This is a genomic window from Mesorhizobium sp. WSM4906 (genome assembly GCF_029674625.1).
Classification (GTDB): domain Bacteria; phylum Pseudomonadota; class Alphaproteobacteria; order Rhizobiales; family Rhizobiaceae; genus Mesorhizobium.
On record NZ_CP121355.1, the window covers coordinates 566,109 to 678,677 of the forward strand.

Here is a 112,569-nt window from a genome sequence, read left to right on the forward strand (position 1 = left end):
ACGCGAAGCGGAGTGAAGACCCAAGGATCCATGCCGTTACCTCGGCCGAAGGATGCAGCGGCGCAGAATTCCGCACCGTCGCAACGCTTCAATGTCACGGCATGGATCCTATGGTCTGCGCTGCGTCGCTTCGCTCCTTGCTCCGCCATAGGATGACGACCTGATGGGCGTTTCGGTCAATCTCCGAGGGCTCCGATATGCCAACGCAATCACTACGAGACAGGTCGGAATTTCCGCGCCAAGTATTTTGAGATCTCTCAGGCGCTCTCCGCAGAGCCATTGATCTCCCAGCCGTCGACCCACACCTGCCGCAGGCGGTCGCCCTCGCCCTTGAACCACAGGCCAGTCAGCCGGCAGTCCTCGATGCGGTCGCTGCGGAAATTGCGGATCGCCTGGCGCAACTCGCACCAGGCGACGATGTTGGCGGTCTCTGCATAGTAGATGAGCGCGATCGGGCGGATGATGCGCTCAGTGTCGCGGCCGGCTTCGTCGCGATAGGCAAGGTCGAGCTTCTCTTCGTCGCGGATGGCGCGGCGCACCAGGGCAAGATCGACCGTCGGGGCCGAAGGCGCGGCGAACCCCCAGGCATGCAGGGCGTTGGCGTCGAGCGTCTGGCGCAAGGGTGGCGGCACTGCGCCGGCGATCTTGGCGCTAACCCGCTTGGCCGCCTGCTTGAGCTCGTCGTCGCCGGTGCGCTCGAGCAGAGCCAGCGACAGCACGATCGCCTCCATCTCCTCGATCGAAAACATCAGCGGCGGCAGGTCGAAGCCGGGACGCAGGATGTAACCGATGCCGCGCCCGCCGTCGATCGGCACGCGCATCGCCTGAAGCGCCGCTATGTCGCGATAGACCGAGCGCACCGTCACTTCCAGCTGCTCGGCGATCATCGCCGCCGTCACCGGCTTTCGGGCCAGCCGCAGGATCTGGATGATCTCGAACAGGCGCGATGCCTTGCGCATTTCCTCACCGGCCGAAACGCAACTGACACACCCCCGTCAGTTGGGATGATCTATAGGGCTGCCTACCCGCTTGAAAATCAAGAGAATCCTTTCGCGCCTTGTTGGCGCGGCGACCGGCAACTGACATGAGTTATAGCGAAAACCTCTGGCTTTTCTTCATCCTGCTGTTCGGCATCATCGCAGTGCCGGGCATGGATATGCTGTTCGTGCTGGCCAACGCGCTGACCGGCGGCGGCAATCGGGGCCTTGCCGCGACCGCCGGCATCATGCTGGGCGGCGCGGTGCACACGCTGAACGGCGCGGTCGGCGTCGGCCTGCTCATGCATTTCGTGCCGATCCTGTTCAAGCCGCTGCTGATCGCCGGCGCCGCCTATATGGCCTATATCGGCATTTCGCTGATGCGCAGCTCGATCACTGTCGACGATGACGGGCCGGCCGGCAGCCGCTCCGCCTGGAAGGCTTTTCGGCAGGGGTTGGTCACCTGCCTGATCAACCCGAAGGCCTACCTGTTCATCATTGCCGTCTATCCACAGTTCCTCAAGCCCGCTTACGGTCCGATCTGGATGCAGGCGACCGTCATGGGGCTGCTGACGGTCGCCACCCAGGCAGGAATCTATGGCGGGCTCGCCGTCACCGCCGGCCGCAGCCGGACGCTGCTGATTGACAATCCGCGAGCGACCGCTTTTGCCGGGCGCGCGGCCGGGCTGCTTTTGTTTGCGGTCTCGGTATTCACCGCATGGGAGGGGCTGAGGGCGGCGTGATCGCCAAGGAGCCACGCCGCGCCCTTCGAACACCCCTCATCCGTCTCGGCGCTACGCGCCGATCCACCTTCTCCCACAAGGGGAGAAGGAAGGGGCGTCAAGCCGCGCCCTGCCGGGTTGCGAGCAATTCGCGCTTCACCGACCGGCGCCATTCGACGGCGCCGGCAAGGCCGTGCAGCACCGTCTCGGTGGCCGCCCAGTCGATGCAGCCATCGGTGATGCTCTGCCCGTAGGCGAGCGGCTTGCCGGGCACGACGTCCTGACGGCCGGCGACGAGGTTGCTCTCGATCATGACGCCGATGATGCGCTCGTCGCCCGCCGCGACCTGGCCCGCCACGTCATGCGCGACTTTCGGCTGGTTCTCCGGCCGCTTGCCGCTGTTGGCGTGGCTGACGTCGATCATCAGCCGCGGCGCGACGCCGATGCGGCCGAGTTCCGCGGCGGCCGCATCGACGCTTGCCGCGTCGTAGTTGGGCACCACACCGCCGCGCAGGATGACATGGCAGTCCTCATTGCCGGTCGTCGCCGCGATCGCGCTGCGGCCACCCTTGGTCACCGCCATGAAATGATGCGGCTGGGCGGCCGACTTCACCGCTTCGCCAGCGATTCTCAAATTGCCGTCGGTGCCGTTCTTGAAGCCAACCGGGCAGGAGAGGCCCGAGGCCAGCTCGCGATGGATCTGGCTTTCGGTGGTGCGCGCGCCGATGGCGCCCCATGCGACGAGGTCGGCGATATATTGCGGCGTCGTCATGTCGAGGAACTCGGTCGCCGCCGGCAGGCCGAGATTGTTGACGGCCGACAGCACGTTGCGCGCCATGCGCAATCCCTTGTCGATGTTGAAGCTGCCGTCGAGATCGGGATCGTTGATCAGGCCCTTCCAGCCGACCGTGGTGCGCGGCTTCTCAAAATAGACGCGCATGACGATCTCGAGCCGGTCCGCCAGGGCCTCGCGCAGCGCCGCCAGACGGCTGGCATAGTCCACGGCGGCGACCGGATCGTGGATGGAACAAGGGCCGACGATGACTACCAGTCGATCGTCGGCCCCGGTCAGGATGGAATGGATGGCGTTGCGCGAAGCGGCAACGGTGCGCGTCGCCGTCAGTGAGCGCGGTATCTCGCGCATCACCTCGTCCGGCGTGCTCAGGACTTTGAGTTCCTTGACCCGAAGGTCGTCTGTGGTGGTCAACACGGCTTCTGCTCCTGGTTAGGAGACCTGCCGGCTGAAACGAAAAAGCCGCCAGGTCTGGCGGCTTTTCGGATTTAGATGCTGCAATCTTCAGATCGAGCGCAATCCTCCCGCCGCCAGCGAGCTGTCGTAGTAAAAGTACCAAAACGAGGCGGTCAGGTGGATCATGCGGCTCATATAGTCGATGCGAAGGCGGTTGTCACGTGTCTGATGGTGCTGCTCTCCGGGAATGACCACTTGAAACAGCGATAGCCGCGTTGGCAATGCCAATTGTCGATGTCGGCGCCGCCCCTCATCGCCCTGCCGGGCACTTCTCCCCGTATAGTGACGGGGAGAAGGGGGCCGGCCGCACCCTCGGCCCTAGCCTTGCTATGTCGGCAATTTGGCGAAACCGCCGGCGACAGCGCCCCTCTCCCCGTCACTATACGGGGAGAGGATGCCGGCAGGCAGGTGAGGGGCAGCGCCGAGGCCCGAGGAACAAGGCGAGGCGGTGGCATCGGTCTTCAAACTGAGCTTGGACCCGATAACTGTCAAAAGTCGATGCTGCCCCTCGTTGCCCGGTGCACCGGCGGCCCTTACTCGCCGATGACCCCGGCTATGTTCTGATCGTAGTCGACCAGCGAGCCGGTCATGACGCCGGCCTGGGGACTGAGCATATAGGTGATCAGCCGGGCAAGCTGCGCCGGCTTGACCAACTGGCCCATCGGCTGGGCGGCCTCGGCCTTTGCCAACCAGTCGTCCGGCGCGTCGTGCCATTTCTTCTGCACGATCGCCTCGCCTTCGGTGTCCATCCAGCCGGGCAGCACCGCGTTGCAGCGGATGCGGTTCCGCCGATAGGAGCTCGCGACATTCTTGGTCAGCGTCATCAGCGCACCCTTGCTGGTGGAATAGGGCGTCAGGAAGGACTGGCCGGCATGCGCCGACATCGACAAGACATTGACGATCGAGCCTGGCGCCTTGCGCTCCAAAAGATGCGCGACCAGGCCCTGCATCAGGAAGAAGGGCCCGCGCACATTGGTGTCGAAGATCTGGTCGAACAGCTCTTCCGATGTCTCGACCAGCGAGCCGCGCGCCGAGGTAGCGGCGGCGTTGACCAGCGCGTTTAGCGTGCCGAAATGAGCAATCGCCGTTGCGACGGCGCGCTTGCAGTCGGCGACCTTGGCGACGTCGGCGCTGATGAAGATGGCGTCGACGCCGCTCTTCTTGAGCGCGGCCACCGCTTTGTCGCCCTTCTCCTGCGAGCGGCCGATGAGCGCCAGCGCGCGGCAGCCTTCGTCGGCGAGCGCCTCCGCGACAGCGAAGCCGATGCCCTGCGCGCCACCGGTGACGATGGCGCGCGTTCCTGAATTGCGACCGGCCAAACCGTTCATCGCTCTGCTCCTGTGTTTTGAATTACCAATGGATTTTCGAGATTCATTGACGTTCCGATCGGCTTCCCGGTGTCTTGTCGCAACGTTGATAACTTGGTTGAAGAGCCCTCGACTTCGTCATCCTAGGGCGAAGCAGGAGCGGAGCTCCGTCGCGGAGACCCTAGGATCCATGCCGTGACCCGGGCGAAGAGCGCAGCGGAGCAGAATTCTGACCGTTAGCATCACTCAGACGTAACGGCATGGATCCTCGGGTCTGCGCCGCGTCGCTTCGCTCCTTGCTCCGCCCGTGGATGACGAGGTGACATGCGTTCCGGCTAATCGCCAAGCGATGGAGACAGGCAATCCGACCGCCATCGAAATACCTGCCTCATCGAATCAATCGACGCGAACGGTCTTGCCCGTCTTCGCAGACTCCAGGGCTGCATCGGCCAACTTCAGGGCGACCAGTCCATCCTTGCCGCTGGGCGCGGCCTTCTTGCCGGCGGTTGCAGCGGCGATGAAAGCCGCGATCTCGTTGGCATAGGCGTCGATGTAGCGGGTCATGAAGAAGTCGTGCAGCGGCGGACGCGTGTAGCCCTTGTCGTTGGCGAGCTCGATCGACACCGGCCGCTGGTTCTCGGCCGCGACCATGCCCTTGGAGCCATGCACCTCGATACGCTGGTCGTAGCCATAGGTGGCGCGGCGCGAGTTGGAGATGACGGCCTGCCTGCCCGAGGCGGTTTCCAGGATGACGCTGACCGAGTCGAAATCGCCTGCATCGCCGATCTTCTTGTCGACCAGCACCGACGCGTGGGCGCTGACGGCCACCGGCTCCTCGCCGAGCAGGAAGCGCGCCATGTCGAAGTCGTGGATGGTCATATCGCGAAAAATGCCGCCGGAACGGGCGATGTAGTCGAGCGGCGGCGCGCCCGGATCGCGGGACGTGATGGTGACCATCTCGACATCGCCGATGGCGCCTTCGTCGATCGCCTTGCGAACCGCGGCGAAATGCGGGTCGAAGCGGCGGTTGAAGCCGACCATCAGCGTGGCGCCGGCCTTCTCGACCACGGCCAGGCACTGTTCGACGCGCTTGACGTCGAGGTCGATCGGCTTCTCGCAGAAGATCGCCTTGCCGGCCCTGGCGAAGCGCTCGATGAGATCGGCATGGGTGTCGGTTGGGGTGCAGATGATGACGGCGTCGATGTCCTTGGCCTTTTCGATCGCGTCGATCGTGCGCACCTCGGCGCCGTAGGCGGAGGCCAGATCCGTCGCCGCTTTCTCGAAGGCATCGGCCACGGCGACGAGCTTGGCCTGCGGATTGGAACCAACGGCGCGGGCATGCACCTTGCCGATACGGCCGGCGCCGAGAAGAGCGAAGCGGAGAGTCATGGAATGTCCTTTAAGGTGGTTCAGAAAGCTGTCCGAGCCTTGCCGGCGCGGATGATTGATATCCCGTCGTGACGCCTCGTCACGCGGCCTGCAACTCGGCCTGTCCGGTCTTGGCGCCGGTGATGTAGGCGACGATGTCGTTGCCGTCGGTGTCCTGCTTGCGCAGGTTGGCGACGATCTTGCCGCGCCGGAAGACGACGATGCGGTCGACCAGGTCGAACACCTGGCGCATGTTGTGGCTGATCAGGATCAGCGGCTCGCCATTTTCCTTCAGCGTACGGATGATGTTTTCGACCTGCGCGGTCTCCTGCACGCCGAGCGCCGCGGTGGGCTCGTCCATGATGATGAGCTTCGAGGCGAAGGTCGCGGTACGGGCGATCGCCACGCATTGGCGCTGGCCGCCCGACATGTGGCGGATGGTGCTGGAGAGGTTCGGGATCTTCACCGCCGTGCGGATCAGCGCCGCCTCGGTCGCCTTGCGCATGGCCTTGCGGTCGAGGATCGAGAAGGGGCCGAGGTTGAACAGAACCTTCTCGCGGCCGAGGAAGAGGTTTGACGGCACGTCGAGGTCGTCGGCCAGGGCAAGGTTCTGGAACACGGTCTCGATGCCCGCCTCGCGCGCCTCGATCGGCCCGGCGAAGTTCACTTCCTTGCCGTCGAACCAGATCTTGCCGTCGGTGCGCTGCTCGACGCCGGTAATCTGGCGCACGAAGGTCGACTTGCCGGCGCCGTTGTCGCCCATGATGGCGACATGCTCGCCCTTGCGCAGCTCGAAATTCGCCTCCTGCAGCGCATGCACGCCGCCATAATGCTTGGTGAGGTTTTCGGTCTTCAGAACGATGTCGGACATGGTCAAGCTCCTATCGCCCGGCGGCGCTGGCGCCATTGATCGAGAACGACTGCGCCGACGATGATCACGCCCTTGACCATCTCCTGGTAATAGGCGTCGAGGCGCAGGAAGGTGAAGCCGGAGATGATGACGCCGAAGATCAGCGATCCGATCACCGTGCCGATGATAGACCCGCGTCCGCCCGAGAGCGAGACGCCGCCGATGACCGCCATGGCGATGGCGTCGAGCTCGTACATCACGCCCATGCCGGCCTGGGCGGTGAGGTTCTTGGAGGAGAGCACCACCGCGGCGATCGAGGCGAGGATGCCGGCAATGACATAGACCAGCACCTTGTGGTTGGCGATCTTGATGCCGGACATGCGCGCGGCGTCCTCGTTGGAGCCGATGGCGTAGCAGTGCTTGCCGTATCTGGTGTAGCTCAGGATAAGCTGGAACAGGATCGCCAGCGAAATGAAGATTATGACCGGCATCAGTCCCTTGCCTATTGCCGCGAAGCTGTCGGTCGGGAACGAGATCGGCTGGCCCTTCGACCACCATTTGGCGATGCCACGCGCCGTGACCATCATGCCGAGCGTGGCGATGAAGGGCGGAATGCGGGTGAAGGCGATCAATGATCCGTTGATGAGACCGGCCAAAAGCCCGCAGCCGACGGCGACCAATAGCGGCACGATGACGGGCAGGTCGGTCCAGCCATAGGCGATGAACATCGCCTTGGGGTTGGGATTGCCGTTGACGGTCGCCACTTGCGCGAAGCTCATGGCAATCATGGCGGTGGCGCCGACGATCGAGCCCGAGGACAGGTCGATGCCGCCACAGATGATGACCTGGGTGACGCCGATGGCGATGATGCCGACGATCGACACCTGCAGGATGATGATTTGCAGGCGCTGCTCGTTGAAGATGCCGGCGACATTCTCGCGGGTGTTGAACAGGAAGCTGTCGCCGAGGAAGACGCGGCCGATCAGCTCGAACGCGCCGACCAGGATGACGAGCGCCAGGAACACGTTGAACTCGGCAGGCCAGGGGCGCTTCTTGGCGTCGTAACTCAAGCCGCCAATGCCATGCGATGTCTGTGACACGTCTTCTTCCTCCGAATGACCGCGCCCGTCCTCCCGCCCGGTGGGGCGGGAGAAGGAAGGGAGCGGCGCAGTCTTGCGCCGCTCCGTATGGAGGCGCCTATCTCAGTTCTTCTTCAGGAACTTGTCGATGTTGGCCGGCGTGACGAGCTGGAAGGGGATGTAGACCTTGTGCTCCACCTTCTCGCCCTTGGAGAGCTTCAGCGCCGCATCGAGCGCGCCGGCGCCCTGGCCGGCCGCGTCCTGGAAGACCGTCACGTCGAGATCGCCCGCCTGCATCGCGGCCAGCGCGTCCTGGGTGGCGTCGACGCCGCCGACCACGACCGACTTCATGTCGATGTTGGCGGCCTTCATCGCCTGGATGGCGCCGATGGCGCTTTCGTCGTTGTTGGCGATGACGCCGTCGAACGCCTTGCCGGACGACAGCCAGTTGGTCATCAGATTCTGCGCTTCGTCGCGCTTCCAGTTCGAGGTCTGCTTGTCGATGATCTTGATGAAGCTGCAGTCAGGCGTGGCGATAACTTCCTCGATGTCCTTGGTGCGCTGCACGGCGGCCTGGTTGGATAGCTCACCCATGATCACATAGACATTGGCCTCCTTCTTGCCGGCTTCCTTGAGCAAGCGGCAGGCTTCCTTGGTCTCGAGCGTGCCGGACTCGGCCTCGTTCGAAGCGACGAAGGCCTGGTTGTCGGGCAGCTTGTCGACATTGACCGGCTCACGGTTGACATAGACCAGCGGGATCTTGGCGGCGGCAGCCGCGTCCGACATCGCCTGGGTGGCCGAGGTGTCGACGGGATTGACGATGATGGCGTCGACGCCCGAAGCGGCGAAGTTCTTGATCTGGTCGAGCTGCTTGGCGACATCGTTCTGCGCGTCCTCGACCTGCAGCTCGACGCCGCTCATGCCCTTGGCCTGCGCGATCATGCCGTTGCGCAGCACGGTCAGGAAGTTGTCGTCGAAAAGAGCCATCGAAACGCCGATCTTGGCGGCGAAGGCGGATGAACACATCAGCGCCGAAAGCGCGACGCCCAAAAGCAGTTTCTTCATTTTATTTCTCCTCCACTTGGTGTCCGGCTGCACCGATTGAACCGGAATCCCCGACCTCTCCGGGGAATCTCTCCCTATGGCCCTTCCGGCGGCGTTTTCCTCACACAATGGAACGCCTGGTCCTCTGTTTGAAACAGATGTTCCGGAACGAAAGAACCAAAATGCCTAGCTGGTGAAATATTTATTCCATTTCGCCTGGAGCCGTCAAGGGAAATTCGGAACGGACATGCCGGATTTTCGATCCCGATCACCGCGGCAAAGACAACGAGCATCGAAAACCTGGGTCCAAATCGGAGCAAACCGTCGTGAAAGAATCCATCAACCTGATGGATTCTTTCATATCGATTCCATCGCTCCTGGGTCAGTTCCCCGACACAGGGATTTTTGAAAGGTTGCCATTTGTCTTGGTGCAAGATTTTCCGTTCATTTCCGTGAAATCAGCGCAAGCTCCGGGGATTGGTTGAAGCCGCCCCAACGTCGTCATTCTATGGCGGAGCAAGGAGCGAAGCGACGCGGCGCAGACCATAGAATCCATGCCGTGACTTGGAAGCGCCGCCACGGTGCAGAATTTTCTTCGCGACGGAGCTTCGCTCCTGCTCCGCCCTAGAATGACGACGCGGGGTGGGCGCTTCGGCCAATCTCCAATGCACATCACCTGCCAATGCAAAACAGAGCCTACCGATCAAAATCCCTGTGCTGGAGGTCTAGATGTTCTCCGGCAGATAGATGTCGAAGGGCAGGAAGGTCTGGCCGGGCGCGTTGGCGGCGCCGCTCTCGATGGCATGCGCCATGAGCGCCACAAGCTCGCGGCACAGCGCGGCCAGCGGCGTCGAGATCACCATGGTGAGGATGTTGTCGGCAAGCGCCGCGCGCGAGAAGGCGTTGATCTCGTTGCAGATGACCACCGGCATGTTTGCCGGCTTTGCCGCCCGCAGCGCCGCCACCGCGCCTTCCATGCCGCCGCCGGCGACATAGCAGCCGGCAAGGTCCGGCTGCCGGGCCAAAAGATCGAGCATCGCATCATGCGTCACCTGGTTGGCTTCCAGATTGACCAGCGTCTCCATCACCGTGAAGTCCGGCGCATGTTCGCGAAAGTAGGAGCGGAAGCCGATCTCGCGCAATTCATGGCCATGGAAGCGGTGGCTGCCGACGAAAAGCGCGACCTTGCCGGGTTTCTTCGCCGCCTTGGCGATCATCCAGGCCGCGGTGCGGCCGACCTTGCGGTTGTCGAGCCCGACATAGCCCTCGCGGATGCCGGCGGCGAAGTCGGACAGCAGCGAGAAGACCGGCTGTCCCCTCGCCTTCAGCGCCTCCACCACCGCCGTCAGCGTCGGATGGTCCGGGCCGACGACGGCGATGGCTCTCGATTTCGCCGCCAGCTTGCGCATCTGGGCGGCTATCTCGTCGGGCGCCAGCGATGCTGCGAAGTCGATCGTCGCGGTACCGCGAAAGCGTTGCGACTGCGAAACCGCCGTTTCCAGTTCCCGCGCGAAATCGCCGTAGAAGACATCGTTGCCCCGCAGTAGCAGGAAGCCGAGACGGTATTCCGGCAATTCCTGGCGCATGCGCTGCTTGATCAGGCCGGCGGCGTGATAGCCGATATCGGTCGCTGCCTCGTAGACCCGGCGCGCCGTTTCCTCGCGCACCGGCAGGCGGTTGTTCAGCACCCTGTCGACGGTGGCGACGCTGAAGCCGGAAACGCGCGCGAGATCGGTGATTGTCGGCCGCCTTGCCATGAATGCTCCATCGCCAGTTCGACTCAAGATAGCTCATCCTGATAGGAAATGATAGAATCTATCTTTGTGACGTTGAGACTATCATGGCTTGGCGCTATGGTGAAGTCGAAGCCAGCCATGGGCGAGCCGCGGCACCGCCGAGGGCCATTCGCCAAGTGCTGATGGAGGAACCCGCAATGACGGCAATCACGTCTCCGGCAGCGTCCGGACGCGACTACAGCCTGACCGGCCGCGACGCCAGGCTGGCGGTCGAGAACGGGCTTTCGGCGGCCGAATGGTACCACACCGAGATCCCGCGCAAGCAGATGAAGGAGCTGATGCAGCGCTCCGACCAGCCGGCGATCCGCGACACCGTCATCTGGCTCGGCGCGCTGACCCTAAGCGGCGCCGGCGGCGCCTTGTTCTGGGGTAGCTGGTGGTGCGTGCCGTTCTTCTTCGTCTATGGCACGCTCTACGGTTCCTCGACCGATTCCCGCTGGCACGAATGCGGCCACGGCACGGCCTTCCGCACGCAGTGGATGAACGATGCCGTCTACCAGCTCGCCTGCTTCATGATCATGCGCAATCCGGTGACCTGGCGCTGGAGCCATACGCGCCACCATACCGACACCATCATCGTCGGCCGCGACCCCGAGATCGCCGTCATGCGGCCGCCGGACCTTCTGCGCCTTGTCCTGAACTTCTTCGGCATCCTCGACGCCTGGCACGCGATGACCGACATGGTGCGCAACGCCGCCGGCGTCATCAGCGCCGCGGAAGAGACCTTCATTCCGGAACAGGAGCAGCCGAGGGCCATCCGCGCCGCCCGCATCTGGCTCGCCATCTACATCGCGACCATCGCGCTGGCGCTCTATCTGCATTCATGGCTGCCGCTGATGCTCGTCGGCCTGCCCCGCCTTTATGGCGCCTGGCACCATGTAATGACCGGGCTGCTGCAGCATGGCGGCCTTGCCGAGAATGTCGTCGACCACCGCCTGAACAGCCGCACCGTCTACATGAACCCGATCAGCCGGTTCATCTACTGGAACATGAACTACCATGTGGAGCACCACATGTTCCCGATGGTGCCCTACCATGCGCTGCCCAAGCTGCACGAGCTGATCAAGCACGATTTGCCGGCGCCGACGCCGTCGATCCTCGCCGGCTATCGCGAGATGATCCCCGCCTTCCTGCGCCAGCTGCGCAACGAAGATTATTTCATCAAGCGCGAGCTGCCGGCGACGGCAAAGCCCTATCGGGAAGAGCTGCACAACGACAATCCGGCAACGGCCGCGGCCGGGTGATCGGTCCCGACGCAAGCCGGCTATCAAATCTTTGCTGGAGGACGACATGAGCGACTGGGTCGAGGCCTGCACGGCCGGAGACATCGACGAAGAAGACGTGATGCGGTTCGATCACGCCGGCCGCACCTACGCCATCTATCGCAGCCCGGACGACGAATATTTCGCGACCGACGGCCTGTGCTCGCATGAGAAGGTGCATCTGGCCGACGGGCTGGTGATGGACGACATCATCGAATGCCCCAAGCACAATGGCCGCTTCAACTACAAGACCGGCGATGCCCGCGGCGCACCGGTCTGCGTCAACCTCAAGACCTATCCGGTCAAGGTCGACGCCGGCAAAGTCCTCATTCAGGTCGGGTGACGGCGATGGCGGGAGGAATGGTCATCATCGGCGCCGGCGAGTGCGGCGGGCGCGCCGCGCTTACCCTGCGCGATCTCGGTTACGAAGGGCCGGTGACCCTGGTGGGCGACGAGCCGCATCTGCCCTACGAACGGCCGCCGCTGTCGAAGGAAGCGATGACCAGCGAGGCGCCGCTGATCAAGGCGATCGCCAGCGACGAGCTTCTGGCCGACCGCGCGATCCGCCACATCCATTCCGTCCGGGCCGTGGCAATCGACCGCGACGCGCATGTCGTGCGCCTTTCAGACGGCTCCTCGCTTGTCTATGACAAGCTGCTGCTCGCGACCGGATCCGTGCCGCGCAAGCTGTCGATGCCGGGCCTTGGGCGGCGCTGCGTCTATCTCAGAACCTTCAACGACGCGCTCGCTATCCGCGCCCATCTCAGCGCAGGAAACCGCGTCGCCATCATCGGCGGCGGCTTCATCGGCCTCGAGCTTGCCGCTTCGGCGCGCAAGCTCGGCGCGACCGTCACGGTGCTGGAGGCGCAGCCGCGCATCCTGATGCGCGGCGTGCCGGCCGAGATCGCCGAAATCATCCACAAGGCGCATGAGGCCGAAGGCGTGAAGGTGCTAACCGGACAAGGCATCACGGCGATCGCCGATGACGGCGCCGAGGTTCGCATCATGCTTGCCGATGGTCAGGAAGTCGTCGCCGATCTCGCCGTCATCGGCATCGGCGCCGTGCCGGTGACGGCGCTCGCCGCCGAGGCGGGGCTGGCGACCGACAACGGCATCGCGGTCGATGCAACGTTGCGCACCGAGGATCCCGATATCTTTGCCGCCGGCGACTGCTGCTCGTTCCCGCTGGCCGTCTATGGCGGGCGGCGCGTGCGGCTGGAAGCCTGGCGCAACGCGCAGGAGCAGGGCGCTCTGGCCGCCAAGAACATGCTCGGCGCCAACGAGACGCATGCCGACGTGCCGTGGTTCTGGTCTGATCAGTACGGACTCACCCTGCAGATCGCCGGGCTTTCCGACGAAGGCCGATCGATCGTGCGGCGCGACCTCGACGATGGCGCCTTCATTCTCTTCCACCTTGCCGAGGATGGACGGCTGGTCGCCGCGAGCGGCATCGGCCCCGGCAACGCGGTGGCGCGCGACATCCGCCTGGCGGAGATGCTGATCGCCAGGCGAGCGACACCGGCGCCTGAGGCCCTGGGCTCGCAAGCGGTCAAGCTGAAATCGCTGCTGGCGGCATAGTCCGGTCAAATTGCAGGGAGCAAGGATCAACGACATGGCACGCAGCAGACCGACCGTCGCCGACTTGCAGTCGTTGAAGGGCAGGCGGCAGCTTTCGAAGCTGCGCGTCTTTTCGCTGGAGGAGGCCGAGGCAGCGGAGCGGGCCGGCATCGACCTCATCTCGGTCCCCTATGACCTCATGTTCGATCCGCGTTTTCGCGACGCGGCGCCCACCTGCTTCACCATTCCTGGCGACGAACGCATCAAGCTGGGCGCCACCACGAACGAGATCCTGCGCATGGCGGTCAAGCTGCGCGCCGCGAGCGCCGACGCCATGTACTGCTCGGCCAGCCTGCAGACCATCCGCCGGCTGCGCGACGAGCACATTCCGGTCTGCGGTCACGTCGGCCTGATCCCCGCGCACGCGACCTGGACGGGCGGCTTCAAGGCGGTCGGCAAGACGGCTGAAAGCGCCGCCTTCGTCTGGAAGCAGGTCAAGGACCTCGAAGCGGCCGGCGCCTTCGCCGCGGAGATCGAGGTGGTGCCGGCGGGCGTCGCCGCCGCCATCTCGCGGCGCACCTCGCTGATCATGATTTCCATGGGCGCAGGCGCCGGCTGCGACGCGCAATATCTGTTCTCGGAAGACGTGCTCGGCAGCAATCGCGGCCACTATCCGCGCCACGCCAAACGCTACCGCGACTTCGCGGCGGAGTTCGAGCGCCTCCAGGGCGAGCGCATCGCCGCCTTCCGCGAGTACGCCGACGATATCCAGTCCGGCGCCTATCCGGGGCCGCGCCATATCGTGGAGGCGGATCCCGAGGAAATGCGCAAATTCGAGGCCTATCTCGCCTCGGAGGGTTACTGAGCGCCCTGGCTCAAGCCGCCGCTAGAACAGCACCTTCAGCTCGTCCAGCTTGTCGTTGACCAGCCAGCCGTAATAGTTCTCCTCGGGCAGCTTTTCAGGCTCGCCGGCAGCGCGGCGCTTCTCGTTCTCCTCCTTCAGCGCATAGGCGCGCTGCTCGGGATTGCCGACATTGTAGAGCGTGGCGGTGAGGCCCGGATTGTGCGAGATGTCGAAGCCGGCGATGCCTTTATAGGCGTCGATCGACTTCCTGATCGTCGCGGCGACGTAAGGCAAGGTCAGATCCGGATCCATGATGGTCTTGTAGACCGAGTTGGGATCCTCGACATCGAGCTTGGGCAAGCCGGAAACCTTGTGCACGAGGTCGCTCATCTGCAGCGCCGTCAGCGGGTTGAGCTGGCCGAGGCCGAAGGTCTGGCCGGCATAGTAAGGCTGGAAGAAGGTGGCGCCGAAGCGGTCGTTGGGGAAGCTTTCACCGCCGACGCTCTTGCCGCGGAAGGAATGGTTCCACACCTGCTCGCGGCATTCCCAAAGATCGTAGCTGTCGTCCATGCCGGCGCATTTCTTGAATTCCGGCCGCTGGACGAAATCGGCGACGTCCTCGCCGTCATAGGCAAAGGTGAGCTTGCTCGACAGATATGACATCGCCTTGACGTAATAGGTCTGCAGCCGGTCGTAGGCGTCGACATTGTAGGTGTGCTCGCCGACGATGGCGCCGACAATGTGCATCGGATCGATGCCATAGGCGGCCGCCGCTTTCTTGATCTTGCCACGCAGCTCGGCGTCCTTCTGCAACAGCGCGTAGACCTTGCGGTACTTGGCCTGGAAGGTGGTGTTGGTGGCCTGGGTACGCCGGCTGGAAGCGCCGGGGATGTCGGGCTGCACGCTGTTGCGATTGCCCGGCGGCACCATGGTCGCAGCGTTGGCCGTTGCCACCGCCGCCGCCAACGCCAGACCGAGGAAGAGAAGTATGCGTTTCTTCATGCGCCGCCGCCCTGGAGCGGGCCCAGCTGCCACCGGCCCACTCCAACTATTTGTTTTTATGCAATTTCGGATGGAAAACCGCTGCGCACTTTTCCTGAAATTGCTTTCGGAATCGGCGGCAACCTAGGTAAAGCGGCCGGGAGAGTCGAGACGAGGCAAGCTTCCGCCGGAACGAAAGGTGGCCAGATGGTACCATCTGGCCACACATCGCCAAGCTTGGCAGTTGGAGCAATTCCAGGAAAAGTGTGAGCGGTTTTCCGCCCGGAATTGCGTAAAAACAAAGAGTTAGAGCGGTTCGACGTTTCCGTGAAACGGTGAACCGCTCTAGAGAATGAACCGCGACAGATCGGTGTTCCGCGACAGGTCGCCGACATGCTTCTGCACATAGTCTGCATCGATGGTGACCGCCGTGCCGTGGCGATCCGGCGCGTCGTAGGAAATCTCGTCCAGCACCCGCTCCATCACCGTCTGCAGGCGTCTGGCGCCGATGTTCTCGACATTGGCGTTGAGCTCGACGGCAATGCCGGCGAGCGAATCGATGGCGTCGTCGGTGAACGTCAACTCGACGCCTTCGGTCTTCATCAGCGCGATATACTGCTTGATGAGGCTGGCTTCCGTCTCGGTGAGGATGCGGACGAAGTCCTCCTTCTCCAGCGCACGCAATTCGACGCGGATCGGCAAGCGGCCCTGCAGCTCCGGCAAAAGGTCCGAGGGCTTGGAGACATGGAAGGCGCCCGAGGCGATGAACAGGATATGGTCCGTCTTGATCGGCCCGTATTTGGTCGCGACGGTGGTGCCTTCAACCAGCGGCAGCAGGTCGCGCTGGACGCCTTCGCGCGAGGGGCCGCCCGAAATGTCGCTCCGGGCCGCGATCTTGTCGATCTCGTCCAGGAACACGATGCCGTCGTTCTCGGCCGATTCCAGCGCCCGGCGCACCACCTCGTCCTGGTCGAGCAGCTTGTCGGACTCGTCGTTGATCAGAAGCGCGTAGGATTCCTTCACCGTCGTCTTGCGGGTCTTGGTCCTGCGGCCGCCCATCGCCTTCGACAGCATGTCGTTGATGTTGAGCACGCCGATATTGGCACCGGGCATGCCGGGGATCTCGAAGCCCGGCATGCCGCCCGTGCCTGTGTCGGCCACCTCGATCTCGATCTCCTTGTCGTCGAGCTCGCCATCGCGCAGCCTCTTGCGGAAGCTGTCGCGCGTGGCCGGGCTCGCGGTCTTGCCGACCAGCGCTTCGAGCACCCGCTCTTCGGCGTTGATGTGGGCGCGCGCCTTGACGTCCTCGCGCATCTTCTCGCGCGTCAGGCCGATGGCGACCTCGACGAGATCGCGCACGATCTGCTCGACGTCGCGGCCGACATAGCCGACCTCGGTGAACTTGGTGGCCTCGACCTTGACGAAAGGTGCGCTGGCGAGCCGCGCCAGGCGGCGCGAGATTTCGGTCTTGCCGACGCCGGTCGGGCCGATCATCAGGATGTTCTTCGGCATCACCTCTTCGCGCATCTGGCCTTCCAGCTGCTGGCGGCGCCAGCGGTTGCGCAAGGCGATCGCCACGGCGCGCTTAGCGTCCTTCTGGCCGATGATGAAGCGGTCGAGTTCCGAAACGATTTCACGAGGAGAGAAGGTGCTCATAATACTCAAATTCCACTTTGCCACTGCTTGATGGACTCGAACGGATGCAGCAGCATGATCACGTTGAGCGTCAGATTGTCCCGGATGATGTAGCCCGTGCCGAACTCGAAAACGAGCGCCAGAACCACGATCACCCATATAGGGAGCTTTCGCGCCATCACAAATCCCAGCGCCATGAACAGCGTATCGGACACCGAGTTGATTATTGAGTCGCCGTAATAGTTGAGAGAGATAGTGCCGGCGCGATAGCGGTCGATGATGAAGGGGCTGTTTTCCAGGAGTTCCCATCCGCCCTCGACGAGGACGGCGAAAGCCAGCCTCAGTCCGACCGGCGAGCGCGGAAACAGCGCCCATGCCAGCGCATAGAACAGGAAGCCGTGGATGACGTGCGAGAAGGTGTACCAGTCGGCGATGTGCTGGGAATTCTCCGAACTGTTCACCACGCCATGCCAGAGCTTGACGTAGCCGCAGGTGCAGATCGGCGGGTGGCCCATGCCGTAGAGGACGCCGGCCTGGAAGATGACCAAGGCGAGCACGAGCAGCAGCCCCATGCGCCAGCTGTCTTCATAGGCCGACAGCGTTTTGTCCTCTCCGGATGCGGTCATCTGGTCAGTCCCCCTCTTCAGTGTCGGCTTCGGCCGCGTCGACGGCCATCAGCACGACGTCCCCATATTCCGAATGCCTGCGGCCGATCGGCCTGAAGCCGGCCTTCTCATAGGCGCGGATGGCGCGGCCATTGTCCGGATGCGGATCGATGACGACGCGCGGCGCGCCTTCCTCGAACAGTTTCTCGACGAACTGGCGGACAATCGCCGAGCCATGGCCGATGCCGACCAGTTCCGCCGGGCCGATCGACAGATCGATGCCCAGCGTGCCGAATGGCTGGTCGGCATAAGGATGGTCGTCCTCGAGATGCGGATCGTAGCTCTGCAGGTAGGCGATCGGCTTGCCGTCCAGCTCGACGATCAGCGGCTCCACCGAAACCGAATCGATATGTTCGCGGATTTCGGCGATCTCAATCTCCGGATCACCCCACCATTCGGCGAGATGCGGCTTGGCCAGCCAGTCGGCGATCATCGGCAGGTCCTTTTCGGTGACCGGACGAAAATCGTAGCTATCTTCTCGTTCGACCATGATCTTTTCCAAAAACCGGTTCCCACTTTTTGGGATCATGGCCGGCCGCTTCAAGCGGCATCGAGCGTTTCGACGACGAAGTTGCTGTTGGTGTAGACGCAGATGTCGGCCGCGATCTGCATCGCCCTGCGGGCGATCTCCTCGGCGTCCTTGTCGGTGTCCATCAGCGCGCGGGCCGCGGCCAGCGCGTAGTTGCCGCCGGAGCCGATGGCCATGACGCCGTGTTCGGGCTCGAGCACGTCGCCGGTGCCGGTCAGCGCCAGCGAGACCGACTTGTCGGCAACCAGCATCATCGCCTCCAGCCGGCGCAGATAGCGGTCGGTGCGCCAGTCCTTGGCTAGCTCGACGCAGGCGCGCGTCAGCTGGTCCGGATATTGTTCGAGCTTGGCTTCGAGACGTTCCAGCAGGGTGAAGGCGTCGGCGGTGGCGCCGGCAAAACCGGCAATGACGCTGCCGCCCTTGCCGATGCGGCGCACCTTGCGGGCGTTGCCCTTCATGATGGTCTGGCCAAGGCTGACCTGGCCGTCGCCAGCGATCACAACCTTGTTGCCCTTGCGCACGCTGATGATGGTCGTGGCGTGCATGGTCAATTCATTCGACATTTCCGGCTCCGATTCGCGCTATCCCTTTGAAAGGCGATTGGCGCGGTACGAGTGACTTTTGATTGCCATATGTATGCATGGGGCGAGTGATTGCAAACCGCCCTCGGCAAGGCCGATAACGCCTGGAATGGCAACTGGCAATCGCCTGATCATGCTGATAGAAGGCTCTCGTTTTCAAGCCCCGTGCTCCTCAACAGGACAGACTGATGCCGCCCCGTTCCGCAGAAATCAGCCGCAAGACCAAGGAAACCGAGATTTCGGTGTCGGTCCATGTCGACGGCAAGGGCAAATCCGACATTTCGACGGGCGTCGGCTTCTTCGACCATATGCTCGACCAGCTGTCGCGCCATTCGCTGATCGACATGACGGTCAAGGCCAAGGGCGACCTGCACATCGACGACCACCACACGGTCGAGGACACCGGCATCGCGATCGGCCAGGCGCTGAGCAAGGCGCTGGGCGAGCGGCGCGGCATCATGCGCTACGCCTCGATCGACCTGGCCATGGACGAGACGCTGACCCGAGCGGCGATCGACGTGTCCGGCCGGCCGTTCCTGGTCTGGAACGTCGCTTTCTCGTCGCCCAAGATCGGCACGTTCGACACCGAGCTGGTGCGCGAGTTCTTCCAGGCGCTGGCGCAGAATGCCGGCATCACGCTGCATGTGACCAATCATTACGGCGCCAACAACCACCATATCGCCGAAACCTGCTTCAAGGCGGCGGCCAGGGCGCTGCGCGCGGCGCTGGAGCCCGACCCGCGCCAGCCGGACGCGGTGCCGTCCACCAAGGGATCCCTGAAAGGATAGCCCTATGGCCAGCTATGTCGTGATGGAACCGCCGTCGGGCAGTGGAGCGGCTGACACGACTTTCGTGCGCGACGGCTTCACCTGGCTCGGTTTCCTGTTCTCGCCGGTCTGGCTCGCCTGGCACCGGCTGTGGATGGAGGCCCTGCTCACCTTCGCCGTCATGGTGATGCTGTCGCTGCTCGGCGAAAGACTGGGGCTGGAAGGGGCCGGATCGGCCCTTTCGCTGCTGGTTTCGCTTTATGTCGGGCTCGAAGGCCAGGGCCTGCGTGTCTCGGCGCTGCGCCGCCGCGGCTGGCGCGAATGGGGCGTGGTCGAGGCCGGCAGCCTCGGTGACGCCGAGATCCGTCAAGCTCTGGAAACCGGTGCAGGCGGCGACGAGCCGGAGCCCATGCCGCGCATCGTTCCCGATACGAGCCTGGCGCGCCCCGCGCAGACGGGCATGGCGCTGGGACTGACCCACACCCCGGGAAGGCCCTGACATGCGGGTAGCGATCATCGACTATGGCTCGGGCAATCTGCGCTCGGCCACCAAAGCCTTCGAGCGCGCCGCGCACGAGGCGGGCATCGCCGCCACAATCGACCTGACGGCTGACGCCGAACGGGTCCGCACGGCCGACCGCATCGTTTTGCCGGGCGTCGGCGCCTATGCCGACTGCGCCGCCGGCCTGCATGCCGTCGCCGGCATGTGGGAAGCGGTGGAAGAGGCGGCCCTTCGCAAAGGACGCCCGTTCCTCGGCATCTGCGTCGGCATGCAGTTGATGTCGGAACGCGGTCTCGAGAAGACGATCACCAGGGGCTTCGGCTGGATTTCCGGCGACGTCAAGGAAATCACGCCGAAGGATCCGGCGCTGAAGATCCCGCAGATCGGCTGGAACACGATCGAGCTTCAACGCAAGCATCCGCTGTTTTCAGGCATCGAGACCGGCCCGAAAGGGCTGCATGCCTATTTCGTCCATTCCTACCATCTTGATGCGAAGAAGCCCGGCGAGGTGCTGGCGACCGCCGACTATGGCGGCCCGGTGACGGCGGCCGTTGCCCGCGACAATCTGGCCGGCACGCAGTTCCATCCCGAAAAGAGCCAGGCGCTCGGCCTGGCGCTCATCGCCAATTTCCTGAGGTGGAGACCGTAGCATGAGCAAGAAGGGCTATTGGATCGCCATGATCGACGTCCGCGACCCGGGCGCCTACAAGAACTACATCGAGGCCAACGCGAAAGCCTTCGCCAAATACGGCGCCAAGTTCCCGGTCCGGGCCGGACGTTACACGAATCCGGAGGGACCGACAGGGAACCGCCATGTGGTCGTGGAGTTTTCGTCCTACGAAACGGCGCTCGCCTGCTATGAGTCGCCGGAGTACCGGGAAGCCTTGAAATTCCGGCTGGCGGCGTCGACCGGCCATTTCGTCATCGTCGAGGGCGCCTGACCGTGATCCTGTTTCCGGCAATAGACCTCAAGGACGGCAAATGCGTGCGCCTGAAGCACGGCGACATGGCGACCGCCACGATCTACAACGATGATCCGGCGGCCCAGGCCAAGGCTTTCGAGGACCAGGGCTTCGAGTGGCTGCACGTCGTCGACCTCAACGGCGCCTTCAAGGGCCAGAGCGTCAATTCCGCGGCGGTCGGCGCCATCCTCAAGGCGACGAAGAACCCGGTGCAGCTTGGCGGCGGCATCCGCACGCTGGCGCAGATCGAGGACTGGCTGGATCGCGGACTGGCGCGGATCATACTGGGCACCGTGGCTGTGCGCGAGCCCCAACTGGTGAAGGAGGCGTGCAAGGCCTTTCCCGGCAAGATAGCGGTCGGCATCGACGCCAAGGGCGGCAAGGTGGCCGTCGAGGGCTGGGCCGAAGCCTCGGAGCTCGGCGTCGTCGAGCTGGCGAAGAAATTCGAGGGCGCGGGTGTCGCCGCCGTCATCTACACAGACATCGACCGTGACGGCGTGCTCTGCGGCATCAACTGGGACGCCACCATCGACCTCGCCGAAGCGGTTTCGATCCCGGTGATCGCCTCCGGCGGATTGGCCTCGATCGCCGACATCGTGCGCATGACCATGCCCGATGCGAAGAGGCTCGAAGGCGCGATCTCGGGCCGGGCGCTCTATGACGGGCGCATCGACCCGGCGGAGGCACTGGCGATCCTGCGTGGCGAAGGGGCGGAGGCAGAATAGTGAACATCTCGATCATCCTGGCATCCTACGACAGCGGCCACTTTCACGGCGGCTGCGGCCAGGGTCCCGACACGCTGATCGCCGGGGGGCTGGCCGAGGCGCTGAAGCTCGCCGGCCACGATGTCGCCGTGCACGACATCGGCAAGGTGAGCGAGGACGAGCAGGAGCGTGAGATCGCAACGGGATTTGCCGTCTGCAACGCCGTTTCGGGCGAGGTTCGCATCGCGCTGGACAAAGGGCGGTTCCCGATCGTTCTGGCCGGCAATTGCCTGACCAGCGCGGGCGCGGTGGCCGGCGAAGGCGCGGACGCCATCATCTGGGCCGACCAGCATGGCGACCTCAACACGCCCGAAACCTCGACCTCCGGCTTTCTCGACGGCATGGCGCTGGCGACGGTGCTTGGCCTGTGCTGGCGGCCGATGGCAGCGCAAATCCCCGGCTTCAAGGCGATCGATCCATCCCGCTGCGTGCTGGTCAACGCGCGCGACCTCGACCCGGCGGAGAAGGAACTGCTGGAAAGGCTGCCCATCATCCGCACCGAGTGCCCGGACTGGGCGACCGCGGCGCAAAGGCTGAAAGCCGATGGCGCAAACCAGGTCCACATGCATATCGACCTCGACGTTCATGACCCCGAGAAGCTGCAGGCCAATCGCTACGCCACGCCCGGCGGCCCGGCGCCGGAGCAGGTACGCATGGCGATGTGCGGCCTCGCCGGCCCGCTGACCATCGCCGGGCTCACCATCTCGGCTTACGATCCGGCCTTCGACGCCAAGGGCGAGGTGCCGCCGCTGGTCGGCGAGCTGGTGGTCGACCTGCTGTCGACAATGGAGGGGGCGTGATGCTGAAGGCCCGTGTCATCCCCTGCCTCGACGTCAAGAACGGCCGTGTCGTCAAAGGCGTCAATTTCGTCGACCTGATCGATGCCGGCGATCCGGTCGAGGCCGCCAAGGCCTATGACGCGGCGGGCGCCGACGAGCTCTGCTTTCTCGACATCACCGCGTCGTCCGACAATCGCGAGACGATCTTCGACGTTGTCGCCCGCACGGCCGAGCAGTGTTTCATGCCGCTCACCGTCGGCGGCGGCGTACGCCAGGTGGCCGACATCCGAAAGCTGCTGCTGGCCGGCGCAGACAAGGTGTCGATCAACACGGCGGCGGTGAAGAACCCGGACTTCGTCGCGGAAGCCGCCGATAAGTTCGGCAACCAGTGCATCGTGGTGGCTATCGACGCCAAGAAAGTGTCGGCGGCCGGCGAGGCCGACCGCTGGGAGATCTTCACCCATGGCGGGCGCGAGAAGACCGGCATCGACGCCGTCGAATTCGCCAGGAAGATGGTCGATCGCGGCGCCGGCGAAATCCTGCTCACCTCGATGGATCGCGACGGCACCAAGGCCGGCTACGACATCGCGCTCACCCGCGCCATCGCCGACGCGGTGCGCGTGCCGGTCATCGCTTCGGGCGGCGTCGGCACCCTCGACCATATGGTCGAAGGCATCCGCGACGGCCATGCCGGCGCCGTGCTTGCCGCCTCGATCTTCCATTTCGGCACCTACACCATCGCCGAAGCCAAGGCGCATATGGCCAAGGCCGGCCTGCCGATGCGGCTGGACTCGGCCGTCCATCGGACTTAAAGCATGATCCCGAGAAGTGGGAACCGGTTTTCGGAAAAGATCACGCTTAAACAAACAGATAGATGACTGCCATGGCTCAATTTTCGCTCGCCGAGCTGGAAACGATCATCGATCAGCGGGCCCATTCCGGCGATCCGGATTCGTGGACGGCGAAGCTGTTTGCCAAGGGCATGGACAAGGCGGCGCAGAAGCTCGGCGAGGAAGCGATCGAAGCCGTGATCGCCGCCATTCGCGGCGACCGGCAGGCCCTCGTTTCGGAAAGCGCCGATCTTGTATATCATTGGCTTGTCGTCCTCGGCATCGCCGGCATTCGTTTGGACGACGTGCTGAAGGAGCTCGAGGGCCGCACCGGCCGCTCGGGCGTTGCCGAAAAGGCGTCCCGGCCCCGGGACTGATCGAAAGAGACAGATAGAGCATGATGTCGCCCGAAAACCGCTTCGCACTTTTCGGCATCGTGCTCTAGAGCAATTCCAGGAAAAGTGTGTAACGGTTTTCCGTCCGGAATTGCGTAAAAACAAAGAGATAGAGCGGTTTGGCGTTTCCGTGAAACGGTGAAACGCTCTAGGAGGGCAGGAGACTCGATGGACCAGCTTGCTCCTACCGAGAAATATTCCCCCTATCGCTTCTTCTCGGCCGAGCAATGGTCGCAATTCCGCGCCGACACGCCGCTCACGCTCACCGAGGACGAAATCTCCCGGCTGCGTTCGCTCAACGACCCGGTCGACCTGGAAGAGGTCAAGCGCATCTACCTGTCGCTTTCCCGCCTGCTTTCGGCGCATGTCGAGGCGAGCCAGCTTCTGTTCAGGCAGCGCCAGGCCTTCTTCAAAGCGCAGGATGTCGTCAAGACGCCCTTCATCATCGGCATCGCGGGTTCGGTCGCCGTCGGCAAATCGACCACGGCCCGCGTCTTGAAGGAACTGCTGGCGCGCTGGCCATCGAGCCCGAAGGTCGATCTCATCACCACCGACGGCTTCCTTTTGCCAAACGAGATCCTGCGTCATAACAATCTGATGGAGCGCAAGGGCTTCCCCGAGAGCTATGACGTCGGCGCGCTCCTGAGATTCCTCTCCGGCATCAAGTCGGCGCAAAGCAGCGTCCGCGCGCCGGTCTATTCGCATCTGACCTACGACGTCATTCCCGGCGAGTTCGTCACCATCGACAGGCCGGACATATTGATCTTCGAAGGCATCAACGTCTTGCAGCCGGGCAAGCTGCCGAAGGACGGCAAGATCGTGCCGTTCCTGTCCGACTTCTTCGACTTCGCCATCTATATCGATGCCGACGAGAAGCTGATCCACCAGTGGTACATCCAGCGTTTCATGCGCCTGCGCGAGACTGCCTTCCGCAACCCGGACTCCTTCTTCCACCGCTATTCGCAGCTTTCCGAGGATGCCGCGCGCGCCATCGCCGAGGGCCTGTGGAGCAACATCAACCTGAAGAACCTGCGCGAGAACATCCTGCCGACGCGGGCACGGGCCGACCTCATCCTGCGCAAGGGCGCCAACCACCTGGTCGAGGAAGTGGCGCTGCGGAAGCTCTGACCATCATGCCGAGGCGCTGATCGTTCAATTCCAGGAAGATTGCCGCCTTGGGCTCACGAAATCGCGAGAACCGCCTCGGGACGAGCGGCGGTCTGCGTGCGCATCGCCAGCGACCGGCTATCCGCCGGGACCAGCTTGCGAGCCACGGCATAGATCAGGAACGTCACGGAGGCGGCAACATAGCCGTCGATCGCATAGTGCCAAGCCAGATAGACAGAACTGGCCGCGACAAAGGCCACATAGAGGAAAGCCAGCGCGCCGAGGGAGCGATTGTACTCGCGCAGGAACAGCGCGTTAAGCGTTACCAGGCCGACATGGACGCTCGGAAACGCCGAAATGCCCGAACCAAAACCCGTCCGCCCGGCTTCGTTCAACGACCACAGGTAATTTTGATAGGAGACAGCGGAGTAGAACGATCCGAGTCCCTTGGTCAGGAAGGCCAGTTGTTCGCCAAACCGCGCGGTGTCTCCCGTGACGAGGCCGTAAAATGCCGGACCGGCCGATAGGAACAGCGCGGCCAGCACGCTTCCGACAATGATCCAGACAGCCATGAAGCAGACCACGTAGCGCGTCCGAATTGATGCCACCTTGGGCGATGTAGCGACAAAGAACAGGGCGCTGAAATTGAGCAGAAACCACAAGACGTTGTAGTTCCACTCCACCACCGCGCGCACCCAATCATTTTTGGCCACCGCATAGAGCCAGCGCCACGGATCAATCCCGAAATGCAGAAAGGCATCGATGTTGGCTTGCACGACATCGAAGCGAAAACCGCCCTGCCAGACAGGCATGGCATTCTTTACCGACGTGAACGTGCCCTGGAAGATCATCAGCGCCATGAGAAGGCATAGCCCGGACAGGAAATATGCCAACCGGCCGTTGGAAAACGTCGTCTTCACGACAAGAAGCCGCCGGGAGCTGAAACGGTGCAAGATGAGGATCGCGTCAAAAATGACGACGAATATGGGAAACGTCAAACAGTTGAGCTTTGTCCAGTCTGCAAAATAGATCGAGTACGCGCTGCGGTCGTCCGCGCCGACGGCGTGAAGAAAGACCAGGCCGGCCAAGGTGTAGGCGGCTATTATGAGGTAAAGGCCCGAATCCTTGCGGACGATCTGCGCCGCCGCCTCGATGATCGCCCATGGGCGATTGAAAACTGATCGCCTTATGATCATTGCCCAAGCCCTGATACCGGAATGCATCAAGCGATTTCGCCCTGGCTGGGAATGGCTTTTCGACACCCCAGTCCTTCAATTCCAGGCGAGCCGCCGCCGCGCGGCTGCCCTGACATGGCTTGGTTCTTATGGGAGAAATCTGTAGATTCGGTTAGCTGCGGGGAAGGCGGACGCGGCCGCATCAATCGGTGGAACGCCCTGTCACCGCCGGCAACCGGGCGGATAGGTTCGAGTTGGGTCGCTCCCTTCGCGATCGCCCACAGGCCGCGGACGACCGAATAGCTTTCCGTCATTGCCGAAGCCCCAAGCTGCAACAGCAGAGCGTCTTTAAGAGAGAGTAAACTATAGATTTGGTTAGCTTGCGGGCACCGTCACCCGCCGCAGCGTCAGATTGATACGGCCGCCATTTTTCAACAGCGCCGAGGTCGCCGGATAGATGCGGTCGACGCCGTGGAAGCACAGCCGCCCCTCGGCGCCGAGCACGACGACATCGCCGCTCTTCAGCCTGAACGACTTCGTGACGCCTTCGCGCGTGGTCTGGCCGACCCGAAACAGGCAGTCGTCGCCGAGCGACACCGAGACGACGGGCGCGGCGAAATCCTGCTCGTCGCGGTCCTGGTGCAGGCCCATCCTGGCGTCCGCCGAGTAGAAGTTGACGAGGCAGGCTTCCGGCGGATGCGGATAGGCCGACACCTCGCGCCACAATCGCAGCAAGGCTTCGGGGATCGGCGGCCACGGCTCCCCCGTCACCGGATGCGTCGGCTGGTAGCGGTAGCCGCGGTCGCGGTCCGTCACCCAGCCGAGCGTGCCGCAATTGGTCATGCGCACACTCATCTCCTTGCCGGTGCGCGGCATGGCCGGCACGTAGAGCGGCGCCGCCTGCACGACGCGCCTGATCTCCTCGACCAGCGTTTCCTGCGCCGCGCGTGGCAGGTAGCCCGGCATATGGCGAACGCCCTTGGGCAGAACGAGCATGGGATTCGGTCCGATCAATTTCACCCGAGCATGCCATCGATGGAACAGCTCCGCGACCCGAAAGCGGACGCCGATCGGGTCGCGGACTTCGGGCCTCAGTCGTTCTCCACGCGGCCGCGCAGTTTCTTCACCGTCGAGCGCCCGGCCTTGGTCTTGAGGCGCCGCTCGACGGCGCCCTTCGAGGGCTTCGTCTTCTTGCGCGGCGGCGGCGGCGGTTCGGCCGCCTTGGCGACCAGCGCCGTCAGCCTGGCCCGCGCGTCCGCCCGGTTCTGCTCCTGGGTGCGGAAACGCCCCGCCTCGATGACGATGACCCCATCCTTGGTGGCACGCTGGCCGGCAAGCTTGATGGCGCGTTCCCGCACACGCTCGGACAGGCCGGAAGCGTTTGCCGCGTCGAAGCGCAGCTGCACGGCGGTCGCCACCTTGTTGACGTTCTGGCCGCCCGGGCCGGAAGAGCGGATGAAATCCTCATGCAGGTCACCCGGATGGATGACCGCGTCATTGGCGATGATGATCCTGTCGTCGGCACTCATGCGCGCAGTCATGACGCGGCGGCGGCAAAAAGAAAAGGCCCGGCGCAAGCCGGGCCCTGGAGGAAAGATGTCTGGAGCGGCAGCTATTCCGCCGCCTCCTGCAGACGCGGAGCCGCGCCGAGGATGGCCGCATCGACATGCGTTTCGAATTTCTCGAAGTTGGTGGCGAACATGTTGACCAGCTTCGCTGCCTGCCGGTCGTAGGCCGCCTTGTCGGCCCAGGTCGAGCGCGGATCGAGGATGGCTCCGTCGATACCCGGGACCGCCACCGGCACATCGAAGCCGAAATTGGCGTCGGTGCGGAATTCGGCGGCATTGAGCGAGCCGTCGAGCGCGGCGCCGAGCAGGGCGCGCGTCACCTTGATCGGCATGCGGCGGCCGGTGCCGTAGGCGCCGCTGGTCCAGCCGGTGTTGACCAGCCAGCAATCGACGCCGTGGCCCGCGATCAGCTCGCGCAGCAGCTTGCCGTATTCGGACGGATGGCGCGGCATGAAGGGCGCGCCGAAGCAGGTCGAGAACGTCGCTTCGGGCTCGGTGACACCCCTCTCCGTCCCCGCGACCTTCGCGGTGTAGCCGGAGAGGAAGTGGTACATCGCCTGCGCCGGCGTCAGCCTGGCGATCGGCGGCATGACACCGAAGGCGTCGGCGGTCAGCATGATGATGTTCTTCGGATGACCGGCGCGGCCGGTCCTCGAGGCATTGGGAATGTAATCCAGCGGATAGGCGCAGCGGGTGTTTTCGGTGAGGCTGCCGTCGTCGAAATCCGGCACGCGGGCAGCGTCGAGCACCACATTCTCCAGCACCGTGCCGAAACGCTGCGTCGTGGCGAAGATCTCCGGCTCCGCCTCGGCCGACAGCCTGATAGTCTTGGCGTAGCAGCCGCCTTCGAAGTTGAAGATGCCGTGCGGACCCCAGCCGTGCTCGTCGTCACCGATCAGCGTGCGCGCCGGGTCGGCGGAAAGCGTCGTCTTGCCGGTGCCGGACAGGCCGAAGAAGACGGCCGCATCGCCGGCGGGTCCCTCATTGGCCGAGCAATGCATCGGCATCACGCCCTTTTGCGGCAGCAGGTAGTTCAGCACGGTGAACACCGACTTCTTCATCTCGCCGGCATAGGACGTGCCGCCGATAAGCACGATCTTGCGGGTCAGATCGACCGCGATCACCGTCTCGGTGCGGGTGCCGTGGCGGGCCGGGTCGGCGCGGAATGACGGCAGGTCGATGATGGTCATCTGAGGCAGGAAGCGGTCGAGTTCCGAAGCTTCCGGGCGGATCAGGAGATTACGGATGAACAGCGAATGCCAGGCGAGCTCGGTGACGACCCGGACCGGCAACCGGAACTCCGCGTCGGCGCCGCCGACGAGGTCCTGCACATAGAGATCCCTGCCCGCAGCGTGGGCGCGGAAATCGGCATGGAGCGCCTCGAACTGCGCCGGCGAGATCGCCTTGTTGTTATCCCACCAGACATGCGGGCCGGCGTTGTCGTCGCGCACCACGAACTTGTCCTTCGGCGAGCGACCGGTGTGCTGGCCGGTCTCGGCAACCAGCGCACCCTGCGCCGTCAATTTCGCCTCGCCGCGGCGGATCGCTTCCTCATAAAGCTCGGCGGCGCCGAAATTGTAATGCACCATGCCCGTGGTCTTCAGGCCGATGGCGCCAATGGCGCAGTCGGGATTGCGTTTGCCGGCTTCCGACATCAAATTTCCTCTCTGGATTTGGCCGCATTCGACCGGTGGGTTTTCGGAGGCCGCAGATGGCCTGATAAGGTTCAGAACCAGAAAAGCCAAATGATATCAAATCATTAATCGATTTAAAAAATTTGAAAGTTGTTTAAATCGTTTAGATGTGCAAAAACTCACTGAGGTTGCCCAAAGGATTGGCAGGCTTTGTTCGTCCAATCCCGTGTCGGGTGCGATCGTATGTAGCGGCAGGCCGCCCGTGACTTCGGAGAGGGGCCATGCCACATTTTGTACCCAATTTGTCCACAAAAGCCCCTTCTCGACGACAGAAGGGACAGCTCATGAGGGAGCCGCTTGAAATGGCAACTATCGCGCTTGTCGATGACGACCGCAACATTCTGACTTCGGTCTCGATCGCCCTCGAATCCGAGGGTTACCGCGTCGAAACCTACACGGATGGTGCGTCGGCGCTGGAAGGCCTGGCGGCTCGCCCGCCGAACCTTGCCATCCTCGACATCAAGATGCCGCGCATGGACGGCATGGAGCTGTTGCGCCGGATGCGTCAGAAATCCGACCTGCCGGTGATCTTCCTGACCTCTAAGGACGACGAGATCGACGAATTGTTCGGCCTCAAGATGGGCGCCGACGACTTCATCCGCAAACCGTTCTCGCAGCGCCTTTTGGTCGAGCGTGTGCGCGCGGTGCTGCGCCGCACCAGCGCCCGTGAGGCCGCCGCCAAGGCGCCCAGCCAGCAGGCACGCTCGCTCGAACGCGGCCAGTTGGTGATGGACCAGGAGCGGCACACCTGCACCTGGAAGGGCGAACCGGTGACGCTGACGGTGACCGAGTTCCTCATCCTGCATTCGCTGGCGCAGCGCCCCGGCGTGGTAAAAAGCCGTGATGCGCTGATGGATTCGGCCTATGATGAACAGGTCTATGTCGACGACCGGACCATTGACAGCCACATCAAGCGGCTGCGCAAGAAGTTCAAGGCCGTCGACGACGACTTCGAGATGATCGAAACCCTGTACGGAGTCGGATACCGGTTTCGGGAAGCTTGAGATAGTGAATGGTCAATGGTGAATAGTGGATGGTGCGAGCGGCCCACTGGCTCTATCTTAAGCGCCCCATTTTTCCATTCCCCATTCACCATTCACCAAACAGGGACTGCTAGTTGATGGCAGTGGAAGTAGAGCGAGGCAGGCGGACGGGCGCGGCGAAGCGCCCCTCGCGGATCGTGCCCGCATTCGTGTCGAGGATCACGGTGCCGATGCGCCGGTTTCTCGGCCACCACATCTTCTCCAGCCTGACGCGGCGCATCCTGTTCCTCAACCTGGCCGGCCTCGCAGTGCTGGTCACCGGCATACTCTACCTCAACACCTTCCGCGACGGGCTGATCGACGCCCGCGTCGAAAGCCTGATGACGCAAGGCGAGATCATCGCCGGCGCCATCGCGGCCTCGGCGACGGTCGAGACCGACTCGATCAGCATCGATCCGGAAAAGCTGCTCGAGCTGCAGGCCGGCGAAAGCCTGGGGCCGGGTTCCGACCAGCTCGACAACCTCGACTTCCCGATCAATCCCGAGCGCGTGGCGCCGGTGCTGAGACGGCTGATCTCGCCGACCCGCACGCGCGCCCGCATCTATGACCGCGACGCCAACCTCCTGCTCGATTCGCGCCATCTCTATTCGCGCGGCCAGATCCTGCGTTACGACCTGCCGCCCGTCGACGACGAGCAGCCGGATCTTTTGGAGCGCGTCGAGAAATTCGTCTTCGACTTCTTCCGCAACAAGGACCTGCCCGTCTATCACGAACAGCCCGGCGGCAACGGCGCGGCCTTCCCCGAGGTGGTCAAGGCGCTGACCGGCGGCCCCTCGACCATCGTGCGGGTGAGCGAGCAGGGCGAGCAGATCGTCTCGGTGGCGGTACCCATCCAGCGCTTCCGCGCCGTGCTCGGCGTGTTGATGCTGTCCACCGAAGGCGGCGACATCGACAAGATCGTCGCGGCCGAACGCAAGGCGATCCTGCGCGTATTCGGCATCGCGGCCCTCGTCACCGCCATCCTGTCGATGCTGTTGGCCTCGACCATCGCCAATCCGCTGCGGCGGCTCTCCGCCGCCGCCGTCCGGGTGCGGCGCGGCGTCAAGAGCCGTGAGGAAATCCCGGACTTCTCCGACCGGCAGGACGAGATCGGCAACCTATCGATCGCCGTACGCGACATGACCAACGCGCTCTATGCGCGCATCGAGGCGATCGAAAGCTTCGCCGCCGACGTCTCGCACGAGCTCAAGAACCCGCTGACCTCGCTGCGCAGCGCCGTCGAAACGCTGCCGCTGGCCAAGAACGAGAATTCGCGCGGGCGGTTGATGGAGATCATCCAGCACGACGTGAAGCGGCTCGACCGGCTGATCACCGACATTTCCGATGCCTCGCGCCTCGACGCCGAACTGGCGCGCGAGGATGCCTCCACAGTCGATCTGAAGAAGTTCATCACCGATCTCATCGCGGTCTCGCGCGAGACGACGCGCAACAAGAAGGCGGTCGAGATCGAGCTCAAGGTCGCCAAGCTGCCGCAGGGCATCAAAGGCTATGTCGTGACCGGCCACGATCTCAGGATCGGCCAGGTCATAACCAACCTGATCGAGAACGCCCGTTCCTTCGTTCCCGAGGAACACGGCCACATCGCCATCTCGCTGGCGCGCGCCGGCAAGTTCAACATCGTCACTGTCGACGACAACGGCCCGGGCATCAGGGCCGAAAAGATCGACCGCATCTTCGAGCGCTTCTATACCGACCGGCCCGCCGGCGAGGCTTTTGGCCAGAATTCCGGCCTTGGGTTGTCGATCAGCCGCCAGATCGTCGAGGCGCATGGCGGCACGCTGACGGCGGAAAACATCCCCGGCACCAAGCCGGGCGAGATCAAGGGTGCGCGCTTCGTGGTGACGCTGCCGGCCGAAGGCTGATCTCCGGTCCCCAGTCTTCACGATACCAAGGGACGATACCAGGACACGATTATGCCCGACCCTGCGGCGAAGCCTGAAAACATCCACGGGACGGCGATCCTGATCGGCGAGCGCGGCGTCCTCATCACCGGGCCGTCCGGCGCCGGCAAGACGACGCTGGCGCTGACGCTCATCGACCATTGCCGAATCCGCGGCCTGTTTTCGCGGCTGATCGGCGACGACAGGCTGCTTGCCGCCCCGCATCACGGGCGGCTGGTCTGCCGGGCGCCGGCGACCATCGCAGGCCTCGCCGAAGTGCCAGGCTTCATTCCAAGTCCGCTGCCGTTCGAACCGGGCGGCGTGATCGACCTCCATATCCGGCTGGTGCCGAAAGGGGAAATGGCCCGTTTCCAGGAAGAGATCAGCGAGCCTGTCGCCGGCTGCGCGGTGCCGCGCATCGACCTTGCCGAACGCAATGCCGCCACGGCCGTGCCGGCCGTGATGGCGCGGCTCTCGATACAGCCTTTTTCATGATGCGGTCCGGATTTTTTGCTGCAATGCGTCAAAATGGCCCGGGCCGTCGCAATTTTGGGCTTGTCAACCGGCCGTGCGTCGACAAGATAGCGCTCCCGCCGCCTGGAATGGTTGGCGAACATAAAATACGCCTGTGAAGCGGCGATGACGGGAGCCACCAAAGAATGATCGGACTCGTGCTCGTGACGCACGGTCAACTCGCCACCGAGTTCCGGCATGCCGTAGAACATGTGGTGGGGCCACAGGACAATTTCGAAACCGTGGCGATTGGCGCCGACGACGACATGGAGAAGCGCCGGGCCGACATCGTCGACGCGGTGGCGCGCGTCGACAGCGGCGCCGGCGTCATCGTGCTCACCGACATGTTCGGCGGCACGCCCTCCAACCTCGCCATCTCGGTGATGGAATCGGGCCGCACCGAAGTGATCGCCGGCATGAACCTGCCGATGCTGATCAAGCTCTCTTCGGTCCGCAAGGGCGACAACATGGCCGCCGCGCTCGACGAGGCGCAGGCGGCAGGCCGCAAATACATCAACGTCGCCAGCCAGCTTCTGAGCAGCAAATGAACGCCCAGGCACCGCAGAGGGACGAGGTGGTGCGGGAGTTTCCGATCGTCAACCAGCGCGGCCTGCATGCCCGCGCCTCGGCCAAATTCGTCCAGGTCGCCAGCGGCTTCGATGCCACCATCCATGTCGAGAAGGACGGCGTTAAGGTCGGCGGCACGTCGATCATGGGCCTGATGATGCTGGCGGCAAGCCCTGGTTATTCGATCCGCGTCACCGCCACCGGTCCGGAAGCCGGTCCGGCCATGGATGCGCTGGAGCAGCTGGTCGCCTCGCGCTTCGGCGAGGAAATCTGAATTTTAGTTTCATGCATGTCGTTGCCCCAAACCGCTGCGCACTTTTGGGCGACATGCTGTTTTGTCTGTGCATGTCGTTGCCCCAAAACCGCTGCGCACTTTTGAGCGACATGCATTGATGAAAAGACATGCACGAATAAAGATTTCTTTATATCCCATTGTCGTTTGACGGCCGATCTGCTAGTCAGGCCGGCAATCCGCGCCCCTTCATGCGCCGTCCCGGCGCCGGCGCGCTTTTGAGACAATCACACCGGAGCACTGCCATGACGGGTAGCAAGGACTATGTGGTCGCCGATATCTCGCTTGCCGGCTGGGGCCGCAAGGAGATCGAGATCGCCGAAACCGAAATGCCGGGCCTGATGGCCTGCCGCGCGGAATTCGGCGACAAGAAGCCGCTCAAGGGCGCGCGCATCACCGGCTCGCTGCACATGACGATCCAGACGGCGGTGCTGATCGAGACGCTGAAGGCGCTGGGCGCCGATATCCGCTGGGCTTCCTGCAACATCTTCTCGACCCAGGATCATGCCGCCGCGGCCATCGCCGAGGCCGGCGTTCCCGTGTTCGCCATCAAGGGCGAGTCGCTGGAGGATTATTGGAACTACACCGACCGGATCTTCCAGTGGGCCGACGGCGGCACCTCCAACATGATCCTCGACGACGGCGGCGACGCCACCATGTACATCCTGCTCGGCGCCCGCGCCGAGGCCGGCGAGGACGTGCTGTCCAATCCCGGCAGCGAAGAGGAAGAGATCCTGTTCGCCCAGATCAAGAAGCGCATGAAGGCTTCGCCGGGCTTCTTCACCAAACAGAAGGAAGCTATCCGCGGCGTCACCGAGGAGACCACCACCGGCGTCAACCGGCTCTATCAGCTGCAGAAGAAGGGCCTGCTGCCCTTCCCGGCGATCAACGTCAACGACTCCGTCACCAAGTCGAAGTTCGACAACAAATACGGCTGCAAGGAATCGCTGGTCGACGGCATCCGCCGCGGCACCGACACCATGATGGCCGGCAAGGTCGCCGTGGTCTGCGGCTATGGCGACGTCGGCAAGGGCTCGTCGGCTTCGCTGCGCGGCGCTGGCGCCCGCGTCAAGGTGACCGAGGTCGACCCGATCTGCGCGCTGCAGGCGGCGATGGACGGCTATGAGGTCGTCACGCTGGAAGACGCGGCCCCCACCGCCGACATCGTCATCACCACCACCGGCAACAAGGACGTCGTCACGCTCGACCACATGCGGGCGATGAAGGACATGGTGATCGTCGGCAACATCGGCCACTTCGACAACGAGATCCAGGTGGCGTCGCTGCGCAACCTGAAATGGACCAACGTCAAGCCGCAGGTGGACATGATCACCTTCCCGGACGGCAAGCGGATGATCCTTCTGTCCGAAGGCCGGCTGCTCAACCTCGGCAACGCCACCGGTCATCCGAGCTTCGTCATGTCGGCCTCGTTCACCAACCAGGTGCTGGCGCAGATCGAGCTCTTCACCAAGCACGGCCAGTACCAGAACCAGGTCTATGTGCTGCCCAAGCACCTCGACGAGAAGGTGGCGCGGCTGCATCTCGACAAGCTCGGCGCGCGCCTGACGGAGCTGTCTTCCGAGCAGGCGGCCTATATCGGCGTGACGCCGCAGGGTCCGTACAAGCCGGAACACTACCGCTATTAACCAAAGCGAAAATATCTACAATATATTGAAGCCGGGTGTTGACATTCCGCCCGGCTTCACTTTTTGCGCCTATGATTCTTCACGCCGATTCCGGCAGGCGCTATTGTTGTGATTCGCGGTCCGGGGACATGAAGGGCCGGGGACGCATTCAGGGCGGTCCTGCATTCAAGCGGCGAAGAGGACCAAGACATGCCGGGGGATAACCCGCTACGCGCGGGAACGGCCGTTTCCGGCGGCCACGAGGATTCGATCGCGACCGGCTCCGCCGCGACGGGCGGCGGTTTCCCATGGCGTGCGGGCGCGCGCCTGGGCGCGTTTCTTGCCGCCGCCACGCTTGCCAGCCCATTGCTCGGCCTTGCGGCGCGTGCCGATACCGTCATGGCGCAAAAGGCAGCTCCGCCGCTCAGCACGGTCGAAGTGATGCAGCTGGCGATGTTCGCCGGTGTCATGGGGGCGGCACTTGTCTCGGCCATCTTCCTGATCCGCGAGCGGGCGCGGACGGCATCGCAAAATGTCCAGCTCAGGGCGCGCATCGCCGACGTGAATGCGGCCCTGCAGCGCTCGGAGGCCCTGCTCAATTTGCGCGACCAGCGCGTCGTCGTGTGGTCCTCCGAGAGCAAAAAGCCGGAGCTGATCGGCAGCCTGCCGCTGGAAAGCGGCGCGCCGGACGAGAGGTCCGCCTTCCTCGCCTTCGGCCGCTGGCTGATGCCGCGCTCGGCCGCGGCGCTCGAGAACGCCATAGCTGGGCTCCGCGACAAGGCGAAGGCCTTCGACCTCGTCATCGAAACGCAGGCGGGCATGCCGCTGGAAGTGCATGGCCGCAAGAGCGCCGCGCATGTGCTGGTCCGCTTCATCTCGCTGTCGGAAACGCTGCGCAGCCAGGCGCGGCTGACGATCGAAAACCAACGGCTCAGCGCCGACTACGACACCATGCTCGGCCTGCTCGACGCGCTCAAGATGCCGACATGGCTGCGCTCGGCCGACGGGCGGCTGACTTGGGTCAACCGTGCCTATGCCGAGGCGGTGGAAGCGGAAAGCCCGGGCGCCGCCGTGCGCGAAGCGAAGGAGTTCCTCGGCGGACAGGCGCGCGAGCAGATCGCCGAGCAGCACAAGTCGCGTCCTGTCTTCGAGCAGAATCTGTCGACGGTGATCGACGGCGATCGCCGGATGTTTTCGGTCACCGATTTCGCCAGCGCCGACGGCTCGGCGGGACTGGCCTGCGACATCAGCGCCATCGAGACGATCCGCGCCGAATACGAGCGGACGGTGCGCAGCCATGCCGACACGCTCGACCAGCTCAACACGGCTGTGGCGATCTTCGATACCGACGAGAAGCTGCGCTTCTTCAACCAGGCATTCCAGAAGCTGTGGGGTCTCGACAGCAGCTTCCTGCACAGCGCCCCGTCCAACGCGCTGCTGCTCGACCGGCTGCGCAGCGACGGCAAGCTCGCCGAGCAGCCGGAATGGCGGCGCTGGAAGGAGAATTTGCTCGGCGCCTATCGCGCCGTCGAATCGCAGGAGCATTGGTGGCACCTGCCGGACGGCAAGACGATCCGCGTGCTGGCCAATCCGCAGCCCAAGGGCGGCGTCACCTGGGTGTTCGAGAACCTGACCGAGAAGATCGATCTCGAAAGCCGCTACCAGACCGCCGTGCGCGTGCAGGGCGAGACGCTGGACAATCTGGCGGAAGGCGTGGCGGTGTTCGGACCGGACGGTCGGCTTCGCCTGTCCAACCCCGCCTTCGTCGCGCTGTGGGGATTGTCGCCGGACGCGATCAAGCCGAACGTGCACGTCTCGGCAATCCGCGACCTTTGCGACCAGCGCGCTTCCGACAGCCCGTGGGGCGGCTTCGTCGCCGCCATCACCGGCTTCGACGACGAGCGCCGCGACCGCCACGGCCAGACCGAACTCGTCAACGGCACGGTGTTGAGCTATGCCGTGATCCACCTGCCCAACGGACAAGTGATGATGACCTTCGTCGACGTCACCGACACCGTCAATGTCGAGCGGGCGCTGAAGGACAGAAACGAGGCGCTGGAGAAGTCCGACCAGTTGAAGAACGAGTTCGTGCAGCACGTCTCCTATGAACTGCGCTCGCCGCTGACCAACATCATCGGCTTCACCGAGCTTTTGTCGCTGCCCGCGACCGGGCCGCTGACGCCGAAGCAGCGCGAATATGTCGAGCATGTCGGCTCGTCGTCCTCGGTGCTGCTCACCATCGTCAACGACATACTGGACCTCGCCACGGTCGATGCCGGCATTATGCAGCTCGACATTTCCGAGATGAGCATCGACAGGACCATCGCGGCGGCCGCCGAGCTGGTCGCCGACCGGCTGGAGGAGCACCAGATCAAACTCGAGGTCGACGCGGCGGCGGCGCCGAAGAGCTTCCATGGCGACGAGATCCGCGTCCGCCAGATCCTCTACAATCTCCTGAGCAATGCCGCGAACTACGCGCCGGAGGCGAGCACGATCACGCTCACCTGCCGTCGGCTGACGGAAGGGGTCGAGTTCTCCGTCCACGACGACGGACCCGGCATGCCGCCGGACGTGCTGGAATCGGTCTTCCGCCGCTTCGAGCCGCGCGCCAATGGCGGCCGCCGGCGCGGCGCCGGGCTGGGGCTCTCGATCGTCAAGAGCTTCGTCGAGTTGCATGGCGGAACGGTGCGCATCGAGACCGGCATCGACAAGGGCACGACGGTCATCTGCACTTTCCCAGACACGCCCTTGGGCGGCATCCGCGAAGCGGCCGAGTAACGCGCTTTGGCAAAGACGATATTGGAACGTTTTCTCGCCGACGAGGCGGCGACGGCAAGGCTTGGCGAAGACCTTGCCATGGCGCTGCGGGCAGGCGACGCGATCGCGCTCAAAGGTGATCTCGGCGCCGGCAAGTCGACGCTGGCGCGAGCCCTGATCCGGGCGCTCGCCGACGATGCCAGCCTCGAAGTGCCGAGCCCGACCTTCACGCTGGTGCAAAGCTACGAGACGCGGATACCGGTCCATCATTTCGACCTCTACCGCCTCTCCTCGCCGGACGAGCTCGACGAACTCGGCCTCGACGACGCGCTTTCGCAAGGCGCGGCGCTGATCGAATGGCCGGAGCGGGCCGGAGACCAGCTGCCGGCGAAGGCGCTCGAGGTCGAGCTTGCCGAACAGGGCGCCAGCCGGTCGGCAAGGATCTCCGGGCAGGGACCCAGCTTCGAGCGCGTGGCGCGCTCGCTCGCCATGCGCGACTTTCTGACCTCGGCCGGATGGGGCGAGGGGAGCCGTCGTCATTTCGTCGGCGATGCGTCCGCCCGTTCCTACGAGATCGTCTCGCTTCCGGGCCAGACGCCGCGCGTGCTGATGAACTCGCCGCGCCTCGTGCTCGGTCCACCGGTGCGCGACGGCAAGCCCTATGCGGTGATCGCCCACACGGCACAATCGGTCACCGCCTTCGTCGCCATCGACCGCGCGCTGCTTGCCGCCGGCGTTAGCGTGCCGGCGATCCATGCCCAGGATCTCGACCAGGGTTTTCTGCTGCTCGAAGATCTCGGCTCGGAAGGTTTCTTGGGCAGCGACGGCCAGCCGATCGCCGAACGCTACGAAGCGGCGGCGCAACTGCTCGCCATGATGCACGGCAAGTCCTGGCCGAGCCGCATGGAGGCCGCGCCGGGCGTGTTCCACGACGTGCCACCCTTCGATCGCGAGGCCATGCTGATCGAGGCAGACCTTCTGGTCGACTGGTATGTGCCGATGGTCACCGGCAAACCGGCAAGCGATCAATTGCGAGCCGGCTACCACAAGGAATGGAATGCGGCGCTCGATCGCCTCGCAGGCAGCGAGTACACATTGATGCTGCGCGACTTTCATTCGCCCAACATAATCTGGCGTGAAGAGCGTTCGGGCCTCGATCGGCTCGGCATCGTCGATGTCCAGGACGCGCTGATCGGGCCAGCCGCCTATGACGTCGCCTCTTTAGCCATGGACGCGCGCGTCACGGTCTCACCGGCAATCGAGCGGCGGACGGTCACGGCCTATGTCGCGGCGCGGCGCGCGGCAGGTCCATTCGACGAGGCAGGCTTCGCCGAGGCCTATGCGATCATGACGGCGCAGCGCAATTCGAAGATACTCGGCATTTTCGTGCGGCTCGAAAAGCGCGACGGCAAGCCTTACTATCTAAAACACCTGCCGCGCATCCGTGACTATCTGAGGCGGGCGCTGGCGCATCCGGCGCTTGCCAGCCTGAAGGAGTTTTACGTGGTCCACGGCCTGCTGGAGGAACGCTCGCCATGAAGCCGAAGACGGCGATGGTGCTTGCCGCGGGCCTCGGCAAGCGCATGCGGCCGATCACCGACACGATGCCGAAGCCGCTGGTGAAAATCGCCGGCAAGACTCTGCTCGACTGGGGGCTGGACAGCCTGGAAGCTGCCGGCGTGACCAGGGCCATCGTCAATGTCCACTATCTGCCTGAGCAGATCATCGCCCATGTCGCCGGCCGCCGGGCGCCGAAGATCGTCATTTCCGACGAGCGCGAAGCCTTGCTGGAGTCGGCGGGCGGCATCGTCAAGGCGCTGCCGCTCTTGGGCAGCGAGCCCTTCTATATCATCAATGCCGACACCTTCTGGATCGACAGCGGCGAGCCCAGCCTCGATCGCCTTGCCCTTGCATGGGACGCCGCCAGAATGGATATTCTGCTGATGCTCACCGATCTCGACTCAGCGACAGGACACTGTGTCGGCACCGACTTCCTGGTGGCGCCGGATGGCGCGCTCCGGCGCTCGAAGGGCGATCCGGCCGGCCTGATCTATGCCGGCGCCGCAATCATTCATCCGCGCATCTTCAAGGACGCGCCGACGGGCTCGCACTCGCTCAACGTCTATTTCGACAAGGCGATCGCCGACGGCCGCCTGTTCGGGATGGCGATGCAAGGCCGCTGGATCACCGTCGGCACGCCGGATGCCATTCCAGCGGCCGAAGCGGCGGTTACCGGCGCCCTAGCGAAAGCGGTATGAGCGGCTCGCGCCGCGTCTTCTCCATCCCGCCCGGAGCGCCGTTCCTGCCGACGCTGGCAGAGGCGTTGCTCGATGGCCGCCTCATTCCCGGCTTCCGCTTCGACGGTGACCCGCTGGCGCTGGCCGACGCGACCATCTATGTGCCGACACGGCGCGCGGCGCGCGCATTGCGCGGCGTCTTCGTCGAGGTGCTTTCCGAATTGGAACGGGGGCGTCGTTCGGCCATCCTGCCGACGGTGCGCCCGCTCGGCGAGTTCGACGAGGACGAGGCGGCCTTCGACGCCGAGGCGGCACCGGCAATAGACCTTGCGCCGCCCATCGCCGCGCAGGAGCGACTGCTGTTGCTGGCACCTTTGGTGCGCGCCTGGAAGGAGAGCCTGCCGGCGCATGTCAGGGCCCGCTTCAACGAGGAATTCGTCGTCCCGACCTCTGCCGCCGACGCCATCTGGCTGGCGCGCGACCTCGCGCGGCTGATGGACGAGATCGAGACCGAGGGGACGGATTGGGCCAAGCTTGCGACGCTGGTCACCGGCAATCTCGCCGGCTGGTGGCAGGTGACGCTCGATTTCCTCGGCATCGTCACCGACAACTGGCCGGAGCTGCTGAAGGAGCGTAGCCGCTCCAATCCGGCCGCGCACCGCAGCGCGCTGATCCGGCTGGAAGCGGCGCGGCTGAAGCGCAATCCGCCGGCCGGACCGGTGATCGCCGCCGGCTCGACCGGCTCCATTCCCGCCACCGCCGAATTGCTTGCCGTGATCGCCGGCCTGCCCAATGGCGCCGTCGTGCTGCCCGGGCTCGACAGCGAGCTGGACGACGCGTCCTTCGCCGCGATAACGGCGACCGGCGCGCGGCCGGCCACGCTCGGCCATCCGCAATACGGCCTGGCCAAGCTCATCGGCAGCATCGAGGTTGAGCGTCGCGACATCGAAGGGATTGGCGCGGTGGCGAGGCCGCTCGCGCTGCGCGCGGCCCTTGTCGGCGAGGCGCTGCGGCCGGCCGAGACCACGGAGCGCTGGACCGAGACGCGGCCGCGGTTCTCGGCGTTTGATGTCGAACAAGCATTGGCCGGCGTGACGCTGGTGGAGGCGGCCAATGAGCGCGACGAGGCGGCGGCGATCGCCATTGCGCTGAAACGTGCGGTGGACGTGCCGGGCAAGCGCGCGGCGCTCGTCACAGGCGACCGCTCCCTGGCGCGGCGTGTCTCGGCCGAGCTGCTGCGCTTCGGCGTCATCGCCGACGATTCCGGCGGCACGCCGCTGGCCAACACGCCGGCAGCCAGCCTACTCAGGCTCGCGCTGAGCGCGGCGTTCCGGCCAGGCGATCCGGTGGGCCTGCTGTCGCTGCTCAAGCATCCGCTGCTTGGTCTCGGCCTCGAACGCCAGAGCGTGCGCAAGGCGGCCGAACTGATCGAGCTGGTTGCCCTGCGCGGCGGCACCGGCCGGCCGGATGTCGCTTCCCTCGGCGAGCTTTTCGAGACGCGGCTTTTGGAGCTTAGCGGCGCCAGGCGCCAACCATTCTGGTTCCCCCGTCTCACCGTGCGCGGCATCGAGCAGGCACGGGATGTGCTTAGCCGCCTTACCGATGCGCTCTCCTTGCTCGTGGCGATGCGCGGCGAGAAGGACGCGGACATCGCGACGCTGACGCGGGCAAGCGTCGTGGCGCTGGAAGGTCTTGGCCGCGCGGCCGACGGCAGCGTGACCGAGCTCTATGCCGGCGACGCCGGCGAGAAGCTCGCCGAGACGCTGCGCGGGCTGGTCGCCGTGTCATCGCCCTTCACTTTCGCGGCAAACGAGTGGCCCGACGTGATGGAGGCGCTGATCGCGCCGGAGACGGTCAAGCCGGGGCAAGGCACCGACCGCAACATCGCCATCTGGGGCGCGCTGGAGGCCCGCCTGCAGAGCGTCGACACGCTCGTCATCGGCGGGCTCAACGAAGGCGTGTGGCCGCGCAAGCCGGAGAGCGACCGCTTCATGTCGCGGCTGATGAAGACCGGCATCGACCTCGAGCCGCCGGAGCGGCGCATCGGCCTTGCCGCGCATGACTTCCAGATGGCGATGGGCACTGAAACGGTGGTGCTGACGCGCTCGGCACGGTCAGGCGACGCGCCGGCGGTGCCGTCGCGCTGGCTGCAGCGCATCCTCACCTTCATCGGCAAGGACCAGGCGACGGCACTTAGCCGGCGCGGCGATGCGCTGCTCGCCTGGGCGCGCGCGCTCGACGCCGGCGAAAGACAAGAGTTCGCGGCCCGTCCGCAGCCGAAGCCGCCGCTGCACCTCAGACCACAGCATTTCTCGGTCACCGAGATCGAGACGCTGCGCCGCGACCCTTATGCGGTCTATGCCCGGCGGATCCTCGGCCTGATGCCGCTCGACCCGGTGATCCGCGATCCGGGTGCCGCCGAACGCGGGACCCTATTCCACGCCATCCTGCATCTGTTCTCGCGGCGGGTCGAAGATCCAAGGGCGCCGGGCGCGCTGGCAGGCCTCATCGAGGCCGGGCGAGTTTGTTTTGCTGACGCAGCGCTGCCGCCCGATATCGAGGCGGTGTGGTGGCCGCGCTTCGAAAAGCTCGCCGAAAACATCGTCGAATGGGAGCATACCCGCGCCGACGCCGTCGCCAGGCGCCATGCCGAGGAACGCGCCGAGAAGACCATCGTCGGCCGCACCGGCGTCACGCTCTCCGGCTATGCCGACAGGGTCGACCTGCTCGCCGGCGGCATGGCCGACATCCTCGACTACAAGACGGGCTCCTCGCCCTCGAAGGCACAGGCGCACACACTTCTGTCGCCGCAGCTTGCGCTCGAAGGCGCGCTTCTGCGGCGCGGCGCCTTCAGGGAACTCGGCATTTGCGAGCCCTCCCAGCTCGCGTTCGTACGGCTGAAGCCGAATGGCGAGGTGTTCGAGGAATCGATCCTCGAATACAACCGCAAGCCGAAAACCGCCAACGAGCTCGCCGAGGAGGCCTGGGCGCGGCTGGAGCGGCTGCTCTTCCATTACGCGGATCCTGCGACCGGCTATCTGTCGCGCGCGCTCCCGTTCCGCGAGGGCGAGGCCGATGGCGACTACGACCATCTCGCCCGCGTGCTCGAATGGTCGGCCGGCGGCGCAAGCGAGGACGAGGCGGAAGGATGAGATATCCGATCCCCTCCGATACCGCCGCCAGCCAGGCGCGCGCCTCCGACCCGCAAAATTCGGCCTGGGTGTCGGCCAATGCCGGATCGGGCAAGACGCATGTGCTGGCGCAACGTGTCATCCGGCTTCTGCTCAACGGCACCGATCCGTCGAAGATCCTGTGCCTGACCTATACGCGCGCCGCCGCCGCCAACATGTCGAACCGCGTGTTCTCGACCCTGTCGGAATGGACGGCGCTGCCCGATGCCGAACTCGCGGTGAGGATCGCCGCGCTCGACGGGCGCGGCGCCGACCGCGACACCATGCGCCGCGCGCGCCGATTGTTCGCCGAGGCGCTTGAGACGCCGGGCGGGTTGAAGATCCAGACCATCCACGCCTTCTGCGAATCGGTGCTGCATCAGTTTCCGCTCGAGGCCAACATCCCCGCGCATTTCGAGATGCTCGATCCGCAGATGGAGGCCTCGCTGTTTGCGGATGCGCGCCGCGACATGATCTCAGGGGCGGGCGCCGGCGTCGAAGGCCTGGCGGAAGCCTTTGCCATGGTGCTGGAGCGCGGCGGCGAATTCGGGCTCGACACGCTGCTCGCCGAGATCGTCGGCAAGCGCGACGAGTTGCGCGGCTTCATCGCCAAGATCTCCAAGGACCGGGATTTCCGGCCGCTCTTTGTCGAATTCGGCTTCAGGCCGGGGCAGACTGGCGAGGACATCGCTGCTTCGGCATGGCCGCTGCCGGGCTTCGCGCCAGGCCAATTCGCCGAGTTCGCGCGCGCCGCGGAAGCCGCCGACGCGCGGCAGGTGCTGAACAACGTGCTGCCTTACGCGCAGAGCGCCTTTGCCGAGGCCGATCCGATCCGGCGGCTGCGGCTTCTCGCCAAGGCGTTCCTGCGCTCCGACGGCGACCCTTACGATCCGCCGAAGATCTTCAAGAAAGCGCTGGTCGACAGGCTGCCCGACCTGCCCGAGCGCTACCTCGCGGCGGCCAAGGCGATCCTCGACGTGTCGGACCGGCTGGCGCTCTTCCGCATGCTCGAAGGGACAGCGGCGGCGCTCACCGTCGCCGGCTGGCTGATCGCGCGCTATGAGCAGTTGAAGCGCAGCCGCGGCTTCCTCGACTTCAACGATCTGATCACCCGCACGGTCAGTCTTTTGTCTCGGCCCGATGCCGGCCCCTGGGTGCAGTACAAGCTCGACCAAGGCATCGATCACATCCTGCTCGACGAGGCGCAGGACACGAGCCCCGACCAGTGGGAAGTGGTGAAGAAACTGACGGAGGAGTTCTTTGCCGGGCTCGGCCAGCGCGAGGCGGTGCGGCGCACGGTGTTTGCCGTCGGCGACGAGAAGCAGTCGATCTACTCCTTCCAAGGTGCTGCGCCCGATTCCTTTGCCGAGAGCCGGCTTTTGTTTGCCGGGCGCGTGCGCGACGCCGAAGCCTCCTTCGCCGACTTGAAACTCACCTGGTCGTTCCGCTCCAGCGACGATGTGCTTGCCGCCGTCGACCGCGTCTTCGCCGAGCCGGGCGTACGGCGCGGCATCAGCCACGATCCTGATCCGCTCAGCCACAAGGCGATCCGCACCGACGCGCCGGGCTATGTCGAGCTGTGGCCCTCGATCGGCGCCGAGATGGTCGAGGAGCCGGACGACTGGACCTTGCCGGTCAACCACGCCAGCGCGCCGGCCGTGCGCGTGGCCGAGCATGTGGCCACGACCATCCAGACCTGGCTGCGCAACGGCGAAATCATCGAGGGCAAGGGCCGGAAGCTGACGGCCGGCGACATCCTCGTCCTGGTGCGCAAGCGCGACCGCTTCGTGCATGCGCTGTCGCGAAGCCTCAAGAACCGGCAGATCCCGGTCGCCGGCGCAGATCGGCTCAGCCTGCCCGGCCATATCGCCGTGCAGGATCTGATCGCGCTCGGCCATTTCTTGATCCAGCCGGAAGACGATCTGTCTTTGGCCGCCGTGCTGCGCAGCCCGATCTTCGAGATTTCCGAGGAGGCTTTGCTGGCGCTCGCCGGCGAGCGGCCAAAGGGGCAGTCGCTGATCGCCTCGTTGAGGCAGCATGCGGCGGGCGACGAGGCCTTGGCCGCTGTCGTCAGCCGGCTCGATGCCTGGGCGAACGAGGTGGCCTTCAAGCCGGTCTTCGAATTCTACGCCGCCACGCTGGCGCGCGACGGCCTGCGGCGCAAGATGACGGCGCGGCTCGGGCCGGAAGCCGGCGACATCCTCGACGAATTCCTGAGCTTCTGCCTGGCCGAGGAGCGCACCGGCCTGCCGGGGCTGGAATCCTTCCTCTCGACGCTCGAAAACAGTGGTCCCGAGATCAAGCGCGAGATGGACCAGACGCGCGACGAGGTGCGCGTCATGACCGTGCATGCCGCGAAAGGCCTGGAAGCGCCGGTGCTTTTCCTGGTCGATGGCGGCTCGGCGCCGTTCAGCGATCAACATCTGCCGCGATTGATGGCCTTCGAAAGCTCGGGCGCCGAGTGGAAGGGCAAGGGCTATCTCTGGCGCTCGGCCAGCGACGTCGCCAATGGCGTTTCGCGGGCGGCCTCGGCGCGGGCGCGCGAGCTGGCCGATGACGAATACCGGCGGCTGCTCTATGTCGGCATGACGCGCGCCGAGGACCGGCTGATCGTCTGCGGCTATCACGGCAAGCGGGCGCCGAGCACCGGGACCTGGCATTCGATCGTCAGCCGGGCGCTGCTCGGAGCCCCTGAAAGCGTGGAGCGCCGACACCCGGCGGCGGCCGAGGTGGCGGTGCATCGCTTCCACATGACCAAGCTGCCGCCGGTGACTCTCACCGGAACGGATGAGGCAGCACCTTTCGAGCACGCCGCGCCTTTGCCGGACGGCCTGTTCCGCCCGTTGCCGCCTTATGAGGAATTGCCGCGGCCATTGTCGCCTTCCGGTGCTTCGGCGCTGATCGACGAGACGACCGAAGCTCTGCCCGACACGCGCTCGCCGGTGCTCGACGCCGAATCCGAGCCGGGTTTTGCGGTGGTGCGCGGACTGGTCCTGCACAAATTGCTGCAGATGCTGCCCGGCATCGCCGAGGATGAAAGGCGAGACGCGGCAGAGCGCTATCTGGCGCGCGCCGGCGCCAAATGGCCTGCGGGCGAGCGGGACAAGGCGCTGGACGCGGTGCTCTCGATCTTGTCCGACGGCCGCTTCGGGGCGCTGTTCTCGCCATCCTCGCGCGCCGAAGTCGCCGTCATGGGCAGCCTGGAGGTGAAGGGCAGATTGCGCTCCATCTCCGGCAAGATCGACAGGCTGGCCGTTACCCAAGAAGAGGTATCGATCGTCGACTACAAGACCAACCGGCCGGCGCCGGCCAGCCTGGCCGAAGTGCCACCGGCCTATCTGCTGCAGCTTGCGCTCTACCGCGCGCTGCTTAAGCCGCTCTATCCGGGCCGCGAGGTGACGGCCGCACTGCTCTTCACCGAAGCGCCGCGCCTGATCGAGCTGCCTGCAACGGCCATGGACGATGCCCTTGCCCGACTCACGGGAGCGTGACACAAGAACTGCTTGAACATCACCGCCATAACCACCACATTTGGTGCAACCCGAGTTTTCGAAAGGATTTCAGCATGGCCACCGTCAAGGTCGACAAGGGCAATTTCCAGGCCGATGTGCTCAACGCCAAGGAACCGGTTGTAGTGGATTTCTGGGCGGAATGGTGCGGTCCCTGCAAGATGATCGCGCCGGCGTTGGAAGACATCGCCAAGGAACTCGGCTCGAAGATCAAGGTCGCCAAGCTCAACATCGACGAGAATCCCGAATTGGCCGCGCAGTACGGCGTGCGCTCGATCCCGACGCTGATGATCTTCAAGGGCGGCGAAGTGGCCGACATGAAGGTGGGTGCCGCGCCGAAGACCGCGCTGTCGCACTGGATCAACGGCAGCCTCGCCTGAGCCAATCCGAATATTTGAAGGAACGAGCCCGGCCACCGCGCCGGGCTTTTCTTTGGCGCCATCGCTGGCGGCGCTCTGGCCCTCGCACCCGGGCACGTCATGCCCTCTGCTTCGGAAAAAGGAGAGCGCCATGACCGGAACAGCCAAGGCCACAGTTCACGTCGACAACGAGCGGGTGATCGTCACCGAATACCGCTTCGCGCCCGGCGCCAACACCGGCTGGCACCGCCACGGCCACGACTATGTCGTGGTGCCGCTGATGGACGGCAAGGTGAAGCTGGTGACCAAGGACGGCGTCACCTTCGCCGAGATGAAGCAAGGCGCGCCCTATTTTCGCAGGGAAGGCGTCGAGCACGACGTCATCAATGCCAATGACGGGGAATACGCCTTCATCGAGATCGAGCTGAGGTAGGCGTGCTGTGATCTCGGCAGCCAGCTTGCGACGACCCACCACGGCGTCGAACGCCACGACATGGGTCTAGGTTCACTCGCCGCCTTTGCCGGTTTCGCGGCGATTGCAGCCTATGTCCAGACACTGACAGGTTTTGCCTTCGGTCTGATCATGATGGGCGCGATCGCCCTCGTCGGCTTGCTGCCGCTACCGGACGCCGCTGCGATGGTCGGCATGCTTACACTGGTCAACGCGGCGCAAATGCTGATCCAGGGCGGCTGGCGCGAAGTCGCACGCCGCGAGTTGCGAATGATCCTGGTCGCAAGCCTGCCTTCGCTGTTCGTAGGTTACGTCCTATTGGAATGGCTGGCGGACACACGAGCCGACTTGCTGAAAATCGGACTTGGCCTGGTCATCATGCTGTCCAGCCTGCAGCTGGCGGTCAGGCCCGCCGGTTTGGCAAAACCATCGTCAAACGCGAGTTTCGTCGGCTTTGGCGTCATCTCGGGTCTGATGAGCGGCCTGTTTGCGACCAGTGGTCCGCCGCTCGTATATCTTCTCTTTCGCCAGCCGCTGCCCCATGTGCGCATTCGCGAAACACTGGTTACCGCGTTCGGCGCCGCGCAAGCGGTCCGGCTTGGCACGGTCGTGGCGAGTGGCAACCTGCCTGCCATGTCGCCCATGGCGCTCGTCCTTGCCGTACCGGCGGTGATGCTGGCGACCTATGCGGCGCGCCGCTGGCCGCCGTCGTTGTCGCAGCGGACGATGCGCAGGAGCGTCTTTGTCCTGCTTTTCCTGTCCGGCCTGTCGTTGGCACTGCCGGCCATCATGCACCTTGCCGTTTAGCTGGAGATGCGGGCTCGTGGAATTTCCAACCGGACCACTACCTAGTCACCAGTCGGCGACGCGGTCGCCGCCGGCAAATTGCGCGCTTTTGCCGGTATATTCGAACAGCTCGATCCTCACGCCGTTGGGATCTGTGATCCAGGCCTGAAAAGTGTCGTCGCAGGCGAGCTTCTTCGGCGTCACCTCGACGCCTTTCGACCGGATGTGGGCGATAGCGGCATCGATGTCTTCCACCTCGAGGCAGAAGTGGTTGATCTGATTGCGCTCGCTGTAGCTGGTCTCGCTCTTCTCGAACACCTCGACATGGCTGCGGCCGCCGCAATCGAGGTAGAAACCGAAGACCTTGCCGTCGCGGAGGAAATTGAACCGCGTGTCCATGCCGAGCACGTCGTGGTAGAAGCCGCGCGTCGCCTCGAGGTCATGCGCGAAGATGCAGACATGGGCGAGCTGCTTCACCTTGATCATGACAGGCTCCTTGCGGCTCAGCGAACCTTCGCTCAGGTCGGCGGCGTGCCGTTCTCGTCCAATACAGCGCCGGCGAAATAGAGCGAGCCGCCGATGAGTATGCGCGGCGCCGGACCGTCCCAGCTGTCGCGCAACAGCATCAGCGCATTGGCGACGGAGCTCACCGGCTCGGCCGACAGGCCGGCTTCGGTGGCACGCAACGCCAGCTCGTCATTCGGCACGCCGGCGTCGCTCTTGCTGACCGGCACCGTGTAGACATGCCGGGCCAGCCCCTTGAAGGCGCTGAAATAACCGGTCTGATCCTTGGTGTTGATCATGCCGGAGATGAGGATCAGCGGCCGTGGGTTCTTTTCCTCCTGCTCGGCGAGCGCTTCGGCGATGACGACCCCGGCACCCGGATTGTGGCCGCCGTCGAGCCAGATCTCGGCGCCCTTGGGCGCCAGATCGACCAGCTTGCCTTGCGACAATTTCTGCATCCGGGCGGGCCATGCGACTTGTGCCATCGCCTTTTCAGCAGCGCGGTGACCGATCTCGAAGCCGGCGGCCTTGACCGCGGCGATCGCCGCGGCGGCATTGGCGAACTGGTGCCGTCCCGGCAGGCGCGGCAGCGGCAGGTCCATCAGGCCGTCCTCGTCCTGATAGACCATGCGGCCGTTCTCCTCGAAGGCGAGGAAATCCTGGCCGTAGACGACGGTCGGGCAATCGAGCCGCTCGGCGGTCTCGATCATCACTTCGAGCGCGGTCTCGCTTTCCTGCGCGCCGATCACCACCGGGCAGCCGCGTTTCATGATGCCGGCCTTCTCGGCGGCGATCACCTCGACCCGGTCGCCGAGATAGGCTTCGTGGTCCAGTGACACCGGCATGATCACGGACACCGCCGGCCGCGCGATGACGTTGGTGGCGTCGAAGCGGCCGCCGAGGCCGACCTCGATGATCGCGGCTTCGGCCGGATGCTCGGCAAACAAAATGAAGGTGACGGCGGTCAGGATCTCGAAGACGGTGATCTTCTGGCCCTGGTTGGCCTCGGCGACGCGCGCGATGGCTTCGGCGAAGATCTTGTCATCGACAAGCTTGCCGCCGCCCTCGGCGGCCAGCCGGTAGCGCTCGTGCCAGTTCACCAGATGCGGCGAGGTGTGCACGTGGACGAGGTGCCCCGCCGCTTCGAGCAGCGCCCGCGCAAAGGCGGCACAGGAGCCCTTGCCGTTGGTGCCAGCGACATGGATGACCGGCGGCAGCCGCTCCTGCGGGTTGCCGAGGCGGTCGAGCAGGCGGGTGATGCGGTCCAGCGAAAGGTCGAAGCCTTTCGGATGGAGCGTCATCAGATGTTCGATTGCGCGGTCGGCGGCGAGCGTTGTCATCGTGGAATCCCAGAGCGGTTCATCATTTCATGGAAATGCAGAACCGCTCTATCTTTTGTTGGCGCAATTCCGGACGGAAAACCCGTTCACGCTTTTCCTGGAATTGCTTTAGCGCACGACCCCGAAACCGGGAATCGGTTTCGGAAAGGGTCATGCGCAAATCAAATAGCTACTGCGCGGCACGGCTAGCGCGCAATCGCGGTTCGCGGCGGACGATGTCGCGTCAGACCTGCGGCCGCGCTTCCAGTTGTGTCAGGGCCGGCGGCAGGATCTCCGGCTCGACCGGCTCCTCAGCCGCTGGAACCTTGAGCAGCATCTTCAAGAGCCTGGCGATGGTCTGGCGCATCTCCAGCCGCGAGACCACCATGTCGACCATTCCGTGCTCCATCAGATATTCGGCGCGCTGGAAGCCGTCGGGCAGCTTCTCGCGGATGGTCTGCTCGATGACACGCGGGCCGGCGAAGCCGATCAACGCGCCGGGTTCGGCAATGTGGACATCGCCGAGCATGGCGTAGGACGCGGTGACGCCGCCCGTCGTCGGATTGGTGAGCACGACGACGTAGGGCAGGCCGGCTTCCTTCAGGCGGTCGACGCCGACCGTGGTGCGCGGCAATTGCATCAGCGAGAGGATGCCTTCCTGCATGCGGGCGCCGCCCGAGGCGGCGAACAGGATTAGCGGCCGCCTGCGCTGCAGGGCGACTTCGAAGGCGTAGACGATGGCTTCGCCGGCGGCCATGCCGAGCGAGCCGCCCATGAAAGCGAAATCCTGCACGGTGACGATGACCGGAAGCCCGTCGATGGTGCCGGCGGCATTGAGGATAGCGTCTTCCAGGCTGGTCTTGGCCTTCGCCTCCTTCAGGCGATCGGTGTAGCGCTTCTCGTCGCGGAACTTCAGCGGGTCCTGGACGACCTTGGGGTTTTCCAGCGTCTCGTATTTGCCGTCGTCGAAGAAATATTTCAGCCGTTCCTTGGCCGAAATCTTCATGTGGTGGCCGGAAGCCGGGATGACGAACTGGTTGGATTCGAGGTCCTTGTGGAAGATCATCTCGCCGGTCTCGGGATCCTTGATCCAGAGGTTTTCCGGCATATCGGTGCGCCGGCCGAGCATCGAATTGATCTTCGGACGGACGTAGTTGGTGATCCAGTTCATGGCTTCGGCTCCTGTCCTGGAAGATAGACTTAGGAAGACTATTCGGCGGCAGCAAGGCGGGCCGAACGCACGCCCTGGGCAAGGCCGCTGACCAAAGTCGCGACGGCCTCGGCCGGATCGGCGGTCTTCTCGCCCTTGGGTCCGAGCACATTGGCGACCGCGTTGACGATCGCGGTGCCGACAACGACGCCGTCGGCCGAGGCGCCGATCACCCGGGCCTGCTCGGCGGTCTTGACGCCGAAGCCGACGCAGACCGGCAGCGCGGTATGACCCTTGATGCGCTTGACCGCCGCCGCGACCTTGGCGGTGTCGGCAAGGGCCGAGCCGGTGATGCCGGTCATCGATACGTAATAGACGAAGCCGGAGGTGTTTTCCAAAACCTTGGGCAGGCGCTTGTCGTCGGTGGTCGGCGTCGCCAGCCGGATGAAGTTGACGCCGGCCTTCAGCGCCGGGATGCAGAGCTCCTCGTCCATTTCCGGCGGCAGGTCGACGACGATCAGTCCGTCGATGCCGCTGGCCTTGGCATCGGCGAGGAAGCGATCGACGCCGTAGATGTAGATCGGGTTGTAGTAGCCCATCAGCACGATCGGCGTCTCGTTGTCACCGGCGCGGAATTCGGCCGCCATCTTCAGCGTCTTGACCAGCGTCTGGCCGCCTTTCAGCGCCCTGAGGCCCGCCGCCTGGATGGCCGGACCGTCGGCCATCGGATCGGAGAAGGGCATGCCGAGCTCGATGACGTCGGCGCCGGCGCCCGGCAGCGCCTTCATGATGGCCAAGGAGGTGCCGTAGTCTGGGTCGCCGCCCATGATGTAGGTGACCAAAGCCGGACGGCCCTCGGACTTGAGCTTCGCCATGCGGCGGTCGATGCGGGTCGTCATCGTCAGATCTCCATGCCCAGCATGTTGGCCACCGTATGCACGTCCTTGTCGCCGCGGCCGGACAGGTTGACGATGACGATCTGGTCCTTGTCCATTTCCGGCACGATCTTCATGGCGTGGGCGATGGCGTGCGCCGATTCCAGGGCCGGGATGATGCCTTCGACGCGGGTCGTGAGCTGGAAGGCTTCCAGCGCCTCGTCATCGAGGATCGGCACATATTGGACGCGGCCCGAATCGCGCAGCCAGGAATGCTCGGGCCCGACGCCCGGATAATCGAGGCCGGCCGAGATCGAATGGCCGTCGAGGATCTGGCCGTCCGCATTCTGCAAGAGATAAGTGCGGTTGCCGTGCAGCACGCCCGGCGAGCCGGCGCTCATCGAGGCGCAGTGCTCGACGCCGTTCAGGCCACGCCCGCCGGCCTCGACGCCGATGATGCGAACCTCCTTGTCATCGAGGAAGGGATGGAAGAGGCCGATGGCGTTGGAGCCGCCGCCGACCGCGGCGATGATGACATCCGGCAGCCGGCCTTCCTGCTCCAGCACCTGGGCACGCGCTTCCGTGCCGATAACCGACTGGAAGTCGCGCACCAGCTCCGGATAGGGATGCGGGCCGGCGGCGGTGCCGATCAGGTAATAGGTGTCCTCGACATTGGTGACCCAATCACGAAGGGCTTCGTTCATGGCGTCCTTCAGCGTGCCGTGGCCGGCGGTGACCGGCCGCACCTCGGCGCCGAGCAGCTTCATGCGGAAGACGTTGGGGCTCTGGCGGGCGACGTCGGTGGCGCCCATGTAGACGACGCAAGGGTAGCCGAAGCGCGCCGCGACGGTTGCCGAGGCGACGCCGTGCTGGCCGGCACCGGTCTCGGCGATGATGCGCCGCTTGCCCATGCGCTTGGCGAGCAGGATCTGGCCGAGGCAATTGTTGATCTTGTGCGAGCCGGTATGGTTCAGGTCCTCGCGCTTGAAATAGACCTTGGCGCCGCCCCCGAGGCCCCTCGCCGAGGAAACCTCACGAAGATGCTTGGTCAGGCCTTCGGCGAAGTAGAGCTTCGACGGCCGCCCGGCATAGTGGGTCGACAGGTTCTGCAGCTCGGCCTTGAACTCCGGATCGTTCTTGGCCTTATTCCACTGCTCTTCGAGATCGAGGATCAGCGGCATCAGCGTCTCGGCGACGAAGCGCCCGCCAAAAATGCCGAACATGCCCTGCTCGTCGGGCCCGGTGCGGAAGGAATTGGGCATAGCCGGCTTGTTCATCGCCGATCTCCTGGCATCTTATGTTTGAGCATGTCCTTATCGGAAAACCGGATTCCACTTTTCCGGGACATGCTCGGTTAGGTTCCTCAGGCGGCGCGGTCGTCGCGCGCGGCCCTGACGGCCCGGAAAAACTGCTCGATCAGCGCCGGATCCTTGACGCCGGGAGCGCTTTCCACGCCCGACGAGATGTCTATTGCGGGCGGATTGGCCAGTCTCAGGGCATCGCCGACATTGGCGGCGTTGAGCCCCCCGGAAAGCATGTAATCGAGCCCGGCGTCAAGGCCGGCAAGGAGGCGCCAGTCGAAAGCGACGCCGTTGCCGCCCGGCAATTGCGATCCCATGGGCGGCTTGGCGTCGAACATGAACTGGTCGGCAATGCCGATGTAGGGCTTTATCCGGTCGAGGTCCGCCGCTTCGCTGACCGACAGCACCTTCATCACCGGCAGGCCGTAGCGAGCCTTGAGCTCCGCCACCCGCGCCCGCGTTTCGGACCCATGCAGCTGCAGCATATCCGGCTGCATCCTGGAGACGATCTCGTCCAGGAATTCATCATCGGCGTCGACGGTGACGGCGACCGCCTTGGCCTTGCCGCGCGCGGCTTCGCGCAGGCGCCCTGCCTCTGCCGGTTCTACGTAACGCGGGCTTTTGGCAAAGAAGATGAAGCCGACATGGCTGGCGCCGCCGGCGAGCGCGGCAGCCATCGCGGCGTCGGTCTTCAATCCGCAGATCTTGATGTCGAGCGTCATGGCGCGGAATTGGCACGAAAAGCCGCAAGAGTCGAGAAAAAGCATGCTGTTGCCGGATGGTCAGAAAGCGCTAACTTGAATTCAAGGCAATGCAGGCGGGAGCAAACCAATGGCCGACCGGACCGTCGCCGAACTCAGGCAAAAGATCGCGCAGGCGCGCGAGGTGATCGCGCATCTGATGGAGAAGTCCGACTTCAACGGCGCCGAAGCGCACCGGGCGCTGGAATATTTCGGCAGCGACGCCTTCGACCGGAATTTCTTGCCCTGGCCGCATCAGGGGGATGAGGGGCTGAAGCCGGAGGAGTTGAACGCCGCGAATGACGATTGAGCGGGTTTGCGGCGAGGCAACCGCGCCTTCGTCCCAGGGCGGAGCGACGCGAAAGCGGAGCGCAGACCCTGGGATCCATTCCGTTACGTCGGCCGAAGAGTGCCGCGATCGAAAAGGCCGTTCTGGGACGCCTCTCGTCAAGGCAAAACAACTTCTGAACCGCCGCAGCGCTCACGCATCGCGGCATGGATCCTAGGGTCTACGCGCGTCGCTTCGCTCCTTGCTTCGCCCTAGGATTGTTTGAGAAGGATCGGGTAGTTTGGCGGCCGGGACTGCGGCCCATCACAGCCAGCAGTCCCGGCGGCAGGCGACCGTCCCTGGGACCGGGTAGCACCCGACGTCATCAAGGTCCCTGCCGTCTTTGTCCGCCATCGCTTGGAGAGTTGATTGGCCGCTGGCTCACGCCACGCCCGCAAACAATCCGAAGCCCTTTAAGGATACCACCAGCATGGCCTTCCTGCATCAACAACCGCAATTGTGCCTCGGCTTCGACATCGCCAAGGACACCATCACCGTCTGTGACGGCGCCACCACCCGCACTATCGCCAATCAGCGGCGCACGATCCGTGCCTTGCTCAAGAGCTACAAACACATCGACCTTGTCGTGTGCGAGCCGACCGGCGGCCATGAAAGCCTGCTGCTCGAGGAGTGCCTGCGCTCGGGCATCGCCTGCCATCGTGCCGACACGCTCAAGGTCAAGAGCTTCATCCGCTCCTACGGCACGCACGGCAAGAGCGACGCCATCGATGCCGGCATGCTTTGGGCCTATGGCCGTGAGCGCTGGGATAAGCTGTGCCTGTGGCAGGCTCCAGACGCTGAGGAGATCCGCCTGCGCGCCTTGGTCCGCCGCCGCCAGGAGCTCATAGCCCTCAGGGGCGCCGAGAAGAACCGCCTCAAGGCTCCCGGCGGCCGCGAGCTCGCCGCCTCCTTCAAGGCGCTGATCAAAGCCATCGACAATCAGATCAAGGCCATCGAGGCCGACATCCGCGAGCTCGTCGCCAACAGCACCACCCTCAAGCACCGGGCAGCCATCTGCACGGCCATGGACAGTCTCGGCCCGATCGTGGCGGCCAAGCTCTTGGCCACCTTGCCCGAACTGGGGTCCATGACACGCCGCAAGGCTGCAGCCCTTGCAGGGCTCGCGCCTCATCCAAACGACAGTGGCCAAAAACACGGCTACCGCAAAATCCGTGGCGGACGACCAGAGGTCAGGAGCATGCTCTACATGCCCGCCTTGCACGCCGCTGCCGGAAGGGGCGAGTTCGCACCATTCTACAAACGCCTTCGCGCCAACGGCAAGAAGCCAATGGTGGCCATCGCCGCCGTCATGCGAAAGATCATCGTCACCCTAAACGCTAGGCTTAGAGACGCCTCGATCCTTCAGAGTTGATGACGACGCTGAGGGCTCGGCCAAATCTCCAACGTCCCGCAGCCAGCGGTGGACGACAATGGCGCCTCGCAGACGACTTACTCGAACACGATCGCCTGCAGCGCGCCGCCGTTGCGCTTCAGCCAGTCCTTGCAGCGGTCGGTGTCGGGGCAGAGCTTTTCGCACAATTTCCAGAATTTCGGGCCGTGGTTCATCTCTTTCAGATGCGCCACCTCATGCGCCACCAGGTAATTGATGACCGGCGGCGGCGCCATCATGATGCGCCACGAGAAGGAGAGATTGCCCTCCGAGGTGCATGACCCCCAGCGGCTGGAGGTATCCTTGTAACGGATCGCCTTGGCGCGCTTGCCGATCGCTTCGGTGTGTTTGACCACCAATTTCTCGATCTCGCGCTTGGCCTCGCGTTTCAGATAATCGGCGATACGGCGCGGCAGGTGGATGCGCTCGCCATGCACGATCAGCAGCGGGCCGCGATCGTCGCGAGCGATGGTGACGGTGCCGCGCTTTACCGGCTCATGGACGATGCGGTGCGGCACGCCCCGGATCGGGATCTTGATGCCTGGCCGCACCTGCGGACGCATCGGCACCTTGGCCAGGCGCTGCTCCAGCCAGTCCTGATGACGGTCGAGGAATTTCTCGACCTCGCCGCGCCGCAGGCCGGGCGGCACGGTGATGCGCAGGCCCTGGCCGCCGGAATCGATGCGCAGCGTCAGCCGCCGGGCCCTGGCGCTCTCGACGATCTTGAGCGGCAGCGTGCGGCCGGCGACGCAATGCTCGCGCTCTACGACGGGCGCGGGCTTGGGCTTGGTCAGATTGCGAAAGAAGCCGAGGGACATGGCTGGACGATACGCGATTCGAGGAAAACGGCCAGTGGAGTGAAGCTACATGGAGAACAAAAAAGAAACGGCGCCGCTCGCGCGACGCCGTATTATCACGCCGAAACCTGTCGCGCGGCCTCAGTCGTCGAGCAGATTCGTGCCTTCGCCGCGCTTCGGCCCTGTCGCTCCGGTCGAGCCGCCAGTGGCGGTCGGCGCGGTCGGCTTGTTGCGCTGAGCCATGAAGCGGTCGAACTCTTCCTGGTCCTTGGCGCGGCGCAGCTCGCGGGCATACTCGTCGAACTCGGTCAGCATTTCGTCGAGCTTGCGGCGCTCCTCGGCGAGGCGCTCGAGCTCCTTCTCGCGCCAGTCGTCGAAGGCGACGTTGCCGGTGCGGGACGAGCCGTGGCCCCAGCGGGCGGCCTTGTCGGAGCCGCGGCGGCAGCCGGCGAAGATACCGTCGGTGGCGCGGTTGACGTCACGCTTGAAGCCATCGAGCCGGTCGCCCCAGATGATGTAGGCAAGCATGGCGAAGCCGAGCGGCCAGAACATCATGAAGCCGATCACCATCAGCGCGATGGTCGCCGGCGTCCAGGCCGGACGGATCAATGCGGTTGTGTTCATTCTCCCAATCCTTCCGTTGGAGACAGCCAAACCGGCTGCGTGGAATCGAAATGGGAAGGCGAAATCGGCGATTCAAGGCAAGTCCGTCCAAAACCGGCGAAGCGGTTGAAATGATTATCGCTTTTTGAGTTTTTCGAGGAAAAGCACCACCATTCCGGCAACCAGGCCCCAAAACGCCGCGCCGACACCGAACAGCGTCAACCCCGAGGCGGTCACCGCGAAGGTGACGGTGGCCGGCATGCGCTCGCCCGTGTCATGGAGAGCGATCGACAGCGCGTTGGCCAAAGGCGCCATCAGCGCCAGACCGGCGACCAGCACGATCAGGCTCTGCGGCAGGACGGCGAAGATCGCTACCAGCGAAGCGCCGAAGATGGCGAAGACCAGATAGGCGAGCGCGTAGAACGGCCCGGTCTTCCAACGCTCGGCAGGGTCCGGATGGACGTCCGGGCCGGTGCAGATCGCGGCCGAGATGGCCGCCAGATTGGTGGTCGAGGCGCCGAACGGCGCCGAGAGCAGCGAAAACAGGCCGGTGACGCCGATCAGCGGGCCGGGCTCCGGGTGGTAGCCGGCGGCTTTCAGGACGGCGAGGCCGGACAGGTTTTGCGAGGCCATGGTGACGAGGTAGAGCGGCAAGGCCAGCCCAACGATCGCCGAGGCGGTGAACTGCGGCGCAACCAGTGTCAGCGTCGACAGTTCGGGCGCCGGCAGGCCGCCGACGCGGCCGGTGAGGAAGGCGGCGAGGCCGCCGCCGATCAGCACCACCAGCACAGACAATGCCGGATTGAACAGCCGGATGACGAAGAAGGCGGCGATCAGCGGCAAGATCAGCCACGGATCGGCGGGGATGGCCTTCACCGCATTGACGGCGAAGCCGACCAGGATGCCGGCGAGCATGCCGGAAGCCACCGAGGCCGGAATCATCGCGATCAGCCGGGTCAGCGGCTTGAACAGGCCGGTGGCAATCAGAAGGATGCCGGTGACGATGAAGGCACCGACGGCTTCCGGCATGGTGAAGCCGCTGGAGGCGGCAATCAGCGCCAGTCCCGGCGTCGACCAGGCGGTGATGACCGGCATCTTGGTGCGCCAGGACAGCCACAGGCATTCGATCGCCATGGCCAGGCAGATCGCCGTCACGCCGCTCGCGGTCTCGATCTGCGTGGTGCCGACCGCCTTGGCCGCGGCGATGACGATGGCTAAAGTGCCGCCAAAGCCGACGATCGCCGCGACGAAGGCGGATATGGGGATGGAAATGCGCATGGTTCAAGCGACCCGCTTGACCATGTCGCCGACGGCGCGGAGCAGCATGTCGAGATCCTCGGGGCGGGATAGACGATGATCGCCGTCGGGAATCAGCGACAGCGTGACGTCGTCGGCCGGCAAAAGCGCGGCGAGCTTCAGCGCATGGCCGGACGGCACGTCGGGATCGGCCAGGCCCTGCAGGATGTGTACCGGGCAGTGGGTGTCGATCGGCCCGGCCATCACCCGGTTCGCCCGGCCGTCCTCGATCAGCGCGCGCGTGTAGATATAGGGCTCGTCCGAATAGTCGGACGGTTCGGCGAAAAATCCCTTTTTCGAAAGATCGCGCTTCTGCGCCTTGGTCAGCACCGGTTCGATCAGCTCGATCGTGAAGTCCGGCGCCGGCGCAAGCAGCACGAGGCCGGCCACGCGATCCTCGCCCGCCTTGCGCAGTTCCTGAACCATGCGCAACGCTATCCACGCCCCCATCGAGGAGCCGACCAGGATCTGCTTGCCCTTGCTGAAGCGGCGGAAGACGGAAAGGCTCTCGGCCAGCCATTTCGAGATCGTGCCGTCGGCGAAATCGCCGCCGGATTCGCCGTGGCCGGAATAGTCGTGGCGCAGATAGGCGCGGCCTTCGCGGGCCGTCCAGGCCGACAGCGCTTCGGCCTTGGTGCCCAGCATGTCGGACTTGTAGCCGCCCAGCCAGACGATGCCCGGCGCCGAGCCCGGCACCTGCCTGACGGCGATCTCTGCCCCGTCCACGTCGATGAAAACTGGTGCGCTGGCGTTCATGACATTATCCTTCCCGGGCGGTCTTTTGGCACAACCGGCGGTTCATGGAAAAGTGCTCGTGACGTTTCTTTGCTTGGTGCAGACGATGGCGGCTTCCCGGGGCAAGCTTTGAGGTGATTTCCTGGTGAGGCTGTGCTATTGACTCCGGCCGCGCGCTCACCACATAGGCGCGTCCAAGGACTTGAATCTAAACAACCCCCGAACGAAACGGCCGAGGAGACCACGACCATTCGCAGACCTTTCAAAGCAGCGGCCCCCACCAAGGACGGTCCGCGCTCCAACCGAGACATCCGGGTTCCCCGGGTCCAGCTCATCGACGCCGAAGGCCAGAACCGTGGCGAAGTTTCCATCAACGACGCATTGCTGCTCGCCGAAGAGGCTGGGCTCGATCTCGTCGAGATATCGCCCAACGCGCAGCCGCCCGTCGTAAAAATCCTCGATCTCGGCAAGCTGAAATACGCCAACCAGAAGAAGGCGGCCGAAGCGCGCAAGAACCAGAAGGTCATCGAGATCAAAGAGATCAAGATGCGCCCGAACATCGACAGCCATGACTACGAGACCAAGATGAAGGCCGTGCGGCGCTTCTTCGAGGAAGGCGACAAGGTCAAGCTGACGTTGCGCTTCCGCGGCCGCGAGATGGCGCATATGGAGCTCGGCATGCAGCTCCTGAACAAGGTGCGCGAGGAAGTGGCGCCGATCGCCAAGGTCGAGGCCGAGCCGAAGCTCGAAGGCCGCCAGATGATGATGGTGCTGGCGCCCCGCTGACAGGGCGCCTTCCTTTTCGTCCAGGAACCATTCCGGCGCGACCGCTGCAATCCGTCGCGCCGATCACGGTTTCGGGAAAGAGAGTTGACCGCCCGGCGCGGCTTCGTGCCCTAAAATCCGCCCGAATTGCCGCGCACGGCGACCCGACGATCGGCGGGGCGCCTGTTTTCTATCCGATCGCCGGCAAAGAAAGCGACGATCGGATTGGCCATGGTCGATGAAACGAAGGTCCCGCCCGACAACCAGATAGAGGGGTTGGGCGGCTATCAATATATGCGCCGCGTCGTGCTGGCCGTGCTCATCGTGGTGCTGTTTGCGGCACTCTTGTTCGGCCAGTCGACGTTCCCTCCCGACACGCCGATGCACGAGTCGATCGAGATGTTCGGCGTGCTGCTGATCTTCCTCGGCGTCGTCGGGCGCTTGTGGTCCACGCTCTATATCGGCGGCCGCAAATCCTCCGAGGTGGTCACCGGCGGGCCCTATTCGATCACCCGCAACCCGCTTTACTTGTTTTCGACCGTGGCGGCCGCCGGCGTGGGCGCGCAGATCGGCTCGTTCTCCGGCATCATCCTCTTCGCGCTCCTGTGCGCCGGCGCCTTCCACATCGTCATCCTGCGCGAGGAGCGCTATCTCAAGGAAGTGCTCGGCGCCCCCTACAAAGCCTATCTGGCGAAGGTGCCGCGCTTCTTTCCCAACCTTTCGCTCTACCAGGAGGGCGATACCGGCAGCTTCAAGCCGCGCCTGCTGTTGAACACGCTGCTCGACGGATTGGTGTTCCTGGTGGCGCTGCCGGCCTTCGAACTGATCGACGGCGCGCAGCAATCAGGTGTGCTGCCGGTGTGGTTCACGCTGCCTTAAGGTGGCTCGCGTCGCGCGCCTTCGGCTAGCGGGATCGCGACAGAGCCCGAATTTGAGAACTCATTTTCGAGGTCGGCGCTACCCCTCATTGCCCTGCCGGGCATTTCTCCCCGTATAGTGACGGGGAGAAAGGGCTGGCCGCAACGACGACGACCTTCTTGCAACGCTTGCGATTGGCGAAGCCGGCGACGACAGCGCCCCTCTCCCCGTCACTATACGGGGAGAGGATGCCGGCAGGCAGGTGAGGGGCGGCGCCGACGCCGGGAGAATTCACCTGAAGCGTTTGCCGCAAGGGCGTCGCCTCTGCTGTGTCGCTTCAGCTGTTGCGCGCGCGCCGTCTTTGATCTATAGCACCGCCGTTCAAGAAAACCGCCCGGCAGGGCATGCCGTGGCGGTTTCATTTGCTTTTCGGGCTTTGGTCGGCCCGAAGCGAACGAGAAGCGCGATGGTGCGCCACCAATACGGAGTAGCAAAATGCCCAAGATGAAGACCAAATCGGCCGCCAAGAAGCGGTTCAAGATTACTGCCACCGGCAAGGTGCTGTCGGCCGCCGCCGGCAAGCGCCACGGCATGATCAAGCGTTCCAACAAGTTCATTCGCGATGCCCGCGGCACGATGGTTCTGGCTGAACCGGACGGCAAGAAGGTCATCAAGAATTTTCTCCCGAACGGGCTCTAATCCCTCGGCCTGGAACAGCTTTTTGTTTTTACGCAATTCAGAACGGAAAACCGCCAGACACTTTTCCTGGAATTGCTTTTAAGGAGATCATGACATGGCACGCGTAAAGAGAGGCGTCACCGCCCACGCCAAGCACAAGAAGGTCCTGAAAGCCGCCAAGGGCTTCTACGGCCGCCGCAAGAACACCATCCGCATCGCCAAGCAGGCGGTGGAGAAGTCGCTGCAGTATGCCTATCGCGACCGCAAGAACCGCAAGCGCTCGTTCCGCGCGCTGTGGATCCAGCGCATCAACGCGGCGGTGCACGAGCATGGCCTGACCTATGGCCGCTTCATCGACGGCCTCAACAAGGCCGGCATCGAGATCGACCGCAAGATCCTTTCGGACATGGCCATCCACGAGCCGCAGGCTTTCGCAGCCCTGGTCGCCAAGGCCAAGGTCGCGCTCGAATATCTGAAGAACACCACGCCGAATGCTTTTGAGAGCGCTGTCGCCTAAGCCAGCGCTTCCCAAGCATACGCAAATCTGATTTTGGGGAACCCGCGCTGGCACGGCTGGCGCGGGTTTTTCTTATGCCTGATGCAACCAAATTTGTTCCTGATGTAACCAAGATGGCACCGCGTAGCGCGATGCCGGTTACCCATCGAGAGAGTTTCGCCGTGAACGCCACCGCTGGAAATCTTGAAACCCTTGAAGCTTCCCTGCTTGCCGACATCGCGGCCGCGGCCGACGAGCAGGCGATCGAGGCGGTGCGCGTCTCGGCGCTGGGCAAGAAAGGCTCGGTCTCCGAAATGCTGAAGACGCTCGGCGCCATGAGTGCCGAGGAACGGCAGGTGAAAGGCCCGGCGATCAACGGGCTGAAGAACCGCGTCACCGAGGCGCTGACGGCGCGCAAAGCCGAGCTGAAGGACGTGGCGATCGCCGCACGGCTCGCCGCCGAGACGGTCGACGTGACGCTGCCTGTGCGGCAATCGCCGGCCGAGCGCGGCCGCATCCATCCGATCAGCCAGGTGATCGACGAGATCGCGGCGATCTTCGGCGACCTCGGCTTCTCGATCGCCGAAGGTCCGGACATCGAGACCGACTATTACAACTTCACCGCGCTCAACTTCCCGCACGGCCATCCGGCGCGCGAGATGCACGACACCTTCTTCTTCCAGCCGGACGAGAAGGGCGAGCGCAAGCTGTTGCGCACGCACACCTCGCCGGTGCAGATCCGCACCATGGAGGGGCAGAAGCCGCCGATCCGCATCGTCATCCCCGGCAAGACCTACCGGCAGGATTCGGACGCCACGCACTCGCCGATGTTCCATCAGGTCGAGGGGCTGGTGATCGACAGATCAGCCAACATCGCCAACATGAAGTGGGTGCTGGAGGAGTTCTGCAAGGCCTTCTTCGAGGTGCCGAGCGTCAAGATGCGCTTCCGGCCGTCCTTCTTTCCGTTCACGGAACCCAGCCTCGAGGTCGACATCCAGTGCGACCGCTCGCGTCCGGGCGAAGTGCGCTTCGGCGAAGGTTCCGACTGGATGGAGATCCTGGGCTGCGGCATGGTGCATCCCAACGTGCTGCGCTACGGCGGGCTCGATCCGGACGAATACCAGGGCTTCGCCTGGGGCATGGGCATCGACCGCATCGCCATGCTGAAATACGGCATGCCGGACCTGCGCGCCTTCTTCGACGCCGACGTGCGCTGGCTCACGCATTACGGCTTCCGTCCGCTCGACCTGCCGACGCTGTTCGGGGGGCTCTCGACATGACCGCCCCGCACACCGGCGGCTGCCGCTGCGGCGCGGTGCGGTTCGAGGCGTCAGCCGAGCCGCACCACATCAGCTATTGCCATTGCGGCGATTGCCGGCGTGCCAGCGGCGCGCCGGTGTCGGCCTTCGTCGGCTTCATGGCCGACCAGGTCGCGCTCGATGGCAAGTCGCTGAAGGCCTACCGGAACGGCCCGGTCGAGCGCTCCTTCTGCGGCATCTGCGGCTCGCCCATCGCCTATAGCGACGAGCGTCTCAACGGCCACATCTACTTCATGCTCGGCGCCATGGACATGCCGGCCTATTTCAAGCCGACCCTGCATGCCTATGTGCGCGAGCAACTGCCCTTCCTGCATATGCCTGACGACCTGCCGCGGCATCTCAAGACCAGCGTGCCCAGGCCATCATCGTCTAACCCAGACGGAACACAGTCATGAAATTCACCCTCTCCTGGCTCAAGGACCATCTCGAGACCGACGCTTCGCTTGCCGAGATCGTCGAAAGGCTGACAGCGATCGGCCTCGAAGTCGAACATGTCGACGACAAGGCGAGCCTGAAGCCCTTCGTCATCGCCAAGGTGCTGACGGCAGTCCAACACCCGGACGCCGATCGCCTGCGCGTGCTCACCGTCGACACCGGCGACGGCAAGCCGCCGGTGCAGGTGGTGTGCGGGGCGCCGAACGCGCGGGCCGGCCTGATCGGCGCTTTCGCCGCGCCCGGCACTTATATCCCTGGCATCGACGTGACGCTCTCGGTCGGCAAGATCCGCGGCGTCGAGAGCCACGGCATGATGTGCTCGGAGCGCGAGCTGCAGCTGTCCGACGAGCACACCGGCATCATCGATTTGCCCGAGGACGCTCCAATCGGCACCAGCTTCGCGGCTTACGCGCATCTCGACGACCCGGTGATCGAGATCAATCTGACGCCGAACCGGCCGGATGCGACCAGCGTCTACGGTATCGCGCGCGACCTCGCGGCGAGCGGGCTCGGCCGCCTCACCGGCGGCGCGATCATGCCGCATGCCGGCAACGGCATGTGCCCGGTCAAGGTCAAGATCGAGGCGCCGGAACTCTGCCCCGGCTTCGCGCTGACGCTGGTGAAGGGCGTGAAGAACGGCCCGTCGCCGAAATGGCTGCAACAGCGGCTGATCGCGATCGGGCTGCGCCCGATCAGCGCGCTGGTCGACATCACCAACTACGTCACCTTCGACCGCGGCCGGCCGCTGCATGTCTTCGACGCCAACAAGGTCGCCGGCAACCTCGTCGTGCGCCGCGCCAGGGACGGCGAGAAGGTGCTGGCGCTCGACGGGCGCGAATACGCGCTGACGCCGGAAATGTGCGTGATAGCCGACGACAACGGCGTCGAATCGATCGCCGGCATCATGGGCGGCGAGCATTCGGGCTGCGACGAGAACACCACCGACGTGCTGATCGAATCGGCGCTCTGGGACCCGATCACGACGGCCCGCACCGGCCGCACGCTCGGCATCATCAGCGATGCCCGCTACCGCTTCGAGCGCGGCGTCGATCCCGAATTCATGGTGCCGGGCGTCGAGCTCGCGACCAAGCTGGTGATCGATTTCTGCGGCGGCACGCCGACGGAAATCGAAGTGGCTGGCTATGCCGGCCACAAGCCGAAGATCATCTTCTTCCCGCTCTCGGAGGTGAAGCGGCTGACCGGCATCGAGGTGCCAAGGGAAGAAGCGCTCGCTATCCTGACCCGCCTCGGCTTCGAGCCGCGCAGCTCGGGCGACGCCGCCGAGGTGAAGGTGCCGTCCTGGCGGCCGGATGTCGACGGCAAGGCCGACCTCGTCGAGGAAGTGATGCGCATCCACGGCGTCGACAACATCTTGGCCCAGCCGCTGACCTCGCACGACGCGGTCAGCGGCAAGATCCTGACCACGCTGCAAGTGCGCACCCGCGCGGCGAAGCGCGCGCTTGCGGTGCGCGGCATGATGGAGGCGGTCACCTGGTCGTTCATCCCGGCGAAGCACGCCGAACTGTTCGGCGGCGGCCAGAATGCGTTGAAGCTCGCCAACCCGATCGCCGCCGACATGTCCGACATGCGGCCCTCGCTGCTGCCGGGGCTGATCAGCGCCGCGCAGCGCAACGCCGATCGCGGCATCGGCGACGTGGCGCTGTTCGAGGTCTCCGGCACCTATGAAGGCGACATGGCCGACCAGCAGCGGCGCGTTGCCGCCGGTGTCAGGCGCGGCACGGCCAAGCTCGACGGCTCCGGCCGCAGCTGGGCCGGCAATGCCGGACCGGTCGGCGTGTTCGACGCCAAGGCGGACGCGATCGCGGCGCTCGAAGCCTGCGGCGCGCCGGTCGACCGGCTGCAGATCGAGCCCGGCGGCCCGGCCTGGTATCATCCCGGACGCTCCGGCACGATCAAGCTCGGGCCGAAGACCGTGCTCGGCACCTTCGGCGAATTCCATCCGAAGACGCTCGAAGTGCTCGACGTTGCCGGACCGCTGTGCGGCTTCGAGGTCTATGTCGATGCCGTGCCGGAACCGAAGGCCAAGCCGACGCGTACCAAGCCGAAGCTCGAGCTTTCTCCGTTCCAGGCGGTGAAGCGCGACTTCGCCTTCGTCGTCGACAGGTCGGTCGAAGCCGGCACGCTGGTGCGGGCGGCTTTAGCCGCCGACAAGAAGCTGGTCACCGGCGTTTCGGTGTTCGACGTCTTCGAAGGCGCTGCGCTGGGCGCGGCCAAGAAGTCGATCGCCATCGAAGTCTCGATCCAGCCGGTCGAAAAGACGCTGACCGACGAGGATTTCGAGGCGCTCGCAAAACGCATCGTCGAGAACGTCAACAAGCAGACGGGCGGAGTCCTGCGTACGTAGAGCATTGCGGAGCGATGGCGAATCGCCCTCCAAAGGGCGATGAACCATCTCCGCTATTCCGGCCTTGCCTTCGAAGAGCAGCGCGCGACCTTCCTCGCCATCGTCGCGGCCGACCCGCTGCTCAATGAAACGCTGGCGCGCGTGCGCGCGATGGCGCTGCCGGATTGGCTGGTGGTCTCGGGCGCGCTCTACAACAGCGTCTGGAACCACCTGACCGGCAAACCGCCGGGCTACGGCATCAAGGATGTCGACCTGTTCTATTTCGACGACGCCGACCTCTCCTACGAGGCCGAGGATGCGGTGATCCGCCGAGCGGCGCAGCATTTCGAGGGGCTGGCGCTGCCGGTCGAGGTGCGCAACCAGGCGCGCGTGCATCTGTGGTATCCGGTGAAGTTCGGGCAGGAATGCCCGCGCTACACGAGCGCGAGTGAACCCATCAGCTTTTTTGCCTCGAAGACGCATGCGGTCGGGGTGCGCTTCGGCAGCGACGGAGAGCTGGAGCTCGTTGCGCCGTTCGGGCTCGACGACATTTTCTCGTTCCGCATCGTGCCGAACAGGGTGCTGGACAATCGGCGGACCCATGAGGCGAAGGGGAGAAGGGCGCAGGAATACTGGCCGGAGATTGAGGTGGTGCCTTGGTAGGGATGTCGGCGCGAGGCACCCCCCTCTGCCCTGCCGGGCATCTCCCCCTCAAGGGGGGAGATCAGCAGCTTCGGCGCCGTGCCTCTTCCTTTAACCTCGGTGATTGGCGAAAGCGGCGGCGACAGCCAATCTCCCCCCTTGAGGGGGAGATGTCCGGCAGGACAGAGAGGGGTGCCTCGCGCCTACCTCTCGAAAGAAGGGACGCCTAGGCGCCCCTTCCTCTATCACAGCTCACCCATTCACCAGCGCCAGCAATTCCTCGGTATAGCGCTTGCCGACCACCTTGTCGGGCGACAGCGCGTCGCCGATCGCCGCAGCCTCGACGGCGCTCAGCTCGATCCCGGCCGCCGCCGTGTTCTGCTCCAGGTGGCGGATCTTTCGCGCGCCGGGGATCGGCACGATGAAATCGCCCTGGTGCAGCACCCAGGCGAGCGCCAGCTGCGCCGGCGTCACGCCCTTCTCGGCCGCCATCTTCTCCAGCACCGCGATGACGGCGTTGTTGGCTTCCATAGCTTCGGCCTGGAAGCGCGGCAGGCCGAGCCGCCAGTCGCCGGCGCCGAGCGCATCCGGCTTGGCGATGGTGCCGGTGAGCAGGCCGCGGCCGAGCGGGCTGTAGGGGACGAAGCCGATGCCAAGCTCGCGGCAGACAGCGAAGACCTCGTCCTCCGGGTCGCGGCTCCACAGCGAATATTCGCTCTGCACGGCGGCGATGGGATGCACGGCATGCGCACGACGCAGCGTCGCTCCGCTCACTTCCGACAGGCCCAGCGCCCGCACCTTGCCTTCGCGCACCAACTCGGCCATGGCGCCAACTGTGTCCTCGATCGGGACGTTCGGATCGACGCGATGCTGGTAGTAGAGGTCGATCACGTCGGTATCGAGGCGCTTCAGCGAGGCTTCCGCCACCGCCTTGACGTGCTCGGGGCGGCTGTCGACACCGATCATACGGTCGGTGCCCGAACCGTGCTCGGAAATCTTGAAGCCGAATTTGGTGGCGATGGTGATCTTGTCACGCACCGGCTTCAGCGCCTTGCCGAGCAGGATCTCGTTCTCGAAAGGCCCGTAGACCTCGGCGGTGTCGAAGAAGTTGACGCCGATCTCGACGGCGCGGCGCAGCGTGGCGATCGCCTCGGCCTCGGGCTGGCCGCCGTAGCCGAAGCTCATGCCCATACAGCCGAGGCCGACGGGGAAGACTTCGAGTTCAGTTCCTAGTTTGCGGGTTTGCATGGCGCATCTCCTTGTTGCGATGAGGAAGAGATAGCGCCTCGCAGAGCGTTCGATAATTCTGTCTCTTTTGTACGGCTTGCTCTATAAAATAGATCAATGAACCGCGCCAACCTGTCCCAACTCGCCGTGCTCGCTACTGTCGCACAATGCGCCAGTTTTCGCGGTGCCGCGCGCGAGCTTGGCATTGCGCCGTCGGCGGTCAGCCACGCGGTGTCGAGCCTGGAAGCAAGGCTCGGCGTGCGTCTTCTGGCACGCAGCACGCGCAGCGTAGCGCCGACCGAAGAAGGCGCGCAGTTGCTCGAACGGCTGCGGCCGGCGCTGTCCGAGATCGACCTGGCGCTGGAGACGGCGGTCGAGGCGCGCGACCGGCCTGCCGGCAACCTGCGGCTGACCGTGCCGCGCACCGCCGCGCATCTGGTGCTGACGCCGCGACTCGCCGCCTTTGCCGCCGCCTATCCCGACATCGTGCTGGAGATCGTCATAGAAGACCGTTTCACCGATGTGGTCGAAGGCGGCTTCGACGCCGGTGTGCGGCTCGGCGAGAGCCTGCAGCGCGACATGATCGCGGTGCGCATCGGTCCAGACATTCGCGGCGCGGTGGTCGGCGCGCCGTCCTATTTCGCCGCCATGCCGAAACCGCGCCATCCGCGCGACCTGGCCCACCATCGCTGCCTGCGCTTTCGCTTCTCCAGCGGCATTCTTTACCGCTGGGAATTCGAAAAGGACGGCGAGGAGATCGAAATCGCGGCGCAGGGGCCGCTGATCCTCGACGAGGACCATCTGATCGCGCAAGCGGCGGTCGACGGCGCCGGGCTTGCCTTCGTCTTCGAGCCCTATGTCCGGGCGGCACTTGCCGACGGAAAGCTGATCCGCGTGCTGGAAGACTGGTGTCCGTCCTTCGACGGCTTCTTCGTCTATTATCCCAGCCGCCGCCAGATGCGGCCGGCGCTTCGGGCTTTCGTCGATTTCTTCAGGGTGAGCGGATAGTGGGGCGATCGCGAAACAAAGCGGTCACTTCGGTTTGCATTCAACGTTACCGACGTTGGTGCTGCCCCTCACCTGCCTGCCGGCATCCTCTCCCCGTATAGTGACGGGGAGAGGGGCGCTCTCTTCGATGATTTCGCCAATTTCGAACGTTGCAAGAAAGGCGCCGAGGCTGCGGTCCATCCCTTCTCCCCGTTCTTCACGGGGAGAAGGTGCCGGCAGGCGGATGAGGGGCAGCGCCTACATCGACAATAGCTCCTCTGGGATGCAGGTTGGACGAAAGCGATCATCACTGGCGTTCTTCGACCATGCAGTCCATCATCAACACCACCACCCGCTACGGCTGGGCGATGATCATCCTCCACTGGCTGATCGGCATCATCTTCATCGGCCAGTTCGTGCTCGGCTTCGTGATGATGCGGATCGAAAGCCAGCGCACCTCCTTCGAGCTGATCCAGCTGCACAAATCCTTCGGCTTCCTGCTGCTTGGCTTGATCATCCTGCGCATCGCCTGGCGGCTCGGCAATGCGGTGCCGGCACTCCCGCCTTCGGTCGGAACATTGGAGCGCAAGGCGGCGCCGCTCGCGCATTTCGCGCTCTATGCCTTCCAGGTCGCCCTGCCGCTCTCCGGCTGGGCGCTGATTTCGGTCTCGACGCTGGAAATCCCGACAATGCCGTTCAACCAGTTCGTCATGCCCAACCTGCCGCTCACCGAATCCGACGCCGCCGAAAGCTTCTGGTCGGCGACGCATTGGTATCTCGCCTATGCCGGCATCGCGCTGGTGGCGCTGCATATAGCGGCGGCGCTTCGCCACCATTTCCTGCTGCGCGACAGCGTGCTCACGCGTATGATCACACCTTCGTCAGCCCGGGAATAGAGCGGGCCGCCCGTTCGTTGGTGGCGGGAAGACAGCAATGCGCTGGCTCAGGATAGGATACATCTCCATGCATACGCGCATCCTCGGATTGGCGGCTGTCGCCGCTTGCCTTGCCATGCCCGTCTACGCGGCAGTGGCGCTCAGCGAGGCCGCCGGCAGCTACACGATCAGCCCGTCGGCCTCCTCGATCCGCTTCACCATCGGCAAGGCCGGCGGCGGCGGCTTCGACGGCGCTTTCGGCCGCTTCAAGGGCACGATCCGCATCGACAACAGCGATGTCAGCCGCTCGAAGGTCGACCTCACCATCTATCCCGAAAGCGTCGGCACCGGCCAGGGCCGCATCGACGCCTTCCTGCGCTCCGACGCGGTCTTCGACGCGGCCAACAGCCCGGAGATCCAGTTCCGCTCCACAAACGTGACACGTACCGGCGACACGACGGCCCTGGTCACCGGCCGTCTGACAGCCCGCGGCAAGACGTTTTCGGAAAAGTTCACCGCCGAGCTGGGTGGATTGAAGTCAGGGACCATCAAGTTCCACGTTACCGGCAAGGTGCTGCGCTCACGCTACGGCATGGATGTCGGCACGCCGCTCTATTCCAACGTCGTCGACTTCGACATGACGCTGACCGGCAGAAGGGGCTAGTTCTAAGCCTCGCCTCCTCGGGTTCGTCATCCTAGGGCGAAGCAAGGAGCGAAGCGACGCGGATCCATTCCGTGACGCTAAGGTGGGTCAAGCCCGAGGATTGACGAAGGCGCTTTGTGACCCGGCTCACGCATTGGCTTTTCTCCAGAATTGGGGCACACCTCCATCGACGTAACCGACATGGAGAAGCGCAATGTTCCGATGGGGTGTTCTGTCGACGGCCAAGATCGGCCGCGAGCAGCTTTTGCCGGCGATCATGGACTCGGAAAACGGCGTGCTCTCGGCGATCGCCAGCCGCGATCTGTCGAAGGCCCGCGCGCTTGCCGACCGCTTCGGCGCTCGCCATGCTTGCGGCTCCTATGAGGAATTGCTCGCTTCCAAGGAGGTCGACGGCGTCTATATCCCACTGCCCACCTCGCAGCATGTCGAGTGGACGGCGAAGGCGATCCAAGCGGGAAAACATGTGCTGGTCGAAAAGCCCCTGGCGCTCGACGCCAAGGACATTCCGCCGCTGATCAAGCTGCGCGATGAGAAGAAGGTGCTGGTCTGCGAGGCCTTCATGGTCACCTACCATCCGCAATGGATCAAGGTGCGCGACCTCATCGCCGGCGGCGCCATCGGCCGGCTGCGCCATGTGCAGGGCGCGTTTTCCTACTACAATGTCGACCCGAAGAACATGCGCAACCAGCTCGATCTCGGCGGCGGCGCACTGCCCGATATCGGCGTCTATCCGACGGTGTCGACGCGGTTTTCGACCGGCAAGGAGCCGATCCGCGTTCAGGCCAATATCGAGCGCGACAAGACTTTCGGCACCGACATCTATTCCTCGATCCGCGCCGATTTCGGCGACTTCGAACTGTCCTTCTACCTCTCGACGCAGATGGCGGCGCGCCAGGTGATGGTGTTCCACGGCGAAAAGGGTTTCATCGAGGTCTTTGCCCCGTTCAATGCCGGGCTCTACGACCACCACCGCATCGAATTGCACAACCAGAACCACACCGAGGCGCAGGTGTTCCGCTTCCCCGGCACGCAGCAATACCGGCTCGAGTGCGAAGCCTTCGTGCGCGCCGCCCAAGGCGGCAAGGACCGCGTCTTCACGCTGGAGGAATCGGTGCTCAACCAGAAGGTCATCGACGCCATCTTCCGCGCCGGCAACAAGGACGGCTGGGAGCCGGTCTGAGAGCTCGCCAAGGGACGGCTGGGGGGAGAAAATATGGCTGACGACGCGGACGTCATCATCGTCGGCGCGGGGCTCGCCGGCCTCGTCGCCGCAGCCGAGCTGGCCGAGGCCGGCAGGAAGATCATAATCGTCGACCAGGAGCCGGAGCAGTCGCTGGGTGGCCAGGCTTTCTGGTCGTTCGGCGGGCTTTTCCTGGTCGATTCGCCCGAGCAGCGGCGCATGCGCATCCGCGATTCCCACGACCTCGCGCTCGAGGACTGGATGGGCACCGCCGCCTTCGACCGGCCGGAGGATTTCTGGCCGCGCAAATGGGCGGAAGCCTATGTCGGCTTCGCCGCCGGAGAAAAACGCTCCTGGCTGATCGAGCGGGGCTTAAAATTCTTCCCCGTGGTCGGCTGGGCCGAGCGCGGCGGCGGCAATGCCGTCGGCCACGGCAATTCGGTGCCGCGCTTCCACGTCACCTGGGGCACCGGACCCGGCGTGATCGAACCTTTCGTCCTGCGCGTGCGCGAAGCGGAAAAGCGCGGGCTGGTCCGGTTCAAGTTCCGCCACCGGGTCAACGAGATCGTCCGCTCCGGCAACACCGTCACCGGCGTGCGCGGCGACGTGCTCGAGCCAAGCAATGTCGACCGCGGCCGCAAGAGCTCGCGCGACGTCGTCGGCGATTTCGAGCTCCACGCACAAGCGGTGATCGTCGCTTCCGGCGGCATCGGCGGCAATCACGAGCTGGTGCGCAGCAACTGGCCGCAGCGCCTGGGCGCGCCGCCGAAGCGCATGATCACCGGCGTGCCGGACCATGTCGACGGCCGCATGCTGGCGATCGCGGAAGCGGCGGGTGGTTCGATCATCAACCGCGACCGCATGTGGCACTATGTCGAAGGCATCAAGAACTGGGCGCCGATCTGGACCGAGCACGCGATCCGCATCCTGCCAGGCCCGTCCTCGCTCTGGCTCGACGCGCGTGGAAAACGGCTGCCGGTACCGCTCTATCCCGGCTTCGATACGCTGGCCACGCTCAGCCACATCATAGGCACCGGCTTCGACTATTCCTGGTTCATCCTGACCAAGAAGATCATCCAGAAGGAGTTCGCGCTGTCGGGCTCCGAGCAGAACCCCGACCTCACGGGAAAAAGCTGGCGCCAAGTGCTGGGCCGCGCCACTAGCGGCATTCCGGGACCGGTGAAAGCCTTCATGGAGAAGGGCGAGGATTTCATCGTCGAGGCCGAGCTGCCTAAACTGGTGGCGCGGATGAACGCGCTTGCCGGCGGCGAACCGCTGCTCGATGTGGCGCAGGTCGAACGCGAGATCCGCGCCCGCGACATGCAGCTCGACAACCCGTTCTCCAAGGATGCGCAAATCACCGCGCTGCGCGGCGCCCGGGCCTATCTCGGCGACAGGCTGATCCGCACCGCCAAGCCGCACAAGATGCTCGATCCGGCGAATGGTCCGCTGATCGCAGTCCGCCTCAACGTGCTCACCCGCAAGACGCTGGGCGGTCTGCAGACCGATCTCGACAGCCGCGTGCTCGATGCCGCCGGACAGCCGGTGCCGGGGCTCTATGCCGTCGGCGAGGTCGCCGGTTTCGGCGGCGGCGGCGTGCATGGCTACGCGGCGCTGGAAGGCACTTTTCTGGGCGGCTGCATCTTTTCCGGCCGCAGCGCCGGAAGGGCCGCGGCGAAGGCGGTCGTGTAAGCGATAATCTCACCCCCTTGAGGGGGAGATGGCCGGCAGGCCAGAGGGGGTCGCCTCACATAGATCGCCAACGTTATCTCGTCGTGAAAGCGTCGGCGCTCCACGCGCGGCGACCCCCTCTGTCGCCTCTGGCGACATCTCCCCCTCAAGGGGGGAGATTTGGCGGTGCGATGGTTACCCCGGCTCGAGCCTTCAAAAGATCTTTCGTGCCTGCGAGAATGGTTGTGTGCGTCAAGTTCTGCAAAAAGGGGCGGCCATGAGGCTGGTCATGCGGCTTGGCGCAGAGCGAGCTTCTTGTGCTCGCGCAGGTCGTCCATGTTGATGTAGCGGTTGGCCTCCATCCAGTTTTCGTTGGTTTCGACGGCCAGCGCCCTGACCAGGCGCAGGCAGCTTTCGGCGTTGGGAAAGATGCGCACGACATAGGTGCGGCGCCTGATCTCTTCGTTGAGGCGTTCCAGCATGTTGGTCGACTTCAGGTGCTTGTGGTGCTGGCGCGGCAGGCGGAAGAAGGTCAGCGTGCGCTCGATGCTCTCCTCCACCCACGTCGTCAGCCGCGGATAGCGGCCCGACCATTTGGCCAGCCACGCGGCGAGATCGGCCTTGGCCTCGGCGAGATCGCGCCGGTCGTAGAGCCATCTGAGCTCCTGCAGGCAGTCGTCGCCGTGCTTGCGCGGCAGGTGATCGAGCGCGTTCCTGAGGAAGTGCACGTAGCAGCGTTGCCAGGCCGCTTCCGGAATCACCTCGCCGATCGCCGCGACCAGGCCGGCATGGTCGTCGGACACGACCAGTTCGACGCCCCTAAGACCGCGCGCCTTGAGCGCCACGAGGAAGTCCTTCCAGGCCGAGCGGCTCTCGCGATTGGCCATCTCCACGGCCAGGATCTGGCGCCGCCCGTCCCAGTCGATGCCGACCGCGATCAGCACCGCCTGGCTCATGACGATGCCGGCCTCGCGCACCTTCTCGTAGCGGGCATCGAGCACGAGGTAAGCAAAGGGCTCTTGAAGCGGGCGCTCGGCAAAGGCCTTCAGGCTTTCGTCCAGCCGTTTGTTGATGGCCGAGATCGACGAGGCCGAGAAGGCATGCCCGCACAGCTCCTCGGTGATCGCCTTGACCTTGCGGGTCGACACGCCTTGCACGTACATCTCGGCAAGCGTCGCCACCAAGGCCCGCTCGGAGCGCTGGTAGCGCTCGAACAGCTCGGTGGAGAAGCGCCCCTGCCGGTCCTGCGGAACCCGCAGCTCCAGCTTGCCGACACGGGTGACAAGCGTGCGGCCGTAATACCCAGAGCGATAGCCGAGCCGCTCCGGTGTCCGTTCGCTCTTCGAAGCGCCCAGCGCCTCGTCCATCTCGGCCTCGAGGACCTCCTGCATCACTGCGCGGATCACTTCGTGCAGCCCATCCGGGTTCGAAAGCAGAATGTCTTTGACGGCAGCTATGGCGGATTTATCTTCGATCTTGGTCATGGTGGCGTTCCTTCGCGGGAATCAGGTGACGTGAACAATCACCAGCCTGCCATGACCGCCCTCTCTCAGCGAATTTGCAGAACTCTCAGCACACTACCGCGAGAATCCTTTCGTCCATGTCGATCGTCTTCCTCCTACAACCCGCGAACAGGAGACGACAAATGAACTACAACCTCATCCGCTACGGTGTGAAGGACGCCAGTGTCGCCGAGAACCGGACGCTGGTGGCAAAGGTGTTCGAGGCGCTGGATGAAACCGAGCCTCAGTCAGTGCGCTACCTGGTGCTCGAACTGGAGAATGGCGAGTTCGTCCATATCGTCGGCTATGAAGAAGACAGTTCGACGCTGACCGGGCTCGACGCTTTCAAGGCCTTCGGCGCGGATCACGCCGCGCGGCGCTCGACACCGCTTGTCAGGTCGGTCGCGAAGATCGTCGGCAATTATCATATGCTGGCCAACGCCGACGAGGCGGTCCCGACCTGACAAGGGCGCGACGCGGCCGGACAGGACAGGCCGGCGATGCGAGAGTGAGGCGAATGAGCACAGCGAAATTCGACCGCGCGGCGCTTGAAGCCATGCTTGTCGACCTGCGGCCGAAATTGCACCGCTATGCCGCACGCATGGCCGGCTCGACGGTCGAGGGCGAGGACATCGTGCAGGAGGCGGTGGTGAAGGCACTTGGTGCTCACGATGGCGGCGCCACGGTCGAGCGTCCAGAGCAGTGGCTGTTCCGCATCGCCCATAATGCGGCGCAGGATCATCTGCGCCGCCGCCAGCGGGAGCGCTCGCGCATGACGGAAGCCGACATGACCGAGATAGAAGACCTCTCGGCCAGCGCGGAGACGCGGCTCGCGGCGGCGGCGAGCCTGCGCAGCTTCATGCAGCTTACGCTGGCGCAGCGCAGCGCGGTGATCCTGGTCGATGTGCTCGGCCTCAGCCTGTATGAGACCTGCGAGGTGACGGGCGCGACGCTCGCCGCCACCAAGGCGGCACTGCATCGCGGCCGGGCGGAGCTGAAGACGCTGGCAGCGGCACCGGATGACGTGCCTTTGCCGAAGCTCGATCCGGATGAAGAGCGGCGGCTGCGCCGCTACATCGACCTGTTCAACGCGCGCGACTTCGACGCCGTCAGGGCGCTGATCGACGAAGACATCGAGCTCGAGGTCGTGAACCGCACCCGGCTCAGCGGCAAGAAACAGGCCTCGATCTATTTCGGCAACTACGACCGCGTCAGCGACTGGGCGCTGTCGCTCGGCTTCGTCGACGGCCAGCCGGCGATCCTGATCCGCAACCCGCAGGCGGACGATGCGGTGCGCGGCTTCGTGCTGATCGACTGGCGCGGCGATGAGGCCGTCCGCATCCGCGATTTCCGCTACGCGTCGTACTGTGTTGCCGACGCGGATATCCGTGCGATCGACGGCTAATCACCTTCGCGCGAACAGTAAAGCGTTCGTCCCGCGAATGCGTTGCCTCTGCCGGCATAGGCGGCATGAAGAACGCTAAGGAGGCGGCCCTGGCCTCATAAGACGCGAGCGGGTGGATTACCATCAACATAGATGTCTGAAGCATCAATCATTGACGCTGAAACCCTTTTATGTATGCTGCAGCACCGAGATCTCATATTTCAAACAAGAAGAGGGTCGCCGGTGATAACCGCACCGCAATTGCGCGCCGCCAGATCGCTGCTCGGCATCGATCAGCGCCGGCTTGCCGAATTGTCCGGCCTGTCGGTGCCGACGATCCAGCGCATGGAAGCCAGCGGCTCGATCATCCGGGGCAACGTCGATTCGCTGATGAAGCTGATCGCGGCGCTCGAGGTGGCCGGCATCGAACTGATCGGCGAAGGCGCGGTCAGCCAGGGCGGCGGACGCGGCGTGCGGCTGAAGGCCGGGGGCGACCCGGCCAGGGCGCCAGACGCCGACGCGATCGATCTCGGCGGGAGCCTGCCGTGATTTCGACCGTCGCGCTTCTGTTGTGCGGCCCCGCCGCGCTTCTGGCGACGGCCGTCCTGGCCGGAGCCGCCAGCCGGCGCGCTTCGGCGACGCGTCTGGTCTATGGCGCTGCGCTCGCCATCTCGGCCGCGTTGCTGGCAATCGTCGCCGGCCATCTCGCGGGCAGCCCCGGCGAGGCGTCCGCCATAACCTTGCCGCTCGGCCTGCCGTGGACCGGCGCCCGATTCCGCCTCGACGGCCTGTCGGCCTTCTTTCTCGTCGTCGTCAACCTGGGCGGCGGCATCACCAGCCTCTACGGTCTCGGCTACGGCCAGCACGAATCCCAGCCGCATCGCGTGCTGCCGTTCTATCCGGCCTTCCTTGCCGGCATGAACCTCGTCGTGCTCGCCAACGACGCCTTCAGCTTCCTGTTGTCTTGGGAATTCATGTCGCTCGCCTCCTGGGCGCTGGTCATGGCGCACCATCGCGACGATGCCAACCGGCGGGCCGGCTACATCTATCTGGTCATGGCAAGCTTCGGCACGCTGGCGCTGCTGCTTGCCTTCGGCCTGCTCGCCGGACCGGCGGGAACGTATGCGTTCGACGCGATGCGGACGGCGCAGCCCGGCCGGTTCGCCGCCGGCGCGGTGCTCGCACTCATGCTGCTAGGCGCCGGCTCCAAGGCCGGCCTCGTGCCGCTGCACGCCTGGCTGCCGCTTGCCCATCCGGCGGCACCGAGCCACGTCTCGGCGCTGATGAGCGGCATCATGACCAAGGTCGCCATCTACGGTTTCATCCGCGTGGTGTTCGATCTGCTCGGCGCACCGGCATGGTGGTCCGGCGTCGTCGTGCTCCTGCTTGGCGGCACGACGGCGGTCCTGGGCATCCTCTACGCGCTGATGGAAAAGGACCTCAAGCGGCTGCTCGCCTATTCGACGATCGAGAATATCGGCGTCATCTTCGCCAGCCTCGGCCTTGCGCTTGCCTTCAAGGCGAACGCCATGCCGTCGGCCGCGGCGCTGGCCTTCACCGCGGCGCTGTTCCACGTGCTGAACCATTCCTTCTTCAAGAGCCTGCTTTTCTTCGGCGCCGGCGCCGTGCTGTCGGCGAGCGGCGAGCGCGACATGGAGAAGCTCGGCGGCCTCATCCATCGCATGCCGGTGACCAGCTTCGTCTTCCTCGTCGGCTGCGTCTCGATCTCGGCGCTGCCGCCCTTCAACGGCTTCGCATCCGAATGGCTGGCCTTCCAGGCCATATTGCAGAGCCCCGAGCTGCCGCAATGGGGGCTGAAGGTCATCGTGCCCGCCGTCGGCGGCATGCTGGCGCTGGCGGCCGCACTTGCCGCGGCCTGCTTCGTCAAGGCATTCGGCATCACCTTCCTTGGCAGGGCGCGATCGGCAGCGGTGGAACGAGCGCATGAGGTCGACCGCTGGTCGCTGGCGGCGATGGTCGTGCTCGCGGCCTTGTGCCTGCTCGCCGGCATCCTGCCCGGTTTCGTCATCGACAGCCTGTCGCCGGTTGCGCTTTCGCTCATCGGCGACCGCATGCCGGTTCAGACGGCGCAGCCCTGGCTGTCGATCGTGCCGATCGCCGAGAGCCGCAGCTCCTACAACGGCCTGCTGGTGTTCGTCTTCATCACCATCTCGGCCTCGCTCGCGGCCTTCTTCATTCACCGCTTCGCCTCGCACGCGCTGCGCAGAGGCCCGGCATGGGGATGCGGCTTCGCGGAAGCGACGCCTGCCGCGCAATATACCGCCGTCAGCTTCGCGCAGCCCATTCGCCGGGTCTTCGGCAGCTTCGCGTTCCGCGCCCGGGAGACGGTGGACATGCCGGCGCCGGGTTCCCTCGAACCGGCGCGCCTCAAGGTGGATTTCCACGATGTGGCCTGGGAGACGTTCTACCAGCCGATCGCCGGCGCGATCGATTTCGCCACCGAGCGGCTGAACTACCTGCAGTTCCTGACGATCCGCCGCTATCTGACGCTGGTCTTCCTCTACCTCGTCATCCTGCTCCTGGTGCTTGCGCTATGGCCATGATCTTCCAGCTGGCCGTCCAGGGCGCGCAAATGCTTCTGGTGCTTTTGCTGGCGCCGCTGCTGATCGGTTTCGTGCGCAAGGTGAAGGCAAGGCTGCTGAGGCGGCAGGGACCGTCCCTGATCCAGCCCTATCGCGACCTGGTCAGGCTGATGCGCAAGGAGGTCGTGCTGGCCGACAACGCGTCCTGGCTGTTCCGCGTCACGCCCTATCTGATCTTTGCCGCCACCTGGGTCGCGGCGGCGCTGGTTCCGACATTCGCCGCCGGCCTCCAGTTCAGCTGGACCGCCGACCTCATCGTCATCGTGGCGCTGCTCGGCAGCGCGCGCTTCTTCCAGGCGCTTGCCGGCATGGACGTCGGCACAAGCTTCGGCGGCATCGGCGCCAGCCGCGAGGTGATGATCGCCTCGCTGGCCGAGCCCGCCATGCTGCTCATCGTGTTCAGCCTGGCGCTGGTCGCCGGCGCCACGCAGCTTTCGACGGTCGCAGCCTTCATGAGCTCGCCCGAGGTCGGGTTGCGGGTGTCGCTCGGCATGTCGGCGATCGCCCTGGTGATGGTGGCGATCGCCGAGAACGCGCGCATCCCGGTCGACAATCCGGCCACGCATCTGGAGCTCACCATGGTGCACGAGGCGATGATCCTGGAATATTCCGGCCGCCATCTGGCGATGATCGAACTCGCCACCTTCCTCAAGCTCGTGCTCTACGTGTCGCTGATCTCCTGCGTCTTCCTGCCGTGGGGGCTGGCGAGCGCCGGGGCGGGGCCGAAAGCACTGGCCATCGGCGCCGCCACCTATCTCGCCAAGCTTGCGGCGCTCGCCATCCTGCTGGCCGTGTTCGAGACCGCGGTCGCCAAGATGCGCGTCTTCCGCGTGCCGGACTTCCTCGGCGCGGCGCTGATGCTGGCGCTGCTCGGCACGCTCTTGCTGTTCGTCTCGCGGAGCCTGTGATGAACGGTCTCACCTTCGACATCGCCCATCTGCTCGCCGGCAGCCTGGTGCTGGTCTCCTTCATGATGCTCTACCAGGACCGCCTGTTCGCCCTGATCAACGTCTTTGCCCTGCACGCGGTCGTGCTTGCTCTGTCGGTGGCCTGGCAGGCCTACATCCAGGAGGCGCATCATCTCTACATCACCGCGGCAATAGCGCTGGTCTTCAAGGCGATCGTCATCCCCGTCGGGCTGCATCGCATCATCCAGCGGCTCGGCATCCATCGCGACATCGAGACCGCAGTCGGCATCGGCCCGACCATGCTCGCGGGCATCGGGCTGGTGACGCTCTCCATGGTGCTGATGCTGAGGGTGACGCCCGAAGCCGACCCGCTTGCCCGAGAGGACCTCGCCTTCGCGCTGTCGATCATATTGCTGGGGCTCCTGGTGATGGTCACCCGGCGCAACGCAGTCAGCCAGGTCGTCGGCTTCATGTCGCTGGAGAACGGCCTGGTACTGGCCGCCACCGGCGCCAAGGGCATGCCGCTGGTCGTCGAGATCAGCGTCGCCTTCTCGATCCTGATCGCCTTCATCGTCATCGGCGTCTTCCTGTTCCGCATCCGCGAGCGGTTCGATTCGGTCGATGTCGGCGCGCTCGACGACTACCGGGGAGAGCGCCAGTGACGGCCCTCTCCTTCGATGCCGTGGCCGCGATCCTTTTCGTCCCCGCAGCTGCCGCGGCCATTCTGGCAGCATTGCCGAACTACAAGATGACGGCGGTCGTGAACGTCATCGCCAGCCTGCTGACCTTGCTCGCCGCGCTGTCGCTGTTCGTCACCGACCGGCCGGCGCCGGGACAATATCTGCTGGTCGACGACCTCAACATCGTCTTCATCGTCCTCAACACGTTCGTCGGCTTCACCACCAGCGTGTTCAGCGCCTCCTATATCGCGCATGAGCTGGAGACCGGGCGGCTGACCGCGCCGAACCTCCGGTTCTACCACGCGATGTACCAGATCATGATGTTCGGCATGAACCTGGCCTTCGTGTCGAACAATATCGGCCTGATGTGGGTCGCGGTGGAGCTCGCCACGCTGACCACCGTGCTGATGGTCGGCATCTACCGCACGCATGAGGCGCTGGAGGCGGCCTGGAAGTACTTCATCCTCGGCAGCGTCGGCATCGCGCTCGCACTCTTCGGCACCATCCTCGTCTACATGGCCGCCCAGCCGGTTGTCGGCGCGGGCACCAACGCCATGGTCTGGTCGGTGCTGATCGACAAGGCGGCGCATTTCGACCCGGCCCTGCTCAGCGTCGCCTTCATCTTCCTGCTGCTCGGCTACGGCACCAAGGTCGGGCTCGCGCCCCTGCATGCCTGGCTGCCCGACGCGCATGCCGAAGGCCCGACGCCGATCTCGGCGGTGCTGTCGGGGCTGCTGCTCAACGTCGCGCTCTACGCGGTGCTGCGCTTCAAGCTCCTGCTCGCCGCCAGCCCGGAGGCGATCGGCCCGGGACCGCTGATGGCCACGATGGGACTGACCTCGCTGATCTTCGCGGCCTTCATGCTCTACCGCCGCCGCGACATCAAACGCCTGTTCGCCTATTCCTCGATCGAGCATATGGGCATCATCGTCTTCGCCTTCGGCATGGGCGGCCCGCTCGCCAACTTCGCCGGCCTGCTGCACATGGTCATGCACAGCCTGACCAAGTCGGCGATCTTCTTCGCCGTCGGCCATATCGCGCAGGTCAAGGGCACGCAGAAGATCTCCGAGATAAGGGGGTTGACGGAAAGCCATCCCGGGCTTGGCTGGGCGCTGGTCATTGGCGTCGTGGCAATAGCCGGCCTGCCGCCGCTCGGCATCTTCATGAGTGAATTCCTGGTCGTCAGCTCGACTTTCGCCAGGTATCCGTGGCTGGCGATCCCGCTGGTGTTCGGGCTGCTCATCGCCTTCGGCGCGTTGCTTTTACGGCTGACCGGAGTCGCCTTCGGCGAGCCGCGCGGCGGCACGGCGCCGGTCGAGGCATCCTACGTGCCGATGTATTCGCACCTTGCTTTGGTGTTTGCCGCCGGCATCTATCTGCCGGCGCCGCTGGTCGCATGGTTCCAGCATGTCGCCGGTATCCTGGGGTGATGCCATGAGCAGGAAAAACATGCCCGCGCTCAGTGATCTCGTCGAGACCGGCCGCCCGGTCGAGCGTCACGCCCCTTGGCGCCGTGCCAAGGTGGCCCCGAAGGTCTGGAACCTTGCCGTCGAACAGCTCGCCGCAGGCCGCTGGAGCCTGCTCGGCCTGTGGGGGGAGCCGGAAAGAGTGCACATGGCGCTTCTCGAGGAAGAGCGGAACGTCGGCGTGATCAGCCTGGATTGCCGCGGCGGCCGCTACCCGTCGGTCGGCCAGTACCACCCGCCGGCGCTACGGCTGGAGCGCGCCGCGGCGGATCTCTTCGGGCTGGCGCCGCAGGGCCTCCCCGACACCCGCCGCTGGCTCGACCATGGCCAGTGGGGCATCAGCCATCCGCTCGCGGCACAGCCCGGCGAACGGTCTGCCGCGTCCTCCTACCGGTTCCTCACGGCGGAGGGCGAGAGTCTTCACCAGATCGCGGTCGGGCCGGTGCATGCCGGCATCATCGAACCCGGACATTTCCGCTTCACGGCAAGCGGCGAAACGGTGGTGCGGCTGGAGGAGCGGCTGGGCTATGTGCACAAGGGCATCGAAGGCCTGATGGCGGGCGCGCCGATCGATCGCGCGGCAAAACTCGCGGGTCGGACGTCGGGCGACAGCACGGTCGCCTACTCGCTTGCCTTTGCCCGCGCCGTGGAAGCGGCGCTCGGCGTCGCCGTGCCGCCCCGCGCAGTCTGGCTGCGCGCTCTGATGGCCGAGCTGGAGCGCCTTGCCAATCACCTCGGTGACATCGGCGCCATCTGCAATGACGCCGCCTTCGCGCTGATGCACGCGCATTGCGGCGTGCTGCGTGAACGCGTGCTGCGCGCCGCCGACGCGGCCTTCGGCCACCGCCTGATGCGCGACCGCATCGTGCCCGGCGGCGTGACAGGCGATCTCAACGAGGCCGGGACGAGCGCCATCCGGTCGCTGGTCGCGGAGATCAGGCAGCGCTTTCCGCATCTGGTCGAGCTCTACGACAACACCGCCTCGCTGCAGGACCGCACGGTGACGACCGGCCGGCTCAAGGTCGAGCTTGCCCGGCAATATGCGGCCGGCGGCTATGTCGGGCGGGCGTCGGGCCGCGATTTCGATGCGCGACGCAATCTAGCCTACGCGCCCTACGACCAGCTCGCCTTCGACGTGCCGGTGCTGCAGGAGGGCGACGTCAACGCCCGCGTCTGGATCCGCGTGCGGGAGGTCGAGCAGAGCCTGTCGCTCGTCGAGCAGATTCTGGGGCGGTTGCCAGCCGGCCCGACCCGCGCCGAGGTCGCCGCGGCGGACGATGCCGCGGGCGGCCCGCGCGAGGGCATGGCGCTGGTCGAGGGTTTTCGCGGCGACATCCTGGCCTGGCTGCGCATTGGCGAGGACAACACCATCGAGCGCTGCCACCTGCGCGATCCCTCATGGTTCCAGTGGCCGCTTTTGGAAGCAGCGATCGAAGGCAACATCGTCGCCGACTTCCCGATCTGCAACAAATCGTTCAACTGCTCCTATTCCGGCCATGATCTCTGAAGGCCTGCCGTCATGCGCAAGCTCCTGTTCGAAAGCCTGATCCGCCCGCCATTGACGGAACGCTCGCCACAGGTGAGCGACGCGGCGGTCGACGAGCTGGCGCGCGCCCTCGACGGTGCTGCCCGCAAGCGGCTGGGCCGGAGCCTGTCCATCCGCGCCGTCGATGCCGGCTCCTGCAACGGCTGCGAGCTCGAGATACACGCGCTCAACAATGCCTTTTACGACATCGAGCGCTTCGGCTTCCGCTTCGTCGCATCGCCCCGCCATGCCGATGTGCTTCTGGTCACCGGGCCGGTCACCAAAAACATGCGCGAGGCATTGAAGCGGACCTGGGACGCGACGCCCAACCCGAAATGGGTGGTCGCGCTCGGCGACTGCGCAAAAGACGGCGGCTGCTTCGCCGGCAGCTATGCGGTCGTCGGCGGCGTGTCGGACGTGGTGCCGGTCGACCTGCACATTCCAGGCTGCCCGCCGCGGCCGATCGAGATCCTCAAGGGATTGATCGCGCTGCTCGACGGCGCGAACGGGAAGGGTGGTTCTTCCCCAGGCTGAGCCCAGCGCCGCCGTTTCTCCCGCCGCCGTGGCCCGCGATCAGGCGCTGCGCTCTACCATCGACCCGTCCGCCAAAACGAAGCAGGCCCGCGTTGCTCCGAGCTCTTCGAGGGCGGACACGGCACGCTCCACAGGCATGACGGTAAAGGCAGTCGAAAGCGCGTCGGCGCAGGTCGCGGTCGGCGCAACGACCGAGACGCTGAGATAGCGGCCCGCGCACAGACCCGTCGCGGGATCGAAGATGTGATTGAATCTCCCCGCCGGACCAAATTCCGTGCCGTAGCCGCCCGAAGTGGAGACAGCCTGGTTGTCGAGAGCAAGCGTCGCAAGCAGGCGGTCCTCGACACGCGGATCCTTTATCCCGACCGACCAGGGCCGGCCCGTCGGATGAACGTCGAGCGCACGCGTCTCTCCCATATCGACCAAAGTGTGCGTGACCCCGCGAGCGCGCAGGAGTTCGGCGACGCGATCGGTGATGTAGCCTTGCGCGATGCCGTTCAGGGTGAGCGCCATGCCGGGTTGCGCGAACGCCACTTTTCCGATGTCGACGATCACGCGCTGGTAGCCGCATTTGGCCACGATGGCGCCGATGTCTGCCGGCGACGGACCATTCGGATCGGCGCCAGCCGTGCTGAAATGCTTCGCATAAAGCGTCCAGAGCGGCTGCACCGTCGGGTCGAAGGCGCCGCCGGTTGCGCGGGCATAGCGCTCGCTCGTCGCCAAAAGCTCGACGAGTTCCTGTGGCGGATCGGCCAGCTCACCGTCGCGGTTCAACCGGGAAAGCGCGGAGCTATCGTCGTAGAGGCTGAACACGCGCTCCAGTCGATGCACCTCGGCGAGCGCATCCGCGATCATGCGCTGGGCCTCGGCGGCATCGGGGTGGTATATCCGCAGCGAGGCATCGGCGCCGAGCGCGACACCGCGCCATTCATGGAACAGTGGTGACGCCCGACCCGGCCGCGGGAAGCCCCACCCAAGCGCCGCAAGGCTGAGGCCTGTCACAGCGCCGCTGATACGGATGAAGCGGCGTCGGGTCATCGGGCCAGCCGGCTCGCCGGCCGATTTCATTCCGTCGCGCGGGATCGTCGAAAGCTCCGTCATTGCTTCACCACGGCGTTGGGCAGTTTGGCCTCGCTGTCCGAAATTTCGGCGGCGGCATCGCTTTCATCGCTTTCCAGGATGTATTTCTCCGGGATCTCGTTGAAGCGCACGACGGTTCCGCCATGCGCGGCCGTGAACGACCGGGCGGCCTTTTCGTCGGAGAAAGGCACGGCGTCCTTGCCGCCCATGCCGGCGTTGTAGTCGCTGCCGATAGCATACCAGGCGTCGTGCGCCTCGACCCAGGCTCCTGCCTCGGGGCGATCCCAATTCCTGGCCTTCGCCATGTCGTTGACGTAGATGGCGACGACGTCCTTCGGCTCTCCCGGCAGCATCGAGAAGGCGACGGCGTCGCGAACGGACGAGAACCAGACCGGCTCGGATTTGCCGGCACGGAAGGCCTGCCCCTTCGGGCCGCCATGTTCGAGCAGGCCCATCGAACAGAAATAGGCGACCGAAGTGGCCGTCGGCTCCTGCGGCGGCGGCTTGGACTGGCCGGCAATCTCCTGGTTGCAGCCGGCAAGCAGGACCGAGAAGACAGCGGCGGCCAGTGCGCCGAGAATCGTTGCGCGCATCATGGCTCCTTCCTTGAAAAGACGAAGGCGGCAAGCGCCAGGGGAACCGCCACCCATGCCGCCAGCGCCGTAAGCAGCACGGCGCGGCCGAACTGCATCTGCTCGGCAAGGCCGGCCATCCCGGCGAACAGGCTGGTCTTCGACAACCCGGCAAGGTTGAGGAGCCGGAAGATGTCCGCGGGATCGAAGAGGAGCAGCCAGTTGAAAGCGGCGGCGCTGATCGTCCTGCCCTGATCCGCAACCAGCAGGCCGAGCAGCGCCATGTCGTAGAGAAGAACCAGAACCAGCCAGATGCCGATGGCAAGGCCTGCCGCGGTCGCACGCTCGCGCACGGTCGCGCTGATCAAGTATCCGAGCGCGACGAAGACCACGCCGAGCAGAACGGACGAGCCGATCATCCGCGCGAAACTGCCGAGGCTGTCGGCATCGAATTCGCCGGCCGCAAACGCGAGCGCCGCTCCGGCTGCACCGTAGCCGAGCACGGTCGCCACCGTCAGGATCGAGAGATGCCCGAGGAACTTGCCGAAGAGGATCTGCCAGCGCGAGAGCGGATAGGAGAGCAGAAGAAGCAGCGTGCCGCGATCGCGTTCTCCGACGATTGCGTCGTGGGACAGGAGGAGCGCGATCAGCGGGACCAGGAAAATCGTCAGGCTCGACAGGCTGACGACCGTGACTTCGAGCGGACTTGCGCCGACCACGCCCGTCGGGGCGCTGCCGAGAAACGCAAGCGTCAACGCCAGGCCGGCCATCAGCAGGACGGCGCCAAGGGCCCAGCGGTTGCGCAGGCCGTCGCGTATCTCGCGGCCGGCAATCGTTGCTATGGCGTTCATTCCGCGGCCTCCCGTGTAAGCTCGTCGCATAGATCGACCAATGTCGGCGGCATCACTTCGATGTCGGAGACGCCTTGCAGCAGCGAGACGCCGCGGATCGCCTCGATCTTGCCGTCGTCGGCGCAGGTGAGCTCGAAGCGCAGATCGTCGAGCCACTGCACGCTGTGCCGGGCGGTGAATTCCCGCGCCGCCTTCCCGTCGACGACGTGCACCCGTATCCGAAGCGGCAGGTCCGCCAGGCGGCGGAGGTCGGGAAGCGCGCCGCATGCGACCATGCGGCCGGCCTTCATGATGGCGATGCGGTCGGCCTGCTCGATGTCGCTGAGCGCATGCGAGGAAAGCAGCAGCGTCGCGCCGGCGTCGCGCAACTGCGCCATGACGTCGTAGAACATCTGGCGCGATTCGATGTCGAGGCCGGTTGTCGGCTCGTCGAGGAAGAGGACGCGCGGCTCGCCCAGCAGCGCCTGCGCCAATCCGAGGCGCTGACGCATGCCCTTCGAATAGGTGCCGACGCGGCGGCGCGCGGCGGCAGCGAGCCCGACGCGTTCCAGGAGCTGGTCGGTGACGCCGAGCGGCACTTGCTTGAGACGCGCGTAGAAACGCAGCACTTCGCGGCCGGTCATGGCTGGGGAGAAGGCTACGTTCTCGGGCAGGAAGCCGATCCTGCGCCGGAATGCCATGGCCTGGCGCCCCGCCGGGTTCTCGCCGAGCAGCGCGATGCGTCCCGCGGTCGGCGCAAGCAGGCCGAGCGCCATCTTCACCAGCGTGCTCTTGCCGGCTCCGTTGTGACCGACGATGGCAACGCACTCGCCGGGCGCAACCGACAGGTCCACGTCGCGCACGACGTAACTATCCCCGTATCGCTTCGACACGTCTTGCATGAAGATCGTAGGCGACATGGTCATGGCTTCACCTCCAGCGCGGGCGGGATGGGCGCCATCAGCGGCGCGCTGTCGATGACGCCGCCGGGATGGAGCGCGGGGAATTCCGCTTGAGCCCAGCGTATGACCTGCACGGCCGGGCTGTTGATGAGGAGCTTGGCCGTCGGATAAGTCCACATGACCTTGTCGAAGATGTCGTTCGGGCGGTAGGCGGTGTCGGCGATGCCGTCGCCGTTCAGGTCGAACGCCGGATTGTCGCTCCAGTAATTGCCGCGCCCGTCCGCCGACCAGTCGAGCGACCGCGTGCCCACGTAAACGACCTGCGAGCGGTTATGGACGAAGGCGTTGCCGGTCATCCGGTTGCGCTCGGAGCCCGCGGTGAAATGGATGCCGACGGCGCAATCCTCGAACCAGTTGTCGGCGAACAGGTTCTTGTTGGCGTTGTAGATGAAGACGCACTGGTCGCTCCGCCGCACGACGTTGTTTTGGATGTCCGAATCGTTGGCGTAGTTGAGCAGAAGGCCATGATCGCCATCGTCTTCCGACAGGTTGCGGCGGATCACCAGGCGGCTCGAATACATGATGACGTAGCCGTCATGGTTGCCGCGCGAGACGTTGTCGGCGATTTCGCTGTCGTTGGTGTACATGTAGTGGATGGCGAAGCGGACGTTCTCGATACGGTTGCCGCGGAAGACGTTGTTGCGGCTGGCATTGGTGAAGATGCCGTCACGTCCGCCCGTGATGTGGTTGCCGATCACCTGCGCGCCCGGCGCGTTCCAGACATAGACGCCGTTGCCGCGCTCGTTGGTCCTGAGATCGGTCCGTCCGACGATGCGGTTGTTCCGCACGATCGCGTTGGTGGCGCCGTGAACATAGACGCCGACCAGGCTGTTCTCGATCCGGCTGTCCTCAACGATTGCGCCCGCCGCACTGTCTTCGAGGAAGACCGCCGCGTCCATGGGATCGTCGATGCCCGAATTGCGTATCGTAAGGCCGCGCATGACGACGTTCGGGGCGACCACCTCGACGGTGCGGCCCTGGCCCTGCCCGTCGAGCACGGCGCCGGGCTCGGCCTCGATGGTGAGAGCGTGGTCGATCCGGATCGGGCCCTGGTGCACGCCGGCGCCGAGCCTCAGCGTATCGCCGGAATGCGAGGCGGCGACCGCCTGCCGAAGGCCGTCACCCCCGCGGGGACGGCGAGGGTTTCCGCCCGCCCCGTCCCCGGGAGGAGGAAGGCGCAGGCGGCGACGAGGGCCGCCGCAACTGCGCTCCCGCTATGCCGTTTCCGGATCATGCCGGCTGCGGCTCCACGATCATGCGCCCGGCCATTTCCATGTGCAGGGCATGGCAGAACCACTGGCAATAGTACCAGTGGACGCCGGGACGGTCGGCGACGAAGGTCACGGACGAGGTCGCCTGCGGCCCGATCTCCATCACCACGCCGTGGCGCACCATGGTGAAGCCGTGGGTCAGATCCTCGACGTCGTCCATGTTGGTCACGGTGACGGTGACCTCGTCACCCTGCTTCACCGTGAACTTGTCGAGGCTGAAGGCCGGCGCGACCGAGTGCATGTAGACGCGCACCTTGTTGCCGTCGCGGATGACGTTGGCGGCTTCCTCGAGCTTGACGCCGTCCTTTGCCGCCTGCTGCCGCGCTTCCTCCCACATCGGATCGTCGCGCTTCCACACGATCGCCGGCCTGACCTTCGAGCGGTGCACCAGGCAGATGTCGTGCGGCTCCGCGAAGCTCGGCCCGTCATGGACCAGGCGCATCTCGTCGCCCGAGATGTCGATCAGCTGGTCGTTCTCCGGATGCAGCGGCCCGACAGGCAGGAAGCGGTCCTTGGAGAACTTGTTGAGCGACATCAGCCACTTGCCGTCCGCCTCCTTGGTCTCGCCCATGGAGGTGTGGTTGTGGCCCGGCTGATAGTGAACGTCGAGCTTCTGGATGATCGGATCGACCTTGGCGCCGCCATAAGCCTGGATCGCCTTGTCGATGTTCCACTTGACGACCTGGCTGTCGAGGAACAGCGTGGTGTAGGCGTTGCCCTTGCCGTCGAATGCCGTGTGGAGCGGTCCGAGACCCAGCTCAGGCTCGGCGACGACGACGTCGCGCGGCTTGATCTTGTCGTCGAACAGGTCGTCGAAGCGGCGAACGTCGAGAAGCGTGACGGTCGGCGAGAGCTTGCCGGCGATCGCGAGATGGATGCCGTCGGGCGCCGTGTTGCAGCCGTGGGGATTGTTGCCGGCCGGAACGTAGCGCGTGTAGCGCGAACCGTGCCGTCCGTCGACCACCGGCACGCCGTTGATCTCCTTGTAGTCGCCTTTCTTGACCGCATCCTCGATGCGCTTGAGGTTGAAGATCACCACCCAGTCGCGGTCCGCGGACGTCATGTCGGCGAGCGTCACGCCCCGCTCAGAGTTGTAGCAGGTCGAGAACGCGTACTTGCCCTGGTAGTCGGCGTCGGTGTTGTCGAGATTGCCGTCGACCAGCACCTGCCAGGCGATCTTCATGGTGTCGCCGTCGATCGCCGTGAAGACCGACCAGTACTGCTTGGGATCGTCGAGGACCTTGCCGTCATTCGGGATCGGGATGATGTGCTCGCTGTTGGCGAACACGTAACCGGTCCGCGGATACTTCTGCAGGCGCAGCCCGTGAATGTCCGATGCGTTCGGAATCTCGATGATCTTGTCGCACTTCATCACGTCGCAACGGATGCGGGCGACGCGGCAATTGGCCTTGTCGTTGACGAACAGATAGCGCCCGTCATAGGTGCCGTCCGTGAAGGACATATGCGGGTGATGCAGGTCGCCGTTGGGGTAGACGCCGCCGCGCTTGGCAAGGAACGCCTGCGTGGCCGGCATCAGGCCTTCCGTCATGATCTTGCGGCTCTCGTTGGTGATCCCCCAGCCGGTGGCGCTGCAGCGGTTGAAGACTGGAATGCGCGTGATCTCACGCATGGAAGGCAGTCCGATGACACGCACCTCGCCCGACTGGCCGCTCGAACTGAAGCCGTAATATTCGTCGAGATCGCCGGGCCGTATCTCGCTGGTCGCCTCCTTGGCACGAGCGGGCCTGGTGAACCCGGCAACGCCAACGGCTCCGCCGCCGGCTGCGCTGGCGAGGCCCGCGAGAATGGCTGCCTTGCCGCTTCCGGTCAGAAGCTTGCGGCGGCTTACTCCGGTTTCAGTTTCCGCCGACCTATCATCGTCTTTCATTGGTCGTCTCCTTCTAGTGACGCGGCCTGGCCGGCCGCAGGCTTCCGTTCCACGGATGGTTCGCGACCGTTGACGGTCACCAGGACCCTCGGCTTGCGCTTGGGCTCGGGCACCATCGACGGCGACTGCAGGGCCAGGAACTTCTCACGCTTGATGCGCTTCTGGATCACCACCGGACAGCGCTGGTCGTCGTGGTAGAGCACCTGGCAGTTGAGGCATTGGATGCATTCGTTGGGATTGATCATCCCTTCCGGATGGATCGCCTGGACGGGACAATCATTGGAGCAGCGCTGGCAGGGCGAGCCGCATTCCTTGTAACGCTTCAGCCAGTCGAACATCCGCATACGGGCAGGGACGGCCAGCGCGCCGCCGAGCGGGCAAAGGTAGCGGCAGTAGAAGCGCTCGATGAAAAGGCCGGGCGCCAGGCAGCCGACGGCGAACAGCACGAACCACCACTCGCGCGCGAAATGCAGGATGATCGCGGTCTTGAAGGGCTCCACCTCGGCCACTTCCTCGGCAAGGCCGAGCGAGCCGAAGGAAAGGCCGAAAAGCGCGAGGAAGATGATGTATTTGAACGGCCATAGGCGCTGGTTGAGCCAGAACGGCACGCGGACCTGCGGAATGTGCGCCCAGCGCGCCAGCTGGTTCGTCCACTCCTGCAATGCGCCGAACGGGCAGAGCCAGCCGCAATAGGCGCCACGCCCCCAGAACAGCAGAGCGGCCGCGACCGCCGACCACAGGATGAAGATCAGCGGGTCGCGCAGGAAATAGTCCCACCGGAAGTCGCCGCGCAGCGAGTTGAAGAATGTGAGGATATTCACGACCGACAGCTGCGCGTGCTCGTACCAGCCCAGCCACAGAAGCGTGAAGGCGAGATAGCCGAGCCGGATGCGCTCATAGGCGCGCGGCCATTTCACGAGGAAATCCTGGAAGAAGAAGATGCCGGTGAGCACGCCGATTGCGACGAGCATGATGGCGATGTCGAACATCCGCGCCTGCCACATCCGCTGCCAGAGCGGCGGCTCGTGGTCCGCTGCCGCCACCGGCTGCACGGCGGCCGACGCCGGCGCGACCGCCGCCAGCGGCGCAACAGGTGCGGACGCAATAGGCGCGGTTAGGAACTTGTCGGGGGTCGAGTAGTCGAGCCCCGTCGTGACGAATGCCTTGTCGAGCGCACCGGTGGCCCGCTGCACGAGGAGCTGGAACCGCCATGGCGCGCCAGGATCGAGATTCGAGCCGTCGGGCGTGACGAAGACGCCGATCTCGGGAAAGTCCGGCGCGCCCTCGGCGGCCACCGCGCCGAGCCGGCTATAGTTGCGATCGCGGAAGCGTATGCTGCCCTCGCTCTGGATCAGCTCGATGCGATCGAAGATGCCGCCGCGCACATAGCCGGAGCCGCGAAAGGAATACGGCCCGTCGCCGGCGACGAGGATCGCCTGCTGGCCGGGCTTCAGATCCTGGCGAAGGCGATCATATTCGGCATCGCCGAGCAGCGATCGGCCAACCGTCGGCACGCTCGCCAGCGCAACGTAGAGGTCGACGAAGGAAGCGTCAGGGTCGCCTTGCTGCGGGCGGGCGATCGCCGCGGCATTGCCCGTCCGCTGAAACAGCTCATCGAGCTCCTTGTTGGTGATCGCAAGCCTGCGGACCGATCCGTCGCCGAGCAGGGCTTGCCAGGTTTCGACGGCGCTTCTGGTCTGATCGATGGTGCGGTGGGCCGGCTGAGACGCGACATTCACGGCACCCGTGCCCAGACCGCGCGACCGCGCGATCCTGACCGCCGACTGCGTCATGCCGTCGGCGATGACCATCATCGTGACCGTCGCGCCGCTGACGATGTCGACCGGCATGCGGCTCTCCTCGCCCGCCTCGAGCACGCGCCGGCCGACGAAGCCGTCGATATAATGCTCGATCTTGGCTTGAGGGATGCCGACCAGGACGATCGGTTCGTGGTGCTCGACGAGCTTTGCGCCGGTGATCTTGCCGTCGAAGTCGATGCCGACAACGATGTTGATCGGCTTGCCGGAATAGCCGGTCGAATCGACGACGTCGTTCGTGAGGAAGGCGTAGCCGACGGGCTGACCGCCCTTGAGCAGCCTCGCGGCCGGCGGATTGCCCTCGACCTCGCCGAAGCTGTCGGCCGCGGGATCGATGTCGGATGCCTTGATCCCACTCAGGAATTCGCCGAGCCGCCCTGACGCATTGGCTTCAGCCTGCGGCAACAGGAGGACGAGCAGGAGAAAGAAAGAAGCCAGGAAACCCAGACCCGCCGATCTCCATCCGAATTCGAAATCTGGTTTCATTTCCTCGGCCGGCTGTCTGCACCAAAGCCCGATCGCCTGTTGATCGAACGCGCGTTACCCTTAGACGATCGCGCCAGCCGCTCTTTGATTTTGGACAAACTCAAATGGCATCGGTCGATGTCATATTGGTGCGCATTCCTCCAGGAGGCGCTGCCATGAAGCGGCTGAGTGAAGAACCCAATGTGCAGTTGCGCGATGTTCCGCAGCTTCTCGGCCTGGCGACGGCCATGGAGGAAAGCGCGGCACAACGCTACCAACGGCTCGCTGCCCGCATGGAAAAGCTGAACGAGCGTGAGGTTGCCGGAACGTTCAGCGCGCTTGTCGAGGAGCAGCGCGACCATGTCGAAGAAATCGCCCGCCGCTCCGGTCAGTCGACGGGCGCGCCGTCGCCGGCAATGGCCGATCCGCGCGGGCTGCCTTCCGAAATCTCTCGATCATGGGACGAAGCGGAGGTCAGCGCGCTGCTCTCCCCTTACCGGGCCCTCGGCATTGCGGTGGACAATGAAATGCTGGCTTTCGCCTTCTACTCCTATGTCGCCGCGCAAAGCGGCGATGCGACGGTCCGGGCGACGGCCGAGTGGCTCGCCGGAAAGGCGCTCGATCACGCGGCGTTGCTGCGCGAGGAACGGCGTCGCGCCTATCGGCGGGAAGGCGCCAGGCGTGCCCGCGACGGGAGGCCAATGCTGGATGCCTCGTCACTGCCGGAGTTCGTGCGACAGAGCCGACGTCTGGAGTCGCGTGCCGCGGTCTTCCACCGAAGGGTGGCTTCGCGGCTTGCCGCGCTGGGCGAGGCTGCTGCCTCGAAAACGATCATCGAGGTTGCCGAGCGGGAGCGGGCGGCCGGGCTTGAAGCCGCTGACGGAACTGTCGAAGCAGCCAGGGCGGAGCTTGCGCAAGCTGCCAAGCCCTTGCCGCTTCTGCGCGCCGCGCTGGCCGAGGCCGAACGGCTGCACCAGGCCTATCTCGATCTCGCCGACCGCACGCGCGACGAACAGGTGCTGGCCGCTGCCCAGCGGGCGGCGGATCGAACCCTGCAGAGCCTCGCGGCCGTCGCAGCGCTGCTGCAGGCGTTCGGCTGATGCGGCGGGCGTCGGCCCGGGCGCGGGCGCCTATTGGCCAATCTGTTTGAACAGCTCCTCGAAAGCCTTCTTGGCCTTGCCGGGCTGATTGACCGCTTCGGCGGCCTTCAGGTTGCTGCCCGGATCGCCGACCACGACGAGGGCGACCATGCCCATGCCGTAGTGGGGATTGCATTTGATGCCATAGACACCGGGCTTGGTGAACGTGACTGTCAGATCCTTGTTCATCTCCCCTTTGAACGGCTGCGCACCGTCCGGCAGCATGCCGGCGATCGACTCGACGTCGTGACCCTTGTCCTTGGCAACAAAATGAACTGTGTCGCCGGGCGCTATCTTGAGGAACGATGGTTCGAGCTGAAACATGCCGTGCTTGCCCATGTTCAACATGGAAACCTCCGATCGGCGGCGCCTGCGGCGCCGGCCCACGTCAGAACGGCGGCAGTGACGAGCAGCACAAGTCTGGTCGAGCGCATTTCTTCCAATTCCCTGCTTGGTGTGAATGACGGATCTTGCGTGTGGCCGGCTGTCTACCGGCTGCATCCGTCCCGAACTTTGCGCCAGATCAAATACGTTCCAGAAAGATGCGCTTGACGGCATCGACGGCGAACTGCAGGTCAAGCCAGGTTGCGGTCGCGCCGGCGTCCCGCCACCCCAAGAGCCTTAAAGCGCCGCATCCGCGATTTCCGCTACGCAGCCTGTTGCCTCAACTAGGCTGATCTCCGCGTCATCGGCGATTGATCGCCGCACAGGACACGACCTCATCAAATGATCGTGAAGCCGCATGATCGTCACGGATCGGCCATCAGAGCAGCAGCATAGGCCTGCGAAGTCGTCCCAGCTTCCGGTCCGATACGCTGCGCTGAGCAGCTCATATCGGCCGTAAGAGGGGCAACTGGCCCGACATCACCAGCCTATTGTTTTCTCCATTAGTGCGAGCGAACGCGCTCGCGGGGTTCCAATGTCTCTTCATGAAGCAATAAAGCCTGCCAAGAAAAGCTCTCCCCATGCCAAAGTAATGGCCCGATCGCCCACGCGCGATCAGATCCTTATCGGCCCCGATTTCATCCAGAAAGACGAACCGCATGAGCGGCTCGACCGCTTCTTCGGCGACCTGGCGAGCCGCTTCGACGCGGCGCCGGCGGTCATTTCCGGCGGCCGACCCTGGTCATACCGCGAGCTGAACAGCCGCGCCAACCAGTTCGCGCATCTCTTGATCGAGCGTGGCGTGAAGCCGGGCGACAGGGTCGGCCTTTTGCTGGACCGCTCCGCCGAAACCTATATCGCCATACTTGCCGTGATGAAGGCCGGGGCGGCCTTCGTCCCTTTAGCCACCGCCTTCCCCGAAGATCGCATGGTGATGATCATCGAGGACGCCAACGTCACGATGGTGATCAGCGTCTCCGGTTATGCCGCGCGCGTGGCACGCCTGCCGGTTCCGCATATCTCGATCGACTCGGCGGAGTCCGAGATCGCTCTCAAGCCCGAGACAGCGCCGCTGCCGGAGGGCAGCCAGGACCAGACCTGCTACATCCTCTACACCTCCGGCACCACGGGCAAGCCGAAGGGCGTGGTCATCACGCATCAGAGCTTCTGCAACTTCATCCGGGTCGCCGCTGCGTCCTACGGCTACCAGCCCGGCGACCGCGTCTACCAGGGCATGACCATCGCCTTCGACTTCTCCTCGGAGGAGATCTGGGTGCCCTTCGCCGCGGGCGCGACGGTCGTGCCGGCGCCCGGCCAGCAACCCCTCGTGGGAGAGGAACTGGCCGGTTTCCTGCGCGAGCATAACATCACCTGCATGGCCTGCAGCCCGACGCTCTTGTCGTCGATCGAGAGCGACGCGCCGAGCCTGCGCGCGATCCTTGTCGGCGGCGAGGCCTGCTCGCACAAGCTTGTCGAGCGCTGGGCGAAGCGCGGACGTCAGATCCTGAACACCTATGGCCCGACCGAGGCGACGGTCACCGCCACCATGGCCTTGCTGACCCCGGACGAGCCGGTGACGATCGGCAAGCCGCTGCCCACCTATTCGATAGCCATTCTCGACCCGGAAAAGCCGCAGGTGCTGATCGGCGACCAGCTGGGCGAGATCTGCATCGGCGGCATGGGCGTGGCGGTCGGCTATCTCAACCGAGCTGAACTCACCGAACAGCGATTCATCAAGGATTTCATCGGCCTGCCGAATAATCCCGGCGGCCGCATCTACCGGACGGGCGATCTCGGCCGCATCAACGACAAGGGCGAGATCGAATATCACGGCCGCATCGACACGCAGGTGAAGATCCGCGGCTACCGCATCGAGCTGGGCGAGATCGAGGCCGTGCTCCTGGAACAGCCCGGCATCGCGCAGGCGGCGGTCACGACCTGGGAGATCGAGCCCGAGCGCACGGAACTGGTTGGCTACTATGCCCCCAAGAGCGGCGGCGGTGTGGATCGCACCCTGCTCGTGCAGGAGCTCAAGCGGCGGCTGCCCGACTACATGGTTCCGGCCTATCTGGAGCAGTTGCCCGCGATCCCGATGACCGTTTCCAACAAGGTCGACCTGAGGAAATTGCCCAAGCCGACCAGCGCGCGCGTCGCGGCCGGCCACGCGATGATCGACCCGCGCAACGAGGACGAGAAGTTCCTCGTCGACACGCTGCAGGACGTGCTGAAATTCGACGACGTCTCCATCGAGGACCACTTCTTCGACGACCTCGGCGCGAACTCGCTGCTGATGGCCAGGTTCTGCGCACGCATCCGCTCCCGCAAGGCCTGGTCGACGACCTCGATGCGCGACATCTACCTGCACCCCACGGTCGCGAAGCTGGCCGAGCACCTGCGCGCGCCGCAGACGGCCGCCGTTGCCGCGAGCGAGCCGATGCTGACGCATCGGGCTTCCAGCCTCGCCTATTGGAGCACGGGCTTCGGGCAGCTGCTGTTCTACGCGCTCTACAGCTATGTCTCGCTCGGGGCGATCAATGACGGGCTCAACTGGGTCTATGACGCGCTGGACGATCCGCTGCAGCTCTACCTGCGCTGCGTGCTTCTGTCCGCCAGCGTGTTTTTCGGGCTGAGCGGCTTTGCCATCATCGCCAAATGGCTGCTGGTCGGCCGCTGGAAGGCGGAGACCTTCCCGATCTGGGGGTGGCGCTATTATCGCTTCTGGGTCGTCAAGACGCTGGTCCGCAGCGCTCCGGTGGTGCTGTTCCGCGGCAGCCCGCTCTACAGCCTCTACCTGCGCCTGCTCGGCGCGCGGCTCGGCAACCGCACGGTCATCGAATGCCGCTCCGTTCCCGTCTGCACCGACTTGATCAGGATCGGCGACAACTCGATCCTGCGCAAGGATTCGATGATCCTGGGCTTCCGCGCCCAGGCAGGCTACATCCATACCGGCCCGCTCGACATCGGCCACAACGCTTTCGTCGGCGTCGGCTCGACCCTGGACATCGACACCCGCATCGGCGACGGCGCCCAGCTCGGCCACGCTTCCTCGCTGCATCGCGGTCAGGCGATCCCCGCCGGCGAGCGCTGGCACGGATCGCCGGCCATCCCGACCGAGGCGGACTATTGCACGGTTCCCAACGTGCCGCTGTCGAGGCTGCGCAGGATAATCTACGAGACGATCCAGCTCTTCATCCTCTTCGCCATCGTCACGCCGTTCCCGCTGCTGTTCCACACCTACTGGGAAAATCTCGGCGACGATTATCAGGAGACCATCGGCGTCGTGGCGATCGGCACCACGGTGACGGTGGCGGGCTTCGTCATCGGCGGGGTGCTGTTGGCGGCGATCGTGCCGCGGCTGTTCAATCTCGTGCTGAAGCCCGGCAGAGACTATTCGCTCTATGGCTTCCACTACTGGCTGCAATCGATGCTGGAGCTGGTCAGCAATGTGCGCCTGCTGAACGTCCTGTTCGGCGACAGCTCGGCCATCGTCTACTATCTGCGCGCCATCGGCTGGCGGCTGAACAAGGTGGACCAGACCGGCTCGAATTTCGGCACCAACCAGCGGCACGAGAATCCGCAGCTCAGCGAAATCGGCTCGGAGACGATGGTGTCCGACGGCCTGTTCATGGTCAACATGCAGAAGTCGGCCAACTCCTTCCGCCTCGAGCACACGCGGGTCGGCGAGCGCAACTTCTTCGGCAACAACATCATCTATTCACCGAATTCCCGCACCGGCGACAATTGCCTGCTCGGAACCAAGGTGCACGTCCCGGTGGACGGTCCTGTGCGCGAGAATGTCGGGCTGCTGGGATCGCCGCCCTTTGAGATCCCGCGCATGGTCAATCGCGACAAGGAGCTTCTCGAATTGATCTCCGACGAGGAGCGCCGCCGCCGCCTGCCGCTGAAGAACCTGCACAATCTGGTCACCGCGCTGCTGTTCTTGGCCGCGCAATGGCTGATCCTGTTCCTGACGCTCGCCATCTGGGACCGCGCGCTCAACTACTACACCGAATGGGAGCAGACGGCGCTGTTCGTGGCGGTGGTGCTGACGACGGCGATCGGTGTCCCGTTCTACATCTTCCTCGAACGCGTCAGCCTCGGCTTCCGCCGGCTGAAGCCCAGGATGGCCACGATCTACGACCCCGTCTTCTGGCGGCACGAACGTCATTGGAAACTCTCCGATTCGCCGATCATGGGCCTGTTCACCGGCACCCCGTTCAGGCCGCTCATCCTGCGCATGCTGGGCGTGAAGGTCGGGCGCCGCGTCTATGACGGGGGAAGCATCATCACCGAGCGGTCGCTGGTGGAGATCGGCGACGACGCGACGCTCAACGAGGGCTGCGTCATCCAGGCGCATTCGCTCGAGGAAGGCGCGTTCAAGTCCGACTACATCCGCATCGGCAACGGCTGCACGCTCGCCCCGTCCGCCTTCATCCACTACGCGGTGGTGATGGGCGAGGGTTCCGTGGCGGATCTCGACTGCTTCGTCATGAAGGGCGAAGTGATAGAGCCGAACACCGTGTGGCGCGGCAACCCGGCGAAGCTCTACGGCGTGGTGACGCCGATCGATGCGCGCGCGATCAAGATCGGGCAGGAACAGTGACTGGTTCCGCTGAAGCGCCGACGCGCGACCGCCCGGTTGTCCTGCAGCCTGTCGGCGAGGATAATCGACCGGCGATCCTGGCGCTCGAGCTGACGCCGGAGCGGCAAGGCTTCGTCGCCTCCAACGCCGACTCGCTGGAAGAGGCCCGGGAGGATGACGAGGCCATAGCCCGCGCTGTCGTCACGGCTGGGCGCGTCGTCGGGTTCCTGATGTACAGCGCCCCAGACGAGGATGACGAGGCGGTCATCTACCGTCTCATGATCGACCGCCGCGAACAGGGCAAGGGCCTTGGCCGGGCCGCGGTTGCCGCAGCGCTGGAGGAGATCGCGCATCCCGGCCACATACGCCGCGTTTCGATCTGCTATGAGCCGAGAAACGAAGCGGCGCGCCGCCTTTATGCAAGCTTCGGCTTCGTCGAGCAGGGGCTGGACGAGGACGACGAGATGATCGCCATGCTCGAATTGAGGCCATAGCGGGTTGGACGTCGCGTCGCAGAATGCACCTTGCAGGCCGGAGAGCGCCGTCGCCGAGGCGCTCAACGGCCTTGCCCCGCCCGGGCTGCTCGCCGGCTGCCGCCGCATTCGCGACGGCGACGCACGGTTTCTTCTGCCGGCGGAGAGCGCTTCCATCGCCAAACGCGAACACAAGGCGCGCGCCGCCAGTGGGGCGGGCCGTCGAGTCGCGCATGAATTGTTGCAGCGTCTGGGGTGTGCGGATCTCGCCGTAACGAGAGGCCGCATGGGAGATCCGGTTTGGCCACCGGATATCGTCGGTTCAATCGCGCATGACGACGAATTTGCCGTGGCGGTCGTCGCGCGTACGGATGCGGTGAGAAGCGTCGGCGTGGACATCGAGCCCGCCTTGCCATTGCCGCCCGACCTCCTGCCCATCGTGATCACGCCGCAAGACCGCTTGGGCGACCTCGATCCGCTGCCAGAGCGTTTCACCGTTTCACGGAAACGGCAAACCGCCCTGCCTCTTTGTCTTGGCGCGATTCCGGACGCAAGGCTACGGCGAAGTCGCCGAGCCCGACGGTTTCACACCGTTCCTGGTATTGCTCTGGCCGGCCGCATTCTGTTTGCAGCCAAGGAGGCGATCTACAAGGCATCGTTTCCGCTCGACGGTCGGGTACTGGGTTTCGAGGACATCGCCGTCGATCTCGAAACCGGCGAAGCAGCCACGCCATCGGGCCGCAGGTTCATGGTGGGCTTCACCGTCACCCCGAAAATCCTGGCGCTGGCTCATACGGTGTAAGAGGGGTCACCGGCCTGGTGCACCACCGCGCGACGACCAGGCGGCGCCGGCCCGCTCTTCCGGCCTGTCCGATCCTATTGTGGGGGTTCGAACGCCGGCTGCTCCTGCCGGAGCGGACGGTACCGCAGGTGAATTGAGGACCCGCCGGCTGTCCCAAGAATCCTGGCGCTGGCTTACAAGGCATAGGCATGCAGGGAACTCTGCCTGGGCCGATCTCTCACGCTGATGCACACGCCGCGCACCGCCGCGGCGGACAGCGATGTCCGGATCTGGGAAAGGTTGCAAAGACAGGCGGCGTCCAACGACGGAGCAGGATACCGCCTTCGCTGCCTACATACTCAGCCCCAGTGCCTTTCGGAGCTCCATTTTCGCCGGCTCGAATTCCTTCTGGAAATCCGGATTCTGCATCAACGCCTGAGCCATGAGTGCACCGGCTGCGTGACCGGCGCCGAGGTCGCTGCGATAGTGCACGCCGACGATCAGCCGGCTCAGGGCGTAGTCGTTCGCACGCTGCATCAATTCTTCCTTCCTCTCCGGAAGCATCTTGGACAGAACGATGGCGATCGCAGTGCTGTTCGTCGAATGGCCGGAGGGATACGCCCCCGACTTCGACAACTTGATCAGAGGCTTGATCTCCTCATCGACCAAGGGCGGGCGCGGGCGGGCAAAGCCTTTCTTGGCACTTTCCGTGACGACTTCCTCGGTATCGAGAATGCGCTGCACGAGCGCTGTCGTCAGCGGAACCGTAGCTGTGTCGACCTTGATGCTCGTGCCGGCCAGGAACGGCTGCAATCCCTCTTCATTGTCGGCGATTGCCTGCTGCTTCCGGCTCTCGCTCGTGGAAGCCATGAGTTGCTTGACCTCGACCAGCTCGGCCTTGGTCTCGGCCGAATCCTTGGCGGGTGGCGGCACAAGCAGGTCGAGCAGATTTACCGTCTCAGGCCCGAAATAGGGGTGCCCCTCTTCTGCGAATGTCGGCTGCGAAAGGGCAAGCGCTGCGAACGCAACTGCCCCCATGAGCGTCCTGCGAGTGATGGCGGTCATTTTGCCCCTCAAATCTTGTGGAGAGCATAAGGGATAAAGAGGCCGCATGAATCTAATGTGACGCTGCGACACATGCCGAACCCGTCGGCAGCCCCAAGTAAGTGGGAGGAGATACATAGGAGCGATCCAATGACCCAAGCCGGACTTTCACCGCTGCGCGGCCTCGCCAAGCTGCGCGATGCCAGCACGCGACGCTTCTCCAGCTACGACCGCACCGGCGGCAACGACGACCGCCTGCACATCGAGCCGGGCGAAACCGTGACAATCGCCGAACATGAAGGCGCCGGCATCGTCACCCACATCTGGGCGACGCTGGCGTGCAACAGCGAAAGCTTCCTGCGCAAGGCCGTGCTGCGCGCCTACTGGGACGGCGAGGAAGAGCCCAGCGTCGAGACGCCCATCGGCGACTTCTTCGGCATCGGCCACGCCCGGACGAAGAACTTCGCCAGCCTTCCCGTGCAGGCAAGCCCCGAGGACGGCAAGGGCTTCAACTGCTATTTCCCGATGCCCTTCGCGACCGGCATGAAGATGACGGTCAGCAACGAGGCCGAGGACGAACTGGTGCTCTACTACTATGTCGACCTCGAACTGCATGACAGGCTGGAGGACGATCTCGGCCGCTTCCACGCGCAGTACCGCCAGGCGCGGCCAAAGGGCATGGCGGAGACCGGCCTCACCAACGAGCAGTTCCTCTTCGGCGGCGAGAACACGGACGGCAAGGACAACTATACGATCCTCGAGGCCGAGGGCCGCGGCCACTATGTCGGCGTGCTGTTCAGCGTCAGCTCGCGCCGGCGCGCCGCGCAGTGGGACTGGTATGGCGAGGGCGACGACATGATCTTCATCGACGGCGAGCCCGGCATCTCGGTGCCCGCCCGCAAGCCCCTCGGCCAGCAGGTGGCGCTGATCGAGCCGCGCGGCGAGAGCGCGCCGGGCGCCAACGACGCCTGGCCGCCGACCCTGCACGGCACCGGCACGGAGGATTATTTCAACACCGCATGGTGCCCCACCCAGGATTATTCTGCGCCCTATCACGGCGTCATCGCGGCGGGAGGGCCGAACTGGAGCGAGCCGGTGACGCTCTATCGTTGGCACATCGAGGACCCGGTGATCTTCCGCCAGCGCATCCGCGTCAGCATCGAGCACGGCCACGCCAACCGGCGCTCGGACGACATCTCGTCGGTCGCCTTCTGGTACCAGGCCGAGCCGCACAGGCCGTTCGCGCCGCTGCCGGCGGTCGCCGCGCGCATCCCCGGTTTCGGCCGCGACGCGGAGGCTTAGAGCGTTTCACCGTTTCACGGAAACGCCGAACCGCTCTAACTCTTTGTTTTTACGCAATTCCGGGCGGAAAACCGCTCACACTTTTCCTGGAATTGCTCTAGGACGCAACCATCGTGCCCCATGCGCGAGCCGGGCGGAGTTCGTGGCATCGAAGAAGGGCCGGCCCTTCCACGCTGCACTCGCCGGTGTGCGGTTGATAGCATCCTGACATGAATGCGCGAACCTTCGTGCTACGGTGCGGGTGGTTTCTGGCACACCCAGTCTTGCCTGCCATGAAGTGAAGAGGAGAGTTCACCACGTCCAGGATCAGCCGCCGCGCCTTGCTCCTTCATTCCAGCAGCGCTGTTGTCACTTCCACTGTTGCGGCAGCGGCTCTCGCCACGGAGCCACCGCGCCAAGACCGAGAAACGTCCCGCGAACTGCGTGCGCTGATCGAGGCGCACACGACGGCATATGCGATGTTTGGCAAGGCCGTCCATGAAACGGGTGGAAGCAGCCGCAACTGCGACAGAGCCAGCCGAGCAGAGGAAAAGGCTCTGCTGGCCGTCTGCGCCTACCCGGCGGTCAGGGAAGGCGATCGCTTGGCCAAGGCCCGATATCTGTTGGAGGTCGAGGCGCGCGGCGAACTCGACCTGCCGGAGCACATGCAGGCTATTCTTCGCTCGACAATGTGGAAGGCGTGAGACTGACTGCCATGCAACCGGTCGGCCTCCATAAGATCACCCGAAGCTCGCCGGCTGACATCTTTCCGAAAGGTTTGTCCAGCAGCAGTTCGTAACCGATCTTCCGGCGCTCACCAGTCAGATCGCACATGTCGACTGACGACCCCATGTCGACCATTTAGTTTAGTAACACTGAACTCCGTTAACGGACGTTCGATATCTGCCCCCAGAGCGTGGTGGATGGTCTGTTCGCAATATGGCCAAGCTCGGCCAAGAATTTTGGTCTGGCAAATGGCTGGCGCATCGCGCGTTCCGCGACGAACAGCGGGGCCATTCGTCGCGAGCGAGTTTGCTGTGAACCGAAGCGTCTTGTTGGCTCAAGCAGGGGAAGCTGTGTTGAGCCGGAAATTCTCCCGAGCCCATGATGCAAAAGTCGTCGGCGTCTTACCAGCCACCTTGTTTGCAAGCGCAATTTCTTCGTCGAACGAACGCGGGCCAAGGTAGGTATAGGTTTCGTAATAGGCCAACGTCTCGCCTAGCGCAGCCGCCCCCGGGAAGAACCGTGCATAGACCTCCATCGGGACCCGGGTGAACGAGAGCTGATGGCCCTGCTGATTCAACACGCCGACGAGGTCGTTGAAACTCAGGAAATCGCCGACCAACGGCAGATATACGCCGTTGCCGGTTTCATCCGGGTGCCCAAAAGCGCCGGCCACGATGTTGCCGAGTTCGCTGATGTCCCCCATGTGAAAACAACGCACTGCTGGATCGATGGGCAGCACCCAACCAAAGCTTCTGTCCGGCTGCTTCTGCGGACCGAATGGTCCCGAGAAGTTCTGGTAGTAGGCAGGCGGCACGACAAAAGTGTGGTGCGAAAATCCGGCTTCCCGGACGATCGGATCTACCTTTGCCTTGCCGGTGAATTGGGGAAGATTGAACTTGCCGTCGCTGATCCTCTCGACGTTTGGAAGGGTCGACCAGACAAAATGGTTGACCCCCGCAGCTTTCGCGGCCTGGATTGCCGCTGTCGCCTGCTTGATCTCGTCGGTGCCTTCCTGCCAGAAATTGGTGACGAGAAAGACCCCGTGTGCGCCTCCGAGGGCGGCTGCAAGCGTCTCAGGCCGTTCCAGGTCCGCTGCGGCAACTTCGTCAGCGAGGCCTTCATATTTGCGGGGGTCACGCGTGAGCGCGCGCACTTTGAATTGGTCGTTGGCCTTGAGGGCGCGCACCACGCCGGCGCCCTGATTTCCGGTGGCGCCGAACACGGCGATCAGTTTCTTGTCGTTGGATATCATTTGCAGCTCTTTCCGTGTTGGCTTCAGCGCCCGCGCGTACGCGAGAGCGCTCCTGCCGGTTAGCTTCGGCTACAGCTTGCGCCGGATCGAAATTCGCAACAATGCTTCAACAATTGACATCATTTGACAGGATTCGATCCATATGAGCGATCCCGTGGAAACCGCGGAACTCGTCGCCTTCACCAAGACGGTCGACGCCAAGTCCCTCTCGCGTGCCGCCGCCGAGCTGCGCGTCCCGCGCGCGACGGTGAGCCGCCGCCTCGCGCGGCTCGAGGAGCGTCTCGGCGCGCGCCTCCTCCGCCGCACGACGCGAAGCCTCGTGCTCACCGATATTGGTGAGGTGTTCTATCGGCAGGCCTGCATCGCGCTAGAGGCCGTGCGCCTCGCCGAGCAGAGCGTGCGGATGACCGACGACGTCGTGCGCGGCGATTTGCGCGTCTCGGTGCCGCCGGTGATGAGCGTTAGTTTCCATGCAATGCTCTGTGAGTTCGCAACGCGCTACCCCGAGCTGCGCGTCCATGTCCACACGTCGAACCAGCTCGTTGACATCCTCCGCGACGGCTACGACGTCGCGCTCCGCGCCAGTAGCCAGATCCAGCCCGGCCTCATCGCGCGCACGCTCTTCCGCGACCCGATGATCGCCGTCGCGTCTCCCGCCTACCTCGCTGATCGCGGTGAGCCTCAGACGCACCGCGATCTCCGGAACCACCGCTGTCTCCTTGGCTTCGCGCGTGGCGATCTGCCGGAGACCCATTGGCCCATGGTCTCCGGAAGCAAGCTCCACGTTGACGGCGCGTTCTTCGCAAACGACATCGCCCTGTTGTGCGATGCCGTCTTGCAGGGCCTCGGCATCGCGCTCCTCCCACGCGGCCTCGTGTCGTCGCACCTGGAGAGCGGCGCGCTCGTGCAGGTGCTCGCTGACATCATAGGCGCCGAAATGCAGATCGCGCTCGTCTATCCCGAGCGCACGTTCCTGCCGCCGCAGGTGCGAGCTTTCATCGATGCGGTCGCTGCCTGGGTGAAGCGCGAGCTTGCCGAAAGCTATCAGCCGTCGCTCTAGTTGGACATCTGGCCGTCAAGGTCGGCCCTTGTCATTGCGTGCCGTGACTGGCAGCCCAGGCAGCGCGGCTACGATTGGCGCCCCTTCTCCACGCCAGATAGCACAAACAACACCAATGATGTTTGCGCCAGCCTCGCTGACCAACCGCGCCGCGTATGGTAGTCGGCATGCGGCCCGATGCCGCCATCCAAATCTCTTCGCTTCGAACCGTCGGTCTTTCGGGCTCAGGACCTATTTCTATGGAACCGCGCGTCACCGTCCTGCTTCCTTGATCCCTTGCCTTCCCTTACAATTCCTTCCGGACACAGAGGAGTTCTGCGATGAGCGAAGACGCCTTCAACATGTCGATCCGCAAGTTCCTGAAGGAAGTCGGCGTCACCTCCCAGCGCAAGATCGAGGAGACCGTGCGCGAAGGGCAAATCGGTGGCAAGAAGAAGTTGAAGGTCCGCATGACGCTGACGGCGGAAGGCACCGGCCTCAACCACGTGCTGGACGGTGAGATCGAACTTCCATAAGCCGGGCGAAGCAACCTAGCGCAATCTGGGCGCATTCAGTCTCCCGGCGCGACGGCAGTGCCGCGCCATTTGGCCGGTCGACCAGCGCACCGTTGTTGACCGGGTGAGATCTGCCGCTCATCGCGAAGACGGAAGCGGGGCACGCCTCTATCTCTGTGCGACGGGACGGACGGTGATCTCGTTGACGCCGACCTCCCGCGGCTGCTCGATGGCATAGAGTACCGCCCGCCCGATCGCCTCCGGTTCGATGGCGTTGCGGCGGTACTCCACCATCGCCCGGGCGGCTGCTTCGTCGGTGATCGTGTCTGCGAGCTCGGAGCGCGTCACGCCGGGATAGATGCAGGTGGCGCGGATCGTCTCGTTCTCCTTGCGCAAGCCGTCGGTGATGGCCCGTACCGCGAACTTGGTGGCGCTGTAGACGGCCGAGGTCGGCACCACCTCGAAGCTGCCGACCGAGCCGATATTGACGACATGGCCGCTCCCTTGCGCCTGCATCACCGGCAGGACGGCCGCGATGCCGTGAAGGACGCCGCGGATGTTGACGTCGATCATCCGATCCCATTCCTCGAGCTTCAGCGCGGCGAGAGGCGACAGTGGCATCACCCCGGCATTGTTGACGAGGACGTCGATCCGGCCGAACCGCTGCCGCGCCTCGGCGACGAGGGCTTCCATGCTGGCGCGCTCGGTGACGTCGAGGGCGCGGGCGGCGGCTTGGCCGCCCTTCGCCTCGATCTCCTCGACGAGCGCGGCGAGCCGATCGGTGCGCCGCGCTCCCAGCATAAGGGTGGCGCCGGCGTCGGCGAGGACACGCGCGGTGGCCTCCCCGATGCCGCTGGAAGCGCCGGTGATGAGAACGACCCGGTCGATGGTCATGGCAATCTCCTGTATCGGTGTTGGCTGCGACGGCCGGGCGCTCACTGTGCCGTGTAGCCGCCGTCGACGAAGAGCTGCGCCCCGGTGATGAAGCTCGAGGCGGGGGACGCGAGGAAGGCGATCGCCTCGGCCACCTCCTCCGGGCGGCCGATGCGCCCGATCGGGTGGGCGTCGCCGAAGCTGCGCAACATCTCCCGTCCGTTCTCGACCACGCCTTCCATGATGTCGGTGTCGATGACGCCGGGCAGGACCACGTTGCAGCGGATGCCGAGGCGGCCGTACTCGACCGCGACGATGCGGGCGAGCTGCGCCGAGGCCGCCTTGGAAGAGGCATAGGCCGCCTGCGTCGGGAACGCCGTCGTCGCCGAGAGCGAGGCGTTGATGACGACGGCGCCGCCCTCCTCCATCAGCGGCACCGCCGCCCGGATCGTGACGAAGGCGCCGCGGGCGTTGATCTGGAAGATGCGGTCGTATTCCTCGACCGAGGTTTCGGTCAGCGGCTTGTTGAGGGTTCGTCCGGCATTGGCGACGACGATGTCTAGCCGGCCGAAGCGCTCGCGGGCGAGCTCGACCGAACGCCGGGCAAGGCCCTCGTCCGAGACGTCGCCCACCAGCGTGGCGACGTCGCCGGCTTCGAGCGCCTGGACCTCGTCGGAGAGGTCGGAGGCGACGATCCGGGCGCCGCGGGCGCGCAGCAGGTCGAGCGTGGCGCGTCCGATGCCGCGACGCGCGCCGGTCACGAGCGCCACCTTGCCGGTCAGGTCGTAGGTATTGGGCAGATTGGTCATTGCTGTCTCCGTGGTGCTGGCGGAGCGCACCCCGTGCGCCCGCAATCGATGCCTGGGAGATAGCAATCGCTCGCTGTCGATTTAACTTGCCGCGAACTGGACCTTATGGTTAGGAACGCTAACCAATGCAGATCGATCTCAACCTCCTCACGCTGTTCGCCGCGGTGGCGGAGACGGGCAATTTCCGCGCGGCGGCCGACCGGCTTGGGGTGACGCGCTCGGCGATAAGCCAAGGCGTGCGGCGCTTGGAGACCGCGCTCGGCCAGGCGCTGTTCCTGCGCACCACCCGCAGCGTGCGCCTGACCGAGGCCGGCGAGCGCTTCCTGGCCCAGGTCTCGCCGCCACTGGCCGAGATCGCGAACGCCCTCGAAGCAGCGTCCGGCTCTGCGGAGGAGCCCCGCGGCCTGCTGCGGATCGCTGCCACCTCGATCGCCGAGAGGTTCCTGTCGGGACCTCTGATCGCCTCCTTCAGCGAGGCGCATCCCGGCGTCACCCTCGACGTGACGGTGACCGATCTGGAATTCGACATCATCGCTGCCGGCTTCGACGCCGGCGTACGGCTAGGCGAGGTCATCGAGCGCGACATGATCGCGGTGCCGCTTACGGGCGACCAGCGCCAGGTCGCGGTGGCAACGCCGGACTATCTCGCGCGCCACGGCACGCCCGAGCATCCGCGCGACCTCGTCCGCCACCGCTGTATCGGCTGGCGGCCGCAGACGCATAGCGCACCCTATCGCTGGGAATTCGAGAAGGACGGCCGCGCCTTCGACGTCTCGGTCGAACCGCAGATCACCACCAACGACATGCTCCTGATGATCCGCACCGCGCTCGCCGGCGGGGGCATTACCTTTGGCATGGAAGAAACCTTCCGGCCTCATCTCGAGCGCGGCGAGCTCGTATCGATCCTCTCCGACTGGTTGCCGCCCTTCGCCGGCTTCTTCCTCTACTTCCCCAGCCGCCACACCGTGACGCCGAAGCTGAGGGCGCTCATCGACCATGTGCGACACTATCGCGAACGATCTTAAAGCGCGTCACGATCTTTCAGATTCGCTCCCTGCGCTTTAATGCGCCGACGTCGGCAGGCTGACCTCAGGCGACCACTGCCAGGCCCGGCGAAGCGCGCAAGCGGGCTATGTCGCGCGCCGGCGGTTCGCCAAAATGGCGGCGATATTCGCGGCTGAACTGCGACGGGCTTTCGTAACCCACGCGGAAGGCGGCGGTCGTGGTGTCGATGTCCTGGACCAGCATCAGGCTGCGCGCGTCCTGGAGCCTGAGCTGCTTCTGGAATTGCAGCGGCGTCATCGCCGTCACGGCACGAAAATGCTCGTGCAGGCTCGACGGACTCATGCCCACTTCCGCGGCAAGCCGCTCGATGCTGAACCGTTCCCGGAAGTTCTGCCCGATCCAGGCGATGGCGCGGCCGACCTGGGCCACCCGACCCTGGCTGGAGGTGATGTGGCGCATCCTGGCGCCGTCCGGGCCGGCGAGCAGGCGGTAGAGAATTTCCTGCTCGGCAAGCGGCCCGAGCACGGGCAGCGCCGCCGGATCGTCGAGCAGGCGCACGAGGCGCAGGACCGCGTCGAGCAGACCGGCGCCGGCGTCGGACACCGTCTTGCCTATGGGCAGAGAGGGCGCTCCCGGCGGCGGCGGCACGCGCAACGCCAAGTCCCCCAGCATCACCGGATCGAAATCGAGGTACAGGCAGAGATAGGGCTTGTCGGGCGTCGCCTCGACCACATGGCCTATAGCCGGCAGATCGTAGGTCACAACCCCATAGCGCCCCGGTGCGTATCTGAACACGCGGTCGCCCAGCGTGACCTCCTTTTGCCCCTGCGCGACGAGGCACAGTTGCGGCCGGTAGACATTCGGCATCGGCATCGTCACCGTGGAGGATCGAACAAGCGTCACGCGTTCGATGGGAGTAGCCTGGAAGCCATCCTTCGAGACGTGCCGGGCAATCACGGCCGCGATTTCGGTCAGTGTTTCCATGATTCGGACCATCGCACGGGCACGGAGGGGCGACAATGCGAACCCCGCCATTTCTGGAGGATCGGGCAGGAATCCCGGCGCATCGGGCTAACGGTTCGACGTCGCGCGCATCATAGTTTCCGCAGCCTCTGGTGAGGCAGGTAAGCAAGTATGGAGAGCAAACATGACAATCGATAATCTGAAGATCCCCACGGTCGCACTCGGCACCTGGGCCTGGGGCGACAGCGGCGAGACTGGCGACGGCTATTTCGGCAGCTCGCTAACTCGGGCTGGCCTGGAAGAGGTCGCGGACAAGGCGCATGCGGCCGGCTTCACCCTGTGGGACACCGCCGTGGTCTACGGCATGGGCCGTTCGGAGACCGTACTCGGGGAGGTCCTGAAGCGCTACGCCCGCAGCGACTACCAGCTCTCCACGAAGTTCACCCCGCAGGCCGCGGGAAGCGGTGACGACCCGATGGCGGACATGCTGGAGCAGAGCCTCGCACGCCTCGGCACCGACTACATCGACATCTACTGGATTCACAATCCAGCGGATGTGGCGCGGTGGACTCCGCGCCTGATCCCGTTTCTGAAGAGCGGGAAGATCAAGCATGTCGGCGTCTCGAATCACAATTTGGGCGAAATCGAGCTCGCCAACCAGATCCTTGGAGACGCCGGGTTCCGGGTCGAGGCCGTCCAGAACCACTATAGCCTCCTCTACCGCAGCTCCGAGGATGCCGGCATCCTGGACTACTGCCGCAACCAGGGCATCCCGTTCTTCGCCTATATGGTGCTCGAGCAGGGCGCCTTGACCGGCAAGTACAGCCCGGAAAACCCGCTGCCGGAAGGCACCAACCGGGCGAAGGCTTACAATGGCATGCTGCCTCAGTTGAAGGCGTTGACGGACAAGCTCGCCGCGATCGGCCAGAAACACGGTGCAGCAGCTCCCGATGTCGCGACGGCCTGGGCTATCGCCAAGGGCGCGACGCCGATCATCGGCGTCACCAAGCCCAACTACATCGATGGTCTGGTCCGAGCCACCAGCATAACGCTCTCCAGCGACGACATCGCGGAGCTGGAAGCCCTCGCCGACGCCGCCAACGTGAACACCCGCGGCTGGTGGGAAAAAGCGATGCAGGTTTAAAGCTCCGCTAGGACCTCGGACCGTCGCTCCGAGCAATACGGCAGGCGATCATCTCGTTCCGCGGGATGATCGCCTGGCCTAACCGCCCACGCCTTCCCGGCGTTGCCGCGCCGGCTCCACCATAAGCGCCGAAGAGCGCGAAACCTCTGGAAAGGCCGCACTATGCCTTTTTTCAACCCGCCGCAAAACGGGTCTTCACCTTTCAAATCGATGCGCGGCGACCACGCCGGCCTCCGCGTCGCTGACCTCGACGCCGCACTGAGATGGTACCAGGACGCCCTCGATTTCCGGCACACGCGCAGCATCGAGGCGATGGGACTCACCTTCGCCTTCATCGCACCGCCGAACGACAACAGTTTCGAGATAGAGATCGTCGCTGGCCTCAGCGCTGTCGACCGGCCTAAGCCTGAGGACCTGCACGCGACCCTCGGCCTCCATGGCTGGCACCATCTGTGCTTCCACGTTGACAGCGTCGACGATGCGGTCGCTGAACTGCGGCGCCGCGGAGTCGACGTCATCGCTGGCTCGATGGACTTCAGCGCGATCCAGCGCCGAGGCGCGTTCTTCCTGGATCCATGGGGCAATCTCTTCGAGTTGAACCATAGCTTGTCCGCCTGAACCACGTGCTCGGTGTATCAGGCATTGCAGCGGCCGCCCGATGTCGCGACGGCCTGAGCCATCGCCAACGGCATGACGCCGGTCATCGGCGTCACCAAATGGCGCACCCGCCGCGACTCGAACGCGGATGCAGCGGGGCGAGCGAATTTCCGCAGACTAATTCGTAGCCTTAGTCTGCGGCGTCCATCTAGGTCATTGAAAGATTGGCGCCCGAATAGATTCGAACTCCTGCCCCTCAGATTCGTAGTTGGTCATCTCAAATTCTTGAAATCAACGATTTACTAAAATGGCATTTGGATTGCGGAAACTAGACGATCCGGAATGCCATCTCTAGCGCAGCGTCGCTAGCAGGCGGGCGGCAGCCTTCAGATCAGCCGTATCCAAGCCCTCCGCGAAACGCTCGAACAGCGGTTGGAGTAAAGCTCGGGCGCTTTCGTGTTGGGTGCGAGCAGCCAGAAGAGCAGCCAAATCGATCGTGGCGCGCAACTCCCACCCCCGCGAGCCGTGACCACGGCTCATTTCGAGCGAGCGCCTGAAATACATTTCCACCTCGTCATCAGCACCGGGCTTGGTTACGCGAACAAGGCTTCCCTTCACGCGCAGCAACTCCGGCATGTAGCAAAGATCCCCATTTGCCTCGACCGATCGGATTGTCTCGTTGACTAGTGCGAGGGCTTCCGCGAACTGGCCCGTCGCGGCGAAACCTTGAACGAGCGCGATGCTGAGCGGCGTTGTGAGCAGTTCGTATGGGGCTGCGTGAAGGTCCTGAAGAACGCGTTGCAGGCTCCGAACCCCGCTTTCTGCATCGCCTCGACGAATGGCAAGTTCTCCTTGGAAGCCCCGCCCGACTGTGAGGTAGGGCCTGAGAGAGTGCAGCTCGGCGCAGGAGAAAAGACGATCTATATGCTCCTCCGCCCGGTCGAAATCACCGACCCAGACCAACACGGAAACTGCCCAGACCAGAGCGATGGAGAGCGTTAGCGGATGGTCTAAAGTTTCCGCATCCTTGACTGTCAGCAGCGCACGCTCCACCGCGCGATGCGGATAGCCTTGCAGCCAGTGTGTCCTGGCCAGGATCGCGCCGGCGAGAATTCTGC

109 protein-coding genes (1 of these 109 cut by a window edge) are annotated in these 112,569 nt (G+C 64.7%); 64 read left to right on the top strand and 45 right to left on the bottom strand.

Annotation, left to right across the window (positions count from 1 at the left end):
* Positions 1–257: 257 nt before the first annotated feature.
* Positions 258–959 carry a YafY family protein gene (locus tag QAZ22_RS02580; protein ID WP_278205431.1) on the bottom strand — a complete coding sequence of 234 codons (702 nt, stop codon included), beginning with the start codon at positions 957–959 and terminating at the stop codon, positions 258–260.
* A gap of 125 nt (positions 960–1,084) precedes the next feature.
* On the opposite strand from QAZ22_RS02580, the gene QAZ22_RS02585 reads away from it, so the two are divergent.
* Positions 1,085–1,720, top strand: a complete 636-nt coding sequence (locus QAZ22_RS02585) for a LysE family translocator (RefSeq protein ID WP_278205432.1) — start codon at positions 1,085–1,087, stop codon at positions 1,718–1,720.
* A gap of 97 nt (positions 1,721–1,817) precedes the next feature.
* Here QAZ22_RS02585 and QAZ22_RS02590 read toward each other — a convergent pair whose 3' ends face one another.
* From QAZ22_RS02590 to QAZ22_RS02620, 7 genes are all read right to left on the bottom strand, one after another.
* Positions 1,818–2,909 (bottom strand): 3-deoxy-7-phosphoheptulonate synthase, encoded by a 1,092-nt coding sequence (locus QAZ22_RS02590; RefSeq protein WP_278205433.1) that lies wholly within the window; start codon positions 2,907–2,909, stop codon positions 1,818–1,820.
* Between the two features lie 87 nt (positions 2,910–2,996).
* Entirely contained in the window at positions 2,997–3,176 is a 180-nt protein-coding gene (locus tag QAZ22_RS02595) for a hypothetical protein (RefSeq protein ID WP_278205434.1), read from the bottom strand.
* A gap of 305 nt (positions 3,177–3,481) precedes the next feature.
* Entirely contained in the window at positions 3,482–4,276 is a 795-nt protein-coding gene (locus QAZ22_RS02600) for an SDR family oxidoreductase (RefSeq protein ID WP_278205435.1), read from the bottom strand.
* Between the two features lie 375 nt (positions 4,277–4,651).
* Positions 4,652–5,644: an inositol 2-dehydrogenase gene (iolG, locus tag QAZ22_RS02605; protein ID WP_278205436.1), complete on the bottom strand. Its 993-nt coding sequence runs from the start codon at positions 5,642–5,644 to the stop codon at positions 4,652–4,654.
* 79 nt (positions 5,645–5,723) lie between these two features.
* Positions 5,724–6,494: an ATP-binding cassette domain-containing protein gene (locus QAZ22_RS02610; RefSeq protein WP_278205437.1), complete on the bottom strand. Its 771-nt coding sequence runs from the start codon at positions 6,492–6,494 to the stop codon at positions 5,724–5,726.
* 2 nt (positions 6,495–6,496) lie between these two features.
* A complete protein-coding gene (locus tag QAZ22_RS02615; protein ID WP_278205438.1) occupies positions 6,497–7,573 on the bottom strand; it encodes an ABC transporter permease in 1,077 nt (358 codons plus the stop codon).
* A 102-nt stretch (positions 7,574–7,675) separates the two neighbouring features.
* Positions 7,676–8,617, bottom strand: coding sequence for a sugar ABC transporter substrate-binding protein (locus tag QAZ22_RS02620; RefSeq protein WP_278205439.1), 942 nt, complete (start codon positions 8,615–8,617; stop codon positions 7,676–7,678).
* A 305-nt stretch (positions 8,618–8,922) separates the two neighbouring features.
* Between QAZ22_RS02620 and QAZ22_RS02625 the strand changes: the two genes are divergently transcribed.
* Positions 8,923–9,081 (top strand): hypothetical protein, encoded by a 159-nt coding sequence (locus tag QAZ22_RS02625; protein ID WP_278205440.1) that lies wholly within the window; start codon positions 8,923–8,925, stop codon positions 9,079–9,081.
* 240 nt (positions 9,082–9,321) lie between these two features.
* On the opposite strand, the gene QAZ22_RS02630 is transcribed toward QAZ22_RS02625, so the two are convergent.
* Complete coding sequence (locus QAZ22_RS02630) at positions 9,322–10,353, bottom strand: LacI family DNA-binding transcriptional regulator (protein ID WP_278205441.1); 1,032 nt, start codon at positions 10,351–10,353, stop codon at positions 9,322–9,324.
* Positions 10,354–10,529: 176 nt separating this feature from the next.
* On the opposite strand from QAZ22_RS02630, the gene QAZ22_RS02635 reads away from it, so the two are divergent.
* From QAZ22_RS02635 to QAZ22_RS02650, 4 genes are read left to right on the top strand one after another with little or no spacing between them, the layout of a single operon-like run.
* Positions 10,530–11,636, top strand: coding sequence for a fatty acid desaturase family protein (locus QAZ22_RS02635; protein ID WP_278205442.1), 1,107 nt, complete (start codon positions 10,530–10,532; stop codon positions 11,634–11,636).
* A 46-nt stretch (positions 11,637–11,682) separates the two neighbouring features.
* Positions 11,683–11,997, top strand: a complete 315-nt coding sequence (locus tag QAZ22_RS02640) for a MocE family 2Fe-2S type ferredoxin (RefSeq protein ID WP_278205443.1) — start codon at positions 11,683–11,685, stop codon at positions 11,995–11,997.
* A 17-nt stretch (positions 11,998–12,014) separates the two neighbouring features.
* Positions 12,015–13,232: an FAD-dependent oxidoreductase gene (locus tag QAZ22_RS02645; protein ID WP_278205444.1), complete on the top strand. Its 1,218-nt coding sequence runs from the start codon at positions 12,015–12,017 to the stop codon at positions 13,230–13,232.
* A 34-nt stretch (positions 13,233–13,266) separates the two neighbouring features.
* On the top strand, positions 13,267–14,076 hold the full coding sequence (locus QAZ22_RS02650) for a 3-methyl-2-oxobutanoate hydroxymethyltransferase (RefSeq protein ID WP_278205445.1): 810 nt from the start codon (positions 13,267–13,269) through the stop codon (positions 14,074–14,076).
* A 21-nt stretch (positions 14,077–14,097) separates the two neighbouring features.
* Here QAZ22_RS02650 and QAZ22_RS02655 read toward each other — a convergent pair whose 3' ends face one another.
* From QAZ22_RS02655 to hslV, 5 genes are all read right to left on the bottom strand, one after another.
* Entirely contained in the window at positions 14,098–15,057 is a 960-nt protein-coding gene (locus tag QAZ22_RS02655) for a DUF1402 family protein (RefSeq protein ID WP_278205446.1), read from the bottom strand.
* Between the two features lie 324 nt (positions 15,058–15,381).
* Positions 15,382–16,692 carry an ATP-dependent protease ATPase subunit HslU gene (hslU, locus tag QAZ22_RS02660; protein WP_278205447.1) on the bottom strand — a complete coding sequence of 437 codons (1,311 nt, stop codon included), beginning with the start codon at positions 16,690–16,692 and terminating at the stop codon, positions 15,382–15,384.
* Between the two features lie 5 nt (positions 16,693–16,697).
* Complete coding sequence (locus QAZ22_RS02665) at positions 16,698–17,297, bottom strand: DUF2585 domain-containing protein (protein WP_278205448.1); 600 nt, start codon at positions 17,295–17,297, stop codon at positions 16,698–16,700.
* A gap of 4 nt (positions 17,298–17,301) precedes the next feature.
* Positions 17,302–17,826, bottom strand: a complete 525-nt coding sequence (locus tag QAZ22_RS02670) for a GNAT family N-acetyltransferase (protein ID WP_278205449.1) — start codon at positions 17,824–17,826, stop codon at positions 17,302–17,304.
* Positions 17,827–17,876: 50 nt separating this feature from the next.
* Positions 17,877–18,428: an ATP-dependent protease subunit HslV gene (hslV, locus tag QAZ22_RS02675; protein ID WP_278078172.1), complete on the bottom strand. Its 552-nt coding sequence runs from the start codon at positions 18,426–18,428 to the stop codon at positions 17,877–17,879.
* A gap of 206 nt (positions 18,429–18,634) precedes the next feature.
* Here hslV and hisB point away from each other — a divergent pair, with 206 nt between their 5' ends.
* The 9 genes from hisB (at position 18,635) to coaA (ending at position 24,573) form a co-directional block, all read left to right on the top strand.
* On the top strand, positions 18,635–19,234 hold the full coding sequence (gene hisB, locus QAZ22_RS02680; RefSeq protein ID WP_278205450.1) for an imidazoleglycerol-phosphate dehydratase HisB: 600 nt from the start codon (positions 18,635–18,637) through the stop codon (positions 19,232–19,234).
* Between the two features lie 4 nt (positions 19,235–19,238).
* Entirely contained in the window at positions 19,239–19,712 is a 474-nt protein-coding gene (locus tag QAZ22_RS02685) for a DUF2628 domain-containing protein (protein WP_278205451.1), read from the top strand.
* Position 19,713: 1 nt separating this feature from the next.
* Positions 19,714–20,364, top strand: a complete 651-nt coding sequence (hisH, locus tag QAZ22_RS02690; protein WP_278205452.1) for an imidazole glycerol phosphate synthase subunit HisH — start codon at positions 19,714–19,716, stop codon at positions 20,362–20,364.
* Between the two features lies 1 nt (position 20,365).
* Positions 20,366–20,656, top strand: a complete 291-nt coding sequence (locus tag QAZ22_RS02695; RefSeq protein ID WP_278078168.1) for a DUF1330 domain-containing protein — start codon at positions 20,366–20,368, stop codon at positions 20,654–20,656.
* A 2-nt stretch (positions 20,657–20,658) separates the two neighbouring features.
* The gene (hisA, locus tag QAZ22_RS02700) at positions 20,659–21,402 is read left to right on the top strand and encodes a 1-(5-phosphoribosyl)-5-[(5-phosphoribosylamino)methylideneamino]imidazole-4-carboxamide isomerase (RefSeq protein WP_278205453.1); all 744 of its coding nucleotides are present in this window, start codon (positions 20,659–20,661) and stop codon (positions 21,400–21,402) included.
* Positions 21,402–22,241, top strand: coding sequence for an arginase family protein (locus tag QAZ22_RS02705; RefSeq protein WP_278205454.1), 840 nt, complete (start codon positions 21,402–21,404; stop codon positions 22,239–22,241). The genes hisA and QAZ22_RS02705 overlap by 1 nt, the downstream gene beginning before the upstream one ends.
* Positions 22,238–23,032 (top strand): imidazole glycerol phosphate synthase subunit HisF, encoded by a 795-nt coding sequence (gene hisF / locus QAZ22_RS02710; RefSeq protein ID WP_278205455.1) that lies wholly within the window; start codon positions 22,238–22,240, stop codon positions 23,030–23,032. Before QAZ22_RS02705 ends, hisF begins: the two co-directional genes overlap by 4 nt.
* A gap of 71 nt (positions 23,033–23,103) precedes the next feature.
* The gene (locus tag QAZ22_RS02715) at positions 23,104–23,427 is read left to right on the top strand and encodes a phosphoribosyl-ATP diphosphatase (RefSeq protein ID WP_278205456.1); all 324 of its coding nucleotides are present in this window, start codon (positions 23,104–23,106) and stop codon (positions 23,425–23,427) included.
* 186 nt (positions 23,428–23,613) lie between these two features.
* Positions 23,614–24,573 (top strand): type I pantothenate kinase, encoded by a 960-nt coding sequence (gene coaA / locus QAZ22_RS02720; RefSeq protein WP_278205457.1) that lies wholly within the window; start codon positions 23,614–23,616, stop codon positions 24,571–24,573.
* Positions 24,574–24,626: 53 nt separating this feature from the next.
* On the opposite strand, the gene QAZ22_RS02725 is transcribed toward coaA, so the two are convergent.
* From QAZ22_RS02725 to QAZ22_RS02740, 4 genes are all read right to left on the bottom strand, one after another.
* Entirely contained in the window at positions 24,627–25,775 is a 1,149-nt protein-coding gene (locus tag QAZ22_RS02725; RefSeq protein WP_278205458.1) for a phosphatase PAP2 family protein, read from the bottom strand.
* A gap of 327 nt (positions 25,776–26,102) precedes the next feature.
* Complete coding sequence (locus tag QAZ22_RS02730) at positions 26,103–26,723, bottom strand: alpha-ketoglutarate-dependent dioxygenase AlkB (protein WP_278205459.1); 621 nt, start codon at positions 26,721–26,723, stop codon at positions 26,103–26,105.
* 95 nt (positions 26,724–26,818) lie between these two features.
* The gene (gene arfB, locus QAZ22_RS02735) at positions 26,819–27,256 is read right to left on the bottom strand and encodes an alternative ribosome rescue aminoacyl-tRNA hydrolase ArfB (protein WP_278078158.1); all 438 of its coding nucleotides are present in this window, start codon (positions 27,254–27,256) and stop codon (positions 26,819–26,821) included.
* An 83-nt stretch (positions 27,257–27,339) separates the two neighbouring features.
* Positions 27,340–28,950 (bottom strand): phosphoenolpyruvate carboxykinase, encoded by a 1,611-nt coding sequence (locus tag QAZ22_RS02740; RefSeq protein ID WP_278205460.1) that lies wholly within the window; start codon positions 28,948–28,950, stop codon positions 27,340–27,342.
* A 341-nt stretch (positions 28,951–29,291) separates the two neighbouring features.
* Between QAZ22_RS02740 and QAZ22_RS02745 the strand changes: the two genes are divergently transcribed.
* The 14 genes from QAZ22_RS02745 (at position 29,292) to QAZ22_RS02810 (ending at position 48,199) form a co-directional block, all read left to right on the top strand.
* The gene (locus QAZ22_RS02745) at positions 29,292–29,993 is read left to right on the top strand and encodes a response regulator transcription factor (protein WP_006201274.1); all 702 of its coding nucleotides are present in this window, start codon (positions 29,292–29,294) and stop codon (positions 29,991–29,993) included.
* Between the two features lie 116 nt (positions 29,994–30,109).
* Positions 30,110–31,894, top strand: a complete 1,785-nt coding sequence (locus QAZ22_RS02750; RefSeq protein WP_278205461.1) for a sensor histidine kinase — start codon at positions 30,110–30,112, stop codon at positions 31,892–31,894.
* 51 nt (positions 31,895–31,945) lie between these two features.
* Complete coding sequence (locus QAZ22_RS02755; RefSeq protein ID WP_278205462.1) at positions 31,946–32,407, top strand: HPr kinase/phosphorylase; 462 nt, start codon at positions 31,946–31,948, stop codon at positions 32,405–32,407.
* Positions 32,408–32,571: 164 nt separating this feature from the next.
* Positions 32,572–32,973: a PTS sugar transporter subunit IIA gene (locus QAZ22_RS02760; RefSeq protein ID WP_126086530.1), complete on the top strand. Its 402-nt coding sequence runs from the start codon at positions 32,572–32,574 to the stop codon at positions 32,971–32,973.
* The gene (locus tag QAZ22_RS02765) at positions 32,970–33,266 is read left to right on the top strand and encodes an HPr family phosphocarrier protein (protein WP_278077535.1); all 297 of its coding nucleotides are present in this window, start codon (positions 32,970–32,972) and stop codon (positions 33,264–33,266) included. Before QAZ22_RS02760 ends, QAZ22_RS02765 begins: the two co-directional genes overlap by 4 nt.
* Positions 33,267–33,529: 263 nt before the next feature.
* Positions 33,530–34,930: an adenosylhomocysteinase gene (ahcY, locus tag QAZ22_RS02770; protein ID WP_278205463.1), complete on the top strand. Its 1,401-nt coding sequence runs from the start codon at positions 33,530–33,532 to the stop codon at positions 34,928–34,930.
* Positions 34,931–35,119: 189 nt separating this feature from the next.
* Positions 35,120–37,687: a PAS domain-containing sensor histidine kinase gene (locus QAZ22_RS02775; protein ID WP_278205464.1), complete on the top strand. Its 2,568-nt coding sequence runs from the start codon at positions 35,120–35,122 to the stop codon at positions 37,685–37,687.
* Between the two features lie 6 nt (positions 37,688–37,693).
* Complete coding sequence (gene tsaE, locus QAZ22_RS02780; protein ID WP_278205465.1) at positions 37,694–39,205, top strand: tRNA (adenosine(37)-N6)-threonylcarbamoyltransferase complex ATPase subunit type 1 TsaE; 1,512 nt, start codon at positions 37,694–37,696, stop codon at positions 39,203–39,205.
* Positions 39,202–39,924 carry a nucleotidyltransferase family protein gene (locus QAZ22_RS02785; protein ID WP_278205466.1) on the top strand — a complete coding sequence of 241 codons (723 nt, stop codon included), beginning with the start codon at positions 39,202–39,204 and terminating at the stop codon, positions 39,922–39,924. Before tsaE ends, QAZ22_RS02785 begins: the two co-directional genes overlap by 4 nt.
* Positions 39,921–43,055 (top strand): double-strand break repair protein AddB, encoded by a 3,135-nt coding sequence (gene addB / locus QAZ22_RS02790; RefSeq protein ID WP_278205467.1) that lies wholly within the window; start codon positions 39,921–39,923, stop codon positions 43,053–43,055. The genes QAZ22_RS02785 and addB overlap by 4 nt, the downstream gene beginning before the upstream one ends.
* Positions 43,052–46,564 (top strand): double-strand break repair helicase AddA, encoded by a 3,513-nt coding sequence (addA, locus tag QAZ22_RS02795; RefSeq protein ID WP_278205468.1) that lies wholly within the window; start codon positions 43,052–43,054, stop codon positions 46,562–46,564. Before addB ends, addA begins: the two co-directional genes overlap by 4 nt.
* A gap of 74 nt (positions 46,565–46,638) precedes the next feature.
* Entirely contained in the window at positions 46,639–46,962 is a 324-nt protein-coding gene (trxA, locus tag QAZ22_RS02800) for a thioredoxin (RefSeq protein ID WP_040972836.1), read from the top strand.
* A 130-nt stretch (positions 46,963–47,092) separates the two neighbouring features.
* Positions 47,093–47,374: a cupin domain-containing protein gene (locus QAZ22_RS02805; RefSeq protein WP_278205469.1), complete on the top strand. Its 282-nt coding sequence runs from the start codon at positions 47,093–47,095 to the stop codon at positions 47,372–47,374.
* 60 nt (positions 47,375–47,434) lie between these two features.
* A complete protein-coding gene (locus tag QAZ22_RS02810) occupies positions 47,435–48,199 on the top strand; it encodes a sulfite exporter TauE/SafE family protein (protein WP_278205470.1) in 765 nt (254 codons plus the stop codon).
* Between the two features lie 45 nt (positions 48,200–48,244).
* Here QAZ22_RS02810 and QAZ22_RS02815 read toward each other — a convergent pair whose 3' ends face one another.
* From QAZ22_RS02815 to QAZ22_RS02840, 6 genes are all read right to left on the bottom strand, one after another.
* Positions 48,245–48,664: a VOC family protein gene (locus tag QAZ22_RS02815; protein ID WP_278205471.1), complete on the bottom strand. Its 420-nt coding sequence runs from the start codon at positions 48,662–48,664 to the stop codon at positions 48,245–48,247.
* A gap of 32 nt (positions 48,665–48,696) precedes the next feature.
* Positions 48,697–50,022, bottom strand: coding sequence for a folylpolyglutamate synthase/dihydrofolate synthase family protein (locus QAZ22_RS02820; protein WP_278205472.1), 1,326 nt, complete (start codon positions 50,020–50,022; stop codon positions 48,697–48,699).
* A 223-nt stretch (positions 50,023–50,245) separates the two neighbouring features.
* Positions 50,246–51,172, bottom strand: coding sequence for an acetyl-CoA carboxylase, carboxyltransferase subunit beta (accD, locus tag QAZ22_RS02825; RefSeq protein ID WP_278205473.1), 927 nt, complete (start codon positions 51,170–51,172; stop codon positions 50,246–50,248).
* 38 nt (positions 51,173–51,210) lie between these two features.
* Positions 51,211–52,050, bottom strand: coding sequence for a tryptophan synthase subunit alpha (gene trpA / locus QAZ22_RS02830; RefSeq protein ID WP_278077548.1), 840 nt, complete (start codon positions 52,048–52,050; stop codon positions 51,211–51,213).
* A gap of 2 nt (positions 52,051–52,052) precedes the next feature.
* Entirely contained in the window at positions 52,053–53,303 is a 1,251-nt protein-coding gene (gene trpB, locus QAZ22_RS02835; RefSeq protein WP_278205474.1) for a tryptophan synthase subunit beta, read from the bottom strand.
* 86 nt (positions 53,304–53,389) lie between these two features.
* Complete coding sequence (locus QAZ22_RS02840; protein ID WP_278205475.1) at positions 53,390–54,049, bottom strand: phosphoribosylanthranilate isomerase; 660 nt, start codon at positions 54,047–54,049, stop codon at positions 53,390–53,392.
* Positions 54,050–54,158: 109 nt separating this feature from the next.
* Between QAZ22_RS02840 and QAZ22_RS02845 the strand changes: the two genes are divergently transcribed.
* Entirely contained in the window at positions 54,159–54,377 is a 219-nt protein-coding gene (locus tag QAZ22_RS02845) for a hypothetical protein (RefSeq protein WP_278205476.1), read from the top strand.
* Positions 54,378–54,825: 448 nt separating this feature from the next.
* On the top strand, positions 54,826–55,767 hold the full coding sequence (locus QAZ22_RS02850; protein WP_278205477.1) for an IS110 family transposase: 942 nt from the start codon (positions 54,826–54,828) through the stop codon (positions 55,765–55,767).
* Positions 55,768–55,844: 77 nt separating this feature from the next.
* Here the strand turns inward: QAZ22_RS02850 and QAZ22_RS02855 are convergent, their stop codons facing one another.
* The 4 genes from QAZ22_RS02855 to QAZ22_RS02870 form a co-directional block, all read right to left on the bottom strand.
* Positions 55,845–56,603, bottom strand: a complete 759-nt coding sequence (locus QAZ22_RS02855) for a M48 family metallopeptidase (RefSeq protein WP_278205478.1) — start codon at positions 56,601–56,603, stop codon at positions 55,845–55,847.
* A gap of 120 nt (positions 56,604–56,723) precedes the next feature.
* Positions 56,724–57,206: a DUF2852 domain-containing protein gene (locus QAZ22_RS02860; protein ID WP_278205479.1), complete on the bottom strand. Its 483-nt coding sequence runs from the start codon at positions 57,204–57,206 to the stop codon at positions 56,724–56,726.
* A 114-nt stretch (positions 57,207–57,320) separates the two neighbouring features.
* Positions 57,321–58,463: a benzoate/H(+) symporter BenE family transporter gene (locus tag QAZ22_RS02865; protein WP_278205480.1), complete on the bottom strand. Its 1,143-nt coding sequence runs from the start codon at positions 58,461–58,463 to the stop codon at positions 57,321–57,323.
* A 3-nt stretch (positions 58,464–58,466) separates the two neighbouring features.
* Entirely contained in the window at positions 58,467–59,237 is a 771-nt protein-coding gene (locus tag QAZ22_RS02870) for an alpha/beta hydrolase (protein WP_278205481.1), read from the bottom strand.
* Positions 59,238–59,465: 228 nt separating this feature from the next.
* On the opposite strand from QAZ22_RS02870, the gene infC reads away from it, so the two are divergent.
* The 8 genes from infC (at position 59,466) to QAZ22_RS02910 (ending at position 66,774) form a co-directional block, all read left to right on the top strand.
* Positions 59,466–60,002 (top strand): translation initiation factor IF-3, encoded by a 537-nt coding sequence (infC, locus tag QAZ22_RS02875; RefSeq protein ID WP_126057137.1) that lies wholly within the window; start codon positions 59,466–59,468, stop codon positions 60,000–60,002.
* Positions 60,003–60,212: 210 nt separating this feature from the next.
* Positions 60,213–60,860, top strand: a complete 648-nt coding sequence (locus tag QAZ22_RS02880; protein ID WP_278205482.1) for an isoprenylcysteine carboxylmethyltransferase family protein — start codon at positions 60,213–60,215, stop codon at positions 60,858–60,860.
* A gap of 474 nt (positions 60,861–61,334) precedes the next feature.
* Positions 61,335–61,538, top strand: coding sequence for a 50S ribosomal protein L35 (gene rpmI / locus QAZ22_RS02885; RefSeq protein WP_027166935.1), 204 nt, complete (start codon positions 61,335–61,337; stop codon positions 61,536–61,538).
* Positions 61,539–61,632: 94 nt separating this feature from the next.
* Positions 61,633–62,034 carry a 50S ribosomal protein L20 gene (gene rplT, locus QAZ22_RS02890; RefSeq protein ID WP_071100686.1) on the top strand — a complete coding sequence of 134 codons (402 nt, stop codon included), beginning with the start codon at positions 61,633–61,635 and terminating at the stop codon, positions 62,032–62,034.
* 131 nt (positions 62,035–62,165) lie between these two features.
* Positions 62,166–63,293, top strand: coding sequence for a phenylalanine--tRNA ligase subunit alpha (gene pheS, locus QAZ22_RS02895; RefSeq protein ID WP_278207772.1), 1,128 nt, complete (start codon positions 62,166–62,168; stop codon positions 63,291–63,293).
* Positions 63,290–63,727 (top strand): GFA family protein, encoded by a 438-nt coding sequence (locus QAZ22_RS02900; RefSeq protein ID WP_278205483.1) that lies wholly within the window; start codon positions 63,290–63,292, stop codon positions 63,725–63,727. The genes pheS and QAZ22_RS02900 overlap by 4 nt, the downstream gene beginning before the upstream one ends.
* Positions 63,724–66,132, top strand: coding sequence for a phenylalanine--tRNA ligase subunit beta (gene pheT / locus QAZ22_RS02905; protein WP_278205484.1), 2,409 nt, complete (start codon positions 63,724–63,726; stop codon positions 66,130–66,132). Before QAZ22_RS02900 ends, pheT begins: the two co-directional genes overlap by 4 nt.
* Positions 66,133–66,171: 39 nt before the next feature.
* Positions 66,172–66,774: a nucleotidyltransferase family protein gene (locus QAZ22_RS02910; protein ID WP_278205485.1), complete on the top strand. Its 603-nt coding sequence runs from the start codon at positions 66,172–66,174 to the stop codon at positions 66,772–66,774.
* Between the two features lie 231 nt (positions 66,775–67,005).
* Here the strand turns inward: QAZ22_RS02910 and QAZ22_RS02915 are convergent, their stop codons facing one another.
* The gene (locus QAZ22_RS02915; protein ID WP_278205486.1) at positions 67,006–68,001 is read right to left on the bottom strand and encodes an aldo/keto reductase; all 996 of its coding nucleotides are present in this window, start codon (positions 67,999–68,001) and stop codon (positions 67,006–67,008) included.
* A 96-nt stretch (positions 68,002–68,097) separates the two neighbouring features.
* On the opposite strand from QAZ22_RS02915, the gene QAZ22_RS02920 reads away from it, so the two are divergent.
* Complete coding sequence (locus tag QAZ22_RS02920; RefSeq protein WP_278205487.1) at positions 68,098–68,988, top strand: LysR family transcriptional regulator; 891 nt, start codon at positions 68,098–68,100, stop codon at positions 68,986–68,988.
* Between the two features lie 24 nt (positions 68,989–69,012).
* Here the strand turns inward: QAZ22_RS02920 and QAZ22_RS02925 are convergent, their stop codons facing one another.
* Positions 69,013–69,168: a hypothetical protein gene (locus QAZ22_RS02925; protein WP_278205488.1), complete on the bottom strand. Its 156-nt coding sequence runs from the start codon at positions 69,166–69,168 to the stop codon at positions 69,013–69,015.
* Between the two features lie 125 nt (positions 69,169–69,293).
* Between QAZ22_RS02925 and QAZ22_RS02930 the strand changes: the two genes are divergently transcribed.
* From QAZ22_RS02930 to QAZ22_RS02945, 4 genes are all read left to right on the top strand, one after another.
* The gene (locus QAZ22_RS02930; protein ID WP_278205489.1) at positions 69,294–69,863 is read left to right on the top strand and encodes a cytochrome b; all 570 of its coding nucleotides are present in this window, start codon (positions 69,294–69,296) and stop codon (positions 69,861–69,863) included.
* Positions 69,864–69,930: 67 nt separating this feature from the next.
* Positions 69,931–70,506 carry a YceI family protein gene (locus QAZ22_RS02935; RefSeq protein WP_278205490.1) on the top strand — a complete coding sequence of 192 codons (576 nt, stop codon included), beginning with the start codon at positions 69,931–69,933 and terminating at the stop codon, positions 70,504–70,506.
* Between the two features lie 193 nt (positions 70,507–70,699).
* Positions 70,700–71,686, top strand: coding sequence for a Gfo/Idh/MocA family oxidoreductase (locus tag QAZ22_RS02940; protein ID WP_278205491.1), 987 nt, complete (start codon positions 70,700–70,702; stop codon positions 71,684–71,686).
* Between the two features lie 33 nt (positions 71,687–71,719).
* Positions 71,720–73,378, top strand: coding sequence for an FAD-binding dehydrogenase (locus tag QAZ22_RS02945; RefSeq protein WP_278205492.1), 1,659 nt, complete (start codon positions 71,720–71,722; stop codon positions 73,376–73,378).
* Positions 73,379–73,644: 266 nt separating this feature from the next.
* Here the strand turns inward: QAZ22_RS02945 and QAZ22_RS02950 are convergent, their stop codons facing one another.
* On the bottom strand, positions 73,645–74,841 hold the full coding sequence (locus tag QAZ22_RS02950) for an IS256 family transposase (RefSeq protein ID WP_278203704.1): 1,197 nt from the start codon (positions 74,839–74,841) through the stop codon (positions 73,645–73,647).
* Between the two features lie 161 nt (positions 74,842–75,002).
* Between QAZ22_RS02950 and QAZ22_RS02955 the strand changes: the two genes are divergently transcribed.
* From QAZ22_RS02955 to QAZ22_RS02995, 9 genes are all read left to right on the top strand, one after another.
* Positions 75,003–75,323, top strand: a complete 321-nt coding sequence (locus QAZ22_RS02955; protein ID WP_278205493.1) for a hypothetical protein — start codon at positions 75,003–75,005, stop codon at positions 75,321–75,323.
* A 53-nt stretch (positions 75,324–75,376) separates the two neighbouring features.
* Positions 75,377–76,264 carry an RNA polymerase sigma factor gene (locus QAZ22_RS02960; RefSeq protein ID WP_278205494.1) on the top strand — a complete coding sequence of 296 codons (888 nt, stop codon included), beginning with the start codon at positions 75,377–75,379 and terminating at the stop codon, positions 76,262–76,264.
* A gap of 222 nt (positions 76,265–76,486) precedes the next feature.
* Complete coding sequence (locus tag QAZ22_RS02965) at positions 76,487–76,792, top strand: helix-turn-helix transcriptional regulator (protein WP_278205495.1); 306 nt, start codon at positions 76,487–76,489, stop codon at positions 76,790–76,792.
* Positions 76,792–78,807 carry a hydrogenase 4 subunit B gene (gene hyfB, locus QAZ22_RS02970; RefSeq protein ID WP_278207773.1) on the top strand — a complete coding sequence of 672 codons (2,016 nt, stop codon included), beginning with the start codon at positions 76,792–76,794 and terminating at the stop codon, positions 78,805–78,807. The genes QAZ22_RS02965 and hyfB overlap by 1 nt, the downstream gene beginning before the upstream one ends.
* Positions 78,798–79,754: an NADH-quinone oxidoreductase subunit H gene (locus QAZ22_RS02975; protein WP_278205496.1), complete on the top strand. Its 957-nt coding sequence runs from the start codon at positions 78,798–78,800 to the stop codon at positions 79,752–79,754. Before hyfB ends, QAZ22_RS02975 begins: the two co-directional genes overlap by 10 nt.
* Complete coding sequence (locus QAZ22_RS02980) at positions 79,754–80,416, top strand: hydrogenase-4 component E (RefSeq protein ID WP_278205497.1); 663 nt, start codon at positions 79,754–79,756, stop codon at positions 80,414–80,416. Before QAZ22_RS02975 ends, QAZ22_RS02980 begins: the two co-directional genes overlap by 1 nt.
* Complete coding sequence (locus QAZ22_RS02985) at positions 80,413–81,864, top strand: hydrogenase 4 subunit F (RefSeq protein ID WP_278205498.1); 1,452 nt, start codon at positions 80,413–80,415, stop codon at positions 81,862–81,864. Before QAZ22_RS02980 ends, QAZ22_RS02985 begins: the two co-directional genes overlap by 4 nt.
* A gap of 19 nt (positions 81,865–81,883) precedes the next feature.
* Positions 81,884–83,407 carry an NADH-quinone oxidoreductase subunit C gene (locus QAZ22_RS02990; RefSeq protein ID WP_278207774.1) on the top strand — a complete coding sequence of 508 codons (1,524 nt, stop codon included), beginning with the start codon at positions 81,884–81,886 and terminating at the stop codon, positions 83,405–83,407.
* 12 nt (positions 83,408–83,419) lie between these two features.
* The gene (locus tag QAZ22_RS02995) at positions 83,420–83,959 is read left to right on the top strand and encodes an NADH-quinone oxidoreductase subunit B family protein (RefSeq protein ID WP_278205499.1); all 540 of its coding nucleotides are present in this window, start codon (positions 83,420–83,422) and stop codon (positions 83,957–83,959) included.
* 39 nt (positions 83,960–83,998) lie between these two features.
* Here QAZ22_RS02995 and QAZ22_RS03000 read toward each other — a convergent pair whose 3' ends face one another.
* The 7 genes from QAZ22_RS03000 to QAZ22_RS03030 all read right to left on the bottom strand — a co-directional run bounded on the left by QAZ22_RS03000 (position 83,999) and on the right by QAZ22_RS03030 (position 92,784).
* Entirely contained in the window at positions 83,999–85,060 is a 1,062-nt protein-coding gene (locus tag QAZ22_RS03000) for an FAD:protein FMN transferase (RefSeq protein WP_278205500.1), read from the bottom strand.
* Positions 85,057–85,635 carry a nitrous oxide reductase accessory protein NosL gene (locus QAZ22_RS03005; RefSeq protein ID WP_278205501.1) on the bottom strand — a complete coding sequence of 193 codons (579 nt, stop codon included), beginning with the start codon at positions 85,633–85,635 and terminating at the stop codon, positions 85,057–85,059. Before QAZ22_RS03005 ends, QAZ22_RS03000 begins: the two co-directional genes overlap by 4 nt.
* Positions 85,632–86,462, bottom strand: coding sequence for an ABC transporter permease (locus QAZ22_RS03010; RefSeq protein ID WP_278205502.1), 831 nt, complete (start codon positions 86,460–86,462; stop codon positions 85,632–85,634). The genes QAZ22_RS03005 and QAZ22_RS03010 overlap by 4 nt, the downstream gene beginning before the upstream one ends.
* Positions 86,459–87,367 carry an ABC transporter ATP-binding protein gene (locus QAZ22_RS03015; RefSeq protein ID WP_278205503.1) on the bottom strand — a complete coding sequence of 303 codons (909 nt, stop codon included), beginning with the start codon at positions 87,365–87,367 and terminating at the stop codon, positions 86,459–86,461. The genes QAZ22_RS03010 and QAZ22_RS03015 overlap by 4 nt, the downstream gene beginning before the upstream one ends.
* Positions 87,364–88,461, bottom strand: a complete 1,098-nt coding sequence (locus QAZ22_RS03020) for a nitrous oxide reductase family maturation protein NosD (RefSeq protein ID WP_347566933.1) — start codon at positions 88,459–88,461, stop codon at positions 87,364–87,366. Before QAZ22_RS03020 ends, QAZ22_RS03015 begins: the two co-directional genes overlap by 4 nt.
* 172 nt (positions 88,462–88,633) lie before the next feature.
* A complete protein-coding gene (gene nosZ / locus QAZ22_RS03025) occupies positions 88,634–90,562 on the bottom strand; it encodes a TAT-dependent nitrous-oxide reductase (RefSeq protein ID WP_278205504.1) in 1,929 nt (642 codons plus the stop codon).
* Entirely contained in the window at positions 90,559–92,784 is a 2,226-nt protein-coding gene (locus QAZ22_RS03030; RefSeq protein ID WP_278205505.1) for a NosR/NirI family protein, read from the bottom strand. Before QAZ22_RS03030 ends, nosZ begins: the two co-directional genes overlap by 4 nt.
* Before the next feature lie 236 nt (positions 92,785–93,020).
* Between QAZ22_RS03030 and QAZ22_RS03035 the strand changes: the two genes are divergently transcribed.
* Entirely contained in the window at positions 93,021–93,944 is a 924-nt protein-coding gene (locus QAZ22_RS03035) for a ferritin family protein (RefSeq protein WP_278205506.1), read from the top strand.
* A 30-nt stretch (positions 93,945–93,974) separates the two neighbouring features.
* Here QAZ22_RS03035 and QAZ22_RS03040 read toward each other — a convergent pair whose 3' ends face one another.
* Positions 93,975–94,331 (bottom strand): pseudoazurin, encoded by a 357-nt coding sequence (locus tag QAZ22_RS03040; RefSeq protein WP_347566934.1) that lies wholly within the window; start codon positions 94,329–94,331, stop codon positions 93,975–93,977.
* Between the two features lie 628 nt (positions 94,332–94,959).
* Between QAZ22_RS03040 and QAZ22_RS03045 the strand changes: the two genes are divergently transcribed.
* From QAZ22_RS03045 to QAZ22_RS03055, 3 genes are read left to right on the top strand one after another with little or no spacing between them, the layout of a single operon-like run.
* Positions 94,960–98,970, top strand: coding sequence for a Pls/PosA family non-ribosomal peptide synthetase (locus tag QAZ22_RS03045; RefSeq protein ID WP_278205507.1), 4,011 nt, complete (start codon positions 94,960–94,962; stop codon positions 98,968–98,970).
* Positions 98,967–99,443 (top strand): GNAT family N-acetyltransferase, encoded by a 477-nt coding sequence (locus QAZ22_RS03050; RefSeq protein WP_278205508.1) that lies wholly within the window; start codon positions 98,967–98,969, stop codon positions 99,441–99,443. The genes QAZ22_RS03045 and QAZ22_RS03050 overlap by 4 nt, the downstream gene beginning before the upstream one ends.
* Positions 99,444–99,447: 4 nt before the next feature.
* Entirely contained in the window at positions 99,448–100,224 is a 777-nt protein-coding gene (locus QAZ22_RS03055) for a 4'-phosphopantetheinyl transferase (protein ID WP_278205509.1), read from the top strand.
* Positions 100,225–100,554: 330 nt separating this feature from the next.
* Here QAZ22_RS03055 and QAZ22_RS03060 read toward each other — a convergent pair whose 3' ends face one another.
* Complete coding sequence (locus QAZ22_RS03060) at positions 100,555–101,268, bottom strand: phosphatase PAP2 family protein (protein WP_278205510.1); 714 nt, start codon at positions 101,266–101,268, stop codon at positions 100,555–100,557.
* A 129-nt stretch (positions 101,269–101,397) separates the two neighbouring features.
* On the opposite strand from QAZ22_RS03060, the gene QAZ22_RS03065 reads away from it, so the two are divergent.
* Together QAZ22_RS03065 and QAZ22_RS03070 are read left to right on the top strand one after the other, a co-directional pair.
* Complete coding sequence (locus QAZ22_RS03065) at positions 101,398–102,549, top strand: glycoside hydrolase family 172 protein (protein ID WP_278205511.1); 1,152 nt, start codon at positions 101,398–101,400, stop codon at positions 102,547–102,549.
* 320 nt (positions 102,550–102,869) lie between these two features.
* Positions 102,870–103,232 (top strand): hypothetical protein, encoded by a 363-nt coding sequence (locus tag QAZ22_RS03070; protein ID WP_278205512.1) that lies wholly within the window; start codon positions 102,870–102,872, stop codon positions 103,230–103,232.
* A 356-nt stretch (positions 103,233–103,588) separates the two neighbouring features.
* Here the strand turns inward: QAZ22_RS03070 and QAZ22_RS03075 are convergent, their stop codons facing one another.
* A complete protein-coding gene (locus QAZ22_RS03075; RefSeq protein WP_278205513.1) occupies positions 103,589–104,506 on the bottom strand; it encodes an NmrA/HSCARG family protein in 918 nt (305 codons plus the stop codon).
* A 142-nt stretch (positions 104,507–104,648) separates the two neighbouring features.
* Here QAZ22_RS03075 and QAZ22_RS03080 point away from each other — a divergent pair, with 142 nt between their 5' ends.
* Positions 104,649–105,566 carry a LysR family transcriptional regulator gene (locus QAZ22_RS03080; RefSeq protein WP_278205514.1) on the top strand — a complete coding sequence of 306 codons (918 nt, stop codon included), beginning with the start codon at positions 104,649–104,651 and terminating at the stop codon, positions 105,564–105,566.
* Positions 105,567–105,886: 320 nt separating this feature from the next.
* Positions 105,887–106,081, top strand: a complete 195-nt coding sequence (locus QAZ22_RS03085) for a DUF6494 family protein (RefSeq protein ID WP_278205515.1) — start codon at positions 105,887–105,889, stop codon at positions 106,079–106,081.
* Between the two features lie 147 nt (positions 106,082–106,228).
* Here the strand turns inward: QAZ22_RS03085 and QAZ22_RS03090 are convergent, their stop codons facing one another.
* Together QAZ22_RS03090 and QAZ22_RS03095 are read right to left on the bottom strand one after the other, a co-directional pair.
* Entirely contained in the window at positions 106,229–106,954 is a 726-nt protein-coding gene (locus tag QAZ22_RS03090; RefSeq protein WP_278205516.1) for an SDR family oxidoreductase, read from the bottom strand.
* A 41-nt stretch (positions 106,955–106,995) separates the two neighbouring features.
* The gene (locus QAZ22_RS03095) at positions 106,996–107,742 is read right to left on the bottom strand and encodes an SDR family oxidoreductase (RefSeq protein ID WP_278205517.1); all 747 of its coding nucleotides are present in this window, start codon (positions 107,740–107,742) and stop codon (positions 106,996–106,998) included.
* A gap of 125 nt (positions 107,743–107,867) precedes the next feature.
* Between QAZ22_RS03095 and QAZ22_RS03100 the strand changes: the two genes are divergently transcribed.
* Positions 107,868–108,767, top strand: coding sequence for a LysR family transcriptional regulator (locus tag QAZ22_RS03100; protein WP_278205518.1), 900 nt, complete (start codon positions 107,868–107,870; stop codon positions 108,765–108,767).
* A 64-nt stretch (positions 108,768–108,831) separates the two neighbouring features.
* Here QAZ22_RS03100 and QAZ22_RS03105 read toward each other — a convergent pair whose 3' ends face one another.
* Positions 108,832–109,782: an AraC family transcriptional regulator gene (locus tag QAZ22_RS03105; protein WP_278205519.1), complete on the bottom strand. Its 951-nt coding sequence runs from the start codon at positions 109,780–109,782 to the stop codon at positions 108,832–108,834.
* Between the two features lie 112 nt (positions 109,783–109,894).
* On the opposite strand from QAZ22_RS03105, the gene QAZ22_RS03110 reads away from it, so the two are divergent.
* Complete coding sequence (locus tag QAZ22_RS03110; protein ID WP_278205520.1) at positions 109,895–110,854, top strand: aldo/keto reductase; 960 nt, start codon at positions 109,895–109,897, stop codon at positions 110,852–110,854.
* 162 nt (positions 110,855–111,016) lie between these two features.
* Entirely contained in the window at positions 111,017–111,472 is a 456-nt protein-coding gene (locus tag QAZ22_RS03115) for a VOC family protein (RefSeq protein ID WP_278205521.1), read from the top strand.
* A 330-nt stretch (positions 111,473–111,802) separates the two neighbouring features.
* On the opposite strand, the gene QAZ22_RS03120 is transcribed toward QAZ22_RS03115, so the two are convergent.
* Positions 111,803–112,569, bottom strand: the 3' end of a protein-coding gene (locus tag QAZ22_RS03120) for a winged helix-turn-helix domain-containing protein (protein WP_278205522.1). 2,059 nt of this gene lie beyond the right edge of the window; the window shows 767 of its 2,826 coding nt (coding positions 2,060–2,826); its start codon lies off the right edge, out of view; it ends in the stop codon at positions 111,803–111,805.

Excerpts from the sequence above, each read along its gene's own strand:
- QAZ22_RS02580 (WP_278205431.1), bottom strand. The coding sequence starts at position 959 with ATGCGCAAGGCATCGCGCCTGTTCGAGATCATCCAGATCCTGCGGCTG.
- QAZ22_RS02585 (WP_278205432.1), top strand. The coding sequence starts at position 1,085 with ATGAGTTATAGCGAAAACCTCTGGCTTTTCTTCATCCTGCTGTTCGGC.
- QAZ22_RS02600 (WP_278205435.1), bottom strand. The coding sequence starts at position 4,276 with ATGAACGGTTTGGCCGGTCGCAATTCAGGAACGCGCGCCATCGTCACC.
- iolG (WP_278205436.1), bottom strand. The coding sequence starts at position 5,644 with ATGACTCTCCGCTTCGCTCTTCTCGGCGCCGGCCGTATCGGCAAGGTG.
- QAZ22_RS02610 (WP_278205437.1), bottom strand. The coding sequence starts at position 6,494 with ATGTCCGACATCGTTCTGAAGACCGAAAACCTCACCAAGCATTATGGC.
- QAZ22_RS02620 (WP_278205439.1), bottom strand. The coding sequence starts at position 8,617 with ATGAAGAAACTGCTTTTGGGCGTCGCGCTTTCGGCGCTGATGTGTTCA.
- QAZ22_RS02630 (WP_278205441.1), bottom strand. The coding sequence starts at position 10,353 with ATGGCAAGGCGGCCGACAATCACCGATCTCGCGCGCGTTTCCGGCTTC.
- QAZ22_RS02635 (WP_278205442.1), top strand. The coding sequence starts at position 10,530 with ATGACGGCAATCACGTCTCCGGCAGCGTCCGGACGCGACTACAGCCTG.
- QAZ22_RS02640 (WP_278205443.1), top strand. The coding sequence starts at position 11,683 with ATGAGCGACTGGGTCGAGGCCTGCACGGCCGGAGACATCGACGAAGAA.
- QAZ22_RS02645 (WP_278205444.1), top strand. The coding sequence starts at position 12,015 with ATGGTCATCATCGGCGCCGGCGAGTGCGGCGGGCGCGCCGCGCTTACC.
- QAZ22_RS02650 (WP_278205445.1), top strand. The coding sequence starts at position 13,267 with ATGGCACGCAGCAGACCGACCGTCGCCGACTTGCAGTCGTTGAAGGGC.
- QAZ22_RS02655 (WP_278205446.1), bottom strand. The coding sequence starts at position 15,057 with ATGAAGAAACGCATACTTCTCTTCCTCGGTCTGGCGTTGGCGGCGGCG.
- hslU (WP_278205447.1), bottom strand. The coding sequence starts at position 16,692 with ATGAGCACCTTCTCTCCTCGTGAAATCGTTTCGGAACTCGACCGCTTC.
- QAZ22_RS02665 (WP_278205448.1), bottom strand. The coding sequence starts at position 17,297 with ATGACCGCATCCGGAGAGGACAAAACGCTGTCGGCCTATGAAGACAGC.
- QAZ22_RS02670 (WP_278205449.1), bottom strand. The coding sequence starts at position 17,826 with ATGGTCGAACGAGAAGATAGCTACGATTTTCGTCCGGTCACCGAAAAG.
- hslV (WP_278078172.1), bottom strand. The coding sequence starts at position 18,428 with ATGTCGAATGAATTGACCATGCACGCCACGACCATCATCAGCGTGCGC.
- hisB (WP_278205450.1), top strand. The coding sequence starts at position 18,635 with ATGCCGCCCCGTTCCGCAGAAATCAGCCGCAAGACCAAGGAAACCGAG.
- QAZ22_RS02685 (WP_278205451.1), top strand. The coding sequence starts at position 19,239 with ATGGCCAGCTATGTCGTGATGGAACCGCCGTCGGGCAGTGGAGCGGCT.
- hisH (WP_278205452.1), top strand. The coding sequence starts at position 19,714 with ATGCGGGTAGCGATCATCGACTATGGCTCGGGCAATCTGCGCTCGGCC.
- QAZ22_RS02695 (WP_278078168.1), top strand. The coding sequence starts at position 20,366 with ATGAGCAAGAAGGGCTATTGGATCGCCATGATCGACGTCCGCGACCCG.
- QAZ22_RS02715 (WP_278205456.1), top strand. The coding sequence starts at position 23,104 with ATGGCTCAATTTTCGCTCGCCGAGCTGGAAACGATCATCGATCAGCGG.
- coaA (WP_278205457.1), top strand. The coding sequence starts at position 23,614 with ATGGACCAGCTTGCTCCTACCGAGAAATATTCCCCCTATCGCTTCTTC.
- QAZ22_RS02725 (WP_278205458.1), bottom strand. The coding sequence starts at position 25,775 with ATGCATTCCGGTATCAGGGCTTGGGCAATGATCATAAGGCGATCAGTT.
- QAZ22_RS02730 (WP_278205459.1), bottom strand. The coding sequence starts at position 26,723 with ATGCTCGTTCTGCCCAAGGGCGTTCGCCATATGCCGGGCTACCTGCCA.
- arfB (WP_278078158.1), bottom strand. The coding sequence starts at position 27,256 with ATGAGTGCCGACGACAGGATCATCATCGCCAATGACGCGGTCATCCAT.
- QAZ22_RS02740 (WP_278205460.1), bottom strand. The coding sequence starts at position 28,950 with ATGTCGGAAGCCGGCAAACGCAATCCCGACTGCGCCATTGGCGCCATC.
- QAZ22_RS02745 (WP_006201274.1), top strand. The coding sequence starts at position 29,292 with ATGGCAACTATCGCGCTTGTCGATGACGACCGCAACATTCTGACTTCG.
- QAZ22_RS02750 (WP_278205461.1), top strand. The coding sequence starts at position 30,110 with ATGGCAGTGGAAGTAGAGCGAGGCAGGCGGACGGGCGCGGCGAAGCGC.
- QAZ22_RS02755 (WP_278205462.1), top strand. The coding sequence starts at position 31,946 with ATGCCCGACCCTGCGGCGAAGCCTGAAAACATCCACGGGACGGCGATC.
- QAZ22_RS02760 (WP_126086530.1), top strand. The coding sequence starts at position 32,572 with ATGATCGGACTCGTGCTCGTGACGCACGGTCAACTCGCCACCGAGTTC.
- QAZ22_RS02765 (WP_278077535.1), top strand. The coding sequence starts at position 32,970 with ATGAACGCCCAGGCACCGCAGAGGGACGAGGTGGTGCGGGAGTTTCCG.
- ahcY (WP_278205463.1), top strand. The coding sequence starts at position 33,530 with ATGACGGGTAGCAAGGACTATGTGGTCGCCGATATCTCGCTTGCCGGC.
- QAZ22_RS02775 (WP_278205464.1), top strand. The coding sequence starts at position 35,120 with ATGCCGGGGGATAACCCGCTACGCGCGGGAACGGCCGTTTCCGGCGGC.
- QAZ22_RS02785 (WP_278205466.1), top strand. The coding sequence starts at position 39,202 with ATGAAGCCGAAGACGGCGATGGTGCTTGCCGCGGGCCTCGGCAAGCGC.
- addB (WP_278205467.1), top strand. The coding sequence starts at position 39,921 with ATGAGCGGCTCGCGCCGCGTCTTCTCCATCCCGCCCGGAGCGCCGTTC.
- addA (WP_278205468.1), top strand. The coding sequence starts at position 43,052 with ATGAGATATCCGATCCCCTCCGATACCGCCGCCAGCCAGGCGCGCGCC.
- trxA (WP_040972836.1), top strand. The coding sequence starts at position 46,639 with ATGGCCACCGTCAAGGTCGACAAGGGCAATTTCCAGGCCGATGTGCTC.
- QAZ22_RS02805 (WP_278205469.1), top strand. The coding sequence starts at position 47,093 with ATGACCGGAACAGCCAAGGCCACAGTTCACGTCGACAACGAGCGGGTG.
- QAZ22_RS02810 (WP_278205470.1), top strand. The coding sequence starts at position 47,435 with ATGGGTCTAGGTTCACTCGCCGCCTTTGCCGGTTTCGCGGCGATTGCA.
- QAZ22_RS02815 (WP_278205471.1), bottom strand. The coding sequence starts at position 48,664 with ATGATCAAGGTGAAGCAGCTCGCCCATGTCTGCATCTTCGCGCATGAC.
- QAZ22_RS02820 (WP_278205472.1), bottom strand. The coding sequence starts at position 50,022 with ATGACAACGCTCGCCGCCGACCGCGCAATCGAACATCTGATGACGCTC.
- accD (WP_278205473.1), bottom strand. The coding sequence starts at position 51,172 with ATGAACTGGATCACCAACTACGTCCGTCCGAAGATCAATTCGATGCTC.
- trpA (WP_278077548.1), bottom strand. The coding sequence starts at position 52,050 with ATGACGACCCGCATCGACCGCCGCATGGCGAAGCTCAAGTCCGAGGGC.
- trpB (WP_278205474.1), bottom strand. The coding sequence starts at position 53,303 with ATGAACAAGCCGGCTATGCCCAATTCCTTCCGCACCGGGCCCGACGAG.
- QAZ22_RS02840 (WP_278205475.1), bottom strand. The coding sequence starts at position 54,049 with ATGACGCTCGACATCAAGATCTGCGGATTGAAGACCGACGCCGCGATG.
- QAZ22_RS02845 (WP_278205476.1), top strand. The coding sequence starts at position 54,159 with ATGGCCGACCGGACCGTCGCCGAACTCAGGCAAAAGATCGCGCAGGCG.
- QAZ22_RS02850 (WP_278205477.1), top strand. The coding sequence starts at position 54,826 with ATGGCCTTCCTGCATCAACAACCGCAATTGTGCCTCGGCTTCGACATC.
- QAZ22_RS02855 (WP_278205478.1), bottom strand. The coding sequence starts at position 56,603 with ATGTCCCTCGGCTTCTTTCGCAATCTGACCAAGCCCAAGCCCGCGCCC.
- QAZ22_RS02860 (WP_278205479.1), bottom strand. The coding sequence starts at position 57,206 with ATGAACACAACCGCATTGATCCGTCCGGCCTGGACGCCGGCGACCATC.
- QAZ22_RS02865 (WP_278205480.1), bottom strand. The coding sequence starts at position 58,463 with ATGCGCATTTCCATCCCCATATCCGCCTTCGTCGCGGCGATCGTCGGC.
- QAZ22_RS02870 (WP_278205481.1), bottom strand. The coding sequence starts at position 59,237 with ATGAACGCCAGCGCACCAGTTTTCATCGACGTGGACGGGGCAGAGATC.
- QAZ22_RS02880 (WP_278205482.1), top strand. The coding sequence starts at position 60,213 with ATGGTCGATGAAACGAAGGTCCCGCCCGACAACCAGATAGAGGGGTTG.
- rpmI (WP_027166935.1), top strand. The coding sequence starts at position 61,335 with ATGCCCAAGATGAAGACCAAATCGGCCGCCAAGAAGCGGTTCAAGATT.
- rplT (WP_071100686.1), top strand. The coding sequence starts at position 61,633 with ATGGCACGCGTAAAGAGAGGCGTCACCGCCCACGCCAAGCACAAGAAG.
- pheS (WP_278207772.1), top strand. The coding sequence starts at position 62,166 with ATGCCGGTTACCCATCGAGAGAGTTTCGCCGTGAACGCCACCGCTGGA.
- QAZ22_RS02900 (WP_278205483.1), top strand. The coding sequence starts at position 63,290 with ATGACCGCCCCGCACACCGGCGGCTGCCGCTGCGGCGCGGTGCGGTTC.
- pheT (WP_278205484.1), top strand. The coding sequence starts at position 63,724 with ATGAAATTCACCCTCTCCTGGCTCAAGGACCATCTCGAGACCGACGCT.
- QAZ22_RS02910 (WP_278205485.1), top strand. The coding sequence starts at position 66,172 with ATGAACCATCTCCGCTATTCCGGCCTTGCCTTCGAAGAGCAGCGCGCG.
- QAZ22_RS02915 (WP_278205486.1), bottom strand. The coding sequence starts at position 68,001 with ATGCAAACCCGCAAACTAGGAACTGAACTCGAAGTCTTCCCCGTCGGC.
- QAZ22_RS02920 (WP_278205487.1), top strand. The coding sequence starts at position 68,098 with ATGAACCGCGCCAACCTGTCCCAACTCGCCGTGCTCGCTACTGTCGCA.
- QAZ22_RS02925 (WP_278205488.1), bottom strand. The coding sequence starts at position 69,168 with ATGGACCGCAGCCTCGGCGCCTTTCTTGCAACGTTCGAAATTGGCGAA.
- QAZ22_RS02930 (WP_278205489.1), top strand. The coding sequence starts at position 69,294 with ATGCAGTCCATCATCAACACCACCACCCGCTACGGCTGGGCGATGATC.
- QAZ22_RS02935 (WP_278205490.1), top strand. The coding sequence starts at position 69,931 with ATGCATACGCGCATCCTCGGATTGGCGGCTGTCGCCGCTTGCCTTGCC.
- QAZ22_RS02940 (WP_278205491.1), top strand. The coding sequence starts at position 70,700 with ATGTTCCGATGGGGTGTTCTGTCGACGGCCAAGATCGGCCGCGAGCAG.
- QAZ22_RS02945 (WP_278205492.1), top strand. The coding sequence starts at position 71,720 with ATGGCTGACGACGCGGACGTCATCATCGTCGGCGCGGGGCTCGCCGGC.
- QAZ22_RS02950 (WP_278203704.1), bottom strand. The coding sequence starts at position 74,841 with ATGACCAAGATCGAAGATAAATCCGCCATAGCTGCCGTCAAAGACATT.
- QAZ22_RS02955 (WP_278205493.1), top strand. The coding sequence starts at position 75,003 with ATGAACTACAACCTCATCCGCTACGGTGTGAAGGACGCCAGTGTCGCC.
- QAZ22_RS02960 (WP_278205494.1), top strand. The coding sequence starts at position 75,377 with ATGAGCACAGCGAAATTCGACCGCGCGGCGCTTGAAGCCATGCTTGTC.
- QAZ22_RS02975 (WP_278205496.1), top strand. The coding sequence starts at position 78,798 with ATGGCCATGATCTTCCAGCTGGCCGTCCAGGGCGCGCAAATGCTTCTG.
- QAZ22_RS02980 (WP_278205497.1), top strand. The coding sequence starts at position 79,754 with ATGAACGGTCTCACCTTCGACATCGCCCATCTGCTCGCCGGCAGCCTG.
- QAZ22_RS02990 (WP_278207774.1), top strand. The coding sequence starts at position 81,884 with ATGCCCGCGCTCAGTGATCTCGTCGAGACCGGCCGCCCGGTCGAGCGT.
- QAZ22_RS02995 (WP_278205499.1), top strand. The coding sequence starts at position 83,420 with ATGCGCAAGCTCCTGTTCGAAAGCCTGATCCGCCCGCCATTGACGGAA.
- QAZ22_RS03000 (WP_278205500.1), bottom strand. The coding sequence starts at position 85,060 with ATGACGGAGCTTTCGACGATCCCGCGCGACGGAATGAAATCGGCCGGC.
- QAZ22_RS03005 (WP_278205501.1), bottom strand. The coding sequence starts at position 85,635 with ATGATGCGCGCAACGATTCTCGGCGCACTGGCCGCCGCTGTCTTCTCG.
- QAZ22_RS03010 (WP_278205502.1), bottom strand. The coding sequence starts at position 86,462 with ATGAACGCCATAGCAACGATTGCCGGCCGCGAGATACGCGACGGCCTG.
- QAZ22_RS03015 (WP_278205503.1), bottom strand. The coding sequence starts at position 87,367 with ATGACCATGTCGCCTACGATCTTCATGCAAGACGTGTCGAAGCGATAC.
- nosZ (WP_278205504.1), bottom strand. The coding sequence starts at position 90,562 with ATGAAAGACGATGATAGGTCGGCGGAAACTGAAACCGGAGTAAGCCGC.
- QAZ22_RS03035 (WP_278205506.1), top strand. The coding sequence starts at position 93,021 with ATGAAGCGGCTGAGTGAAGAACCCAATGTGCAGTTGCGCGATGTTCCG.
- QAZ22_RS03040 (WP_347566934.1), bottom strand. The coding sequence starts at position 94,331 with ATGTTGAACATGGGCAAGCACGGCATGTTTCAGCTCGAACCATCGTTC.
- QAZ22_RS03045 (WP_278205507.1), top strand. The coding sequence starts at position 94,960 with ATGGCCCGATCGCCCACGCGCGATCAGATCCTTATCGGCCCCGATTTC.
- QAZ22_RS03060 (WP_278205510.1), bottom strand. The coding sequence starts at position 101,268 with ATGACCGCCATCACTCGCAGGACGCTCATGGGGGCAGTTGCGTTCGCA.
- QAZ22_RS03065 (WP_278205511.1), top strand. The coding sequence starts at position 101,398 with ATGACCCAAGCCGGACTTTCACCGCTGCGCGGCCTCGCCAAGCTGCGC.
- QAZ22_RS03075 (WP_278205513.1), bottom strand. The coding sequence starts at position 104,506 with ATGATATCCAACGACAAGAAACTGATCGCCGTGTTCGGCGCCACCGGA.
- QAZ22_RS03080 (WP_278205514.1), top strand. The coding sequence starts at position 104,649 with ATGAGCGATCCCGTGGAAACCGCGGAACTCGTCGCCTTCACCAAGACG.
- QAZ22_RS03085 (WP_278205515.1), top strand. The coding sequence starts at position 105,887 with ATGAGCGAAGACGCCTTCAACATGTCGATCCGCAAGTTCCTGAAGGAA.
- QAZ22_RS03090 (WP_278205516.1), bottom strand. The coding sequence starts at position 106,954 with ATGACCATCGACCGGGTCGTTCTCATCACCGGCGCTTCCAGCGGCATC.
- QAZ22_RS03095 (WP_278205517.1), bottom strand. The coding sequence starts at position 107,742 with ATGACCAATCTGCCCAATACCTACGACCTGACCGGCAAGGTGGCGCTC.
- QAZ22_RS03100 (WP_278205518.1), top strand. The coding sequence starts at position 107,868 with ATGCAGATCGATCTCAACCTCCTCACGCTGTTCGCCGCGGTGGCGGAG.
- QAZ22_RS03105 (WP_278205519.1), bottom strand. The coding sequence starts at position 109,782 with ATGGCGGGGTTCGCATTGTCGCCCCTCCGTGCCCGTGCGATGGTCCGA.
- QAZ22_RS03110 (WP_278205520.1), top strand. The coding sequence starts at position 109,895 with ATGACAATCGATAATCTGAAGATCCCCACGGTCGCACTCGGCACCTGG.
- QAZ22_RS03115 (WP_278205521.1), top strand. The coding sequence starts at position 111,017 with ATGCCTTTTTTCAACCCGCCGCAAAACGGGTCTTCACCTTTCAAATCG.